This is a genomic window from Acinetobacter sp. AB03 (assembly GCF_058107045.1).
The window spans coordinates 1-105,343 of record NZ_JBUEBA010000039.1; the positions used below are offsets into that span (position 1 = coordinate 1).

The window sequence follows — 105,343 nt, forward strand, 5'->3', positions numbered from 1 at the left end:
ATTTTTTTTACATTTTTAGCTACAGGGCATGAATCTTGCTCTTTATTACCTACGTACCATTTTCCTGCAACTTTTGTAATTTCCTTACCGTTCCAGTCCTTGAATTCAATGACCAAAATGTTTGCATGAGTAATAATTAGGAGATCATATTCAAATTTCTCAGAACTACCTTTCGCTACTGCTTTTTTTCCATTTTTATGCATAAATTCAAAACCAGCATATGCTCGCCAGTTTTTAGTTTTTTCGCCACGATCAAAGACCTTTTTAATCTTATCAATTGCTTTGAGTTCGTGCTCGTATATACCTGTCTCTGGATATGTAACTTTCATATTAAAAGATTCTTTATTTAAAATGTCTTGCTTTTGCACATACAACAAATAAGCGTCAAAAATGATGCTAAATTTTTATTAACATAAAGTAATGCTATATGTACGGTGTCTTTTAGAAAAAATACTTAGCGTAAGAATTTAGTTTTTTCAGGTTGATGGTTAGTTTGGCCAAATAAGCCCTCCGAAGGTTTTTTATATTCAGTTTAGGATTGTATTTAAAATAAAGTCTGCCAAATATTTTGGTGTAAAACCTGAGTCTTCTAGCACGATCATCATTTAGATGATCTAACTCAATCATTCGTTTAAGCAAAACGTATTTCACTTAACGGTTCATAATGTGACTTATATTACATTTAATTTTTGAGTATTCAAAATTATTTTATTGAATTATAAGAAAAAAACTTAAGGAGTTCCTTAAAATTTGATGACAATGGTCATATCTCTAATCACTAAAAAGACCAAAAATAGATATCTACCCATATCTCTCGGACAAATTAACTCTATTTTATAAAAGTATCAATAAATTCATTAGGTTCATGAACCAAAAATTTATAATTATTTTTTTATTTATATAAGTTATTGAAAATAATAAATAAAATTATTAAAAGTTTTATTAACTAGACTTCAGGTGAACATAAGTTAAAGTTCGAATTAAAATGAATAGGGTAGTCGCAATTTCCAAAAAATGACAGCTCATGTGTCGTTTAGATACTAACAATTTGTTTATTATAACAAATCTTAAGCATGTTAGCTGTCGTCATTCTTTGATACGGTCTACGTACTACCGTACAATCATCAGCTATATTCATGGTGTTACTTTGCATAATTTACATTTTCTGCATTCAAACCAATCAATCCAAAATTACGTGCACGTTCGAGACACATAAGCTGTCATTGACGACACATGTAATGTCACTGGTTGCGTTCGTGCGTCTATTTCCGTTGAACTATGCTATACCTTGAATAGCCAGCTACTCGGTTCACTGAAATACTGACCGACACGTTAGATTTCAGTTTTAAATCAAAATAGCGATCAATCGTCACAATTAGATGTTTTACATAATCAAAAACTACATATGTTAAATCCTTTAAATCATTGTTCTGGTGTGCAACTTCAATAAATTCTGAAAACAACGCTACACCTGTTTCGTTGGCCAGATTCGCTAACTGATTATCCAATCCGGCAATTGCCGTTAATTCTGATGCAATCACCACTTTATGCATTGCTGTTTCCGCTTCAATGCCTTTGTACTCAATCCCCTTGTATATATAGACATCGTTTTCTCGTTTGCCTTGGTTCCAAGGGTTATCCGTACCATCCAGTCTAGGCATGCTGTACGGTCGTTTTAGTTTTGCTGGAGGTGTTTGTTTAGCGGTGACTTCATAAAGGTTAAATACGCAATCTGTGTAGCGTTTAAGGCTATGGTATGTCAAAGCTTGCTGTTTGGCGGTCAACTCCCGTGGTGATACATGATTCACCAAGGTTTTGAACATTTCTAATGATTCTGGTGTGAACGATCCATCTTTTTTTGCATTGTCCATCAGGTCTTTTTTAGCCCATTTATGCTTTAGTTTTTCCGCTTCAGCATCAGATATTTTCTCTCCCCGATACACGTATCCACGCGCTGCGTTTGAATACTCAAAATCTGCTCGTTTTACTGCCTTGTAGACCATTGTTTTTGTCATTTGTTTTGCACCAGTTTTTCCCATAGTTGTGGCGACCGCTTGAGGGCTTAACACGTACCCATTCTTTTTCGCTTCGGTCGTAACACCAAAACTCGTACCCTAAACAACAACGTTTATTCACGACATAGCGGTAGGTGTTGCAGATCGTAAGCATATTCTCAGTGGCGTTAACTTCCCAAGGTTTAAACGCAATAAGCTCTGTTATTGCTTCCCTGTAAAGTCGTGTTGCTTTGGGATTATTGAATAAGATCCGTTCTTTTTTTGAGGTCTTAGTGATTGCATTCATTTCGTCCACGACCTCACTAATGCTTTTAGCCAATCATCCATCAAATCAACTAAAATTGCCCGTTCTCTGCCTGTTGGATATGCGCTTAACTTCATATTCCAACTATTTGCCGACTCTTCTGTGCCGTGCACCAAAAACCCATTTTGTTGATCATTTTCAGCCAGCTTATCCGTCACCCAACATTCAAACAGTCTGGCAAAGATTTCTGTTGGCTGTGACCAATACATTGACCGTGATTGATCTAGGTGCATGGCGTTATTCATAAAGCCCGTACCGCCTTGTCTTTCTTCGTAATCAAGGTATTTGGTTGACTTAAAAGTAAGATAATTAACCAGCTTGATAAACTTATCTGCAGTCTGGCCATCTTTAAGATGTTTGTATGCTGACTCTTGATGATTCTGTACTGAGTAACGCCCTTTACTGGTGTAAAGAAAGTATTCGCTAAAAAAGTTATTATTGAGTCCGTTTCGTTTTGCCAAAACACAATCAAATCCGTGCGCGAACTCATGGGCTAGTGCTCCAACACCTTGCGTCTTGGTCAAATGAATAAGCATATTACCTGGTTCAAAGTGAGCTGCTGCGCTATCAACGCCTGTGCCACGCGAACCGAATGCTATTCCTAGCTTACCGCCTAAAGATGCGAACGTAACGGGTAGACCTAGAAGTTCGACAAGATCCATTAGTGAGTCATACGTGCAATTCAGAAACCATGCACGTTCCTTTTGATTTACCCAATTGCCGAACTCGACTCCAGAAAATTTGAAATAGTCCATAAGCAACTGGCTATCGATGTTTTCACCCTTTCGATGGTCCTTACCCTCGCGCACTTCAACTCTGTCGTAGCGCGGTCTTTTGGGTGGTTTTGCGCGTCCTTTTTTGGGTTCTATGACTCGTTCATCTAAAATTGGCTGAAAAAATGTTTTTACTTTTTCTAGTGCTGCATTGAATGTGTCGTATTCCGTCCAATCATCTAGTGTTTGAAACCGCTTTGCTGAAATGGATTTAACGGCATACCACTTATGTTGACCAGTCTCAGTGTTTAATAATTTTTTGGCACCATAATTATCCGTATCAAGTACACGATCGTCTGGCCATCCTAAAGGGATTAAGTTTTTTAAGCGTAAACGTGTGTCTGAACTAAATGATAGTGGGTGTTTAACTCTGCGATTGGTATGTCGTCCAGCTGAGTAGCGTTCTAAAATATCTTTTTCACTTCGTCCAGCACCAAACTTAACGGTCATGTACGCATTAAAGTCGTCTGTCAGTTGTTCTAAACGTTCGTAGTGTGAGCTTTCATATTTGTTTTTTAAGAAGTGTAGCGTAGCAATGTAGGCATCATCCCATTGCTTTTGACCTATGCTAAACCAACCGCCCCCTAAAGGCTTGTTGGTTAAGTTTGCATAGACCAAAGAAAATAATAGTGCATGTTTTACAGGTTTATGGCCAGATTGGGCATCAGCTCTAAAATCAGGCTTTTGCCAATATTCCTTTTTAGTCACTAGGCTGTCAGACTTAATTCCATTCATGTTGCCTGAGAAGTCTGGTGATGGGTTGTCTTTACGTGCACCAGCAAACTTTTTACCTACATCCGTAATAGGACCATCTTTTTTTTCATTACTATTTATTTCTTCAGTCATAGCTAAACCACATAATTGTTAGTTGCGTATATCGTCCAAGATTTCTGACAGATCAAACAGATTAATATCTTTGAGTTTTGCTTCAGCATTGATGCACTCAAGTAAATTCATAAAACCAACAAAAATAATGTGTGGTATTGGTCTATTGTTGATATGCACGGGTGTTGACCAAGTGCGTACACGCGTTTCGCATATTTCAAGCCCTTGTTCTTCAAAAAGCTTGATCAATGTCGGGATGTCTTTGTCTAGTTGAGTAAGGGCTAATAACGACCGAAATACATCATTTAAGCTAATAGAGTGGTGACGATGGTTCGGATTGTGCTGTTTTCTATTGTCGCCCTGTTGTTGATTAAAGTAATGATGTTTTTCGCGATCTTGAGATGTTCTGTTTAAATATTTCATTTGGTATTAAGCTCCAAAGAGATAGCTGTAAATCAGGTACAAAATAAAAGTTATTGTTAATCCCGACACCAATAGAGAATTGATCGGGTAATTTTCTAAGTTAAAAGGTTTTCTGTGATAGCTCACTCCCCAATCTGAAACAGATCCTCGCTCTACGGCACTATAAAAGTTAGTTTGTGAGGCGTTTAAACGGTTGTTGTCTACTGATATGAATTCCAGTTTGCACAGCAATTCGTCACTCAGGTAGTTAAAGAAAGTCGTTGGTGTACCATTTGATAGGATGTGTATATAACCGACCTGTTTTTGGGTATAACCCATTCGCTCATACGCTTTTTGAAATTCGTGCGTTAAAGTCGCACTAAACTTATCCCCCTTATTTTTGGCAATCAGTTCAATTGGTGGCTCAGCTCCAGCCTGAATAAGCTTGGTGAATTTAGGACTACCACAACCCCAATTTTGAGAGATCCAAACACCGCGTTTTGTGTCGTGAATCAAACAATCAACAATGACCACGGCTGCATCACCGATGTCGCCGTTTTCTTTTTCTGTAAATTCGGTGTTATCAACGTCTTTTCTGAATTCTTCAGGCATTGGCCTTAAAACTTCTAAAAGATTGGTACTGTCACTTTGTACATGACCAGTAGCCAAAATCATCGACTCAATTTTTTTTAGGGCATGTTCAGGTACTATCAATACTGAATGTACACGCTGGTCATACGCATCAGATTGAATGTCTTGAGCTTCGGTATTCTTTTCAATAGTGCTTAATTCCATATTATTTCTCTGCCTGGGCTTTCTGGTATTCAACTGCAGTCTTCATTGAATATTCGGTATCATCTTCGTGCTCTGTACCAACCATGCTTTGCTGACCTTGGTATATACCTTTAACAGCATTGACGAATGCGTTATGCGCCGTAGCGTTGTAATACGTTAAGTTTCCAGCACTGGTCGAATCATTGAATGTCAAAGTATTAGGAACATGCCAAACTGCTGAATAAGCCTTGCCATCGATAACAACAATAGGTTCAAACTCGACCGCTTCACGGTGCTTGGTTTCATTCCATGGTGTATAGAAAACAGTATTGTTTTTGAGGTTGTAGACCTTGAATACGATCTGGCCAAGATTCCGTATTTTGGCCTCTTTGTTGTATGCCTCTAAAACCTTGTCTTTTTGGAAGTCTGTAATTTCAAGCTCAGGGTTCTTCGTAATCACCAGTGTTTCATCAGTCGTTTTAATCTCAGATGGAACGTAGATTTTTGAACCTTTAGGGAAACGTCCTGATTTCTCCAATGCGGATCTAAACTTGTTATTTGCATCCAAGAAGTTGCCAAACTCACTACTGAAGTAGCTGTAAAAATTTGATGCACTGGTGAACATGCCAAACTGATTCACCCGAACAATTTGCTCAGATACAGTGGATGCTAAACTTGCATATGGTTTGCCCGACACATCAATTTCGCGCCATTTGTAGTTACGTACACCTACTTCTTTGTCGCATGCATCATTAAACATAGATGTAGAAACAATATCGCCGTCCAAGCGCTTCACATAAGCAACCGGGTAACTGCGGATAGGTGCCATACGAACAGCTTTGTTTGAATTGGTGTAAAAGCCAGATGACGAAATGATATTTTGTTCAGATGATTTAATTTGATAACTTCGTAATGTATTTAACTGTCGATCAAAGCTATCAATTTCAGATTCATATAAAACATCACCCTCAACAGATGTCGCGATTGAATAAGGGGCATACATCACATCGCCCTGAACTTTATCCATGATCTGCTCAGCTTCAATACGATATAACGGCTGTGAGAACATGCCATTTGATGCCAAAGCTGGTAGATCTCCCCCTACACCAAAATTACACGCTACTTTGTGGCTGGTGGTAGAAAGGCTTGATTGAGGTAATTTGTAGTTAGATGGATTGTAAGTGGTAACACGTTCATCATATTTGCGAACTTGTTCCTCAACTTTCTTTTCAATGGGATCTATTTGTTCTTCTTGAGATGCAGTATCAGTATTTGAAGGCTTTAACTTATCACAACCAAATAGCAAAACTGACAATATCGCTATGGTAAGGGTTTTCTTATTCACTAATTAATGACCTAACTTAAAACTACTAATACCCCACATTATAATTAAAAATAGGTATTAATGAAGTGGTATTTAATAGTTTAAGGACTTTTAAGCGAAAAACCCAATATCATTAATTAGTTTTAACGAACATTCTTTTAATGCAACTTCATAACCGCCGTTATTATTAAATGTAAAAGCAAATGGTAGCATTTTATCAATCGCAAATATCTTCTCTAATAAGTCGTTGTTTTCTGCAGATGGCTTATCCTTTAAGGCATATTGCATGGAAAACTTAGCATTTATACCCGTGCTTTTATATAAAGCATTTATTTGTTCTTTAAGGCTTTTTTCCACTTCTTGCACAGTATTGAAAATAAAATTCTGATTAACAGTGAATTTATCAGTTTTCAAAGATCCAAAGGTCCACGCCAGACTCTCCGAAACCACATACCCTAGAACAGTCTGCAATTCTTCATCTTCAAATTTGTGATAATGAACGTATGATTTAGTTTTACCGTTAAAATATAAAATAGAAATGGAGAACAACACCTCTTTGTGAGCATATTTAAAAGGTACTTTAACAAGACTATAAAAGTTTAAGAGCTCAACGTTGGAGGCTTTAGACATATTTTTTAAAAAAATTTTAAAGACATTAAAGTGATTATACTAAAAATATCAAAGAAATGTTAAAGGGTTTTAAAATGGATACAGTTGTTCTAAAAAATAGTTTAATTGCTAGTTTAGTTTTTGTATGTGTGTTCCTGGTGTTCCAAAACATCGACCATAGAGTTTCTGAACGTATACAGCTTGAGTCAACCAGTGCAGCATTCGAGTCGCTTGATAAAGACTTTTCTGCGATCAAAAGAAATGTGGATACTGAATTCAATAAGCTCCCGAAGTACGTGAAGCCAAGCAAAGAGCAATCGATCAATGATGCATTGGAATTCATTAAATTCTCGAAACAGACCTTTACTGACACAATGGCCCAAAATGAAGAACTTTTAGCAGAAGTTAAGGGTTTTGAGAAAAAGGCAAATGATGTTTTAGAAAAATAATAGTTATTTTAAAAAGAAAAATGGGAAGCTATAAGCCTCCCATTCTTTTAATGTCGTAAGAAACATTTAAATTTTGTTCTTAAAAGTATTATAGTAAAACTAATAATTTATGCAAATACTTTTAACAGAAATATCTAAAAGGTCTTTAACACTCAACGAATCCGAATAACTTAGACAGTGTGAATAAATTGTTAAAGTAGTCGAGTGTATATGTAAAACATTGGTATACCCATTAGAGATATGCGAATTATTATATATGTAAAACCTAACATACTTTTTAGTCGTATCTTGCGTAAAACTTACCAGATAATCTTTTGTGTTTTCATTTATGTTATCTTCGTATTGCTCTGTTATGCTCAGGATCTCTTTGCTGTTCAGCCAATAACTGCCTGTTTTATCTTGTTTAATCTGTTCCAAAATCAAATTATTTAATGACTGGTACTCTTTCGTTATTGCTTTGGCATATCGTTTTGATGACTGATGTTCTTTCCAGTCAATTTTTGCTTTCTTAAACAGTTTGAAAGCTGTAACCGCGCACAATATAGCTGAGATGGTACATAATATTATTCTACTACTATCACCTATAATGCCAATCATTCCTAAATGCACATCTTTTGAGAATAAACCGTTCAAAGATAGGTATACGCCAAAGATACAAAAACTTAACGCAAAAACCACAACTAAAATTAAAGTTGCTCTAATTAAAAGCTCATTAAAAGTAATTTTTCTTAAACTTTTGGTATAAAGCTTAATCTTATCTTTTTCAGATTTTAACATTTTAGCCAAGAACTTATGTTCTCTTTTTCCTCTGCTAAAAGGTGGTGTTACAGCATCTTTAAAAGTCATGTATAATCAAAAGTATTTTAACGTTCCATTAAATATACACTACACCTGGGCCTATTTAAAATGAAACATTATAGAATTATCGCTATTTTAATACCTTTAATATTTTCAGGTTGTGCAGCAAGCCACTCAGACAAAGAGCTTGTTGACTCTTATTACAATGACCAACAAAAAACAATAGAAAGCGATGTAGATCAACTCGTTAATTCCTACTCCGCTAAAGTCGTTACTCAGTACTACCCTGAACCATACTTCAATCCAACCAAGCCAATACCGCATTATTACGCTTTAAAGCTTGATGAAATGGGTATCCCTTACCCAAAAGAGCTTGTATACGACAATGCCGACTATAATTTTTATAAAGAGCAGGCTAAGTTTAATGCAAACAATAATGACGTAATTGATACAGATCACCACGATCACTAAAACTTTTTTATCGTAGGTGTTTTGTTGAGGGGCGTTTCTTGCCGAAACCTTTCTTAACCCCTTAGTGTATGAGGGTAAAAGATTCATACTATATTTTAGAAAATACACTTGATGGAGATAAAGACCAAAAAATCAAAGTGTTGAGAGTAAGCCAGTATGATACTTTTTATTACCCTCATACATTATCTTCTGAACTATCTTCACTCCTTTTTTGATTGGCTTCTTTGATAACATTTTCAATAAAACAGATAACTAAATTTAAAGCGATTAAAAATAATACGATATAGCCAATAGTTTTTAGAGTTAGTACAAAGTTATTGAATACATAAGTTGATGCTTTTCCTATTCCTATATAAACCACATAACATGCAAATATAACCAATGCTATTGCACTAATTGAAATTATTGCAAGTCCAGTATTTTTTAAAAATGAGCGCAATAAGTATTTATCGAATTTAGAATTATTCATAGCCATATACTATCCTTCATAAAAATTTCATTTTCTAACATTGAACGAAGCGCAACTATTGCTGCACCACCGCCAACAATAATTATGATAAAGCCGAATAAAAAATTGAGATTCATGTTTGCAGCTATGTTTAATTATTTAGATTTAAGCAACTTAATTAGTAGCATTACAATAGTTATTGTACGAGAGTACTTTACTCTCGTACACTTAGAAGATAAGCATCTGGATTCGTTTTTAATTCTTTATCTAACATTATTAGCTTATTCAACATATCTTGGTTTGTCGTCTTGGGAATGATCCAACCGCCAAAACTAATATTGTTTAATTTGATGTTAGGTAGTGGATCTTGTCTATTTTGTTCCAGTAACCAAAGATAGTTTTCACTACAAACAAATAAGACTTTTAATTCCTGATCAATGCGCCGTAAATCACAATATCTGAATAGGTTTACGTTACCTGGTGCTTCAGCATTGATAATTGGTTTTTTTCTTGTTTTTTCACCATGTAACTTAAAGTATTTAACACAACTTTCAATGTCACTTTTTAAATTGATTGGTGCAGTTTCTATTGGTGCCTCTGATAATTGTTCTTCAGCATATTCAAAATAGATCCAACATACATCTTGGTCTTTTAGCTTTTCAAAAAGCCAATCTGGAACGTCATGCAATTTTTGTTTTAGTACAAATGGTTTTCCTACATTCGTAATCTTGACGCTTCTTTTCTTGTACGTGTCCAGCTCCCCTATCTTCTTCACGCCACTTTTATATAAATAACGGTTTTTGAGAACTACTTTACTCTTTTTTACCTCTTTTTCAGGTTTAGGATCAGTACTGGATTTTTCAGGCTCAACATTCAAACAAAAGTAATCTATTCCTTTGGTAAACAATTGAAACTTCCCCTCCTTTTCAATTAAGGCAAAATTCCCTCTGATTTCAGCACCTACTATATCTTTAGATATTAGAAATCGATCATCAACGGTTTGTTCATTTAAGAGCAGTAAAGCCGATTTAAAATCTACTTTGTGTTCTGGTATTACAACATAACCGTGGTCAAACAACTTTTTGCTCACTCGGATAACTGTGTAAATATCCATAACCAGCTCCTTATATTATTTCCTGTAATTTTGGTTGATGTATTCTTGGATCGCTACAATTCTTTTTTCTGAAGTAGGATGCGTTGATAAGAAATCAATTTTAGTGCCCTGTTTTTCTTGGGCTACTACTTTATTCCAAAAGCTGACTGCGCCCTGTGGGTTGTAACCAGCACGAACCATAATATCAACACCTAGAAGATCCGCTTCACTTTCAAGTTTGCGCGAACCAGGTAAGTTAACCCCATAATCGCCTAGTAAACTTGTGCCAGATACAACCATGTCACCAAGACCAGCCGAACTAGCTGCAAGCACACCTAAACCAGTTAAAAGCTTTTTACTTACCTTTTCACGCCCATGATCACGTAAAGCATGTGCAATTTCGTGGCCGATCAGTGCAGCCAATTCATCATCAGTTGCATTAATTTTTGTGATAGAACCAGTCAACACACCGATCTTGCCTCCAGATAGACAAAACGCGTTGATTTCATTATCTCGGATTGTATTAACTTCCCAATTCCAATTTGCTGCGTCAGCTCGATAATGTGGAACTTGTGCGATAAGACGTTTTGCTACTCTATTTACTTGAGCGTTATTCACAATCAATCCACGCTGTTTAGCAGTCGTGATGATGTTGTTGTAAGACTGAGTACTTTGCTGAAGATATTCTTTTTCAGAATACAACATGATTTGTTTGCGTTTAGAACCCATTCCATCAATAGTACTAGATACGCAACCAGTTAAAAGAGATCCGGCAACAGCCAAAACACACAAAGATTTCATCTTAAAATCAAACATTTTGTTTTCCTTTATGTTTAAAAACATTTAACAAGTTAAAACTGCGCTTATTAAGCTTGTTTTTATCTTCCAAATCAGTAATACATTTAAACTCTTTTAAGATGTTTTTGTAATGCTCTTTTTGTTCATTTTCTGACTTATTAAAACCTTTCAAAGCTAACTGTTCAATAGTTTTAGGGCTGAATAATTTCAGAAGAACTATATTTAATATTAAAGTACCAGCCAGTAAGCCCAACGCATAAAGCTGAACAACTGAAGTACTGTATTTAGGTTCCATCGGACCAAGTGAACCAAAGCATATAAAGCTAAATACAGATAAAGTAACTGCAGCTATAAAACTAGATACCGTAACTCTAATCTTGAACTTATATCGTGCAATTAAAGCGACAATTAAAAAACCAAAAAGTATGGTACCAATTGCCGTAGCCATTATGACTAAAAAGAGCCCAGGGTTTGTGTTTGATGGATCTAACATTTCCATAGAATATCCTTAAATAAAACCCTTACTTTCTAATAGGGTGAAACGATCTTTAAACAGTACAAAGAATGTTTTTTTAACGCTTTCGTACTGGTGTTTGATAATGTCTAAAGCACTATCATATGCACCTAGTTTCACGTAATTAACAAAATTGGCATGATCAAAACCTTTAAGTTTGTGACGTTTAATAAAGCCCTTAAAGTCTTGCTCTTTTTCTTTAAATTGATTCTCAAATTCAAAGAAAAGTTTGCCTAATTTCATGCTGTATAGTTTTAAATTGACAATAAATTCGACTAAAGGTGTTTCATTTCCTCTAATCGTAACCAGCATGTCTTTATCTTTTGTGATTTCGAGCGATGGTAAAAAATTAGAAAAATTAACCAGTAGATCACTTAATAAAACTTGTTTATTAAAGTATGTGACCAAAACAGGTGCGCTATCTGGCACATACGCTTTGATACGTTCAAATTTACTTAAAGCTTCTGGAGAAGCATGACCACTAAGGGCTAATTTCACTAACATATAATTCACTCGACATCTAATTCATTTTTTAAAACCAATTTGTATTTTGGATGAACCCCAAGTCTAAGTTGAAGTAATGTCCACGCTTGCTTTGTTATTAACTTTTCGCCACTTTCAAAGTTTGACCACTGTATATTGTTGTACAATCCTGTGTGACTAGACATTTTGGTTTTACTTAAACCACTCCAGACTCTTAGTTGTTTTCCTAAGACTGGTATTGGAACCAGCATTAAACCATTGTCCTCTTGTTCCTTTAAAATCTTTAAAGCTGCCTTTTTACCTACTAATTGACCGCCATCTTCACAAATATAAGTAATACGAGCTGTATATTGTTCAGAGTTTAAGCACTCTTCTAACAATGCTAGAACTTCATCCTGAGGATTCGTTAAACCCCCTCCAACCGTATCGCCTGTATCAGTTTTAATCACGAGTTATACCTTTTAAGATAGATATTCTTATAGTATATACGAAAAACATTTAAAAGATTTTTTTAAAAAAACAAAATGTTCATTTTTTGTATTTTAGCTAAAACCACTTATAATATGATTATTGGTATTAACCAAAGTTTAAAACATATTGAAAGGTGTTTAAAATGACTAACTCTAAAACTAACGCTAAAACCAAAGAGAACCGCTTAAACCAAAATGGCAGTTTAAGCAAAACCGACCAACGCAAGCTTAAACCTATTTCTTTTTGCTTATTAGATACAGAACAAGTGACAATGCTGGAGAAAATTGAAAAGTTTCAATATGGCAATTTCTTTAAAAACATTATAGCTTCTATGACTGATGAAGAAGTTGAACAGATCGCGAATAGCAACAAGAAAAGCGATCCAATCATTCCTCAAAAATTACTAGATCTAAACATCACAAAAGGTTTCTTATCTTGTCGTTCAATTGCAAAGGTGCTTTTTAAACACAATAAAGTTGAATCTATGCTGCATGAGCTACGTAACTTTATCTCTGACGAATTCATTTTAAAGTTAGCTGAAGACCGCAACTTAACACTATCTATAAGCGACTCAGAAGTCGATTCTAATACCTCTTCAGGTATGTTTGATGATCGCTATGCGATGGCTGATACTGGCTATAAGAGCCGTACAACACCTGTTTTCAATCAGCAAAATATTGAATCTATAAAATCCATTGTTCGTGAACATGAGAAGCTTCCAAAACATGTCGAATTAGACAATGATTTCATTGAACAGTTTATGAATGACAATCCTGAAGTATTCGCAAAATTATAAAAACACAAACAAAAAAAACCATCTAATTTTTAGATGGTTTTTTTATGTCTTAATTATTTCTAGAATCAGCTATAAAGCTTCGCTGGCTCGTCTGCAACTGGTATCACTGGCTGTACTTCTTGCATAAGAATTTTAGTCACTTCATCCAGTGGTGCAATGTTGGAAGGTAAAAACTCTATTGCTTCAGGAAATTGTGATTTAAGGTAAGCATCTATGGCTTTGTGAATAGCTCGGTACCATTCTCGCGATTCGCTCTCTAAATTAAACATGCTTGAAATTGAAGCTTCTAGATCCGCAATATATTTACTTGGTAGTAAAGCTTTACGCTCCATATAAGCTTGATGTGCCATAGCAAGCCAGATAAAGCGATTTAATTCCTTACTACTTCCCTCTACGCTATTATCTTTAAAGTTCAACGTTCTAAATTTGCAAATGTGAAAATGTTGCTCACTAAAATATTTAAAGAAATCTTCATACTCAATTACAGAAATGGATTTTTGTAGCACCAATGGTATATCTAATGCGAGATCCACTTCGACTTTACGTGTACCAATGCCATTTTTAATAACAAATTTCATATTCACCTCAAAATAAATTAAATTGTTTAAAGGTGTCTTTATCATTAAAAGTAACCAGGTGATGCGATTCAATTAACGATTTAAGGTCCTTAGCCTGAGCAACTGGCTGTATTTCAATGCTGGCGATTTGTGCAGCTTCATGAATTAACCCTATGATTTGAGCACGGCTTTCTAAATATGCAGATAGATCGCGAGTTTCTTTGAATGAAGAAATGACAAAGTTAATATTCTTTTCTAAATTCTCACTCAAACTGCTTAGTGTTTGGTTAATTGGTGCATACTTTTCTATATGCTCTAAGACTGTTGCATGATCTAGAAAAAAACTAACTTCCAGCAATAATGAATTGTAAAAATCAATAAAGTTCGTTTCTTTTTCAAAGATGAAAATTTCTTGGCCATCTTCGTCATTAGGTATCTCAATTGAACCTTTTGAGATCTCAAAACTTTCATCCCCCAACAATGTATGCAGAATTCGGCCTAAGTGTTCTGCATGTGGTTTGCTGTTAGTAAAGTTGATTTTCAAGTTTTCATTTGAATCAGCAATACGGACTAAAATATAGTTTGTTGTGTGAAATAATTCATCTGCATTGTCAGTAAAATTTAACATTGAAATCTGATTATCTGTTCCAGCATCAGAATCAAGTTGCTTATCCAAAAATTCATGGTTATCAATAAAAAGCTTAGCTACACCGTTTGTAATAATGCTTTCGTATTCACCAAAGTTTTGTGCAAGGTATTCGCTCATTAAATTTGGCAGAACTTCTAATAAACTTTTTTTAAGATCCGATAATTCAATAGCAGAATTGAATAACGAATCTGGCACAAGGTTCTCTACCTCTTCATCAAGTGCTTCATCGTTTGGTGACAACCCTTTTTGCTGTGCAATTGCATTACGGAAGGAAGCCATAATTGAGATTGTCAAAATTGAAAGTGTTACCGTTTTAACCCATTCACTTTTCACATCGTTAGGCACGTAAAAAGCGCAATTACTAACCCACTGGTGGTTATGATTAAGAATCCGCTTTAAAGGGGTTTTAGTGGCTGGAAAAATTTCAAAGACAGTATTTAAGATTGGGTTTTTACCCAATTTGATGCTTTTATTATTACCGTAAAAATAGATGCTGCGAATATCAGACATAATATACTTTCTTAAACTTAACGTTGGTTACATATTATCACTGATTTAGTTTTAAAAAATATTTTTTAAAACTATTAATTTTATTTTTTTGTGTTTTAATTCTGCCCTTGTTTACTGCTTTTAAAACCCAAAAAAACAGGTAACTTTTGCTTAGGCTACGGTGGGAACTTGGTATTACAGTGTTATTTGGTAGCTAAAAAATTAAACATTGATAAACTATTGATAGTAAAAGAGATAAGGAATAGATAGATTTCTTTGCGTGTAGGGATATACTTTTCATCAAACATTTTGTTTATCGCATACAGAAGTGAAGAAAAACATAAAATGAATATGATGATTTGCAATATATATGATGGAGTATTGAGGGTTTCTGGTAGATATTTAATCTTGTATATCGTTGTATTTAAAAACATTTCAAACACAAAGAATACAACTACAAAGATGTAGCAAATATTGAAAATGGCAACTAAGTTGTATGCCGATTTGAGTACCAGGCCTGTCATCGATTGTTCACTTGAATCAATCTCACCCGTTTTTGGAATTTTAAAAAGCACAACGCATTCCAGTTTTAAGAGTGTATCTATTATACTTTTAGAATACCTTTTATCAACTATAAAACTTTGTTATTAAAATAAAAAAATGGCCTTTTAAGACCATTTTAAAACACCCTACCCTCCTTTTAAGACTAGCCGTTGTGCTTATCTTTAGAATCACGGTAAGTAGAGATATGGTAGAAGAAAAAGCACGATAAAAGTGAGAAAAGCACCACCCCGAACGTGTTCCAAAATCTGCTATTTGATAGTTCAGAAATACGTTTATTGATTTCTGAGATAACACATGGATTCGCTTTTGCAACTTCAACATTTACATTGCAGACTTCAGCATATTGGAATAGGAATGTTTTATGGCCAATATCATACATTTCTTGGATCTGGTTAATATTGGTCGTATTCAGAAGAACCATAACAAGAGAGATCAGTGCTACAAATATAGAGATAACAAGAAAGCACTTCACAATGATTTCACGAGCCACATCATCAACACCACTTAAATATCTTTCGAGCAATATATTTAGCTTAGTTCGACCATCAAGGATAATGTTATAGTCATGTTTTACTTCATTATTTCCTGTATGGTTTTGATTTGTTGGTTCAACAGGAATGTCAGATAATTCGGCTGGTAAAGTGACTGCAATTACATCTTTTTGTTCTTCAGGTGCTAAACTTTTATTGCTGCTGTTTGATACAAAATCTTTTAATAAGGGTACTGGCTCACTTTTAAGGTGTTCTGTTTTTACAACCTCGTGAGCCGACTCATTTGCATCGAATAAGATCTTGTCTGTTCTTTCTGGATGCTTGAGATGTATATATTGATAAATAAAATAATTGATCTTTTGCTGTAAGACCGGGCTTTTATCAACTTCACTTTCCACATCTGCACCAAAAGTCTCAGTTATAGATGATTTTAATTCTTGTACTTCGGATTGATTCAGCAATTGATATAGTTCATATATTGTTTTAGAACTGATCATGATAAAACCCACATTAATATTCATTAAACTGTTAGTAGTATATAGAATGTGGTTTTAAAATAAATAGGTATGTTTTAAGAATAAAAAAACCGCCTTTTAAGGACGGTTTTAAAAGGGGGTTTAATTAGTATAAACAGTTGCCGTTTGCACCAATAGAGCGTCCATTCTGGCTTAAATACCGTTGTACGGTGTTAGCAACATCTCTTGGGAGTTGATTATTCACTTTTTGTATAACATCGACTTTGTATTTATTCTGACAACTCACAATACCAGCCAACATGTTATTGATCAGTGATGTATTGTCTTTACCATCCAATTTACGTGTTTCTTCGTTTATCACTATGAATTGAACAATATTTAGATAGTTATTCGTGAGGTTGTCACCACTTTTTGATGACTTGTTTAGATTCTCAATGGTCGAATTCAAGTTATTCATTCGTGCTTCAAGGCCAGAATCACCAGTGACATTTGCATTATTGTTTTGGTAACGCGTAGCTGTGGTGTTCCGATTAGAATTATATTGTCTTTGCTGTATCGGCTGTTGCTGAACCTGAACTGGTGCTTGCTGTTGAATTTGACCAGGTGCTTGCTGTTGTTGAGCTGGCACTTGCTGAGTTGAATCTTCATTTGAAGTTGCTTTTTTATACCAATCACTAAAATCGGCATTTGCACTACTACTCAATATAGTAGCCGTAAAAATTGCACATAAATAAAGTTTATTATTCATTGTCTGAACTCTCTTTACCGTTGTAGTTCGCTGGACTAATAGCTTTTAAACTGAACTCATTTGCAAGTTTCCACAACCGCATAAATGTCTTTTGCTTTTCTTGTACCCAATAGTCCTTATCTTTTTTTAGAAGATTCTTTAATACATCTGAGTTCAAGTGGAAATTATCATCAAAAAAATGTTCAAACAGGAGTTCTGTTAAATAGTTTTGAGTTAACGTTTTTTTATTTTCATTACCCGTACCAAAGAATATTTGGCAAAGCTTTGTGCTTTCACACACGAGATCTATGTATTTTTTCTCGTCTGCATTTCGCTGGTGGCGCAAATGAGGATGTGTAATAAAAATAGAATTACGTATGAAAGCATAATCAATAATTACAGTAGCTTCCGTTTTCTTTGAAATGTACTCAGCGTTTGTAAGAATTTCACAAGTGGTAACATCAACTTTGTCGCGAATATTAATGAATTCGCTTGAGAAAGTAGATGCACTTTTGTTTTCGATCTCAACTTTCTTATCACGATTTCTCAGATAAAGTAAATTATCTGCTTGCTTCATATCGTTTAGGAATCTTTCAAAGAAGTGATTACTTTTATATAGATCTTCTAGAGCTCGCGTAACATAAGACGCAACCAAATTAAGATTTTTAGCTAAATATGATGGTCCATTCTTAGTTGTATAAGCAGCTAAACGATCCTTAACAAGTTCTATTACTTTTTCAGGTTCACCATTATTCAATCGAATTGCTGAAGTGAAGAGCGCATTACTGATTTTAAGCTCATTGCCCTGTTCATCCTGAACCTTTGCACACATTTCATTTAATGTATTAAGCGCTTTACGATAGTTGGACTTCAACTGAATCTGAAAACGATAATTGCAAAAATTGTCACGATCTGGTGTACGCTTATTGCATGGTTCATACTTAACAGAAATAAATAATTCAATAGATGGATTGTTATTCAGTCTTTCTAATGAAACAAGAAGTCGTTTACGGTAAAAATCACTTGCTTTGTATTTAAATTCTACTGAAAACTCGGTTAATGCTTTGAAGTCAATGTAAGGAATAACCACTTCGCCACGAAACTCATTGATCTTCATCAAGTTATACATATAAAGATCAAAACGGTCCTTAAATCCAAGAACCGTTAAAGTGTCGAGAACTGTGTAGCGCCCCTTTTTATCAAAATCTAATTCAGATAGATTGGCAATCAACGTTTCTTCAAGCTGATAGCAAATAAACGCATTGTTATCTAATTCAAAATAGCCCGTACTGGCAAACATTCTTTTATGAGTTACGCTGTCTACGTCATTTCTTGAAAATGGTTCGCTGTCCATTTGGCGTAAAGAGCTCATTGGTAGCATCACTTTACCAACACTATTTAGCGTATTCCATGCCAAAGATTTGATACGGCCATTGCTAAGGTAATTAGCTTTATTTTTGAATAAAAGAATTTGACGGATGTATTCAAAATTCAGAACAAAGTTGTTCGCTAGTTGTAATGCTTCAATTTGGGATAATTCAGGTTTTTCAGCGATAACGCGCTGCAGCTGATGTGCATACTTATTTTTGGCATTCACCAACATTAAGTAAAAAATGAATTGATCAACAACTGGAATATCTAGATAACATTCGACTATGAAATTACTGATTTTGTTGCCGTAACCCAAGAGATCCATGGTTTTTGTTTCGGCATTAATAATTGAGTCTTTGATTGACTGCGATAGTCCAAAAATTTCATCTTCTGAAATTCCTTTACTTATGCAGACTTGTGAAGAATCTTGCATAACTGCTCCACTTTAGACAACGTACAACGTACATTGCCTGAGATTGAATTAAAAAATAAAAATAAAAATATATTTGCAACCCAACTAACGTTGTAGTCTTTTCGCTTTAAAGCTGTGTATATACTAACTAAATTTTAGACAATAAAAAAGCCTCGTCAGAGGCTTAATTACGCAATTAACATTATTTGTTGACCGATCTGCGGTAACTCTAGTTTAGAAGTAGTGAACCTGTATGGTAGCTTCTCATATATGCTTTTAAAACTAAGAGAATTTCTAAAAAAATCAAAGCTTTTAGTGAGTTTAAAAGTAATATCGCCACTTGATAAGATTTGAATTTCGTCAATCATAGGTGCTGCAGCTTGCTTCGCATCTGTATCAATCATAAATGATAAATCACAAGCTTCACGCATGATCTGGTTGATAGTTTTCTTATTAAAATCTAGACCTGTAACGTGGTTAACTTTTTCAGCTGATACAACGTATCTACCGTCTTCTGCAGAATAAAATGCATTTAAATTATCAACTAGAATAAGCAATTCGGCAGATAAAACACCTTTTAGCAAAATATCAGACGAGCCAGAGCTAAACACATTGAAGTCAATGAGTATTTTTTGATGTCTAAGACTAAATGATTGATATTGCATATCTCGAATTCCCATAGGCATTCTGAGTAGACATTATAGCATCAATTCGTTAATTAGACTACGATTAAAAGCATTTTTAACAGTAATTTCTTAATAAATAAGACTATGAAAAACAGTGCCTTATATGAGTAATATTCACAATTACAATGTAAGTTAACCAATGTAATACTTGATCAAATAAATATGTGCTCAAGATAGGCACCCAGCGAAACTTTTTTATAAATGGTTTGTAAACTTTCTTCCGTCCTAATGACGTAAGTTATTGTTTTATAGTGGTGCCAAAATACGAGCGAAACTTTTTTATAAATGGGTTGTAAACTTTCTTCCGTCCTAATGATGTAAGTTGTTGATTTATAGTGCTGGCAAATTTCGAGCGAAACTTTTTTATAAATGGGTTGTAAACTTTCTTCCGTCCTAATGATGTAAGTTGTTGATTTATAGTGCTGGCAAATTTCGAGCGAAAGTTTTTTATAAATGGGTTTTAAACTTTCTTCCGTCCTAATGATGTAAGTTGTTGATTTATATTGCTGGCAAATTTCGAGCGAAAGTTTTTTATAAGTGGGTGTAAACTTTCTTCCGTCCTAATGATGTAAGTTGTTGATTTATAGTGGTGCCAAAATACGAGCGAAAGTTTTTTATAAATGGGTTGTAAACTTTCTTCCGTCCTAATAGCGTAAGTTATTGATTTTACTTTTTTGTCCAGATCCAATAGCTCAACTATCATAGATAGTATGTTTAGTATGTTTTAAGGTTAGGTTATAACTTTTTGGCTGTACCTAACTTCCAGCGAAAGTTTTTTATAAATGGGTTGTAAACTTTCTTCCGTCCTAATGACGTAAGTTATTGATTTATAGTTGTGTCAAAATACGAGCGAAAGTTTTTTATAAGTGGATGTAAACTTTCTTCCGTCCTAATGGCGTAACTCATTGATTTTCTGTTATAGTCTGAACTCAGCGAAAGTTTTTTATAAATGGGTTGTAAACTTTCTTCCGTCCTAATGGCGTAAGTTATTGATTTGTCGTAAAACAAGCTAAATAGCGATCGTTGGGTCATATATAAGGGCTATTCCTCATAAAATCTGAAAGTCTTTATTATCAAGGCTCTCAGGAAATTGGAGAAGTTATCCGCAACGTTTTGAATTTAATTTGCGCTCAAATGAATTTAATTTGCGCTGGAAGTATTTTTTATTCTATTTAATTTTATTATAAACAGCGACTTACAACACTTGCTAGTTTGCAAATTTCCAATATTGCAAAAAGCTAAAAAATGAACAATATTTTACTCATATTTTTAAATTCATTCTAATATACAAGAACTTAATTTGTGGATAGAATTTAATAGGAAAGTGGATAAAAACATCAAAAACCAGCTAAAAACGCCTTATTTTCTAAAAATTCAAATTCAATTTGCGCTCAAATGAATTTGATTTTCGCTCGTACCATTTGTGTTTTTCCGTACTAATCCTGTAATATCATGAAAAATAAGCATAAAAAATGTCCCTAATTAACTTCCCTTAATTAGAAAGATAATAAACAAAAAATTTCTTTTTAAAAATTTACTCTTAAACTTTTTAATATATTTTTTAATTTTTTATTTGCCTCCTTAGTATATACCAATGAGGTTTTGTAGTATTTTATAAATAGCTTGAGTCAATGACCAGCAATCAAAAATATAAAGCGTGGAATTTAAGAAATGAGTAAAAGTGATAATACGATTAAACGTATCGTCATGACTGTAGATCAATTTTACAAACATGATGAACAAGACGAGCTGTATGCATACGGCTTTGATATGTCTACCAATGAACCAGTTCGCATACGAATGAGTTCATCTGAAGAATTCACGAAGATCATTAATAAACTCAACAAGCATCATACTGAGAATGTTTCAGTAGATGAAGTCCACGCAAAATTTGATTCTGGACGTAACCAACGTACTTCATTAGACACACATAATCGCGGTGCTAACCGTGGTCGAATTATCTGTTTTGACAAATGTGTTGACTCACCCTACGAATCTCTTGACGGTTATAAAACTTATGTTGCTCAGTGGTGCAACGTAATGAGTAACAACCCGAATTCACAATTAATCAAAGCAGTCACTTCTATCAATGTGCATCAACAAAAAAACGGCGATTTCTTTGTTAAAGCTCAAATCATTGAAGATGCAGCACATATGCAAGTGCCCAATGTAAAAATTAATTCTCCAGCACTTCATAACGCTATTATTAAAAATAATTTACAGCTTCTTGTTAAATCTTTATCGAATAGTACTGACAACCAACCTGAGCGCATTCCATTTTCAAAAATTGTTGTGCGCTATGAGTCTGGTTCTGTATTAACTACAATCCCATTGATTCCAACCTATGACAGTGCTGATCGTGAAAGTGTTAAGCAATTCGCTAAGCCAGATCCGTTGATGCAACGTGGCGGTATTGATAAAACTAAAAAGTCTTATCGGGTTGCTAAAGATCCGATTGAAAGTATCAAAGATATTTTGAACGGCAATGACTTTCACACCGCAACTTTTGATCCAAATTTTGTACCATCCAACCAGCATGAAAAAGACCAGTTCGATAAACAGGCTCAGAACGTTTATGTTATGGACCAGGCCCGTATTGCCCTGTTTGCATTACTTGGCGATCGACAAATTAAAGTGTTCTACAATGAAGATGTAGACAAAGAAAAAAATCAAAATTTAAAACGTCTTTACGCTGGCTTGGTGAGTCAAAAATTACTGCCTGAGGTTTATCATGGCCAACAACTACAACTAGGTGCGCTTTACAAAGACACGTTCTTAAAGAAATTTTTCAACAATAAAACGCCTCACGCTGGTTTTCGCAAGGTAGATCCAGAAATAGATTTACGTACTGGTGAGGGTGTTCGTGGTGTTGGTGCACCTCCCCTAGTGAATCAATTTACCGATGACTACGGCAATCCAAAACCGCACGACTTAAATCCTCAATTTTTAAGTCAAGTTGATCGTCAGACCATGAATAAATTGACGCATGCAAAACAGCAATTTGCTGAAGCGTTTATTGTTATTCAACCACACCAACGGAACTCGAATAATTGTTTTGTCTCGTTTATCGAGCCTGTTGAACTTACTCAAACCCGTATGAATGCGTTGAACTTTTCAGAAATTACGGTAGAGCATGTACAGCAACATAAAGCTTCAATCGATAGTCCGTTATCTAAGAACTTCAACCACGATCTTTTACCTGATCCACAAGAGTTAATGATGAAAGTCAGACAGCCAGAAATGGATGTTAAGAAAAGCCAAGAAAAGGCTGCGACTTCTGATGTCTATAACGACATGACTTTTTAATCAAATTTAATAATTCTTCTTCAGGTTCGCTATGACTACTCATGATTTAAACGAAAAAATTAAATGGATCGACTTATCACAAGCTGGTGTATATCTCGATGTACGGCGTGTTGGCCAGACGGATAGCCAATTACTCTTATTGGACGTTCAAAAAAAACTATCTAAAGAAAATTTGAATAACATTGGTTTTACACCGATGAAGTTTGAGGCTTATCCTCACTTTGACGGTCACTTGTATCAATACAATTTGAATGAAACGATCAAACCAAGACTGTTTCATGAAGTTTTGGGTATTCCAAAAGAATTTATCCGTAGTGTGCTTGCGACTCGCCAAGAATTGCATGATTTGTTCAATGCCCAAGCAAAAACATTGGTGCCACAACGATTGAACGTTGCGTTGAATAGTGCAACTCCACTCGGTTATAACTCTGATGGCAACAAAATCTATGCTTCAGCTCATAACCGTTTTTACGTGAATGCCCAAGGTACGCAAATACCTGAAGGTCCTAATGATCAGCCGTCTAGTCTGTACTTACGTGCGACCAAGCAAAAAGATTTAAAAGAATGCTTAAGAGGCTATATCTATCAATTAGAACATGAAACAAAGAGCCATAATCACCAGGACTTTTTAAAGTTTTTAGCTCTAATCACGCAAGCCAAAAATGCTGACGTTGATGTATCCAAGGTAACAGATAAACAGATCCATACTGCAGAAGAAGCGCTTGAAACAGTGATGGTCGAAAAGTTAGGTGAGCTTGATTTTACTGAGAGCTCATTTAAAACGAGTTTAGCGTTATACAATCGCATGCCGACTAAGACCATGCGAAACAATACGATTCGTATGTTACAGCAATATTCGACTCCAATCCCGATGTCACTTGTGGCTCAGCGCTTATTGATTGAGGGTGATAACCGAACAAAACAAAACTTTTCCGTGCTCGAGCCAACTGTGGGTAATGGATCTTTAATCGGTTTATTAACCCAAGAGCGTAATGCTTCTGTCTATGCGGTTGAGTTAGATCCCAAACGTGCTGAACGTACAAAAGCACTGACTCAAAATTATGAATGCACGGTTGTTACTGCAGATGCTACACAAATTGATTTTGAGCAAACGTTTAAGCAAAAAGTTGACTATGTGATTGCCAACCCTCCTTTTGGTGCTATGGATAAATTAGAACGTGTTGCACCAATTTTGGTTCAACAGCGTAACGGCGTAGATCCAAACCCATTATTGGTAGATCCATCAGAAAACGTCTGGTTCAGTACGGATAAATTGGACCATGCCATTCTGGTTAAATCACTAAACGCACGAAACGATCAAGGGCGTTCAGTTTTCATTATTGGCTCAGATAAACAGATTTCAGATGGTACGGTTGAGCGTAAATCAAAGAATTTACTCAATTATCTCTATAAGCATTATGAAGTTGAGGCGGTTGTAGAAATCCACGGCAATGCATATGCACGAAACGGCGCTAATCAAAATGTTCGTATGTTGGTGGTAGGCAATCGTAAAAATGAACAAGCGTTACTACAAACTTACCAATCTTCTGTGGTACCAGATAAGTTGAAAGTCATAACGGACTATGACGAACTTTGGGGATGGGCTAATAACGTAATCTATAAACGTTTGAATCCGAATAAGGATCTATACTTCAAGCCAACTACTCCGACTCCAGTTGAGCAACAAGCACCAGTGGTTGAACCTGTTGTTGAGGTTAAGCCTGTTGAAAAAGAAAATGACGATTTGTTTGCCAGTCTAGGTGATGAACAGCCTGTTTCGCCACTTGAAGATATTGCATCAAGTGTAACGCCTACGTCTGCAGTCACTATGTTTGATGAAGTCGTGGTCGCTAAAGAAGAAGAGATTAAGCAAGAGGAAGCTGTCAAACCAAAACCGATGTTTGGTCGTAAACCTAAATCAAAACCGAATAAAGTTTCTTTTGACTTCGGAACCGTTGAAGTTAGTACGCAAACAACCAGTTCAGATGATGATGTACCTACACCAACTGAAGCTACACCAACGTTTGAAAATGAAAATGACAATGATTTCGTGCCTGAGGTAAAGAATCCGCACGAGAACCAAAATCAGGATGAAGACCTTGACGATGACGTTAATCTTCAAGTAGGTGATACCACGGCGACCAATGAGGGTGAAACACCTGAACAAACACCAGCTGAAGAACCAGCGGTAGAGCAAGTAAAACAGGAACCGGGTTTAACTGCTGAAGAGATTGCTAAGTTAAATTCTGAATTAGCGATCGGTACTGAGCAAAAAGAAGAAGAACCGACTGTTGAATCTGACCAATCAAATTTACAGCCGATTGTTCCTGTTCCTAATGCTGAAAACACAACAGAACCAACTCCGGAAAATATATACCAAGTTAAGTATATACCGATGTCCATGGCATCTGAGCCAATTGCTTTAGTGGCTAAAAACCAGATTAAAGCGATTAATCAGGCAAATGCTCAATTGACTAAACACATCCAAAATGTATTAGGTTTTGGGGGTATCAATTTCCAAGCTGAAGTCGATAATGGTAACTACCCTACTCTTGTTGATGCCTATGTCGCTAAGAAATTGCAATATGACAATTTTGATGCACTAAAGTCCGCTTTTGCATGTGAACAGGTCGATGCGGTTGCCCATATCATTTTACGTTTTGACCAAAACTTACCTGTGCTTATTGGCGACCAGACGGGTTTAGGTAAAGGTCGTATTGCAGCTGCGTGTTTACGATATAGTGCGTTAAGAGGAAAGCCCCCTGTTTTCCTTACAGATACAACGCAACTCTTGAACGACATTTGGCGTGATATTGTTGCTACAGACAGTGACAAGTTCTTTAAAGATCCGTTTATCTTTAACTCGGATGCTGTGATTAACCGCTTTGGTACTGAAGAGGTTTTATTCACTGGCCAAGATCTGCCTAAGGAAATTGAAGATATTCCAGCGCAACATGACTTGGTATTGGCAACGTATAGCCAATTTAACCGACCAAACCGTAAACGTGCGTTATTGACTCGTTTTATTAATCAAGACACTGTTTTGGTGATGGATGAAACGCACCGTGCAGCATCCTTGAAATCAGCTACAAGTCAATTTTTCTTAGATGTTATTGATCAGACCAACCTAATTAATTTCCTGTCTGCATCGGCAATTAAGAAACCTGAAAATCTTGAATTCTTCCATAAATTGTTCCCTCGATCCGTATCTCGTAATGACTTACAAAAGGTTATCGATAATGCAGATGGTCCAATTTTGGAGTTTATTTCTGAAGGTTTGGTAGATAGCTCTGCAATGATTCGTAGAGAGCAAGATCTCTCGCACATTACCATTCAAACCTTTGTGCCAACTGAAGAGGAAATTAAGAAATTTCACAATTACTCAGATGTTCTTTCTGACATCTTGACGGACATGGTGAAATTTTCTAAAGACATTCGCCTCGATGCGCTAGAAAACATTGCCAATGATGATGATGCTGTTGCCAATTTAGACTTTCATCAGGATTCAGACGATCCGAAAAACCGTTTAAGTTTGAGTGTGATGAACTTTGGATCTCGAATGTACCAGATCCAAAAGCAATTCCTATTGGCATTGAAAACTGACTCTACAAGTGATGCTGTGATTCAGGCGTTACATGAGGGTAGAAAGCCCGTGATTGGTTTGGAAAATACGGGTGAGAGTCTATTCAACATTTTGATGCAAAGTCACATGGAAGCGATTTTAAAAGCAGATACGGCGCAAGACGTTACCGCTGATTCGCCTGAAAAAGAAAAAGCGTTTAATAACTTCAAGTCGGTATCGTCAGAAATTGAATTTCTTGAAAGTGAGCTTCAAAAACTCATGATCAAAGAAAACCGTGACGCTGGCGATGAAAAAGCAGCGAAAAATATTCAAAAGGAATTGACTAAGCTTGAAGATAAGCGCGGTAGCTATCTGCAAAGTCAAATTTCTGTTTTAGATGAACTCCCACAATTCCGTGACTTGCTTGAAGTGATGTTAGATCGCATCGATGTGGTGAAAGCTGAAGATAACTACGGTAACTCGTTCGTTAAGAAGCTCAGTACGGAAGTGACATTTAATGAAAACGGCGATCCAGTGGTAAGTCCGTATAAAATCATTTTGGATCGTATCAAAGAAAAGATTCAAAAGTTCCCTGACCTACCTTTGATGCCTTTGGACGTACTACGTAACAAGGTGACAAAAGCTGGCTTCAAGATTGATGAAATCTCTGGCCGTCAGATCCACTTAACGGAAACAAGAGACGGCAAATGGAAGGTTAATAAACAAGAGAACAATACGACACAAGGTAAGATTTTGGTTCAATCAAAATTCCAATCTGGTGAAATCGATGTTGTTATTGTGACTCGCTCTGGTTGTACGGGTATTTCTCTACATGCAGCCAAAAACCCTGATCCTACAATTCCATCGGATCACTTGCGCCAACGTGAGTTGTTTTTCTTGCAAAAACCTGAGAACTCTACCGATACGATTCAGATGATCGGTCGTGTGGGTCGCCGTGGTGAAGAATCACATCCGATTATGACGACAGTAGATTCGGGTATTCCAGCAGAAACACGTATGCACTTAATGATGATTCGTAAACTGTCTACCCTATCAGCGAACGTCTCTGCCAACTCAGAAACCAAGTTTAACGAAAACGATTATCCTGACATGCTCAACTACATTGGCAACCGGGTAGCGTTGGACTATTTAAAAAATAACGTAAACTTGGCGAACACACTTGATATTGATATTTCGGATGATGAAAAAGGACCATCATATCGCACGGCGCAAAACTATCATGTGAACCAGTTGCTATCTAAACTGATTTTGATGCCGATTAGTCAGCAAGAACAGGTTTATCAAGACTTGGTTGTTGACTATAACGATAAGATCCGTGAATTAGACTTGTTGGGTCGTAACCCTCTCAAGACCAACTTTTTAGACTGGAAAGCTAAAAAAGTCCGTGAGTTTGAAGTGAAGGACAACTTCTTTACCGTGACTTCAGAAACAGAAGCAGCCAAGATCAATACCTTTGATCTACCTGTGCGTTTTGAAGGTCTGCAATACATTGAACATGTTGAGCCATTACGTGCTGACAATCTAAAACTCATGTTCAAAGAAAGTGATGATTATCTGGTGCGTCAATTTAAACGTATCAATGAAAACATCAATGAAACGGTACACGGACTACTACACTATGCCTATAACTTTGAGGCATTGATGTACCAAAAATATGAAGGCTTTGCTAAGCAAAAGTTATTTTTCAAAAATGGGCAAATGCGTGGTGAAGTGATTCGTGATTATCGACACGAAGTATTTGATCATTTCGGTGTTGTTGAAGCCAATGTAAAACACATTGATGATATTCAATTTCGTAAACCTGATGATCACTCTGCAGATGCTTTTGAAAAAGTAGCTGAAGCGGTTTATCTTGCCAATGATCCTATTTTGACCTCTAACTTTGATCGCATGTATCGAATTGTTCAGGATCTAAAATTCTTGGCTCGTTCTATGGAAAGGAACGAAAAAGAAGGTCATTCAGCGCATGGGTTATTGTTCCTTATCTCAAAACCTAGTCTTTTTGATGATGAAGTGACGCCAGATCACAAAACAGGTGCTTTGCTACGTCTAGACCTACCGCCGTTACGTGGAGGTGCAATCACACCGAATGCGGTTAAGCTTGATTTGGTTTACCCTGGTGATAAGAAGTCGTTTAAAGTTCCACTGATCAATTACACCATGCAAAATGCCAAGCAAGACTTGGATTGGGTAGCTCCAGTGAGTGAAAAAGGACGTATTATCCTAAAACGCTTCAATCCTGAATTTTATTCTTATGCTGATGTGAATAGACGTCATGTTGAGGATCGTCAACCCTTGGTGAACTTATTTACTGAACAAAACAATTATTCCCGTTATACGCGTACCTATTTTGAAAAAGCGCCGTCTGGTGATGTCACACGACAAGCGATTACCTTAACGGGCAATATGTTCAAGGCACATAAGATTGTCAGCTCACTAGATCTACGACATTCAACCGTTATATTTACCGATGCTGATGGTATGCGTAACCGTGCGTTATTATTGCCATCAAATACACCAACTGACTTGTTTGAAAGCTCTCTTGAAAACCAAGTGACGTTTAAGCAAGTTAAAGAGATTGCGAACTTCTTTAATCAATTGCCTGTAAACATTGATTTCAACCGCAATAACTATGTGGGTACTAAGGTTAATTTCCCGTACAAGAAAGCAAGTATTGAGTTCTACTACAACGGTTCAGACTGCTTTAATGTGACGGTGAAATCTGTTGCAAAACAGTTCAATCGTTTTATGTCGAATACCAACGTATTCCATGATCCTAAAGGCGGTAAAACAGATGAATCGTTGAACATCCACTTTACTGAGCCAGGCCGTAATGAGTTTAGATTTGCGCTTGATCTCAAGGATGTTGAACGCTTTGTTGACGAGCTGGACAGTACAACCAAAATTGAAGCTGCCTTTTTGGATTTAAAATCTAAACTTCCTGATGGTAATGGTTACTTTTTAAATGAAATTAACCGTATGCTTAATCCTCCAGAAGAACCAGCTTATAAGGCTGAGTTACATGAGGGTAAAACCCTAGATAACGATCAAGAAATCCAGCAATTATCTTTCTAAAACCCTCCCTTAAAAGGTATATACCAGACCATACGTGAATAACAATTACGTGTGGTCTAGTTCGTATATACCATGTATCATATCTGTGACGATCACATTGACGTTTTAAAAAACAAATACAGGTATTTTATGTGCAACTCTAATCCCTTAGAGGAATCTTCTAATAACTCAGATTTAGTGGATTTTGACAGTGAATTAGACATCACAACTGGTTTTAATTCTGACTTTAAAGAAGACTTTATTTGGAATGTTGATACAGATTCTAAAAAGGACTCTTAAAATCAGAAAGGCCACCTGTCATAAGGATCAAATATGGACCAAAGCCCTAAACAAGATAATTTTGACGAGCAAACACTTGATCAACTGCAAGACGGCCAATCATTAACTTTCAATGAGGGCCTGGAACAGTGGGATGATTTAAGTTTGGACGCCGTGGAATTTCAATCCATCCAGCCTACGCCACAACAAAACAATGTTGCACAAGATCAATCGCAACAATACCAGTCTGAACCATATCCCAAAGATCCCCTATCTGAACCTCCATTAATGGAAGAACCGCCAGTCATGCAAGATGATGGGTATCAATATGATCAGCCTATGGGCGGTAACTCTGTACCTCCTGGGCACCCAGATTATGATTACGCTCCCCCTCTTGAAGATACTCGGTTGAACGATGATGAACCGATGTTTTTTGACGAAGGTGATTATGAGCGTAGTAGCTACCCGATCTACGAGAATGAACAGTCCATCATTCCTGAAAACACGTTTGATCTTTCCGCTGTCACTGTCAATGATTTAGCTGAACTTGATCCTGTTCTGATTGGTAAAGTATTTGATGCACTTGAGCAAAGAGATCCAGCCAGTCAATTAGAATTCTTTGCAGACATCGGGCTTGATCTGCAGAATGATGATGATCTTAAGTTTATTGCGGATCTGAATAAAATCCAGACTAAAAACGCACTGGACCAAGGATTAGGCAATATTGCTGAAAATAACAGTTCATTGCCAGTTGAAGACCGTGTATATACAACTGCAGACTCTAAATTATTCCTATCAGACAATGATCCTGATTTCCTCCTTTCCAAAGAAGAGAATCCATTTGAAGCCGTTCAAGTGGCTGAAAAAACCCTCTTTAACTTTGAGACAAAATCTTTTGTCACTCAGCCCTACTATGGTTTAAGCCTGAAGGGTGCAACTAAAGAAAATGCCCTCAACTTCCTGAGTAATCGTCAATTCGCGATTGAAGGCTTGATTAACCAAAACCAAGTCGTGCGTGAAGCAAAACAGCAGATCTACAACGAAGTTACGGGTGCACCGAATACCTATTTTTCAGGTGAATTAACCGATAAAAACCAAATTAACGCATTGATGCGCCAAGTGCGTGACTTTTGCTTAATTCGTGGGATTGAAGCTGAAGAACTTGGCTTAGTGCCAAAAACTATCGTCATGGATCAATGGCGTGTGAATAGCGACCATACAGCTGCTCGACTTGAACAACTTGAGATTCACTATCTTGAATTCAATACGGACACGTTAACCAAGGAAGTAATTCAGTTATTAGAAACCCGTGAACATAGCGACCAGTTACAAGCTGCTCTACTTTTGAAAGAACATAAAGAAAATCAGAAGACTAAAGAGACAGTAAAGGAAGATGTTGAATCAGCTGATCCGAATGCACCAAAAGGTACACCAAAGAGCACATTAAACATTGCTGGTGGTCCACAAGACAAAGCAAGTTTGGCTGCAAGTAGCGTTGCCTCTAAAAGCTTTAAGGATATGCGAAATGAGGAAGGTAACGAACGTCCTCCTTTAGCGCGTGAAAATAGCCACGGCCATCCACGCACGGTCGCTGATGAACTCGCTGCGCTCAGTGCAAAAATGATTGCAGTCATGATTGAACTGGTTAAGAAAACAATCAAGTTGATCATTGCAGCGATTATGGCCATGTTCAACAAGAACAAAAGCCTTGATAACCTGAAAAATATTTGGGATAAACCAATCAATCCTGATGTTACCGTTAAAAGTAACCATCCAGACGCACAACAACCCGAACAGCTTGCCAATACAGCCGATAAATCAAAATTGACTGAACCTGGTAAGAATGCCGATATTTTAAAACCGATCTCAAAAGAGCAAATGTTGCCTCTTTTAAACGATCCATATACCACTCAACTGAATAAAGACCGTGACGGCGTTACCTTAGAAGAATTCGATCTAAATGTCGCTAAAGTCTATGCCATTGACGGTGAACAATACATCGTGATTGATGTAGTCGGTAAGGATTCTGTCGAAGGTGTTGAATCCTCTACCCCATTTATCAAACTGGTTAAGGAAGCAGATTTACCGCCTCAAGTGGAAGGTAGCGATGCACCTACCCCGATTACGCCGTTCTATTTAGAAACGATTGAAGACAAAGTAACGTTTCTCTCAATTGAAGAACTGCACGAAGGCATTAAGTCTGAAAAGATCCATGAGTTTGAAGGTCGCTTTTTTGAACCCATTTGTTCTCAGTATTTAGAACAAGCACGTATGTTCCTTGGTGCCGAATATCCATTAGGGCAAGATCCAGAACAAATGACTGAAGAAGCCAAAGCTTCATACAAAGATCAGTTTATTCAACGTGCCTATCAATCAGGTCAAATGATTTCGGATCAAGTAAAGAAAGCCAAATCTAAACTTTCAAACCTTTTGGGTAAGTTTAAAGGCAATACTGCAGAACAGTCGGCAACTCAATCAGCACCGCAAAGCCAAGACCAAAACAATGACGGTAAACCAATGAACCCTTATGACAGTATTTATGTTGATCATGATTCTGACTTAGAAGCATTCTTTAAAGACCGTCACAACAATGTTTCTAATGCTGAAATTGAACAGTTTGTCGGTATGGTTTATGAAGATGAAACAACCCAAACCAATATGGTTGTTTTGGATATAGCTTCCGATAATCTGGATAAACGTGCGATCGTTGTGCCTCTTTCGGTGATTGAAGATCTCGAAAATATCACTGAAAAAGATGTGCTTTATCTTAAAGACATCGTGAATGAATCCTCTACCGTTCCACTGTATGAGCTGGAGTCTGTCGAGCCGATAGACGAGTTAAATGCGCTTGGTAAATTTTCAAGCGAATACTTAGACAAGCTCAAAGCCGATACCATCAACAATACTGCAGAACAGACTAATACTTACGCCAGATCTGCCGAACGTGAACTTGAACTTTCAAAAATGATTTTGGAAGGCAAGCTCAGTGTTGTAGGTGCTATGGTGAAAACGGATTACGGTCAATTCGTGGTACTGACTTCAGATTCGGAAGGTCATAAATCAATTGCACCCGAATACAACGCCGTGGCCATTACCAACCTTGATCGTCAAATTACCACGGAAGATATTATTAATGCCGGTATTACAACGATACCGCGTAAAGATATTTTAGAGTGGAATACTGTCACGGCGCTCAATGAAGAATCTGCCAATCAGGTGACTTATTTAGATCCTGAAGTTTACCAAGCAGTAAGTAATGCAATTCATCAAAATCGCGAAAAAGAATTGATTCAAACCTTGAGTACGTTACAACCCTCTGCAGCACTCAATAGCATCGGTTCAAAAATCATTACGCAAGATGGCAATACATATATTGGTCTATGCGCCAAAGATGATGGCAAATCAGGCGAGTACTACGCCGTAAAAGCTCCAGATAATCAACTCTCCCCGATTGGTGCAAGCTATATCAATGATGTTGGTGTTGAAGTCATTAGCCGTAGCCAAATTGCTGAATTTCAGAATGCGGAAAATAATCAGCAACAACTAATCAGCCATGATGTGTTTGTTACATTGCTAAATGCAGTCAATAACAGCAATGAACAAGAAGTACTTCACCTCTTCTCTAACTTGGACCAGGTGAAACAACAAATTAAAGATTCGTTATTCAGCGAAAAGGAAAGTGAAAAAGTGATTGAACAAAATCAATTTATTGAACAACTGAAAAACAATAACCTTGTGAAAGCCGATCACATTAACGCGCTTAATCAAATTGCTGATCAGATTCAAAATACGCAACTGAAAAATGTTGTTAAAGGTATGGCCTCAACCGTTGTTGCGCCTGAAAACTCTCAAAACGAGATGTATGTTCAAAGCTTTCTACATCTCAACCAACGCCTAGACACGTTACAACAAGATTTAAAGCTTCAAGCAGCATCAAATCTTATGAATGCTGAATATAAGCAACTTTTTGAATGTATGGATGATCATCTAGTACTACCTACTGCGTATGGTGATGCCAAGTTTGTAAACCTTAATAGTGTTGAGCCTCGTATTGTTGAATTTAGAAACTCGGCTGAAACAGGTCAAATCTTTGACAGCTTCAACGCCGTGATTGCTGAAACAGGAAACGTGGAAATTGCGCTTCAGCACTTAAAGCAAGAGATCTTAACCGATCACTATATCGCTGCGATTCATGAAGATGTGAAGTTACACCGTCTAGAACAGCAAGACATGGACAAAATCAAAGAAGTGAATCAGATCCTTGAGGCTGATTTTGATAAAACTGGCCTACGCTTAGAAGCGCTCCAAGATGGTTTGAATCTCAATACTAAAAACTACTTAGACCAAGTAAAGCTTGAGAAAAATACGACATCTCAATTTTTGAGTGACCTTGATAAGCATATAGATTTAGAAGTCGCACGTAGAAACGATCATGACAATGATCAAACATTGGGGCGTTAATCATGGATCTCTATAAAAACGTAACTGGCGACATCGATGCGATGATTACTTTTGATAAAATCTTAGGTGGTTTTGGTCAAAATACAGTGAATACCACGCGTGAGCGTGTTCAAACCAACTCTAAGCATGAAAAGGTAGAGCGTGAGATTGAAGGTGCCAGTCCGTACCTTAAAAGCGATTATGAGCTATTTGTCGAGCATCACAATATGTTGATGCAAGAGTATCGGGCAACTCAGCTACATTTACGCAACATCTTAGAAAAGAAAAATGAGGTTAAAAGCATTCAAAAGCTTGCGGATCTCTGCGAACGGCACCAGTGCTCCAACATCGCTCAATTATTCGTTGAGAAAAATGAAGATGAATATGTATTGCAATGCTTTCAAGACTTTCAGCAAGACTTAGAAAACAATAATGCTCTCCGAAAAGACTTTAATCACTTTTCAGACTCGTTTGAAGCCTACCGATACAATATGGAGATCTGTAATAAGCTTTCTGGTATCGATCAGCCGTTTACCCTTGAACGTCCGAATGACAGACAGTTGAATTTCGTTATCCATAGTCATGAAAATATCAATAAAACATTGTTGGACTATCAGGCGAAGATCATTGAGCAACAAACAACTGTAGACCAGCTCAAGCAAGATGCTTCCTATACTGCCCTATTTCCGATCGCAACCAATGATAAGAACATGTTCTCAATTGCAGCGACCGAAGTTTATGTAGAACAGTCACCAAAATATCAAGACTATCTTAAGGTCATTAAAAATGAGCTTAAGAACATAAACGAAACGGGTAAAAATACGTTTAGTCAGCATTACAAAGATACTATTACGCAAAGCAATCTTGAAAACGTTAAAACTAAAGAAAGCGCTTCAACTTATAGCAATGGGTTTTAATTAATTTTAAATAAAAACATTTAGGGTGTTTTAAGATAGAATCTAAATACCCTTTAATGGAGTTAAACATGATTCAAACTAAAATCACTGAACCGACAAGAACGCCGTTTAATCCTCATGGTTTTGCAGATGCAACGCCTTTACATGCGTTTTACTTGGAATTATTAGAAAAGGGATTAATCCATAAAGCTCTTGAAGAAGGTAATTTGGAATTTGAAAACCAAAACTTGTTCATGACGATCGATTGGGAATCAATAGACGTTCAAATGGATGCTTATACGTTTGATGTGAAATTAGATATTGTATGTGGCGTCATACTTGATGAACAAAAAGTCACGAATAGCATTCAAGTGTTTATTAATGAGCAAACTTTGTTTATAGCTTCAGCTAAAACCTTTAACCCTAAATCTGGTCTAACGCAAAGTCTTAACTTTGATATTCCTTTACGTGTTTTAAGTCAAATGGGCTATTACGCCCTACCTCTCAAAGAGGACTAAATCGTGGGAATGAGCATAGAAAGCCAAAACATAGCATTGTCTCAAGAGCCTACAACCTTTGTACCAGAAGCTTTTGTACACTCTATTAACTACTTTTGTCAGACCTTAGAGAACACTTTTCATTTTGATAAGCGTTCACTCAATTTCTTTGAACCAGGTACACCAAAAGAATACGGCTTGTATCTTACTGAACAGCATTGCCTTGTTTTTTTGAATGCTTGCAGTAGTGGCTATCTTGGCGAAACACGCAAAGTTACCAGCTTCACCGCTTTTGTGCTTTTAAATCAAAAAAATAATGAATCTGAAATGCTCGACATCACGTTAAACGATCCAAAACGTGTAGAGGAACATTTCAAAACTGCGTCTAAAGATCAGATCAATATTTACTTAAAGAACGTGCATGAATTAAGTAATTTTCTGAAAAATAAGTACTCGGATTCAGGTTTTTTAAAAGATATTGTGACTGAGGAAGGTTTTTCTAAAACCCTAAAGCCATCGGTTTTACAGGAATGCTTAAAAGAGGAAGTAGAGCTAATTAATACTTTAATGTGTTTGGTTAGTACTCAGTTTATATATATTACGACAGCTATTATTTTTAAGCGTCCTATTTTAAAAGAATTCATAAAACTATGTTTAACCAATGAGAAGTATATACTACAATATGGTGAAGAATGGTATTATGATTCTATATATAAGTTCGCTAAAAGGATATATGAGTTAAAACACCTTATAGCTACCTTATATTTAAGTAGTGAAGCTGTAGTAAAAGATGTTGTAGTGCTTTGCGAACTTGCTTCTAAAAAACATTAATCATAACTCTTTTAAAGGGCTAGATATGCGTAACAATCACAAGAAAGCTAAAAGGCTACAACAAGTTCGGGGCAAGACTTTAAGGACTAACCCTAATCTACAAAATGTTAAGCCAGTTTTTAAAACTAAAAGTGCTTTAAGCATTTTTGTTGCTACCGTTATTGGGTGTTCAAGTGCTATTGCAGTTCAACAAAGTTCCGTTGCTTCTGTTACCAGTAATACTCAAAACATGGGTAACTTAAACATCGCAACATCATCGACCATTGCAAGTAGCTCTGGTGGTGATACGCCTTTGTCGAATTCAAATAGCGGATATTATTCGTCTACCAGTTCTAATTCGTCATTCAACTCTACTGCTGCTGAAAACAACTTCATGGCGGTTAAAAAAGGTGAACAAGCAGCTGCTCAAAACATTCAAACCAATATTGAATCATGTGCAACTGATGGGATCGGTAAAGTCGTTAAAGACAACTTAGATCTACAAATGACGGTTTGGGGTCGTCCAATCGATATTAACAAAATGTTCAGTCCAGCTAGTCAAGGTGGCTGTTTTGCTGACATCGGTAAAATCATTGACCTTTCTGTGACTATTCCATCACTTGATACAATCATCAATGCAGCGCAACAAATGGTTGTCGATTACGCGACTAAAAAAGCGTGTGACGCAATGAAAACTGCAAGTACTGAACTTGTTGGCCCATTGAATGATGTTATAGGTGAAATCAACAAAGCTGGTCAATATACTGATGTATCGGGTGCGCTTGGTACTGCTGTGAATGGTCAACTTGGTAAACTTGATCCTGGTCTAGTTATGCCTAGCGGTGCTTTTGAGGGTGGAGATACTTATACAATCAATGGTAGTAGCTCGACTAGTCCAGTTTCTTATTCAACTGATCAAAAAGCCAGTACTAGCACACCGTCTAACGCAAAAACTTCAAGTTCAGAATCTACTTCTGTCACCCAATCAATTAAAGACTTTTTCTCTTAAGTTGGGGGTGGTATGAAAAATAGAAATAATCTGCGTAAAAGAAGAATTACTGTTAATCAGTTTTCACCTGTTAAAGCAATTGCGGTGGGTACTTTAACGGTTGGTCTATTATCCGTACCACTTTTTACCAATGCTTTTAGTCTTGGCACTATCCTTTCTGAGCTTGCAATACAAGCTCAGCAATTGATGGTACGTTCTGCTGTGCGTGTATCTACTCAACAAACAGCGGTCAGTGCAAATCAAATTGTTGATAACCAAACGCGTGATTCAGAAATGATCGTTGCTGGTATTCAAAGTGTCGATAAAAATATTGAGATCAAAAAAGCGATTTTAAATTCTGGTACGAATGCTGCCCTCCCTGATTCAGCTTTTTGTACGGCTCTTGAAGAACGTGAACAAACCGATCTCAATAGAAACTTAAAAGACTTTAACGTTTCTAAATACATGCAAGATGTTTCAGGGAAACTTTTCTCAAATTCAACAGATGAAGCAACCTCACCATATGCGTTTCACTTGGCGACCTCGTGTGGCGTAGAAGAAGCAAAAATAGGTGTCTGTAATTTGATTCCAAATGGTCTGCAGTATGGCGACATTGATACTGCTTTTGTTTTTTCTCGTTCTCGACTTTCTGAACAGCAAGCGACTGTTGCATTGAACTACTCGTCAATTGCATCTAACAACGTTGTTCCAGTCGGATTGATGGAATGCTCTTCATCAACTTGCGTTGATTTTCAAAATAAATACATGGCTGGAAGTACTCTTTCATCACTGGCTAACTATTCGGTGGCTAATAATGTGATGCAACGCACTACACCAAACTCCAATGCTTCAGCCAAATTCTTTGAGTAATGACTATGAGAAAGCGTAAAAATACTTTAAGACAGCCTAAAGGAAAATCAAAGTTTGTACCTGTCATTTTAGGTGCAACTTTGGTGATTAGTAGTCCTGTTTTTGCTGAATGGGCTACGGTTGGTTTGGGTACGATTATGAGCGAGATGTCTTCTCAGATTCCTAAGCATGCAAGCAACCAAGCAAATGATATTCAACAAGTATCTCAAAGTACCCGTAGAAAGTTAGATGATTCGACTGAAAACATCGTTGCAGCGCTTAAAGTTGCGGTGAAGCAAAAGGCGCAAGCTGCTAACCAAATTACCGATGCGACAACTAAAAACACCCAAACTATTGCCTCTGGTATTCAAGCGCTTTTACAGTCAGATACCATGAAAAAAGCACAATTTGCTTATGGCGCCAATACTGGTCAAGGCTTTAAGTCTTGTGAGGTTTTGGCTGAAAATACAAATATGTCGAGTGCATCTGGTCAAGTGATTGATCAAGCAGCTGATATGGCGACTCAAACTTCTCAAGTCGGCGGTAAATTAGTTGGCTCTCAACAGGAAGTGATTAATCAACGCCTAAACGTGCATAAAGCTGAATTCTGTACGGTTGCTGAAGCACAAGCTGGTCAATGTACGTTGTCTAAATTACCGGGTGGCGATACCAATGCTTCCCTACTGTTTAAGTCTGTTGCACCTGGTTCAAAAGAAGCTCTTGCAAGACATTACGTGCGTGAAAACATTTTAGGTACACCAGATAAATCATTGTCTAATGCAACGGCACGTACTCCAGCTGGTCGAGATTATTTGCAAGCAACAAACCAAAAAACAGCTTTACTTGCTATGCCAGCGTATAGCTTGGCGGTTATTGACGCGCAAAATACAAAATCATTCAAAGATATTGACGGCAAAATGGTGTCTGCCAACGATTTGATCGACCAAACAATCGCACGTTACTACGGTGGTCCTGAAGCTAAAAAATGGCAAATGGCGATGGCGATGCAAGATCCACGCGGTCTACTTAAAGAAGCCAATATCATTAACGGTGTTTCTGTTTATTTAGATCTTCAAACTTACAAGCAAAGTTTGCGTGAAGAAGGTTTATTGTCTGCATTACTTTTAGCGAAATCTCAGCCGATAAAAGATGATGTGAAAACGAAATACGGCCAGTCAGTGAAAGTTAAGCTTTCACAAACTATGCCTCAATTTTAAGGAGACTAAATAATGCGTACTCCGAAAAGAACATCACGTAAAGTTATGAAAGCGCCACAAGCGCACGGCTCTCGTTCAAAAATTAGTGCACTCGGTTTAACCCTCGCCATTATTAGCGGTTCTGCATCTGCTTATTACTGTGCTTCCGTGGGCAACCCGATGGCAGTAAATACCTTGAATATGCTTATTCAACAGGCTGATGCGGTGGAAAGCGCTGCGTTACGTGCGTTGGACACAAACTTATCTTTGGGCATTAAAAAGCAACAAGATGATGTGACGGCAGCGATTAAGATCCTGACGAAACAAGAGGCTGTATCTGCTCAAGGTATTTCAGATAACGCACATAAAAACGCACAAAGTCTTGTAACGGCGTACCAAGCTGTTAAACAAAGTGAGCAAATGAAAAAAGCTCAATTTGAGTTTGGTGCACATGGCCAAGCATTTAAAGCGTGTGAAGTTTTAGGCGATCGTGAACAAGCTCAACAAGACAATAAATCTGCTGATAGTTCAATTTTAAATAAAGTTGGCTCTGAAGTGGTTGCTGCGCCTGGTGTCTACATGAACCCTCACAAAGCACAAGAAGCTATGTTACAAGCTCATAATGAGTTTTGTACCACTTCTCAGGCTGCGTCTGGACTATGTGGTGCTGCTGGTGAAAATGCTGGTCTAAGTTTACAAGCTTCAACTTTATTCACGACTGCAGCGCCAGACACGGCGATGGCTCGTGCTCAAAATGCATTGATCAACAACATGGTTGGTCTACCTGATGCTCCAATTGACGGTAGAATTGCGAAAACATCTGCTGGTCAAGATTATGTGATGGCTAAACTGGCGAAAGATGCTTTAACTTCTCCAGCAATTACCTCTTTGAAAGCAATTCAAGCGCAATACTCCCCTGTTGCTGGTGGTGGTACCAATAGTCATGATTCAAGTACCAAACTTGCACCGATGCAACACTTGGAAAAAAGTGTCTCTCGTTATTTAGGTTCAGGGCAAGATTACAAAGACTTTGCTAAATCACAAGCGATTAAAGATGAACGTGGTTTGATGGTCGATGGTTTAATTCAAAGTACTGAACGCTTGAACTTGCAATATCAACAATACAAGTCAAATGAACGTAAAGAAGCGGTATTGGCTGCGCTAGTTTCTGCTGAAAGCAAATTAACTGACGGCTCAATTGAAGTGATTGATCGTTCTAAGTCTACGGGTAACATTCGTAGGATTGCACTTTCACAAGCAATGGCAAGTAAATAGCCTGATTTTTTCATTATCAGGCTGATAATGAAAAAAACTTAAAAAAAAGGGATGGTTTTAAGCCATCCCTTTCTTTGTTTAAAACCCTTTTAGATAGTTTCTTTATATAAATTCTCTTATAATCTTTAGTATATACCGTTCAAAAGTAACCGATGGTGCTTTGATATTTTAATTAAAAGATGCTTATACATATTGCCATGGAGTTTATATGTCAACTAAAAAGAAATGGTTGGATCTGAGTAGCTTTGGCGCTCAACTTGTAGTAACCCCTAAAACTGATTTAAGAAACCAAGCAGCCATTATTAAGATTAAAGATGTTGAGCTTTTAGAGAAAAAGTTGAACACATCCTTAAACAGCTTCTTAACAGGTTTAAAACAGACTGGAAAGTTTGTTTATATCACCAATGAGCAAAATAACGACCTTAGTTTTATGTATAAGAGTTCGCAAGATAGTCTCTCTCTTGCTGACATAAAATCTGTTTTTCCTTACGACTCTAAAAATGACCTCATTGAAATGGATATGTCAGATATATATCTGCAAAACCCAATGAGTAGTGCTGAAAAAAACCAGTGGCAATCCCTATTTGAACTCAATAATCAAAAGTCCGTTGTGCTTTACCAAGCAAAACAGCAAAAACCGTTTGCCCCAAATACAACCATTATGGGTGCGGTTAAACAATTCAATAAAGCAGATTTAGGCTGGAATAAGCTACCGACATTACTGCAGTCCGTAGATCCATTGCCGTTGGCTGATTTAGACAATTACGGGTACCAAGCAGATAAAACACTGACTCGTTATTATGTTGATAAAGAAGCAGCGCTAAATGCTGGACTCATAGAAGATACGATAGAGCCTATTGAACTAAGCAAACAGCTAGTGATTTCGGTTAATTCAGGCGGTGAAGTACTTGCCCTAAAAGATATTACGCAAATCCCTGAGCTGACCAATTATAAAATATCTTCACATCCAGCATGGCCAGCGTATAACAGCTTACCGAAGCAATTTATTGATATTCGAGAGCTGAATAAGGGGCTGAATACGAGCATTGATCCAATTGTGAATGCGCTCAGATCGGATGATCATGCCGTTAATCACCAAGGATTGATCAAGCTTCAAACCTTAGTCACGAAAATCAATGACTGTTTGTATTCATACGAAGAAAACAGCATTCCGTCAGCATTGGCACCATTTGGTATAGAAACAACTGCGTTACAGCTGGTGGACAATGATTGGAAAGTTTGGGAATACAACAACCAAACTTTAGATGTAGAAGAATTCGACCTTGCCGATAAGATTAAGGACCTGATTCAAAGCGTTCAAAATAATATTAATAATTTAAGAACATTTGATCCCTACTCTATTGGTGATAGCAGTTTTGATCGTGAATTAATTTCTGAAAGTTTGGATGACATCGGTACAAGTTTAGAAAGCTTGGATCTCAATCAAATTAAGCAAACCATACCGCCTGAACCTAAGGTTCCAGTAAAACGTTTGTTCAATCGAATTGATCACTTTTTTAGACACACCAAGTTTAAGCCGAACATTCCAGAACCAGTCATTAAGGACTCTTTGACTAAACTCGCTTTAATGCGAAAAATTAAGCAAGAATACCTACAAAAAATTGCAAAGCTCAAAGAAGAACGTCAAGCCATTGTTGAAGCGAAAGCAACACATACCATCAGTGAGCGTATTGAAAAAGCGGTTGCGATTCAAGTCGCTGTTGCTACTGAAAATGCGTATGTTTTGGATCAGCAAGCCTATGACGATCAAGCTTATGAAATGGAATTGGCATTAAGTCAGTTAAACATTGCTTCTACGCGTCTGAACAATCTTTATGATAGTTTTTTTGATTCAGTGATAGACCGTGAAGAATACGGCACGGATCTTGATAACTTCCTACAAAGCGTTGTCACCGATGATGAATTGCAAGATGAAATGCAACGTCTATTGGATGAAGCGAACGAGTTTGAAGCTACTCACACCTCAAATGACATTGACATTTATCATTTCAACGTTGATCTAGGTGAAGAACCGAACGGGCTTTGGAATGAAGCTGTTAACCAGTTTGATGTGGTTCATTATTATGATGAACAAGATCAAGAGTTATCTGCAGTCGAAAAGTTTGAATATTCTATTTTGGGATATTCACCATCTCAAGAATCTGCAATGCCAGATTTTAACGATATGGTGTTCTCGAATGCTGTATCAGTGCTGGATAACAGTATTGAGGACATGATTGCGACCAGTGCTGAAAATGTAGGTAAAAACTACTTTTCATTTCATCAGCAAATGCCTCGTATTCTTCAACAACTGCATAGTATTAATAGCCAATTTACGGCGCTTGGTGATGGTGATGCCCATAGCATTGCATCACAATATTTATCAGATGAAAGCTTAGAGCCATTCTATAACCTGTTAGAACAGGACGGTAACTACAAGGGTTTTAATAAGCGCATCGATGTGGCTCATGTGCTTTCTGAGCTGAGTAGCAATATTGGCAACAATCCTGACTCCCCTATCCTTAACCGATTACCTGATATTAGGTCGCAACTCAATCATGCGATAAATGAAGAATTACGTGTACGCACGAATCCTGGTAATGCACTGGCCAACGCGATTGTTTTTGCTGCGACCAATGAAGTTTTGTCTTTAAAAGAAACACTCGAAAAAGATGAAATCTATGTGGTAGACAGCTTTCAAAACTATCTGCCTAAGGTGATACATAAAGACCACTTCAACTCAAATACACAAGAACAGCTTTTTGCCTTAAATAAAAAGGTCGCGGTAAGTATGGCGTATAAGCGCTATCTACAAGACTTTTATCAAAATGCCGTGGGTGAAGAGTCTAAATCTGAGGCGGTTATTGCCATTATTAATAATGAGCACAAGCATATTTTGACGGCACTAGGTTATCTAACACCGACCTACAATGAAGTCACGGCACCAAAAGACTCGAAAATTGAAAATGTCGTCACGTTGACTGAAGAAGCGGTAAAAACCTACCTAGCTGAAGGTAACGCTTTGATGGTTGAGCCTGAAGTTAGCGCACGTTCTTTGGCGGTGTATAGCAGTACGATAGCATCTGATCAGAACTTCATTCGCTTACTACCGATGGATCTAGGTCAAAAGGTTAGTTCATTACAAAAGCAAAAAACCATTATGATTAATGGTGCTTCTTCGTTTGAACATATCCTGAGCTCTAATCCGATCAGCGAAAACAAGCTGACCTATGATGACCTTAAGAATGTAATTCTTAATCGTATTTTGACCAAGGAAGCGGTACCGAAATATGAAAAAGGCTTAAAGCTTGATATTGAAGTTAAGAATGTCTATGAGCATGCATCAAGTTTCTTGCCACTTGAAAAGACCGATGTTAACAGTGAAAATGACTTTGGCAATCTCTTTAAACATGGGCTTGTGCTTGAAGCATTACAATCGACTCCAGACTCACTCAAGAATGGATTTAACCTCAACCGTGATTTAATCAATTCTGCCCTACTGCAGTCATTTGAAAATCGTTCTATTGAAGAATGGACGGCACTAAAAAATAAATCCCTCGAGACAAAAACGGGATCTCTTTTAAGCATTATCACCAATCCTGAACGCATTAAAGAGTTTGAGTTTCCTGAGATAAATATTTATCTCACGGTTTCACCAGCTGATGAACAAAAGCACGGTGCGATTAACTTATATTTCAGCGGTGAACAGATTCCGTCTACCGATCGCTTAATCGTTAAATCAAGTCTGAATGACTTAGCTGCAGACGATAAGGCGCTGTTTAAAGCTTTGACGCTTAGCAATGATTCAGTTTTAAGTACGCAAGAGCAAATGCAGTACTTGATCGACTCATTAGAAAAACGCTATCAGATCTTCCAGTCGATCGAAAACCTACACCTTAAAGAAAAGGTATTGTTTAACCCTGAGTTGGACGATTACAAGGCATTAACTTTACGTGATGCCGATAATCAATACATCGATCCAACGGCGAAACAAGATCTAATCGATTTTGTGAAAAGCAATGATGTGATGACCAATGTTGATTTGATGAACGTCTTTACCGACTACATCAATCAAAAAGAAATGGATCAAGCGTTTGAAAACGGCTCCAAAATTATTGTGGCCAATGACGGTGCTGATTTAGTGATTTCTGTCATTGATAAAGACACACCAGTTTTACAGCATGATCAATTACGGGTTTTTGATAATGTTGAGCAGTTTGCTAAATTCAACGAGCGTGGTGGATTGTTTAAAGACTTCCAGTTAAACGGGATAAAAGCGCATCTTGTGGACCAAGTATTAAATGATCTTGGGTTACGTGAAAACATACTGCAGACAATCAAGGTGCCATTATCACCAAGTTTTGAAAATATTGATGTTAAAGGCCTTAATGAGATTGTGGCTGTTAATATTTCAACATTGGTCAATAAAATTGATTTTGCCTTTGGTGAAAAGCTACTTGAATCTAAAGACCGGTTCGATCTCGCGATTAAAGTTGCCGATGATCAAGCTCCGTTAAAACTGGCCATTGTGAATAATGCCGAACATCAGCAATTTGTTGATCAAGGCTATAAAATTCTTCCTACGCCAAAGCACCTGAACTCTAAGAACTTCTTAATTACTGATTTTGCAAAATCATTCAAAAAAGCAGAATTATTTAAGTCTCGCGATCAAGTATATAAACCTGAACATATGGTTCAAAGCGCACCTGTTGTAGAAGTTGCCCAAGAACCATTGGTTGAAGAACCGACCGTAACTGAGCCTGAAGTTCAAAAGCCTACTGAACCAGAAGTACAGGAAACAACGGTAGAAGTTGTAGAGCCGACTGAGCCAGTTGCTCCAGAACAAACATCACTGTTTGAGTCTGAGGGTAAGCCTGAAGCTGAAGCACCAAAAGAGCCAAAAACAACCAAACCGAAAGCCACTGAGCCACGTTCTGAAGTTGGACTTATTGAAGATACGGGTATGAAAATGCCTGGTGCGAAAAAGGATCTGTATGGTCCACGTTTATCGCTCAGTCAGATTCAAGATATGTCGCTTTTGCAAGTCAAAAACCTAATTACGCGTGACAAAATTTGGAAAAAGGAATCGGTTTTACAAGCAAAAGAAGCTGGTCGAGATATTTACATTCACTTGCTGACTGACGCTGTACGTAAGATGACGAATGATCAGCCACGTTATCCGCTTGAAAATGCCACTGAAGAACAGTTTAAAAAAGTAGGTGCTGGATACTATGACGCTGTTTTAAGTATGCGTGATGCATTAATGGAAGCAAAAACAGTTCGTGAATTTATTCCTAATGCATGTGATTTATACGTTCGTTTGAATGAAGACAAAGATCTGTTCACGGCGTTTAAATCATTAGATCGGTCATTATTTTCATTGGTAGAAAGCTATGCTGAATATGCTGCCACTGACATGATTATTAGTTCTGAATTGGCGAAAACCGATAGTAGTGAAGCACGTAAAACGCTCACTGAAGCACTTCATCATTTAAGGAAAGAGTTACCGCCAGTTAAAGGCACCTACTCTATCTATAAAAAAATACGTAGTGCGATTGATGCCAAACCGTTCCAAGACAAAGTAAAAGCGACTGTTACTTTTAGAAGTGGCAACATTATAGATTCGAGTACGCTATTTAGCAGATCTGATGCTGGTCTATCTGAACAGGTCATGGATCTGTTAACTGCTAAAAAAACCAAAGACGCAACTGCAGAGAATGATGATACTCAAGAAGTCTCGTTATCTGAAAAGAATGTATCGCACATTGTAGATGACACGGCGAGTACCTTAGATGCCCTATTCAAAGAGTATGCTAAGCCTCGTACTATGCGTAAGGCATTCAAGCTCAGTGATGTGGTTGTGACGGAAAACATTGCTTCACGTAATGGCCAAGATGTTACAGCACATACCTTGCAAGCGACCTTTGGATTTAAAGCCGTAGAGTTTGGCGAGTACTTGAACCAGAGCGATCGTCAAATCGCATTAAATAACGCATATGACGGTTGTTTCGCTCTTGCTAAGGCACTTGATATAGATCCGAAATTTGTTGGCTTTAACGGTATGTTGGGTGTTGCTTTTGGTTCGCGTGGACGTTCCGCTGCGATGGCACATTACGAGCCATCTAACCGTGTGATTAACTTAACCAAGAATTCAGGTTTTGGCTCGTTTGGTCATGAATTTTTCCATGCCTATGACCATCTCATTTTTAGTGCGATGACACGCAATCAACCAAAAATGATGATGGAAAACGTACAGCCTTATCTAACTCGTTTTGCAGAATTGAATAACATTAAGTCTGAGAAGTATGCCAACATTAACCAAGATTTGTTGCAAGCTGCAGCCAAAGTAAATCAAGCGATGTATTACTTGCCAATGAAAAAGGATGACTCGATAGAAGTACTTCGCACGAATCTTGAGAATCAAGTCAAGTTTTATGAAACCAGCATCAAAACGATTTTGGATAAAACATTGGTAGATCAACCTGACATTGTTGATTTGTTTACGCCAGATAGAGACAGCATAAAAGAGAAAATTAATACGTTTATTGCGGAACGTGGCAAGTTGCATACTGAACTATCTTCATTGATTAACTTCGCTAATCGTCATGAAGATCCTGAACTTTTCCAAAAGGACGCCATACAACATAGACGTTATATGCACGTTGCCCAAGGCTTGCATAAGTTCTTGTCTGAAAATGAGTATCCAATCCCACGGACTGAGCTCAACAAATATATCTCGCAATCTCGATCTGAAATTGATCATGATCGTGTCTTTGCAGCGCAAGTACTTGGTGCAGCGAACAGTACAGTCTTTAGATCAGTTGTATTCCGTGATTATCGACAAATGTTGCGTAGTCAGTTTGCGATATGTGCACTCGACTTCATCAAAGAAAACAGCCCTAAACCATTGTCAGATGAACACTTAAAGTTAATTTCTTTAAGCTTACAGACGAACGATCGCTTAACATCAACTAATCAATCTCAGCTAAAAACTGATTTCTACAAAAATGCGATGGTATTAGAGGGCTTAACAAGTGCTAAGAAGCCGTATTGGACGACCGCACATGAAATGTTTGCCCGTAGTGGTGAGCAGTACTTACAAGTGACCTTAGCAGAAATGAACTTGCGTAATGATTGGCTTGTTTACCCATGTCCTGAAGGTGGTTCATCTTCTGTAACTCAACCGCATGGTATAGAAAAAGATGCAATCATGAAGGAGATTCGCGAATTTACGGTGAAAGGCCTGGACTATATTCAGGAAAATATTGCTGAACTGCGTTTTGCTGATCATCAGCAGTATGTCAGAAATGCAATGCACTTCTTCCAACCGGGTACAGATCAACATGAGAACCTAGTTAAATGGAATGAAGTCATTAATGAGATGTCACAAGCTGAATACGATGAATATTGGACTAAGCTCATGACCAACATTGAAGTACAAGCAGATCCAGAATTAAGCAAACAAAAGAATAGCGATCCTGAATTGGCACTATAAGCAATTTTGAGATCTTGGATGCTATCCCCTGTGGGTGGCATCTTTTTTTTATTTAAATCTTATAAATGGAATCAGGGGGCACTATGGCAATAGCAATTCCAAAGCAATTTGCTGGTTTTGGTCTAGCAGTTGCAATTATATCTGTGGCTAATCATTTCGGATTGGTCGATCTCTTTGCTCAAAGTGCTACACGGGCAATATCGAAACAAGCTCAATCAGTAGAGTCAGCCAATCCAGGCCAACCGAATGAACCTGAAAACGGTCTACAAATGGCAAAAGACTATGCTGAACATCAAAAAATGGTAGCCAATAGTGCAGCCATGCCATTTAAAAAAGAAGTGATTAATGTTTCCAGTATGGAAAACACACAACATTTTGGTCCTGTTTCAATGGAATCTCAAAATGTTGATACTGTGTTTATCATTCGAGATAAGGCCACTAAAAGGTTACGAGCCGTTGTTCAGGTACCCAAAAAGCAAACTGTCAATATATCTCTTCCAATTGGTCAATACACCATTCAATATGCCCAAAACAATTATATTAAGGATGCTCCATGGCAAGGATTAAATAAGTTTTGGGGATACGGCACTACCTTTTTAGAAAGTAACCTTGAGCATAATGTTACCTTGGTCCAATATCCGAATAATAGTGGCTACTTTATTCGTGGTACTGGAATTATTGTAGGTGTAGAAGATGGCACCCAACCAGACGAACTCGCTAAAAACGAATTTGTTAAAATGTAACCATCAGCTTTAAGCAAGATGTCACCTATACGGTGGCATTTTTATTTATAAAAAAAGAAAGAATAGTGCACGGTTTTAGATGGTTTTATTAAAAATGATAGGTATTTAAACAGTGCTATTTACTCGGTATATACTATTTTAAAGAATAACGCCTAAACCCTCCCTCAAAGTTAATTTTTTAGTTTAATATAAGCACATATAAGTACTCGTAAGAGTCGTTTTAAAGTCTTGGATCATGCTATGTGACCAAGTAGGAGACTATAAAGTGAATGAAGTTAAATGGCCTAATTTAACTGGTCTTGGTGCGCGTCTTGTAGTATCGCCAGCCAACAATTTTCGCCCAAAAACGGCGATGCTTGTTGTTAATGAATTTGAGCAATTCAAAAAATCTATTGAACAAAACAGTTCTAAGCAATTTGAACAAGTGTTAATGGATGCCCATTTTTATGAAGTGCAAAATGATGATGGTATTCATGCGTACTACTATAAGAACCCGGCAAAGTCTGGTATCGATCTAAACGATCTTCAGAAGGTCTTTCCAGCGTTTACCAACGATATGAAAGTACCGACTAAGCAAGAAGATATTTATCTCACCAATCTACCGTTTAAGAAGAACATTCCGAACTGGAAAAGTTACTTCGCATCAGCGACCGAACGCCTTTCTGCTTTCCCTGAAGTGTATGTCAGTAAGCTAAACAATGGATCTAATATCCTTGATACGCTGAAAACCAGTCTTCAGGAATCGAACAAATCCTACTTGGCTCAATTTCAGTCTTCAAAAATTCCTTTTAATCGTCTTCAAGATTATGGCTATGAAAATATCTTCTCTAAAGTCTATCTAGATGAAGAATCGGCGATGGCCAGTGGCGAAAGTCTAGATAATCTAGCCAAAATTAAGTTGTCTCCATTTGCAGTACCCGTCAATTACGAAAAAGATGGTTCGTTACTGATTATTGATGACTTGCGCCATATTCCTGAAATCTTTGCTCATGATCCGTATGAAGCATTGGGGTTAAATGACAATATTAACCTGGTGCATTTTGCTCATGAATACGAGTCCACTTTTAATCAGCTGATTGAGCATGGCCGTGGCAACAGAATGTTTAACATGAGCTTTAAAGATGTTGATGCTTATGTACAAAAATTAGCTTCTGATCTTGTTGTGATAGACCGTGTGTTTAATCAACAGCAATTGCCGTATCCAAAGCTATTAGAATCAGCTAAACAAGGTATTCCAGCTTTTTATAAAGATGAACACGGCACATGGATGGCGTCTAAACAAGGTATTGAAACACGCCTTGTAGATAAGATGGTGTATGACGCTGCCATGCTTCGCCATGATGTCTTACAACAAATGGTACGCCAGATGCCAACAGGTAAAGTTTTCTTTGCCGATCTGAGCCAAGAGTTCTCTGAATTCTCTGTAAACATCGTTCCTAAGTTTAATGCGCTCTATGATCACCAATCTGCTGAAATCAAACAGCGTAAACTAGAAGAACAACTCAATGAATCAAATGTTAACGAGATCTTGAATGACCTTGATGTTAATTTTGAGGCAACTGAGAAGGCATCTATTACTGAGTCTGATCTACTCAACATTGCAAATGACCTCCCTACTCCAGAAATTGATGATGTTGCCGTACTTAAAGAGCTCTTAAAGTTTCCTGAAGAATTATTGGATGCAAGAGGCAATGACAAGGTGCGTGATTTCGCGCCGTCTATGCTTGAAATTAGACAGATCTTGGATGTCTATGTCATTCCTAAGGCTACTGAACAAGCTCAACAAATTGAGAAGCAATATAGTGATTATCTAAATCAGAAATATGCTGAAATTCAAGATGTCGTGCGCTCAGCTACACAAACAAAAAACTTCAGCGTAGATGATATTCAAGCGATCTCTGACGAAATCGACACACACAATGTTGAGATCTCAAAACAGTACAATGAAGTTAAAAAAGTCTTATGGCAAAGTGAAACTTTGGTATCTGGCATTACGTCTGCAACAAATACCTTTTTGTTTAATAAAAACAGCTTCTACTACGCTAAAGATGAAAACGGCAAATTTGTAGGTTTTGAATCTGAAGTAGAAAGCAATCAACATAAAGCGGATCTGTTCAAATTACTATCTAAGCAATTCGACAATCAATTGGTTTCAATTAACACGCCTGAGCTTCAGGAATTTGTGAATAATGAAACTGCAGTTGATATGTTGATGTCACGCACGAACAATTATGTTGAGCAAAATATCAATGATTTTGTTGCTGGTGATTTTTCTGCGCCTTTAGAGCTAGAGCAAGATGTACAGCGTTTAGAGTTAAGCGATCTGTGCACGGCTGATCTTGCTAATAACGATAAATTAGCTTCAGCGTATTTTGAAGAGTTTACTCGGCTTCTTGATGAATCAAACTTTGATGAAGCATTTTTAAAACAATCTCTATCACAAACTAAAAGTGCGTCATTCTTAAAGAACGGTGTAAATGAGATTTTATTCCGTAATTTATTGGTGCCAAATGCAAGTGAAAACTTCAATCGTAAGACTAAATCTGATTCTGTTCCTGAGGATATTCTTGCTAAAACTTCATCACATACAGATGGGTTTAGTCTGGACCGTCAGTTCAATCGCTTTGTTGAAGTTCAAAGCTTCCAAAAGGCATTAACAGCCAAATATCCGCAACAAGACTGGTCATTTATCACAAAGGATGACCGTGGCGAAAACATCAAGTCGATTGCTGAAGATATGCAGTCTGACATGGAAGAAGACCGTAAAGATGCAAAGGATCTGTTGTCGAGTATCGAACGTCAGTTTTATTCTAAAAATTCGACCTTATTTGTCTCGAACATGGATCTCGCTGCAGATGAAATCTATGTTCAGATTAAACCAACGGGTGACATTGACGATTTAAAAGTTAAAACCGTTAAATCAAATGAATTTGATGAAAACAAACATTTTTCATTGTCTACCGATGGCTACAAAGCAACAAATCAAGCGTATGCGAACATTGCCAAGTATTTTGTTGAAAAAACCCTATATCTAGAAGATGGCGATTATGACAAGGCACAAAAACTAGCTGCCTTAGTGATTGCTGGTGAAGATAAAGAGCTCAAACAAGAAACTAAGAAAGTCTTTGGTGTAGAGCTGACTGCAGATGACTTGAAGCAAGTCCAAAGCATGCAGTTAGAAGATGGTAAGCTCCAGTTAAACAAAACTGCCCTACCGAACCACAACTACAACAACATTCAGCTATTCAACTATCTGAACCTGATTGATATTAATCAGCGTACAGTTTTTGGCAAATTTGATGTTGAAGTACAAAAAGAATTTGAGGTGATTAAGGATCTTCTCAAACCTAATGTAGCTTTTCAGAATAACGTTAAATATTTTTCTCTAACAGCTGAAGAAGAGAACGTACAGTTCAATAGTGAATCTGAATACTTTAACACTCAGCTAGAAAATGCTGTAAAGCACTATGAAGATCACCACGGCGCAATCAAGATCCCTGATCATGATTTGTTTATAACTGTGTTTCAAAAGAATGATCTTCAGTATATACGCCTCTACAATCATAAAGACAAAAATGCGCCGTTTATTGGGCATTCAGTTTCCCTAGATGCCAATATACATAAGGCTACTGGCTTTAATGATAGAGATGCGGTTAAAACGTCTGCGAATGCTTTGTTTAAGTTATCGACTTCACGCAACAGCATGACGTTTATGCCTCCAGCTAAGTTCACTTTTGAAAAATATTACGAGTCAGATCTCAACTTCTTCAAAGCTAAAGATAGTCAGCAAACTTTAATCAATAAAGTGTTTACGTCTTTACCAAACAAGATGTTCCAGTACATTTCTGATCATCCATCTAATTTCAACTCTAAATTAGATTTCATCAGCAATCTTAATTCTGCAACATACGAAAAGTTTGAGGATCTTAGCTACGATAAAAAACCGAATGAAGTCACTGAGCTTCTGAGCAACATCTCTCCAGCGTACACCTATGTTATCGCTCATGTAGATGGCCAGACAGCAATCATGCCTAAAAACTTAACCAAAGTTTTTGATGTTCAGGCATTTGAAGAAGTTCATCCGTTTGATTTGGTGAACTCTAAACTTCAGAAAAGTGATCTTAAAGAACTTTTTAGCAATGGTATCAATGGTGAACCTGATCCGTTCATTAATAAGCTCAAATTTAGTGTTGTATTAAACCGTGTAGGTAATCCAGAACTTGAGGATATTCAGCCTAGATTTATGTTAGAGCAGATCGCCGTGAATGAGGCGTTTGCAGAAAAATATAAAACCTTAACCGCTTTAAATGAAGTCAATGCCGTCATGCTTGAGCATGTCAAAGCATTACAAGATACGATTAAACAGGCTTATGCTGAGCATTTTGTAGGTTCCAACCCTAAAGTTCACCAATACAAGTTGCTAAACAAATCATCTCAACAAGATGAAACACCGCAATTGTTTATGGTTGATACGGACTATGAGCCTCAATTAACTGCCGTGCTTCTTCGTATACCGTCTCATGACTATCAGTATCAATTGATTACTGGTTTTGATGATGTAGACCAGTTTAGTCACGAAATCTTAAATGCTATCGAATCTAAGGTTAATTTCGGTACCACTTTAGAGCAATTAGCACTATCTAACTTGCCTGAAATTCAGATTAAACACAAAACTGACTTTGAGAATAAACAGTTAGCAAGTTTGCATTTCCAAACTTTGATTACGAATACGCTTGGTGCTCTATACGATCAAACCGCACACATAAAGCCGTATATCAAAACTGAAAATCACAAATTGTTTTTGGCCATCAAGCCATCGACCGACAATGAATATGCATCGGTTAAACTTTTTGGTGATAAGTCCGATATTCACGGTGATTACAAGTCTCTGTGCGTTTTTCCTGTTAAAAGTATGCGCTCAGTTGAAGATGTCTTACAACTTCAAAACCGTGTGTTTACTGACTTCACGTTTATCGATCAATTGGTACCAAAAGACAAATATGTGCCTGTTGATGTAAAGGTAGAGCCAAGTGACTCCCCTGCTATGTACTTAGGTGATGTAGGTGCCAAGTTTGGCGGTGCACATAAAGATCGCTACGGTGAATACATTTCATTGGAATATATTTCAGCGACATCAGCCGATCAAACAGCTACGGACTATCGAAAAGCAAAAATCGTTGCAAATAAAGAATTCCAAGCTTGGTACACCAATACGCCACTCGGTATTGATGACAAAATATTCGTAAAGGCAATGTATGACTACTGCCCAACTAAACCGTTATTCTCTAAAAATGCGTTGATGCTTGATAGCCAACGAGCGACAGAATTACGTGCGTATGTGGCTGTTGTTTCTAACATCAGAAATTTGATGGTAGATACTCAAGAAGAGTTGATTCATGCGGTAAGAAACAATAAAAGCTTATCTGCTGAAAGTCTTGGTATGACTGATCGCCAACGTAAAGACTATATCGGGCTTTATAGTAAAGGTACCAAGAACAACTACAAAAACTACTTCGAATTGCTTAGCAATTTGAATGAGTACTACATTATGCCAGAACATACAGGCGGTATCAGTGTTCAGCTTGAGAAAATCATCGAAAAAACGATTGATAAAGAACTCAGTGAGATTCTATCAACAGGTAAGATCTTTGATTTTTACGGTAAGTCGAAAGTCACTAAAGATGTGAGCGATGCGATCAGCAACATGCAACGTACTGGCTTATATTCAACTGTGCTTGAACCATACGTTCTGAAAAGTGCGATTGAAAGTGGTTTAGTTAAAGCTGAATCTGCACCTATTTATGTTAAAGATCCTGTTGCACCAGTTATAGAAGCAACGACTGAAGCTGTGAATACACCTAAAGCACCACGTTTGCCGTCATTTACCAGTGAAGTGAAAAAACTTGAAAATGGCTTTGTGACTGAAAAAGTCCAATCAAGTATTTACGGATTGTTAAATTACTCTCGTACTGGTCCTGATCATCGCCAAGGTGCCGATGTGGATTCATTCAAGCTTAAAGATGACTTTTCTATCCGTGGTGTTGAAGTAGGCAATAAAGTTAGTCCTGTGGCTCAACAGTTGGTTAATGCCGTGTATGACTCATTGGCTGACTTAAAACAACTCATGGGCTTTAAATCAAACAATGGTTTATTGAACTTGGGTGTTGCTTTGGCTTCACGCGGAATTAAAGGATCTGCAGCGCATTTTGAACTGTCTAAGAACGTGGTTAACTTAACTCGTGATAGCGGATCTGGAAGTTTGGCTCATGAGTATGGCCATGCGCTAGATGCACACTTGGGAATGTTGGAAAAAGCGGAAGTATATAAAAATCACGCTCAAATGAATCGTTCTGTACTTCAGGACTATTATGAAGACATCCCTAATTTTGAGATACCAGGTGCACGACACTTCTTATCAAATATGTTGGATGCTGGATACTCCCCTGTTACTGAGTCCGGTCGTGCTTTTGAAAAGGTACATCGTGCGATGATGAATGAGCCAGTTCAGCCAATGAAAAATTACGGTCAAGTACTTCATGAGAATGCTGAGACTGCAATCAAGGCGTACCACACTGTTGCTGATTCAATGCATGATGAAGTGATTAAGAATAAAGAGAATTATCCTAATTCTACGCGCAAAACCTTAAACAGCTTCTTTGACTGGCACCAAAAGCACTATGAAGATCTCATTCGCCGTCAGTTTGAGAAAATTGAAGAGTACTTGAAGAAGTATGAGCGTGAATATAAAGCTGATACAAACCTATCTTTCTTCAGTACAGTTCAAGACAAGGTGGATGTCATTGTCTCTAAAATTAACACTGACATTAATGCTATAAGCTTTAAGTCGTTTGAGCGCTATCAGCAAAAACTTAATGATATGCGCCAGCCAGAACATCATTTACCTACAACCGGTTTGGAAGAAAAAATTACAGGTGTTGCGAACGCAGCGAATGTGGATTTAAAAACACTATCGCAAAACCTATCTGAATACTTGATAGAGTCATCTAAATACAAGTTCTATAACCTGGTAGAGAAGTACATGCCTGAGGGAGTTAAAAATCCTCATACTCAAATGCAAAACTTCTTTGATAAGTCGCAAGACGTTGAAGTTAACGTAGGTGATATTCGTTTTAGTGACAATCTATCGCGTTATAAAAAGGATTGTTTAAATATCGACAGTGCTGAAAATCGTGCAACGCCGTATTACGCGACCAGTACCGAAATGTTTGCTCGTTATTTTGAGACTTATTTGTACTCTAAAGTTTCAAATGAAAATGAAATGAAAAACTCATTTTTAATTGACGGCTACCCTACCGTACAACCTAAAGGTTTAGAGTTTGAGATCTGCAGAAACTTGACTGAACAATTAGTCGAAACTTGTGTGAATGAAATATTTGATCAAGATCTGCAAAACGAAAATACCCAAAAAATTATTGCTGAAGTTTCGATTGAAAAAGAAAATGAAGCTGACCAATTAAGACTTGAGATGTGAGATAACTAAATGCAATACGAAAATATTCATGAAGCAAAAACGCCACTTAAAAGCATGATTACTCGTAGTCATGCCTATATTCGCCTGTTGGTAGAAAAAAGTATGGCTGATGGTATTAAGTTTAAATATCACAACGGTAGACGTTTAACTCAAATTGATGATCCTGAGCGTGTTGTTTCTCAAATCTTCCCTTATTTTTTCCGTTTAGTTTTCTTGGAAATATCAACTTATTACGGTCAAACATTTGATGGTCTTAAGTTTCATTCTAAGAAACGTGCAACAGGAACATTGCAATTAGAGGTCAGTATTCTTGAAGACAAAATACCGAACCAATTAGAGTTTTTCACCTTTATTAGTTACGTTTTTAACTATGGGTTTTTAAAAAATCAATTCCATGAAGACTTAACCCTTTTAACCAAAGCAACAAAGTTTGCCAGTTAAAAGTTAGATCCATTTTAAATCTTAGATTTAGGTATATACTAAAAATAATTTTTAAATATTTAAACTTTCAATGTGGCTTTATAATCAAATAAAGCCATATTGATTTAGAAACAAGTTAGATATTTCTGAATTAAAAGTGTGGCGAAAGTATCAGTTTTATAAGTCAAACAGTCTGCAGTCTTTTAAGTAACTGTTGTAACGAAATAGTCATAACTGAGTCGCTGTACATTTGATGTGTATGCCCTTTTATTAATCCCATTGGAGATGATCGAATGCAAAAACCATTGCATGAAAATCTTGAAAACTTTCTGCCTTACTTGAAAAGTGAACTCGCTGCCAAAGGTATTTTAAGTGCGTCACTCAAAACCATCTTTTTGAACTACATTGATCAGATCACAAAAGAGAATAGATTCGTCAGCCATACCAATACGACCGATCGACAAATTGTATATATAGAACGTGGCGATGATGCATTGATGTTGCGCTTTAAATATTTTGTTGAAAATAATGAGTACTTAGAAGTTGAGTTAATCATCACGGATACTCATGTAAAGTTGGTTTATGCTGAATCACCAGAATTACACTTGCTTTATGATGATGAAACACCAATTTGCTTAGATGCTGGCCAGTTAATCAAGTGTACCAATGACTATGGAACATCACTTGCTACTTTAATTAGCGCCCTATTCCAATGTTTACTCAGTGATGATCCACAAAAAAATATCCAAGACGTACTTAATCAAACTAATCTTTTTGACAAAGTTTCAGATGAAAATGCCGAATTAAACAAGGGTTCACATGATTTCGATAACCGACAAAATCAAGCAAATATCTGGGTTTTCTGATTCAGATTCAGAAGTTGTTAAGGATAGTGTTTTATCCTTATCTACTGCTTTGTGGATCATGAATATACTCATGTCTACAAATTTTGTTATTGGTTTAACCAAGAGAGATCAGAAGCTTTTTGATAATGCCAAAGAAACACTGATTACTGAAATGAAGCGGTTAAATTACAATCTTAGCGATTATAAAGTACTCCCTGTTTCAAAAAAGAATGAACCGCTTTTGCTTCAAATTAAACTTGAACAAAAATCAGATCGGATCATAGATTTAGTCAATGCCAATTTAAAGGATTTATCCAAAGACGAGTCCATGGTTATTGAAGTTCTTTATGCAAATTTAATGAATAGTAATAGTGGTGTTTGCATCACTATAAGCGATATTCATGATAAAACAGCGCTTCAAGTCAGTGAGATTCTTACTGACATTTCAAAAGAATTAAAGGTATCTACTTTATCCGATGTTCTTGATATTTATGCACGACCAATTGAACATAATAATGCCAAGGTGAGCTTTACCCTGGTGAACCCATGGGCATTATCAACCGATAGAAAAAAGACTCTTTGCATTGCTGCACCCATATTCAATGAATACAACAGTCCATTTAAATTAATTGCACTTCTTCAAAATATCATTTATCTAATTAATCAGAAGTGTACTAAAGAGACGGACCTTCTATTCGATTCCATTAACCTACCAAAATTTCAAAATAGACTTTTTGGCCAAAGCTTTTTTTATATTAATTAGGACTAACCATGAAAAACCAAACACGCCCATTTACTGTAGTGTTGTTGGCTCCTATTGCAGAACAACCTATTCATGCTTTAGTTGCGCCATCAGGTGATTCAATTCTGTTATCACAAGATACGAAAGTCTCTACTCTCGCAAATTGTCCAGATATGATCGAATCTGAGTTCGGTACATATGATGAATTTCTTATCGAACATCGCGATCAATTTATGCTGTTTAACCAAGTCGCATCTGATTTAGATCCTGATCTAATTTTTCCTAAAGTGCATTCAGACCTACTTGAAGATAGCTTATGTATTATTCGTTCTATTTTCGCTTTTGAACGTTTCAAATTAGAAGAAGAACAAAAGAATGCTACTCGTAAAGAGCCTAAAGAAATTAATCAAGAATATTTAATGAAACGTGCGATAGACCAGGCAATGACTTTAGAGCAAGATGTTTCTGACCTTTCATCAAATGTAGAGCGCTTACAAAGCCCCATGTCTTAAACTCCATTAAATATATTTAAAATTAACTTTAAACCCTCTCTTAAAACTTATATGCTTATTAGTAATAGTTTAAGGGTGTGGTTTAAAGTATTTTTAGATGGATACAAATTTAGTTTTTTTCGATGACTTTAACGCTATTTCTAACACCTCTTCTGGTGAAAATCACCGTTCTTTAAATAACGTACTATTCTTCTTTCTCAACTATCATAAAGGTACGTTTTTAGCTGATACGATATTTTTTGATACCCACTATCAAACAATTGACAACCGTAATATTGTCGGGGTTTTGCCTGTTCTTTTTAGTATCTGCCAGATTGACCGTTCAGAAGGTCACACCGGGCAAATAGTCGATATTCAACAGGATCTAAATAACGTAGATGAAGATGATTATGAACCTGTAATTGATATAGATGATACGCAAACATTTAACTTGTTCTACCACTTCCTTAAACCATCCAATGATGCACCTGTAAAACCACACCTTAATAAACTAAAAGTATTACCAGACAACTTAATCGATTCGATTAAACACCATGAGCTTTTAAATTACATTCTTGCTCTCATTGAGAATAAGATCTGGACCGATTCTGATGTATTTAAGTATGAGTACAAAAATAGGTTTTTGTTTTGCGTTTTTATCTATTTGTCCAAGACCGTAGATCTAAGTTTTAATAGCTCTCACGATTCTTTCACGAGCTGGCTTGAACTGCGTAACCTATCTTGGTTTGGTGCTAATGAAGTTGATATCAGTAACTTTGCAACATTAGAGCTTTATATACATGCCCTATCCTACACGCTTAAACTGGCAAACCATATTGTAAAAGCAATCATCAATAATAATGTGATGCCGTTTAAAGTTGCACCGCAAGAAGAATTGTTTTACTTTTTTGCTGAACGTACAGACGCACGTTCTCCTAATGAAGAGACTACACCGCCGTATACGCCAGCGGAAGATGATGAAACTTTTTCCACTGAACTTTCTAGTGCTCCAGTACCAGCACCGTCAAATAAGGAAACACCAAAAGTAACCGATGCTTATTTATTAGTTGGTGCGGATCTTGAGGATTCTGAGTCCACAACATCAGAAAAGAATGTGATTACTCAAGACTTCAACTACCAAGCACGTTTAAATGAATTATATGAGCTGTCAAAATTCATCAAAGATGAAATTATAGATGCTCCAATCATTTCTATTAATCAAGCGTGGAATATAGTGCAAGATAAATGGAAGTTTTATCTCGATACTTTTTCAAGTAGCTACTTCAATATGAATGATTTTGAGAAGACGGCTATTCTTAAACAATTGAAATCACTCAAAGCCAGTATTTTTATGAACTGGTTTGATATTAAGTCGGGTGCTGGCCAGCAAGTATTTATTGATCTAGTGTCATACGACACGTTTAAGATTGAGTTTCTTTCTTCTGAAGCTAAGATGATCCAAACTTACATGAAGAACCGTATTAAAAATCAGATGTATTTTGAAACTACGGCGCCACAACCAAAGTTTTTGAGAAATCTAAACAACTTATTTAATGAACGTGTCGATACGCAAAAAATTAAAGACATAGAAAACACTGAACTTTTGTTGAAGGTGAATGGCATTCTTGACGGTGTTACCAAAGATCTCATTGACAATATCAATCTGCATTTATCAAATGACATTTATCTTGTGAACTACTTTTCTAATGTAGATAAGGAACTGGAACCGCCCAAATATCACTTATTAGATATTTTGCTTCGTACTTCAGTGCTTAACCTTATCTATGTTTGTCCTACAGCATCACTCAATGCAACCAAGGATCTTCTAAATGCAATCACTGATCCTGAAATTGAGGTTTCAGCTTTTGACACATTCGACCGCAAACAATATCAAAATCAAATTGTAAAAGAACTCGCATGTTCATTCCGTCAGCGCATAGATCCATCTGAACTTTTGAAGCTAGATATTACGTAGATATAAAAAATGCCCATCATTCGGGCATTTTCTTTTTAATGGTTAGGCTTACCAAGGTCTAGGCTCTGGTGGGCGTGATGTGTATTCATTATCCATATTGTTTTCAGATTCATTGTCTTGGTCCAATTCTGGATCTGTTTGTTTGTAGCGGTTTTGGTAATCTTGCTGCTCAATTAAATCTTCTAGAGCCATTTCTTTAAAGTGACCAACAAGTAATGAACGTGTTTCTTCTTGGTATTCTGGTTCTTGCGCTAATTGACGTCCAATTTCATTCGGTAGTTTATTGTCGTAGATATATTTTAGGTTGGTTCGTTGTGTTTGTAGTGTAGGTTGTGGGTTAAACTCGTCAGTAAGGGAAACTACTTTAGCTTCACTAAAACTAGTGCCACAATTAAAAACGGCTCTGGTCGCGTCTTGAAGTATATCTTCTTCGTTCTGTATGTTTTCCATTTGGCTTAAACCCTTTATTAAAGTCAGAATCTTAAAATTAAGAGATGTATTAAGATACCCAATTATACTTCAATAAATTTTCAATTTGTACCTTTAACGCTTCTTGCTCTAATCTGTCTAAACCTATTGTTGCGATGTTCTCTAAAAACTTGTCTTTATACTCGTTGTAACTTTCTATATCGTCTTTTTTAATGGTTTTGTCTAGATTTAACGTAAGCATGAGGTTTAATACTTTTAATATTTTTAGGTTCTTCCGTTTTTTGAGAACTTCAATAGGATCTAATTCAAAAGTATTTATTTTATCTAGTTTTTCTTTATAAGTTATTGCCATTAAAGGATTTATGCTTTGGTTGAGTATGTAGGATAACTCTAAAACAGTTATATCTTTCCCCATATCTTTAGATACAGATTTCTTAATTTCCGACAGTAAAATTAAGTGAGATGTAAACTTTGCTTTATCCATAATAGTCTCTTGTATTTAAACTAAATCATTAAAACAATTAGCAAGTCATGTTTAAACTTTCTGTATATACCAATAACAGTTTTGTGGTACATTATTGCTAATTTAAAAACCATTGTTATTTGTAATAAAATGGTTTTAATGATTCTTTGGTTAAAAGGTATTAAGCCTTTTAGTTAAACGTCTAACTTGTAATTTATAACACTTTGCTTTTAGTCGTCTTAAGTAAGCGATGTATAAGAAGCATTAAGAAAAACGGTGAGTTAGCTATGAGTTTATTTTGTCAATCGACAAATCCGAATTGTGATGGCGACCAAGCCGTTACTCTTCTCTCATCTATCTTTGGACACGACTTCATCAATGCGTTTATCAATGCGTCTGGACCAGCCTCGACAGTACCATCATCAGGTTTACTCACTAATATATTATTAGGCGGTGTAGCTAGTGTGGCAATGTCGTTGGTTTTGGTTTTTGCGATCGGTATTGGTTTAACAGCACTTTTGAAAAGCGCCCAGGACGGTGAAGCTTTCGGGAAAGATTCAAAAGTCACTACGATGTTTTCCCGAATATTATATTCGATTATTTTACTTTTACCTACGGCGTCCGGCTACTGTTTCATTCAAGTAGTCGTGCTAGGTATGGTGCTATGGTCAAATAATGTATCCAATACAATTAATAATAGAACGTTAGGCGAATCCTTAATGGCTTCGGCTAGTTTGTCAGATACGCACGATCATCAGCGTGACATCTTTGGATTTAGGAAAAATGCGCCTGTTATGCTTCGCCAGTTGCATTGTATTAACGTTCTAAACCAAGAGTTTTATACTCTACCGCCAGCATTCGGGCGCTATTTTAGTGATGGTGCTTATGGGGCGAATGCTAATCCTGGTGTTAGCATGACTGCAGTAGAGAAAAAGCAAAACTACATTGATAAAACCGCTAAAACTGCAAGTAACTGGACATCTGTTACTTATAACTTCGCTTACGCTGACAGCCGTTTAGAAGTTGGGGGCAAAAAAGAGCCGATCTGTGGCGGTGCTTCAATGAACGTTGTTAATCCAGCTGCGGTTAATGCTGAGTTAATGGACATTCCTGTTTATAAACTTCGCCAATCAGATCAAAACAAGATCAACGTTGCTTTGGCAAATGTTCAAGCTAAGTTACAACAAGAAAAGAACAATCTATATCGTCAATTCTTTATCGATTTAGAAAAGTGGTATATCGCATATCAAGTAAGCCCTAATGCCACTGAACAGGAAGGAACATTCCCGATTAGTAAAGCTGCTATGGATGCTTTCAATGCGCTAGTTGATAATTATGTGAATAAGAGTCATACCGTAACGAATAATGTTCTGACTTCTGAAAATGGCTATACTGCGGTTCAAACTGTTGTTAATACGCTAAATCAGCGCGGTTGGATGATGACGCCTGAAGCTCGTATTAAAGTAGGTCAATATCGCGCTATTGTTGAGAAGTATATTACTGAACCTTTGTGGACGTTCAGCCCTCCTACACTGAATTCAGCAATCATGAGCAACTCAAAAGGTGAAGCAATTTATAACACCGTTTATGTTGCAATGGATAATGCTGTTGGTAGCATTACATCCAACAATAATTGGGTGGCAAACGGCGATATTGCCGACTCTACCAACTTAATATCAATGTCTACCGATGGTGGTGACTCAAACAAAGTATCCAACATCGATCAAAAGTTTTCGGCATATGGTTCTGCTTGGGCAACAAACATTACTAAATCATTGGTAATGGGTGTATTGGTCGGTGAAAAAGGCGATGCGGAATTATTAAATAATAATTCGTCAAGCTCAAATATCAGCCCTACTACATTGCACCGCAATACGAATGTTATCCGTAATATTCAAGATACTGGTGAAGCAATCTTAGTCTATAAAGCTGTGGCTCAAGGTACTGTTGTCGGCATGAAATTAGTCGTGCTTACTGCTCGTTCTGGTTCTGCTCTTGTTCAATGGGTACCAGGGCTTAAGGGCGTAACTGAAGAAGGCACCAACGCTTTAGAATATGCCGTTGAAAATATCTTTGCTCCTATCCTTGGTCAGCTAGTAACGTATTTGACGATTCTTGGTGTGTGGATGGCGGTTGTTATTCCATATATGCCAATGATCTTCTTTGGTCTAGCTTGTGTAGGTTGGATCATCCATATCCTATACGCTGTGTGTGGTTTGCCTTTATGGGCGCTAATGCACATGATCCCTGAGCGTACTTTTGTCGGTAGCCAAACACAAGGTTATGTCACGGTATTAACGTTGTTCATGCGACCAATATTTATCATTGTTGGTTTCTGGATGGCTGAAATTATTATCGGGCCAGCTCTTGTTACGCTTACTGATATGTTCTTTAGCTACCAAGGTGCAATGAGCATCGCTTATTCATCTAATACGTTTACAGTTATCTTTACTGAGCTGATTACGTTTATCTGGAAGTTCTTCTTATATCTATTCTTGATGACTTCAGCGATCTACCTGATTTACGGGTTGGTATTTAGTGTTGCTGACCAAGTACAACAATGGATTGGTTCTGGATTGAATGGCGGTCAGTGGGGTGAAACAAACTCAAAAGAAGCTATTCAAAAGTTTGGTGGCGCTGCAAGTACGTTGTCTGGTCCATCTCCAGCATCTCGCCGTCCTTTACCGCCTGGTAGACGTCCTGATGGTGGTAAGGGTGGTCCAAATAATCCGAAAGGTGGTGGTGGTGGCAATGGTGGTACAGGTGGTAATACATTAGGCGGTACTGGTAGTACGACTGCATATAGCCCTGTAAACATGCCAGCTAGATCCGCTTCTTTTGGCGCTGCAACTGGTGGTACAGGTGGTATTACTCCAAGTGGTGTCACTGGTGGTACGGGTGGTAGAACTGGTCTTGGTGCTAAACCAACATCACCTACCCCAAGCCAAGGTCAATCTACATTCGGTATGGGTGCTACAAGTGTAAGTGGTACAAATAATACGCCTACTACTGGTGGTGGTCTATATGGTGCAAATGCTTACGGAAAAACAGCTTCTACGTTTAATCGTGGTGTAGCTAAAGCATCAGCATCTAAGACTGGTTCTACTTTCGGTAGTGTGAATGTTGCAAGTGGTACTGGCTATACGTATGGTACTGGTTCGACTCCTAATGCACGTTTTGGTGCTAGTTCTAGTGCAACCAAGAAATCTAATATTTCTGGCCGTAGCACTATGACTAATCGTGTGCGTTCAGGTTTAAGTTCAACTCTGTCTAAGTTTAAAGGTAAACCTTAAAATCTAGACAATAAAAAATGGTGCTTTATAAGCACCATTTTTTTTATCAAAATATTCATAATTAAAAGTTGATTTTCTGAATGTTGTTTTTGTTTGTAGAGTTAAAAATAAATCTACGAACGCCGATATTAACAAGTTGCTGTTGATCTTTCTCTAGCTGACCAACTGCATGACTGTAAGCACGGTTCAAATTGTTATATGAACGGTTTTGCACAAGTAAGTCAAAGTTGTTGATACGCTCTTCTTCTAACTCAATTTGCTTGTTATTAAGCTCGATGTCTTTTGCTTTCATTTGGGCGCAAACATTGTTGTACTTGTTCGCCAGCTCATTGTGCTTGCTTGTAACGTCATCAATGTGTGCGTTCGCTTCAGCAACCAATTCGTTGTACTGATTTGTAATACCTTTGATTCTGTTTTCTAGCATTTCAATGTGAGCTAACAAGGCATTTTCATTCTTCATGTGTACTTTGTTTTGGATTAAAAAGTCTAATCCCATTGAAGCACGGTCAATCGCTTGGTCGAAAGTAGCGCTTAAAACGTGTGCGTGATTTAACATATTTAGATACCTCACTACTTTTATTAAATTAAAATATTAAAACCATGTAACCTTATTCTTAAACCTATCAATAAGATTAACGCTATATGTATATACTATCTTAAAACAAAACCTAAAAACTTTTTTTAAAGTATAAAATAAGTATTTAATCGTATATACTTAATCCGTCCACTTAGCTATTAGGGACATTTAATAAGAAGTTAATTTATTTTAAGAACTTCCTTTAAGCCTGGCGATTCACTTATGAAATTTAAACCCTCATTTCAATTAAAGCCCTTGAGCTGTGGCATTAAAGTCGCAATTTTAGTGACTTGTTCGGCTTTTATTTATACCGCTAACGCCGATCCTATTTCTGAAAACGTAACCGCTACAAATGCTAATACGGCAAAAGTTCCTAACAACGCTCAAAAAATGATTTTCCATAAATATTCGATCATGCCGAATGATGGGCGCCGTAGTGCTGGTCGTTTTGGTGAATTTCGTTTGCGAGGGGGCGCTGCTGGTAGTCATAACGGTATTGATATTAGTCGTGCGAATCCTAATGACCTTACACTTAAAGCAATTGGTTCAGGTTCTATTATCTCTTATGACACACGTTCATCTGGTGCAAGCAACCAATCAACCACTAACCCACTAATTATGCAGATGGATACTGGCGATCGAATCATGTATCGCCATACTGATCCATCGTATCAAAAAAAATATAACGCTTACCCTGGTCAACGTATTCAAGCTGGTCAAAACATCGCACACATGTCAAATAAAGGCTGTGGTTCATGTGCCGTGCATTTGCACATTGAATATGGTGTAAAGGCAAAACGTGGGCTAGATGTTTGGCTGAATAAAAACTTAGATCAAGTTTTTAAAAATCCATCCATTGCACTTCAGCAACGCGTTAAAGGATCTGCGCCATATGTGGGTAGTTCTGAATATAAGTTAACAGATCCTACGCCATATTTACCTCAAGACGTTGTGATTAGTGTCTCGCCACAAGGACAAGCATTAGAAAACAAATACACACCGTACTTGGGTAACACCATTAGGACTCAATGGAATGCCTTATATTCATCATCAACAGGAATCACCCTCCCCGTTTCTTCATCGGTAGATGGCATTGCAGTAAAACAAGGCAAAAAGCTTCCAGCACTTGCATTTAGTGGCGATGTTTCGATGGATGCTTATGGATCTGCACAAGTGCAAGTCGCTCAAATGATTGCTGACGGTACTATCTCACCTGAAGCAGCTGCAAGCGGTACCATTTATGCAAATGATGTTGCTCAATATGCACCGCCTAGAACTATTTTTGGTGGTACGGCTGATGATGTGGGTTTTGATATTGGTGCACTTAATTCTACGCCAGCAGAATTAATTGAAAACATTGGTACTGGACGTTATGGCAACTCTAAATGGTTTAATGAATTAGCAACTATGTCGATGATGGGGCTTTTGATTGAAAAGCTAAACATTATCAATGCACAAAACTATTTGACTAAAGAGATCCATAAACAAAATGAACGCTTAGAGGCTCTTTTGGCAGCTTATACAGCGTCAGAAACTCAACGCTATTCTGGCCGTGTAGATGAACTTTATACGAAAGCTGAACAACCAACTGTTATTCCTGAAGTAGCAGTAGTTGAAATGAAACAGCTTTTTGAGGAAGGTGGAAACGGGCAAGTTTATTCAGATGCACAAATCTTAAAAGGTGGACAAGGTACTCCAGATCGTAAATGTGGTTGGGGTATACCAGGTGCTTTTGGTGCGGTTAAAGATGGTATTAAACGTGTTTCTTTAAAACATGGTTATAACCCTAATGACGTTGCAGCTATTCTTGGTTTTGAATCTGCCGGTTTTAATCTTAAAATTGACAACAACGCTGGTGCATATGGTTTAAGTCAATGGACTAAAATTGGTATAACAGATATTAATGCTTCAGATTTAACAGCGAGAGGAATACCAGCTTCAATTAAATCAAACCCTAAGCAAATCACTACACTGAGTGCTCAACAACAAGTCGAATTATTAGATTTATATCTTGCAGTAAAAGCACGACAACGTAAAAGCGACTATAATAATAAAACAATAGCTGGGTTTTATGCTCTAGTTTTAGGTGGACCATATAAAAGCCCTAGTCGTGAATATAATGCGAACAGAAACCTCGATAGAAACCCTCGAGATGGTGTTGTGACTTTAGCTGAAGCCGTTACATTTGAAGGTATTGTTATGCGTTTATGCCCTTACTATTCTGAATACCCTTAATAGAGCAATTAAAGGAAATATTATGAAAAACAGATTTTTGTCTTTATTGGGTTTTAGCCTTTTAGCATGTGCATCTTTTAATGCTAGTGCTAATACTAGCTCAGACTCTATTCGTGCTGAACTTGAAAAACTGCGCTTAGTAAACGTTAAATGTGCTGCGGTTTCTAACGATCCATTTGATGCAAAACACCTAAATTGCTATACAAATGTTTATAACCGCGCAAGTCAGCTTGGTAGCCTTGCTTCTAAATATATTAATAATGAAGAAGCTCCGCGTGTTCTAGCTGATCACAATCGAAACTTTACTCAGTTACTTGCTAACTGCGATCAGTTATACGCTGGCCAGACTGCAAAGTACAAAACACTAAGCATGCAATGTAAAGCGACCAATAAATTAGGTTGGGCAATGTTTATTCCGGCATTAATGAAGTAATAAAGGATCAGGTTATGAAAAAGTTTTTAAGTTTAGCTTTGTTATGTGCTGCTACCATTATTACGTCATCTGCCAACGCTGGTTATAAGACCAAAGCTGAAGCTATTCAAGCTTATAACAAGGTACAAGCTGAGTATCAAAAATGCGTGTTTAATTATAATGAAGCGCGTGATTCTGAGTACGGTTCACCAGAACTTAAGTGCAATACACCATACAACCAATCATTAACACGTTTCATCAAAGACGTTCGTGCGGAAAGTCAAAAGAATGCTGCAGCTTGGCAAGCAATCAATACACAACATATTAAATTTAGCCAAAACTGTGATAGTCAAACTATGGTGAGCTCATACAATCCATCGTTTTTTATTCGTCAATCTTTTATGTGTGAATCCTCTGCTTTTACATCTTTAGCACAAGTGGCAATCGACCTTTCTTATTAATTTCAAAACATAAAAAGGGCATCTATAAGATGCCCTTTTTTGTCGTTTGGTTTTAGACTTTTTCTATAATTGTTTCGGTATCTGGTGTTTCAACTTCAAACCCAAAGTGAAGATTACCGTATTCAATTGCTTCTTCTACCCAATGCAAGCCCATGTTTTGCTCATTTCCTACTTTGCTTGAATCATAAGCCTCAAGGGGCATCACCCTCTTAATATCATTTTCGATGAAAAAATATGTATAACAGTGAGGGTGCACATATATTCCATCAAAATAAAATGGAATTAAATATCTCCCCTTTAATTCCTTAAACTGCTCAATTGTATGTTTACTTGAAGCAATTCCACCGCCTGAATCTATGACAATGCTTCTAAAAGATCCTGAAGGAATATCAACGATAGCCAGGCCATCGAACGTTTCTACACCATTTAATATCTCTTTAGTTTTGAGATAAACACCTGGTTCAAAATGGCGTTGCTTGAAATTAAAATCTTCCGTGAAACTAAAGATTGACTTTGTTTCCTTTTCAATTAGATGAAACATTTCAAGAAGTGGTGTGATTATATCTGCGACCTGTGAGCCCTTTTTCTTAACAAGCTCCATGATATACGGTTCGTGATGAAACTCTCCGCGAATATAACTAGCATTGTGACATGCCTGAAACACTCTATTTTGCAGAACTTCAACTTGATTAGGCATTTGAAATCTCCGTATTTTTTGAATTTAAGTGTTCCAATAAATCATTAATGCCATCTGTAAATAATATGTTTTTGGCTCGTGTTACGGTCACATACAACAGCCGTTTTTCATCTGCAGAAATCATTAGCTTTTTATCGAGAATTTTATAGTTAAAGCCTTTTGCGATTAGGACATTATCCCACTCTAAACCTTTACTCTTGTGTGATGTGCTAATGACCAAAGTGTTTTTTGGGTCAGTTTCATCATCAGCCATACTATTTTCTAACGCCCACTCAATCACTTGCCATGAGTATTGGTTTGTTAGATCCAGAAAGGTTTTTAATTCTGTAGTTGCCCCCTCCACTTCTCCAAACACTTGTATATGGTCCACAAGCTCTTGGTAGGAAGAAAAGTTTTGAAGCTCTTTACACGTTGGCCGTTTATTTGCTCTCAGTTGAAAAATCCCACTGAAAATATCTTTACTGCGCTTTCCATCAACCTCAAGACGTATTTTCTTTTCGCCATTAAGGTAGCCATGAAACTTAAAAAAGTATTCAAAAGCCGTAGCATTTGTTCTACAAATAATCGCGTTCAATGAAGATGGTGCATAACTTGATGTACTGAAAGTGGTAACTTTTGACGTTTTACTTGGTAAACCTTTTAACTGTCTGGTTTCACCAAAAAGTTTATTGAGAAGTAGATTAGCTATATCTGCAACTGCATTACCAAACCGAAACGACTGTTCTAAGTACAATGCTTCAAGATCTAGGTTCTGTAAAATATCTTTCGCACCCCTAAAGCCATATATGCTTTGGTATGGATCTCCAACAAAAATAACTTTTGCTTTTTGACGTTTGAGTACGTCTAGTATTAATTGGTCACTATCTTGGCTTTCATCTACCATCACGTAATCAAAATCAAGTTGTGGTTTTTGCAGTACCCACCACTTGAGATAGTAATCGTGTGTAATACCATAATCACCGTTTGGATCAACTACATCATTCCAGATCATTTTCGCAATTGAAGTGATTTTATCTTCAAGAACGTCATTGCGCTTAATTGATGTTTGTTCTTTTAAAGCTATGTAAGCATGATCATTGGTAACAGTCTGATCCACTGTCATACAAAAATAACGTAATGTATTAAGGATAATCAGCGCTAATGTTAGATCGGTGAGTTGTCGGTTTTTCCCGTTGTACTGAAATCGAATGTTTTCAAGCTTAAACTTTTGAACAATATCTTTAGGAAGTAACGTAGGTTTGTTAATCTTATTTTTCAGCCAACCAGGTATATTTCTGTAAGCTAGAGAATGGAATGTAGAACATGTGACTGAATTCAGCCCATATTCAGCGAATTTTTGATTAGCTTCATCTGCCATCTTTTTATTAAATGATAGATATAGTCCAAGCTTACCTAGTTGTTGCAAAGCACTACTACAATGGATCAATGTCGTAGTCTTACCAGTACCAGCAAAAGCAATCAATTTAAAACTGGTTTTTAGTCGTGTTGCTTTATCAATTGCTCGTTGCTGTTCACTGGTAGGTTTTTGAGTAATTTTCTTCACAACCATTGCTTAATTTCGTGCTAAAAAAGAACTTGGTTTTTTGTTTTTCATTACAAGCACATCGCTTTCAACAATTTGCATCTGGCTTGCTAAAAAGTTAACTTGTTGCTTCAGTTCGTTTATATCGCTTTTTAGTTCAACTACTTGCACTTGCATCTCAAGGTTTGAATATTTGAGCTTGTTATTCTCAGTTTCTTTCTCTTTTAGTGCTGCCTGTAATCTTTTGATTTCCTGTTGGCTCTCTATGTTAGCCACATTAATATTGCTCTTGCTTTGAATATTTTGTGCTTGAGAAGATGTACTCTCAATTGCAACAGGTGTTGGCTTTGGTTGTACTGTGCCATTATATTTGGTTGTCTCTGAGATCTTATCCCATAGTGAATATGTGCGTAATGGCGCTGGTATATTTTGATTTGGTGTTGAAAAACTGGTGCGTAAAGCATTTGCACTGTCTTTAGATACAATGTCTCCAGAACTATTAATTTCAGTAAAGCCAGCATAAGCAAGTGAAACAACTGTTGAAACTGCTATTGCACCAATTACCTTAAAATAGTTTGATTTCTTCATTAGAATGCCCCTTTCAAGCGCTTATTTTTTGCCGTTTGATTTGATGATTTTCGAGTGATTGTGTTGTTTTCTAAATTGATAGAAACACCTACATTCATGACCTGATTTTTCTGTGGGTTGTATTGAATAAAGACCAGTTCTTTTGCATATTTCTTTGCGTGTGTTAAACGTTCAGCATGAATTTCATCAAGATTAAATCTGATTTGCATTCGCGATATATACAGCTTGAATAACTGATCATTTACTTCAGCTAAATTTAAAACTAAGCCTTTTTCATCTATAGAAGCAGACTCGAAAGTTAAATCATTTAAAAACCAATTTTCGGGTTGTATTAGTAAATAAAACTTTTCAACTTCGCTTGTGATTGCATATGAAAAACAAAACTCATTCACCTGATAGGTGCTTAAGCAAATGGTTTCATTGTTATAGCCACGTTTCATGTTTCGGTCATATGAGCTCAACCACCAAACTAAATAGTGTCGTGCTTCCAACTCTTTAACGGTTATTTGTGCTATTTCTGAGGCCTTTAGCTGTAATGCTTCAAGGTTTTCTATTCGTCTAGCTCTCATAGATAATTCACCTTATTTTTCTTGAAAGCATGAGTTATCAAAAGCCATTGAGTTAGGATCTAACCCCATGTTTTTAAGAGCCAAGGCTTTACCGTCAAGTTCAGGGTTATCAGATGTGCTTAGTTGTTGCGAACTTGTTTCTGAAGATGCATTTTTCTCATTAGTACCTGAACCTAAAAAGTAACCGCCTCCAGCAAAAACAACTACTGCAGCTACAATGCCCATAGCTGGCCAAGACGTTTTAAAACTAGAGAATCTATCTGCTAAAGATAAGCTGTATTTTTCTTCATTAGAACGTATAGGGCTGTCTGTAACATCAGCCTTATATTCATTTAGAGCTTGATGCCAAACTTCCTTTATGTAGCTCTGAAGTTCATATGTACTGAAACGAACCTTGCTTTTGTTTAAGTAATAGCATGGCTCACTTATAAGAATTTCTGTGTTTTCGTCAGACTTTAAGAAAACTTGTCCTCTAAACAAATTATTCTCGACCTGATCAAATCCTTTGATCGTTAATAGTAGATCCGTGGCCTTTGCATCTATATTGAAGATGCTCACCTGGCGATTTCTATCCGTATCTCCAGAAAGGTCAGAATCTAAAAACATAGACTCATTGTTTATCTTAGAGAAATAAGGTGAAAAGTTTCCGACAATCGATTGGAAAGCTTTCAATTGAGTTTTGTTCATCTCAATTCCCTCTTATTTGAAAATATAGTCAAGAGTGGCTGTTTCTGAAGTTCCTCTACGAGCTTCAACTTTTCCAGTCTTTTTATTTACAAAGATAGCAACTGGTACACCAGCAGTTAGTGGCTGTGGCTTTTGTCCAGCGCTACGAATTGCTTCTCGCTGTTCACGATCTTCTTTTGGCATTGCAACAATATCTTCGTGATAGAAGAAGATAGATTGAAGAGCGCCTAAGTGTTTATCCAACTCAGCAAGTTCCTGTGGTGTAGGAATCACTTTAATTGAGTTAATTTCTTCATCTGTTCCATTAAAGGTTTTATTAATAGTATCTTCAGATGGTTTACGAAGAATTCCAGCTGCTAATTGTTTTCCGTTTTCACTTTGGTTTAGAACTAAAGCTGGAATCCATTTAATAGTTGCACCGCTTTTAACGTATGAGCGAGAAAGGTTGAATGTTTCGTGACAATATTTACAGCGTGGATCGTAAATGATGTAAACAGTGTTGTTATCATTCGCTTTCCCCTCTTTAAACCCTGAAAGCGTTTTTACAGCTTTAAAGACTGGATGATTGTATGCACTGGCCAAATTCCCAACGGAAGCTGTTGGTTGTCGTGCTGGTGTATTCATTTTTTTTGCAGTTAATTTAAGAGGCTCAGATATATTTTTTTTAGTAGCAGAATCCCAAGCTGTACCATGTAAGATGACTTTTTCATCGGATGTTGTAAAAAACACCGCATTTTTCCCATTAGGTGCCTCAAGAATCCAAGAAGTTAAACCTCCACTAAAGGGTTTAACTTCTTTTACTTTGCCCATTTTTTGCATCTTAGAAGTAAGGTCCTGAGATGGTGCAGCGTAAGTAGAGATTGTAATAATACTAATAGCGCAACTTGCTACTATTTTAGTGAAATTATTTAAAAGCATTTTAGAGTATTACCTTTTAAGCCATGTTTTAGCAGTATAGTTAAAATATGGTTTTAAAAAAATAGTTAAATAAAAAAGACCGGTGTTTTAATACCGGTCAATTATAACTTATAAGTTTAAGACTAAAACCCTTTTTGCTTGTTTTTTTGTATTTCATCCTGTGGTATTTCTACGCTCACCATATCAAAAACATGATCGTCACTATACTTAAAATCATCTTTATCATTGTTTTTAGAGTTATAAGATCCGTTGTTTAATTCCTTGTCCGTAAACTCTACTACTCGAATAATACTGTTCACATCTTCAGCAGCTTTTTGTCTAGCTTCAGTCATGGCAAAACTCAATAATTCGTATTCAAAACCAACAAGGCCAATGTTAAAGTCTGGCTCTTCTAATGGCTTCCCTAATTTCACCTCAATTAGATAATGCGAGATTGGACCTAAACCCTCACTAAACAAAGACGGTCTACCAATATTCTGTATGAATGCGTATGCAGTTCGATTGTATAGTTTTAACCAGCGTATATCTGTTGGTGGCATTACACCTAGTTGTCTTGCTGTTAATACAACCTCACACAAAATAGTTCTTACATATGCATGGTTTTTAAAAATCTTAGTAGCAACGGGATGTTTAATGTATTTGTGAATTCTTTTTCTAAGGAAATCAAAATTAAACCCTACAAGCTTACGATCGCCCTCAACATACTGATTTTCAATTGCAAACAATGAGTTGTTAGGTATATTTTTTGTGCAAATATCCCAATAGTAATTAATTAATGTTGTTGAATCTTTTTTGATTTTACGGAACTCTTCATCATCCATAGATTCATCGGTTGCACATGCTACTGGTAAATACAAAGCTAGCAAAATTGTATCAACATCGGATAAATACGATAATTCATCGGGTGATGTTTCTTTTGAATTATCAAGGGTTATCCAAAGATCCCCTAGTTGTTCACGTAAGACATTTAAAAACTTCTCTTCATCTATGATAGGTACTGTTTCACTTTTATCATTATATTCTTTCGTTACTCCGTTGATTGTAATGTTCACAAGGCGCTCTTTAGTTCCTGTAATTAACTCATGCCTATTTGCAAACTCATAAGTTGAATCTAGCGCTTTAAAATGACCATTGTTCGTATCATATTTTGACAAGTCTAATGGACCAAAAACCTGTAAGTGTCTTTGGTTTGGAATTTGTTCCTCTATGAACTCTTCTAGGTTCATGCTTTTGATAAAGCCCCGTGCTGGATGCTCGCTGTTGAAGCGGTCATAAGCTTTCTTTATCCAAGGTGTTGCCAGCAAAAATATTAATAAATTCCATGCTTGACTGGCTTTTGAAATTTGAAAAATAGTGACTTCGCTAAACTTATTTTGACAAAATAATGGAAGCCAATTGTTTGTTGGTTTACATAGGTGTTCTGTTGAATACACCAACTCACTTAGTAAAGGCACGTAGTTAAGCCCGATAGCTTTGAATATGCTATGTATCCACCATAGAGGAATAATTAAAATGCCTTTTGTGTATACTAAAAACCCTACAATTTGAGGTTTATAAGCAAACCATACAGCCAAAAAAGCCACTAAAACCATAACAACAGTAAATATATAAATATGATTCTCATGTACAAGCTTATCTTTTGGATCTGCCATTTTATAGCCTATTAATATGTGTATTGTTGGGTATTATATAGTTAATATTGGTTTTAATCTAATTCCCCTTAAACCTTTTAAGGATTTTAAGTCTGGTTTTAAGCTCTTGACTAAAGTGGCATTTAATACCTTTTAAAGCTTAAATCAGGTCAATCTCAACACTAAGCCAGTATTCTTGGTCAAATACTAAAAAGAATGAATAAGAAGCCCTCCCCTACTAGACATTTAAGTGGATTAACCGCCTATATAATAAATTTCTCTATAAATATTGTTGGTAGTCTTTTTATTGAATAGGGTACTCCCCTACTCAGCTAATATAGATCATTTTCAGTTGTACATTTCACAACGTCTACTCATTTATTTAACTGTAAGTAGTAGTAAGCCCTCCCCTCTTCTTGGCAACTCCATTTTTATCAGTCTGATAATGAATAAATCAACGATTTAGAATCGAAAAACCGTTATCAGCCTGATAATGAAAAAACCACGCCAAGGGATCTAAAGCTGTTATCAGTCTGATAATGAAAAAAACCATGCCAAGGAATCTAAAGCTGTTATCAGTCTGATAATGAAAAAAACCACGCCAAGGGATCTAAAGCTGTTATCAGTCTGATAATGAAAAAAACCACGCCAAGGAATCTAAAGCTGTTATCAGTCTGATAATGAAAAAAAACACGCCAAGGGATCTAAAGCTGTTATCAGTCTGATAATGAAAAAATCCACGATTAAAAATCGAAAGCTGTTGTCAGTCTGATAATGAAAAAATCCACGATTAAAAATCTAAAGCTGTTATCAGTCTGATAATGAAAAAATCCACGATTAAAAATCTAAAGCTGTTATCAGTCTGATAATGTAAAAAACCACGCCAAGGGATCTAAAGCTGTTATCAGTCTGATAATGAAAAAAACCACGCCAAGGAATCTAAAGCTGTTATCAGTCTGATAATGAAAAACACATAAGATATGGACACATGTTAGGCATATAGATTGAAAAAGTTGAAATATATTAAAAATAAAGTGAAAAAGTATTTTAAATATTTTTCAAATATTGTATTGTTTGACTTTACTTGAAAGGTGATTGAAAAATGGAAAAGAACTCAGGAAAAACTTATATTTGTACAAGCATCCACTTTAAAGGTGGTGTGGGCAAAACAACATCTACGGTGAATTGTGCTGCTAAGCTTGGAAAATTAGGTTATACGGTTTTAGTAATCGACTTAGATAGCCAACGTAATGCAACAAAACATATTTCAAATGTTCCAGATATTAACGATATAGATGGCACTCTAAAAGATATTTTTGAAAACTATAAAACAATTAACATTCACGATGTTATACAAGGTCCAGATAAAACCAACTTTGAAAATGTGTCTTTGATTGCTTGTGCTAATAACATTCGTGATGTTGAAATCAATATTCAGCGTTCTAGTCCAGTTCCTAATGAAATTATTAGAAGTGTATTAAGAAAGATAAAAGGGGATTTCGACTTTATTTTGTTAGATTGTCCACCGCGAATGGAAACTCTAACTTTTAATGCTTTGTTAGCATCAAACAGTTTATTAATTCCATTACAGGGTGAATACAGTATTCAGGGTTTGGAAGATATACTTAACTCTATGGATGACTTAGAGACAAGCAATCCAGATTTAAAAATTCTATCGCCAGTACTAAACTTTTATAACAAGCGTAATACAGTGGATCTTACCTTGGCTGAAGATATTCGCAATGAATATGCTCAACCAAAATTGCAAGAAAAACTGGTAAATAAGGAATTAATCTGTATTCCAAATGCTACGGTTTTTAGTCAAGCATCATATGTTAAGTGTTCCGTATTTGATCTGGATGCTGGAAAAGAAACACCAGCAAAACAAGCAATTAATCAACTTGTAGATCTAATGGTTTCTGAATACAAAAAATTATAAGGTGCTGATATGAACTTTAAAGATAAAGTAAAAAGCATGAAAAAAACATCTGTTGCTAATGCAACAGGGAGTGATGCTCAAGTTACTGATGTAAAAGAAAATACAGCGACTCCAACCATAGAAGAGGGGAGTCTTAACCCACTAGCTAAGCGAGAAACAAAAAATATTGTTAGCGGATCTCATTTAGAATCAATCGACATTGATTTAATTGATCCATCACCTTATCAACCACGTATCATGAATAAACGTGTATATGAGAAGTTGCCAATTTTGGCTGCTGATATAGAAACTAATGGACAAATTAACCCGATTACAGTTCGACAGAAGGGTAATCGTTACGAGTTAATTGCTGGTGAGAGACGTTTTAGAGCAATTAAAGAGATTTTAAAGCTCAAGAGAATTACTGCTTTAGTTAAAACATCTATGAATGATGATAAAGCTGCTATAACAGCTTTATTGGATAATACTGCTAGACAAAATCTTTCAGATTTTGAAAGCATATTAAAAATCAAGCAATTATGTGAAGAGTTTGGTTATCCTTTTGAAAGTTATGAATTTGTTACTGAAAAATTTGCGATTGATAAGTCGAAGTATTTCCGTCTCAAATATATTCTAGACTTACCTGAGTTCATTTTGGACTCTTTGAACGAAGATCCTGAGCTAATTTCTGGATATATTGCTCAAGAAGTGAATACCGCAATAAATAAAGCTTTAGAAACTAAAACTGAAAAAGCAATTTTCGACTTGTTAAGACCAGAATGGGATAAATACGTTGAAGAATTTAAATCCACGGGCAAGCGTCATAAAGGATTTATAGCTATTTTGAGTGAAGAAGAAAAAGCAAATAAGGCGACTAAGCCTGAAAAAACTGAAGAAGCTACTACTGAAGAACAACCGAGTAAGATTAAATTCGATTTTAAGACAGATAAGGGCGTTAAATTTGGTTCTATGAGTTCTGAATGTGGTACCAAAGGTAAGAGTGTACTTAAGTTGCGAGTAGCCTTGGATGCAGATATTACAGAAGAGAAAGCTAGAAAAATTGAAGAGTTTTTTAAGAGCTTGAATGATTGAAGTTTCAAAACTTTGAATTAAAAAAACCGGCATTGCCGGTTTTTTTTATAATAGATCTGGATTAAAAGTCTGGTTAAGCCAATCCGAACTACTTGGATTGGTTACTGGTTTTGATTCAGATACGTTTTGACTTGGTTTAGCATTGTTAATTTCGGACGTTTCGGTATTTTGAGATGTTTCAACGGTAGGGGAGTGGTCCTGAATGTTTTTATGTTCAGTATGTTTAGCTTCCTTTATCTTAACTGCTTTTTGAACAGGAACCTCCTTGCTCTTGATAGAATTAGTTACGGGCTTTTTAGGTGATTGTTCAATTTGCTCCTTACTACTTTCTGGTATTTGTATGGATATATGATCAAGATACTTTTTTTCAAGATATTCAATATCGTACACATAGTAAGCAGTATTAAACTTGGTGTATGTTTCAACACAAGTACTTAAGCCAAACCTTAATAGGAAAGAATTGACAGAATATAGGCTTGCCATATCCTCATTAACTTCATACAACTTATAAAGGTATGAAAGCTCAATTAGAACCGCTATACCAGCATGTAAAACAGCAGTTATGTAATTTCTACGAAGCTTTCCTTGAGGATGTTTTTTAATTGAATTAAATAGTTTTTGATTTGCATTTTTATCTATTTTCATTCGTACAGGCTGTGCAAACGTCTCGTCTATTTCATTTTGCACTGGCGCATTTAGAAAAATCTTCTGCTTGTCAGTACAAAAGATAAATCCTAAATACAGCAGACTTAAACTAAAAGCGTTTAAGTCTAGACCTGGTAGATTTCTATTAACACTACTAATCACATCAAGATCTTCTCTTGTTAAGTGAATTAATTGATAGGATAGTTGTATGTAGTTTGAATCTGTCATTTGATTTCTGCGTACATTTTATACATGTATTTAGCTAACTTATATAAACCTTTAGCATTGGCATACTCTGGTGATTCAGCGATTCTTACGTTCGGTAAGTCGTACTTTTCTTTAATCTCTTTTTCAAGAAAAGCTGCACCGCCTCCACAAAATAATACTAATGCTAAATCATCGCCTCCACCGATCTGTTTAGAGATAAAGTTATTTAATTCGATCATGAATTCGTTTTTAGCTTGCTGAATTAAATCTGTAATATCTTTGGCTTGAGATCCTATACCATAAGTTCCAGATTTTAGTGCGAAATCTAGCCAGTTAGCGTTAACTGTTTTATAGCCAGATTCAAGAATTAAGCTAGTGATTCGTTCATAGATGGTAAGAATACCAAGGTTACGTGATGTAGAACGATGGCCATCAAGCATGTTTCCTCCATCTAATGTGACTACAATATCAGTGGTTTTACCGCCAATATCGATTACAGCACATTCAGAACTTATTAAAAGATCACTATCTTCTGAACCGTTTCCGTGTACATCAATAATCTCATTAAAATAAGCTGTTTGAGCTTCACATTTAACAATATGTCTTTTAATGATATTAAGCGGTTTACCAGCTTTATGATCTTTTAAGTTGAAGCAAACATCACCATTGAGTAGAAAATTAGTTTTCATATCAATAAGTGGCATGTTTTTGGTTTTTTCAGGTGTGTAATAGCGACTAACAGGAAGTGAAGTAGCGATTGCAAACGCTCTACCATCATATGTTCCGATATGGTCAATATAGGCCTTAATTGCCTGGTGTATTAGTGCCTTGTTATATTCAGATGTCGGGTATTCGTCTGTTCTGGTATCCAGAGGAACACTACTATTGATCTTCTTACCAACTGTATAAAAGTTTTCATTAACTTTAACCACATAATAGTCAGTAGAATCCTCTTCGCCAGTGAGGACTTTTCCTGAATAAGCAATACTAGGAATAGTCAGTTTGATTTCATTTCCATCTTGATCTAGACCAGCATAAAGCTTTGTACCGCCATGTCCATCATCAATACCTAGAACAATATAACGTTCTTCAATCGCTGGTTTTTCATTTTGAGTATTTTTCATAAGTTTACCTTTCAATTTTTCAAGATTTACAACGAGTAACGTCTTCTACCGCGTCTAGTGTATTTATTGCCCCCAAAAACTAAGCGTCTAAGAGCAGAGGGGATATAGCTGTATTTGTATTTAAATACTTTTTCAATAACCAATGTTGCTACTATCAAGCCGATGAAAAGCATAAGTTTGAACAAGGAAAACTTAATAACAACAGCTAGAAAAGGTATAAACAAATATCCGTTTAAACCGCCCCATAGGATTAGATTTAATCTAAATTGCGACCAGTGTGCATATTGATCATCCATATTCGCCTCTTAATAAATCAGTTTGTAATAGTAGTCTTCATGCAAACGACCAGCTTTGAGTAGATCGTCAGCTTGTTTCCTGAAACTCTTACTGATGTTTGGATCTGAACCATCAGAATTAATCATTAACTCTCGAATAAACTTCTGTTGAGCATGAATATCATCAATTAAAAGCAATTCTTCTTTCAGTTGAGGTGATAAAATTAAGTGTTCCCTTACAGCAAATACCTTGCCGTTCACATCTTTAACAAGACGTTGAGCAATCAATGTATAAACTGAACCAATAATGTCAGCTGCAGCCTGAAGATGTTCTTCATGCTTAAAGCGCTTCAACATACGTGGAATAATTTTGTCTACGGTGGTTGCGTGAACCGTTGCAAAAACAGGGTGGCCAGTTAAAGAAAGTTCTAGAGCTGCAGAAATTGTTTCTTTATCTCGCAATTCACCGATTTCAACTGCAGCAGGACGTCTACGCATCGCCTCTCTATTTGCATCCGCAAAAGTCTCGAAGTTATTGGGGATTTCGCTTTGACTAACAATACTGTGTGTGCTTTCAATTGCGTCATACTCGTATTCGATAGGCTCGTTGTGAGTCAAAATATTTCCACGAATATGAGTATTATTTTCCAACACATAGCGAATATTTGAAGCTAGTGTTGTACTTTTACCAGAACCAGTGATACCGCCAATGATGTAGCAACCATTGTGAGGTAGCGATCTTTTAATGAAATCTTCATCTAAACCCACTTTTGAAAAGTGAGGGGGAATGCCAGAAATTGTACGTAACGTTATCTGAAAAGAATCTCCAGATCCACGATACGAAGTTCGAGATACGTTCACACGAAAGTTATAACGAGTTTCCTTACCTGAAGCGTCTTTCTGCAGAATACGATATGCCTTATTAATAAACTTATTATTAATAAGGACTAAGTAGGCATTTTCATCAGCAATCGTTCTTAGGATGTGTAGAGCTTCATCACGATTGATAATACGGTGTGTTAACGAATATAACTCCAAGTCTTTCATCATTGTGATGGGGCGATCTGGACTAATGAAAATATCTGAAGCACCATGAGCTAATGCTTCATATAGAAGACTTTCAAATTCATCGCGACTTTTAAACCCTTGTTTCGGATCTTTGTATGTCGTTATGGCTGTTAATGTAGCCAAACCAAAACCACGGCTAGAATCGTAGTCTTTGCGAATGTCTTTGGTAGCTGTCAGAATCTTATTTTCAGATCCTTTAATCTTGTTAACATCAAATAATGCAGATTTTGCTTTTAATGTCGAAACCTTCATTTGCATTTAAAACTTCCAATTGAGTTAGCGAACTTAAGGTTCGCTAACAAGGTTAATTTTTGGAATTTGATAGCTAGGTGCAATTTGTTCAGGTTGGAGAATTGGTTTCCAAGTTTCAATATTTGAATTGAACTGCGGTAATTGTTGGATTTGAAGCAATTTCATATCAAGAGCAATAGTGTCTTGTGTAGAAGAAACAGCCAGTGATTGACTGCTAATTGCTGGCATTGATAACTTGCCCTCTAAAACAAACTTATGGAAAGTAACCATCCCCAAATAATCTCGTTTAAGACGATCTACTGCATCTTCAACAATATTTCGGCCCTCAACTAAACCCATTTCATAAGACTTAGCAGCAGTCTCTTTCCATATTTTTCGTTCTTGTTCGTTAGCTGGTAACATTTCTTTCGGAATGAAAGTCACGTAATCAACATTGCTATCAAGTGTAGGGAAAACAAGGTACTGACGCCAATCAGGTGCACGATTACTGAAACGAGCTTGTTTCAAGATTTTATAAGTCTGCTTAGTCGTCTTGTACGACATGGCATTAGGTGTCTCAGTTACATCTTTTGATTCAATAATAACCGGGGGAACAACAACATCTTTGATCATGTAAGGTTTAAAGTTAAAGATTGTATCAAGGTTACGCTCTTGGCTTTTGATGACCTCACGAGCGTTGCTTAAATAAGTATTGATCCCTAACTTAATACCTTTTTGCTTAACTAATTCAAGCATGGCTTCATAACGAGCTTGCTGTTCAACATTACTAACATGAACTTCTAAAGAAGACTGGTTAGATGGGTTTAGTAGCTCTTGTAATGAAGCATTATTAGAGTAGTCCATAAAAACTCCAGATATGTATAAAAGGATTTAAAGGGTATTAGTTATAAGTCAATAAAATACTTTTATTTTGATGATCTAGAGTTATCGAAGCAGTATTTAAATATGCAGAAACATCGCGTAAAGCTTCTACACCAGTAAGACGCTTTTTATTAAAATTAACAATTGGAAGCTCATGAGTAGGACCAGCTTCTACAAAACGGTATCCGTATTGGCTAGAAATACTTTTAATTAAAGGTATTGGATCGCCTATGTAGTCGATATTTAAAAGGTCATGGTTGATGCTACCTTGTTTCTTCTGAACAGTTTGCATTTGAATTGCAGAAGAGTTCTTTAAGTTCTGTTGTGCAATTAAAGCCTCTTGAGATGCTTCAGATATAATAGATAAAGGGCTTGCTACGTTTAATTGAGTTACATCACGACTAGCACACCCAGACATCATTAAACCAATTGCAAGAACGCTTAAAAGCTTTTTATTGTGCTTCATTTTTACTCCAGATTAAGTGGGTATAAAGACAAAATGATTTTAGTCTAAAAACTATTAAAATGCACTTTTTTAATTATAAAAAATCCCTTAAAAGGTATAAAGCCGACTTTTAGGCACTCGCTTAAACCTAATTTATAAGCTTTAACGTATATCTAAGGGCGTTCTTCAGGCAGTCGTACCTGGCCTAAACAAGACAAATCTGTAAAAAATACTCTTTTTAAGTGCATTGTCTGTCCAAAACAATGCTTTTTTTTAGTAGTACTTATCTGAAATGGAAATACAACGTACTTTTTTCAATCAATTATAGAGAGTAAATGAGCTCTTATAGTTTGCTAGACATCTTTTATATTCCTTTATAGTCTTATTCTTTCTTTTTATTATCTTTTCTATTCTTTTTTGTTCTTTTTTTAGAATATAATTTATACAGAAAATAACAAAGTACATTTATTCTTTTTTTAATTAAAATATTGTTAATACTGTAATTTATATTTTACAGTATAGAAGTATATTAATAAAGATGTTTATATGCTTTTTTTAATTAATATTAAAAATATTATTGGTGATAATACAATTTATTTATAAGCCAGCTTCTTTAATATTAAATAAATTGATAAAAACTGTTTGAAAAAAAATGCATCTTGGTATATACCATTCCTAATTTAAAAGTTTAAAGTCATTAAAACTGCTACTTATAAAAACCTACCTTATGGTTTAGTGCTGTGCATCTTAAATATAAAGATTTGACACCTTAAACACCAATTAAACTGCAATAATGATAGGCTTAGATCGTATTTTTCCCTAAAAATTTAAGGCATCACAACTGGCAAAAGACTATTGAAACTATGCATATCAAGCACTTCACTGTAAAAAAGGTCCACTGTGTTTTTATGATTTCTCAACTTCATTTTTTTGATTTTTCCACTGTACTAACAAGAGAGGAGTCAAAAAAGACATTTGCATTTATTGGGCTTAAAAGTGAAAAACATTTTGCTTAAAGTGAAAAACGTTTTAACGAGTACTTTTAGAAAGGTGTTTAACGTTGTAGTATGTGCTCATGTTTTGCATGTGGATTAAGGGTGGTAGTGGTGAGCAGTTTTGAGAATCCTAATAGCTATCCAAAGACATTAAAAGAATACACAAGTCGTATAGAAGATTTTCCGTATTCTACTAAGACTAAATATGATATTGAGCTTAAGCAAAAGATTGATAAACATTTAGATAGTTCAGAGCTAGATTTAAAAATGTTATATGAAAACATATATTCTGAATTTAAAACTAAATCTGAAAATGGTTATTACGCGGAATCTACATTTAGAACATATCGTGCATATTTAGTGTATGGAATCGGTCTAAAGCTTAATGAGTTAAATAATGGCTCTATTAATGATGAAGATATAGATGCTGGTTTTGATGAATATTTTTTAGAAGAATTATATTTAAGAATCATTAACACAAAATATACAGCTAATAAGGACAAACCTAAGCGTACTTCTGAGCTGAAAACAAAGTACTTTGAACGCACGTTTTACAACTACTTGGTAAGAGAATTCGAGCATAAGAACGAGAGTAACACCAGGGTTAGTGAGTTTGATCGGATGATGGTTGCTTTTGTTGATGCCAATCTTGTTGTTGGATTGCGTCCTGTTGAGTGGTTTTCCGTTTCATTCTGTTGTGCAGTAAAAGGACCAAAACTGATCATGATTGTGGAAAATGGCAAGGCTACACATGGTCGGGCTAATGGACTTAAAAGGTATTTAATACTTGATGACCTTAAACATGAAGATCAAGAAAAGATATACCTTTATTGGAACTTGCTAAATAGGTATGTGAGAAAGGTATCTAGTTTAAATAAAAGTAGTGGCTATACCTTTGGATGGGATGAAAAACAGACTTTTATTAAAATACTGCAAGAGCGTTTACGTTTAAGTTATATCAATTACTTTAAGCTTAGAGGCAAGGTTTTAACTAATGAAGATCAACGACCTACTTTATACAGTACAAGGCATCAATGTATTGCAAATGCTAAGGTAAAGGGTATTGATAAGTTTGTGATAGCCGGTGCTTTTGGACATGCTGGTAAAGATACTGCTTCTAACTTTTATGGGCGAAAGTGGAGAGGCCATAGTGGTTTTAGTATAAAGCCTACTTTAGATTCTATTGAAAACGTTAATGGTAGCCATGAATTTGTTAAAACACTTTTAGCTAATAACCTAGATACCTTTTATTATTTTGATCTTAATATAGCAAATGAGTTTAATACCGACTATTATAAGGACGAATTAAAGTCGGGTTTAGTGATTGACTAAATGGATAACTCTAAAACTAATTTGACTACTTCAACATGGGGTTCTCCTTACGCTGAAGTATCAATAATAGGTAAAAGAAAATACGCAAGGCTTTTAAGAGTGTTGGTTAGTACGTTTGCCTCATTGTGCATTTTAACCGTTTTAACAACGCTTAGTTTTGTAGCTTTTAAACTCACCACAACAGATTTTGAATCTTTGGTTTTTGATGACGGCACACCAGTTAAGTGTGTGCTTAGCTCTAAATCAGATCGTCCAATTCCATCTGTTATATATCAGCCAGCGAAATAGGAGTGCTGTTGTGTCTAAAGACAAATCTAATGAAAACGCTGAAATAGGTTCTTGTGATCCTAGTCTTTGGCTCAGAAAACAGGTGGATGAAAAAGATAAGGAGATTGCAAAGTTAAGACGATGGCTTGTTTTCGTGTTTTTCGCTTTTATCGTGAGTGCTGTTCTTGCGATGATTATTTTTGCTGCCTTTAATGCATACCCAAAAGTCAAAGCTGTTCAAACAGTAGATAACTCGGTTATCTGTCCAATCGAAGCATCAAAAAACCCTCGCGTTACTGACGTTGTTATTTCTGAATTCGGTAAGAGTGCAATTCTTTCTGTCTACAACTTTGATTTCTTGAACTGGCGTGACGTTATTAACAATGCTGGTTCAATGTATTTCACTGAGGGCGGTAAAGATTCATTGATGAAGCAAATCGCTCAATCACAAACAGTTGGCACAATCGTACAAAACAACCTAACGATGCGAACTACTGCTACTGATGTTCCACAAATCGAAAACCGTGATTTACATGCTGCAGAACCTAGTTGGACTGTTCGTGTTCCTATCACTACTCAATTCTTCTTAGGTGACAAACAACCTAAAGAGACTCACCGCTTCATTGCGACAGTTACTATTGTTGAGCATCCACGTTCTTATCTGAACTACAACGGTATTGCTGTTAAGACAATTACGTTAACTCCAGCGCGTTAATTGGATGATACTTATGAAATTGAAAAAATTATCTTTGGCTCTTTTTGCTTCTACTGCATTAACTACAATAGTTAATGCTGCTGATATGCCTCCGAATACTTTTGCGGATGCTCAATCTCCTTTGGTTGCACCTGAGGTAGTTGATACAGCATCGGAAATTGACAGACAGGTTCACAATCTTGTTGGTTTGCAGTTCACACCTGAGCAAACAAAAATAGTTAAAGGACTTTTGTTGCAACAAAAACGAAGCCTTTCTAGTCCTTATGTAAATACGCCACAAGCGAAAACCCGTAGTTTGGGTATTTCATTAAACCCTGGTGAGGAACCGCCAGTAATTCGTTTAAGCGCTGGCATGCTATCTACTATTGTCTTTACCGATTCTTCAGGAAATCCATGGAACATTGAAAAGATTTCTTTGGACCGTGGACGTTTCTCAGATGGCTTAGGTGAGCAAAACGAAAAAGAGCCAGACGAAATCCCTGAAACTAACATCCTTTCAATCGAACCATTAGATCCAGCTGCTTTCGGAAACGTAACGGTCACATTAAAGGGATTGGGTGCTCCAGTAATTTTGATGTTAGCTACTGGCCAACGTGATTTAGATGTTCGTGTAGACGCACGTATACCTGGTCGAAGCCCAACAGCCAAAGCTATGTATTCAACAGGCAATCAAACATCGATTATTCCAGATGGTGTGAGTTTGCAATTTATGGATGGCTTAGCGCCTGAGGGTGCTGTTGAAATGCGAACTGATAGTCCTAATGTCCGTGCTTGGAAGTTTGGTGGCTATATATATGTGCGTAGTAACTTTGGTGTTATTCAACCAGCCTTTTTGAGTTCTTTCCGCGCTAACAACGGTATGAAGATCTTCCGTTATGAAGATTCTGAAGATCTGAAGTACATCACATTTTCAACGACTGGCGGTACACCTAAAACTGTTTACCTCGAAGACGCATTTTAAGTCATTAAGTGAGAATTAAAAATGGATTCAACGAACCAACAAAATAACCCGAATGACATTGAAGAGAATTCTAGTCGTAGCACTGAAGTAGGTACTACCGATGAAACTATTATTTCTGCAAACCAAGTTCATTCAGAAGAAGACCAACCTAAAAAACTGAAAAATACAAGTATTAAAACTGCTAACAAAAAACGTGTTTTTGCAGATACGCGCTTTCGCGTTGTTGCAATTATTGGTTTGGTAGTAGTTGGTGGATTAGGTTTTTTTATGTTTAACCCAATGGGGAAAAGTGACCAACTAGCTTTAGATAATCAGGTTGCTATTGCTACACCAGAAATCCAAGGACAGGGTACAAATGTTATCCCTCCTGAATACGTAGAATATGAACGTCAAAAACAAGCTGAAGAAGCTGCTCGAGCTGGCAAAAATGGTGAAAGCTATTTGCCCGAATTTAAAACAGTTGCAACACAAGATCCAAACGGCGATCTGAACGATCAGAATTTTATTACAGGTCCAAATGGGCAACCTGTAAACGGTTCTGCAACAGGTGGTACACCAAATATTACGCTTGAACTTGACCAGATGGCCAGAGCTAATATGGCAAATCAAGGTGGTGCATTACCTCAACCAACTAGCGGTGGTCTACCACAACAACCACAAACACAAAACGGTGCTAATCAAAACGCACCGATTTATCAAACTAACTACGCGCAACAATATGAACATGCTTCATCTGCTGCTAATGATGTTGCTAATGTATATAGCCAACAAGCAGCTGCTTATGCAGAATGTAATGCTGCAACGCGTGAATTAAGTCAAACTGCTTTTGTTGATCAACTTGCTGCGTTTTCTAATACAAAGAACAAGGTCAACGGATATTCAACATATAAATATTCACACAACACTAAAGCATCGGAAGGGCAACAAAACCTTGGAAGCTTGAACGTTGCGAATACGACTAGCGAATCTACTAAAGGACTAGCAATCATTAAAGCTGGTACAACAATGAAAGCGCGTTTAGATACAGGTGTGAATACTGATAAAGGTAAAAACCTATTTGCTACTGTTATTGGCGGTAAATTTAACGGCGCAAAACTTATTGGTACTGTTGGTCTGAATACTGCGGATATTGAATTTAACTTTACCCGTATGTTGTTTAAGGGCGAAGAGTATGCAATCCAAGTACGAGCTTTAACTCTTGGAACAAAACAATCGGGCATGGCTGATAAAGTCCAAAAACACACTTTGCAAAAGCTTGGCGGTATGGTTACTGCTGGAATCTTTGAGGGTTACGGACAAGCCTATCAAAACATTGGTACAACCCAAATCACAAATACTGGCAATGTTGTAAGCACGAAGGAAGAGCCAAACGATAAAGAAATTGCCGGGAACATCATTGGTAACGTTGGTACGGAAATGGCGAACATGGCACGTACATCAACAGTTCGACCAACTACGTATATCGTTAACAGCGGAAAAGTATTTGAAGTCTTTTTTGATGCTGACGTAACAACACCGAAAAGTAAGGGGTAAGCGAAATGTCTGATAATCAAATGACTGCTGAACAGGCAAAGAAAAATCTAAAAGATGCTGAAGGCAAACCCCAAAAAGGCGAAGGTCGTGCGAAGGGTGGTATTCCTCCAAAACTTCTTATTGTTATTGGTGTTATTGCCTTAATTATGATTGGTACTTTCTTTTGGATACAAATGAGTAAACCAAAAGACGTCAGCACGGCAGTTGCTCCAGAACAAACACCAGAATCCATTGATACTGTTGGTCAAGGCATTCAACAAACACAAGCAACATACAATCAAAATCAACAACCTTTAAAGGACAATAGTATTGCTGATGATACGGCGTTCATTGTTGATGAAAATATTGTGTTTAAAGATCCTACCACTGGTCAATACATGATTATGTACAAATCCATGTCGTATCCGATTGATTCTGATCTAGGAATAGAGGCAATTAACTTCTATCAAAGTCAGGGTACGAATGCACTTATTTTATTACAACGTTTGAAAGAAAAAGAGCAAGCGCATGGGCAAGTACAAAACGGCGAACAAACTGCAGTTGCTCAATCAGAAACCATAATCAAAAATGAACAACTGAAAGCTGAAAATGACGATCTTAAAAACCTTGTTGAATTGCAAGAACAGGCAATTAAGGAATTAAAGACTAGTTTAATCAAAATAGCTAAAGACCAGACTAAGCAAAAGGCTTTAAGTACATCGGGATCTAAAACCTTATCAATTCCAAAAGGTGCAAAACGCTTGGATGCTTTTGCGGTTGTAGGCGATCGCGCTTGGATGACAGATTCTCAAAACCATACATATACAGTCTATGTAGGTCAGAAGATGCCAGACAATCGCACGGTCTATGCTGTTGACGAAAACGAACAAGCCATTTGGGTGAAATAAGGAAAATAGCGTGGATGCATTAGATATAGTTAAAGCGATATTAAACATATACGGTCCACTACTAAGCTTTATACGCATTTGCTTTGTTGTAACGGGGTTGGTGATTACTGGCACGGCGCTTTTTGACTTAGTGCAAGCATCATCACCTCAACAAAAGTTCTTTGGTCATGGAATGAAAGAGCCTACCACTGGTGGGGCATTGTTGAAGATTCTTATCGGTGGTGCTTTTGCATCACTTGGATATGACGGATATATCATTGGTGCACTAGGTTCTTCATTGTTTGGTGGTAATGGCATAGAACTTGTAACGGTACAAAGTTACTTGCCTGATGCTGGTGCTAATGATTTAGGTGCATATATCGTTACGGCGGTTGTAGGTTTTACGCAACTGGTAGGGATTATAGCCGTAGCTCGTGGCTTATATGGTTTTGTAGAGAAAATTGATGCTCAAGGCAATGCGACATACCGCAAAGCATGGGTTTTAATTATAACAGGTGTATTATGCGTATACGTTCAGGACGTACACGATGTCTTTGTTAATACCTTTGGAACACAAATAGGAGGAACCTTTTTTACAATATTTTAAACAATCTTCTTAAAATAGGGTGAGAGTTTCTTAAAAACCTTGTATAAGATATTGAAGATATTTAACGAGAAGTTTAAAATTAAGCAACTTAAAGCAATAGGGTTTTAAGAATGTTTAATTACAGTGCGGAGATTAGCTCCCGTATATTAAATAAAAGGAAAATGACAATGGTATCATTAGTAAAACACTCAGTTCGCACTGTAAAAGCGACTGCATTCCGCGCAAAAGTAATGTTTTTAGCTTTTGTTTCTGCATTAATGGGTCAAGTTGCATATGCAAACACTGGCACATGGAACCCAGGTGGTACAGCTTACGGAAAACACGCTGCTGGTTCTGATGCGAATGAAATCTTAGGCCGTGGTGAAACATTAGGTCAAAACGTTTATAAATTCTTAATCGTAGTGTTCATGGTGCTTGGTTTAGGCTTAGTTGGTACTGGTTTGTATATGATGTATACATCAGAAGAAGATCAACAAAAGAAAAAGAAAACTGCTTGGATCTGTATTGGTGTGGGTGGTGCGTTATCAATCGTAGGCTTCATCATGTTCTCTGCTGCGAACACTATTACTGGTAAAGCGTAATACAATAATAAATAAGTTTAAAAGCGTGGCTTAGGCTGCGCTTTTTTTATTTTAAAAATAGTATATACATGTTTTAATTAGACCTTACTTAATAGTATTAAGGGGTTTAAGTGAAACATATAAACCGTAAGTTTGGTATTTTAAGACCTATTAACGGCGTAAACGACAAGCAAGAGATACGTCAAGATAAAACTATCCATGATGGTTTTAAAACCAATGAGACAATAAAGCAAATAATGTCTTCACAACCAGCTAAATGCTATTTTTGTGATTTCTATGACGAATACTTTTTAGAGCCACATCACTTAGACGGCGATCATAGCAACCATACGGCTGAGAACATTGTAGCGGTCTGTACGCTATGCCATGCACAAAACCACATCTTTGCACTATCACTGGAAAAGAAAGCTGAAATATGCGTATTGAGTACGAACATACCTCAAGAGATCTTTAATCAATATCAACGTGCATTACTGGTGTTATCGCATAAGTCTGACAACCAAGATCCTGAGCTTGCTAAGTTCGCACGGCGACATCGCCAAAGCTTGCTTGTAGAGCCGTTAAAGCGCCATCAACGCCCTAATCCTACAAAGATGTCTGAAGCAGAATACGCACGTAATATGTTTGAGGATATACAGGCGTTTAATGCGATTAAGACACGAACCCAAACAATTGATACCCAACTGTACTTCACGGACATTAAGTTCAACACAATGGCTGAATATGAAGAAGCCAAGCAAGAAGATATGTTGGTAGCGAACGTTGATTACGTAGACCAGCTCCGCAAGTACAAAGAGTGGTATTTGAATGCCATCAAAGAGAATAAAAACTTTTCTTTGTATCAACTCGCAAAAGCTTTGGAAAAGGTATCAGACGAAGCATACGAGAGCTTTAATCTGCCAAACCACTACATAGTATTTTCCCCGAATATCTTTACTGACGAGCAGTATGAGTACTACCAAACACTAGATGTATTTAAGGGTTTGGGTGATAAGTGAGTTCACATAAATGACAGAATGCTTAACAGATACCGAATACATAGATATGAGCTTAGAAGACGTTATATCGGGCATAGTGTTACAGCCATTTAAGCCTGACATAGTGAATGATATAGCGGTATTGGATAGCGTATTTGAGACGGACATATTGAATGATGATGAATACTCATTTATTGGTCCATACATCTACAAATATTGGGAACTTGGGATAGATGCACTACCAAAGGAAACGCACGATCAGCTATCGATATTTCGCTTATGCGTTATAGGTACTGAGGCTTTCAACTTCCTGAACGATTTGTATATACCAACGACACGCGACACTGGTCATACATCTAACACGCTAATGCTACTCTATGTTGTACATATAGCGATAGGGAATCAGACAACAACTGGTGAAGACTCAACGGGGCATTTTCAAGATCCACTGATTAAAGCGCTACTGTTGATGAATATCCCCGTTAACAGCGATTGTTTGCTGTTGGATGACACTTTGGTACACCTAAACAAAATAACGGCGCTGAGTGGCTTAGACGTTGAAATACAGGTTAAGCAAAGTGTGAGTGTGAAGCATAAGAAATTACTGAGCACCAACTTTGGATTTGACAATCCATTATCAATTATAAGCGTTTTGGAACAAAAGAAACTGTCTGAAGAACTGACACGCTACTTTCCGATGATACATCTACCAACGTCCGTAGAAGATGCGACAAACCAGATAGATACGGGCAACTTAAAAATGAGTTCGCTGCAATCTTTTTGTATATACCAAAACTTAAAGCTATCGGTGTCTAAAGTTTTCCACGAACAGGGCTTATACCAGAACAAAGAGATCTACATAGAGCTTGATAAGGTTCACTTCCAACTTAAAAATACAGGTTCCTTAAACTTCAAGGTGGGTACTTTAGGGGAAAACCAAGAGGTTTTAGAAATGGCGTTTTGGCAACTGCTTAATAAGGGTTTAGTGTTTGATCTAAATAGTTTTAAGAAGTATGTCGAATTAAAAGAGGACGAAACCGTTAAAACTGATGTATTTACTAATTCAAAAAATGATAATATCCCTTTTAACAGTACCTTCTATGAGCTTTTATTAAGGTTGGTTTTAGATACAAGCTTAAAACCCTCTGTTAAAAGTCTTGAGGTCGCAATTCAAAATAAGGATTTCGACAGTGCGATTAACGTTTTAAGAGAATTACCATTTTTTAGTGCTTAATGCTTAAAGGCATGTCTAATCAAAGATAGACGTAGAAAGGTGAATTAATAAAGGTGTTTAAATGAGTAAGAAGAAAGCTGAGAAGTCTGGTTATAAAAAGACTGGTTACTCCAAGATTGAAATTATATTGATGTTATTCCTACAAAGCATGAAAGCTGACGTGGAGGATTATTGCGATTTAGAAACAGTATCGGACGAACATACGTTTGTCACAAAAACTGGTGCAATGATTACGATCATCGAATATAAGGGGATTAAGAGTTTAATTAGTGGTGATGCATTCAGCCGTCAAATTGGTTTGATGACGAGCAACATGCGTAACTACTTCAAAGACCGTGGACATACGATTCATCTAGCGTTCAAAGTAGACCATGAGACGCCATACGCGATTCATGACTTGAACGCCATGCAAAAGGCGACCACGGCGCGTTGTGCGATGAATCTAGACATCATCATTGATGAAATGACAGAAACCATTTCAGGCGGTGTATTTAACGAAAGCTGTTATATCGCTTTAATCTCTGAGCCAACCTTACTATCGCCAATCGATAAAGCTCAAGACTCAAAAAACCGTAAAAAGCTACTGTCGCAAATTACAATGCCAAGTACGGTCAATGCTCAAGACATGCTTAAATCATCGGACAGCTTATACGTACACCATGAGTCTTTTGTCTCACAATTCTTAAACTCACTCTCAACTGAAGAATTTCCAGCAATCTATGAAGTATTGAATGTTGTTGAAGCTGGTCTAACGATTAAAAAACAAATTGCCTCACATTCAACTTCAGATGACTTCACCTTGTCTGTGCCGATGTTGAATACACGCTTACCGATGCGTTGGAAAGAAATACCATCAGAAGATGATGCGTCACACGTTTTGTATCAACCGATCTCAGAACAACTCATGACGAATGCGATCTTACCTGGTACAAGTCAAGGTTCATTCTATCCAGTGGGAAGTGTTATCACTGACGGCGTTGTATATGCGCCATTGATGGTAGATATATATCCAGCGAAGACGAATACGTTTGAAACGCTATTCCGCTTATTACACCAGGCCAAAACGCACGACACTAGCGGTAACATCCGTTCTATCCCATATGCGGTGAGTTACTGTATTACTGGTGATGGTATGGCTGGAACCATGATGAAACGCACGTTATCAAGCGTTATTCACTTTATGACGGCACAAAACAAAGCCATTCGTAATGCTGGTAACATTTTGATGGCCACTAAAAATGACCTAGATCAAGTAGACACTGTTGCTGGTCTGCAAATGACCATGATGACATGGGCACCGAATACCGAAGATGGTGTAAACATTCTTGTAGGACGGCGCCAAAAGCTTTGGAAGAGTTTTGAAGCGTGGGGCGGTGCAAAAGTCATGGAACAGGCTGGCGATCCTATTTTGACTTGGGCATCACATATACCGGGCTTGATGGTACGTAATCACGCACCTATTTCACCAGCGCCGTTGTTTGATGTGTTCTACATGTTACCGCTGACACGTATTAACTCACCATTCCATAAAGGGCATCAGCTCAACAAAACCTTGGACGGTAAACTGATTATTCTTGATTCGTTCTCAAATGAAGTGACTGTATGGACGACTATTAACATTGGTAAACCGGGTACGGGTAAATCGGTCACAATGAACAAAGGCATGCTTGAGGACATCATGATGCCTGGTAACGAACGTATCCCGTTGACCTATATTGTCGATGTGGGTGAGTCAAGCCGTGGGTTAGTAGAAACAGTGCAAGATTCATTGCCTGAAGAGCTACGTCACTATGCCATCTATAAGCGTATTAAAAACTCAAAAGAAGAAGCGATTAATCCGCTTGAATTCAGCATGGGCTTACGCTACCCGTTGAACTACGAAATGCGTCAAATGACAGCGTTTTTAAGTTCATTGGTAACACCGCCTGAATTGAAAGGGCAACCAGCCAAAAACACTTCTGACGTTATTGGTGCGGTCCTACGCCGTACATTCTATTTTGCTGATGATACGAATGCTGATCATAAAGCACGTAAGTACATGCGCTTTGCAGATCCAGAACTAGATCGCATCATGGAAAAACACGGACTGATTGAGCCACATTCTGAACAAGGTAAGGATATTTCTTATTACGCTCTACGTGATCTTTTCCATTCATTGAATGAGATCCGTGGACGCACGTTGGCTCACCGTTACGCAATGCCGACTATTGGCGATATGATTGAAACACTTTCTGATTCATCAATTTTAGATGTTTGGAGTGATGTTCATATTGATAATGAACGAGCACTGGACTTTTTGGCGCATCAGATTATGGCTGCACAAAATACCTATCCAGCATTCTTCTATCACACCAACTTTGACATTGGTAACGCTCGTGTAGCTTCTATCGACTTAAACGAAGTTGCGACATCATCAGATCCTAAAACTACATCGCTATTCTTCCAGATTGTACGGATGTTCATTAAACGTAAGTTCGCCGTGAGCCGTGACGATATTCCAAAATTCCCACAAGCTTATCGTGAATATGCAACCCAACTGATTAATGAGCTTCTTGAAGACCGCAAAATTATGTCTTATGACGAATTGCACGTTGCGAAAGGCGATCCAATCCTATTAGAAGAATTGGCTGAAGACGCACGTACATTGCGTAAATGGGGTGCTCGTCTTAACTTGGCATCACACAAAGTAGAAGACTTTAAAGACTTGGTTGGCTTTGCTACGGCGTATGTGATTGTCGATCCTGGTACACGCGAATCTCGTGAAGCTATTCGTGACAGTATCGGTCTAACTCAACTAGAAATGGATGCGCTTGGTTCAGGTAACGTAGGTTTCTCAGATCAAGGCTTAACGTACTTCAGTAAAATTAAACTCGAAAAAATGGAATGTTCGGGCTTATATACCGTTTCACTTGGTCCAATCCTTTTATGGTCACTCAGTACACATCCCGATGAACGTGCGCTCCGTAACTACACGTATGACCTTATCGGTGAACGTGGTAAGGCGTTGAAGGTCCTTGCACAATTTTACCCAAAAGGTGCGAAGAACCAGATTAAGACACGGCGTACCATGATTGAGAAAAATGCCAAAAATAAAGGCACGGACTTTGACGAAAACAAAGCAACTGCTTCAGTGATTTCTACCATGGCACAAGAGATGGTTGTTGAATATCAACGCTATGAACTTGAGCAAAACATGAAGAAAAAATTACTGAACCAACGTAAGTCTGAAGCTGTTTCTTCTTAACTCCAATCAGCTATATAGATTTGCGTTAATTGGTATATACATTGAAGTGCTTGGATATGGGTAAGGTCGTTAAACAACGACTTTGCCTATTATCCTGAAGATAAAAGAGTAGGTCGCAAAGTATGGCTTCTACACAAAAATACGGCACACAAACAAAGTTCAGACCTAGTTCGCTTAAGCGTGATACACGATCAGGCTTAGAGAAAATCCATTTAAAACTTACAGCGCCAGACGGCGCTAATTATTTGGTTGGCGTTCTTGGTGCTATTGCAGTTATTTTGTTTGTTGTTCCGTTTGGCGGTGAGATATTTATAGGGATCGCGTATTACCTATTAAAACGCTACACACATCCGAATGATTACTTTTTTGAGTGGCCATTCCGTGCGCCGTTGCATTCAAACTCACTGGATGCGTCAACTGACATTACATCACGCGTAAAAGATGACGTACTGGACAATCCAAAAGCCTTTTTGGAATACGCACGTACCAATCGCGATAAGCTACAAGGTGAGGGTGTGACTTACCTTGGTCGTTGCCGTGAAACTGGTCTACCTGTTTATGCATCCAACTCCGATGACCGTACACATCAAATTGTGTTAGGTACTACGGGTTCGGGTAAAACAGAATACATGCTAGGTAACTGTGCCAACCAGTACGTACAAAACTCAGGTTATATCTTTGTAGACGCAAAAGGTGATACCAAGGCTCAACAAGACCACTATCGTTTATGTAACCGCTTTGGGCGTAATGAGGATCTATTAACGATCAACTTCATTACCTCAGGTCGTAACATGCTACGTGCACAAACCGACAAGATGACCAACTCAATGAACCAAATGAGCAACACCAGCTCAGGGATGTTGATTGAATTCTTGATCAACTTGCTTGATGACTCAGGCGGTGGCGGTGGTGACATGTGGAAAGGTCGTGCGATGGCCTTTATCGCTGCACTTACACGAGTTTTGGTCTATCTACGTGACAATGGCTTCATTCAGCTTTCACCAAAAGTATTCACGCAATACATGGAACTTGAAGCACTTGAAGAATTGGTATTTTGTCATAACGATAAATACGGGATTGACTTTGAACGTGTGGCTGAACAGCTTCAAGGCTACCTCGTTTCATTACCTGGTTATTCAAGCAACCCTAAAAAGTTAAAGAAACAAGAAACCAAAACCCGTGAGCAACACGGTTATATCACCATGCAGTTAACCAAGGCGATTAACGACTTGACGTTTAACTATGGTCACATCTTTGGTGTAGAGCATGGCGGTGATATTGATATTTTTGACGTTGTACTTAACCGCCGTATCTTAACTGTGCCATTACCAGCTCTTGAGCGTTCACCAGACTCACTCAAAATGCTCGGAAAATTAATCATTGGCTCAATTAAACAAATGATGGCTGGTTCCCTTGGTAACAAAATGGAAGGTTTACGCCGTGCCATTATTGACGCACGACCAACCAACGCCTCTACTTCATTTAAGCTATTTTTGGACGAATGGGGCTACATCGTTATTGTCGGTGCTTCGGTTTTACCAGCTCAGGCACGTTCGCTTAACTTCTCTATTACGTTCGGTGCTCAAACATTTGAAGATATTGAACGTGGATCTAAAGAGGAAGCAGCTGCTACATGGGGTAACACGACCGTTAAAGCCATTGGACGTACTACTTCGGGTGCTGAAAGTACAACATACAAATTGGTTGATGGTTTTGCTGGTGAAGAGTGGCAAGGTAAAGTTAACTCAATCAATATGTATCAAGGTCTAGTATTCAACCGTTCGGTACCACAAACAGAAGTCCAGTTCGCCAAAGAAAAACGTGTGACAATTGAACAAATTGCCGGACAGCACAACGGCGAATTTACTTTGCTCATATCAACTAAAGGGGAAGGTGGTAAAACTTCAGACGTTAAAATCGTATCAATGTTGGCGTTCTATGTGGCTGGTGATCAACCCAAGTACTTACGCTTAAATGACCTTTGCCCAATCTTCAATATCCAAAAATCTGAAATCTACGATCCTACTTTAAAAATTGAAGACTTCATTCATGAGATTGAGGAAAAACACACGCTACTGACAGACAACAATTCATCTGCCAATGTCACGGCGCTTGGTGATTTTGAGATCTGCAGAAAGCTCAATAACACCTTGTACGAAAACAACAACACGGTAAAAGACTTTACTCAAGATTTTGTACATCAGATTCTTGAAGCAAGACGTCTTGAATCCATCACACCTGAAGGGATGGCACCTGGTCAAAGAACAGTAATGTCTTCGTCCACGGCGAAAGGTGAAATCTCCAAAGAACAAAAACACCGTGAAAGTATTGTTTCAGCACAAAAAGAAGCAAGTGATAAAGACCAGACTATTGAGAACCGAAAACAGTTGCAGTACTTCGGTAGGGGTTCTGATATTTCACCTCAAGTAGAAGCTGGTGCTTACAACAATGCGGATCTTGATGCTGAATTTAATATCTATGGTGAACGTATAAGCGAACCTGAACAGGCTCAACAGGAAAGTGATGTTGAAACTGTGACTCGCGCCGTTATCACACCAATGAACCTAGACAGCTACTATGATGAATTGAAAGAGATCCTAACAGGATATGACTTAACCGTTGCGCCAATTACTGAATATCAGCTTGTTCAGATACCACGCCATGTAAAACCTGAAGATCAGACACAATACATTGCGGAAAACAAAGCCAGTCTTGATCAAGCCATCTCACATAGCACTAAAAATGAAATGGAATTCGTAGAACAACAGTATGCAGCTAAGTTTGAAAAAGCTTTGATGAAAAACCCGTTCTCGCACGAATGCGTTACTTTTGAAAAATTGTTGGTGATACTTGGTTCAAAAGGTTCTTCAGCTTCATTACGATCAGGCATTACAATCAAAAAAAAGGATGACTAAACGCATCCATGTAGAAGACATAAGGCTGGTTATCCAGCCTTTAGTTTTTTTGGGTGAGCTGTTTGTACTTAATACGCCTTAATTCATCACTCGGCATGTATTGGGCTATTTCATATTCGCTCTTATACGGCGTTTCATTGAATATGGCCAATAACAACAACTGCGACAGCGGAATGGCTTCAGGCACCATCATTTCGATTAAGCGAAACTTTTCAGACGCATTCACATCAAATGCAACCAATAGCGCCGTATATGGAATGTGGCGATCTGCAAGTGATAAATCGGGGTAAATAGGTTGGTCCTAGTGCTAACGTTTGAAAGTCATACATATTCAAGCAAGAGATAGCTTTAGGTACATTGGATAGGTTCACGGCGTAAGATTCAATGTTTGAACACATATTGGCATCCAGTTTGGTTTTAACCCTAGTTTAGATGCATTTTAATATAATAACTTAGTTTTAACGTGCATATTCTTAAACATAACTAAACCACTTCTTAAAACCTTGTTTTGTTTTAGGCTTAATCGGTATATACCATTTCATAAAAAGTTTAATGAACTGTGTTTTACCCTTTACAATCCTTAATACATCAATTAAATTGCCCTTAAATCACATCCAATATACAGGATATAGGCAATGACTAAAGAACAGCTAGAAAACTTACAAACACTTGGAATGACTGACTATAAAACACGTTTACACGTTAAAGGTGTGCGAATTGTTGAAGTGCAACAGTACTCAAAGTCTGTCGATAACAACGCCGTACAACCACTTGCAACTAATACCACTCAACCGCAATTCTTAAATTAATTTTCCAAAAAAATACTTATAAGCACTTTCTGTATTAATATATCTTTATTAGTTTTAATAAAGCATTAATCAATGGAGTGCTTAAAATGTTAGACACTTTACTTTCGGTATTTTCAGCAAAACATAAGCTTTATAAGAATCTCAAGTTAAAACCCTTTATTGATACCCGTTTAGTCAATTCTGACAGCATCGCCATGACCGATGTTTTCCCTTTTCATCAAATCAAAGATTCTCTTTGTATGACTGGTATATCTCCTACTAATTTTGTACCAGGCAAAAACATTGTTTTGAATCCACATGCCAAAGATAACGATTCCATCAGCTACCTTGGTCAAGATACGCAAAATCATAAGCCGTTCTACATCTCTACCTTTGCTGAAGAATTGGCTGAAGTATTTAATCCGATTTTTGCAGAAATCATTCATCTTGAAACACCATGCTTACTTGACCTATCTGAAATTGGGGGCTTCTCAAATTCCAAGTCGGATTTAAGCCAGTACCGTAGCATTGATGATTTTGTAAAAAACGCATGCCCTGATTACATTAGTGATGTGAGTATGGAAAATTTAGATCGAATGTTGTTATGGCCAGAAATCCGTTTATTGAACTCTCCAGATACAACCACTGATCAATTTTTTATCTATGGCTGGAGTCCTAAGATTTTTGTTCAAAATGCTGGTGGATCACATCACATGGCTGCTGCACATTACTTGGCTAAGAAACTGAGCCAATGTGTGCCGATTCAAGGCAAAGTAAGTTTGAATCTAATCTCAAATAAAGCACTTCAAAACTTTGATTCAAAATACGCTGCGTTCGCCGTACCAGATGATGCATTGATTGATATGGGGAATGATTTATCAGAATCAGGGCTTGAATATCAGCTGGTGTTTTTCCGTGAACGTGAAGTTAATTTTATCTTCTTCAAAAAGAATGATCAGAATGCCCGTGTTATTTCGCTATTCAACAATCTGCATGCTTCATTGAATGGTGCATTAAAGACGGCGGTTCAAGCGCAATTCAAAAATGAAGCACTACTCACCATCATGAGTGCTAACCTCTCTGATACATCAAAAGATCAATTTTTTAGCACACGCCCTCACTTGGCTGAGATCTACAATCACGTTCAAAACGAAGTTTGTTTGAGTGGTCCTAAACCGACTAGCCCGACAATCTAAGGGGTAGGGAATATGGATCACCAATCATCAACTACACCACATGCACTCATTCTCGGTCTGACACTTGAACAGGCCATTTCTGTTTTAGCAAAGAAACCCGTTGATGCTACCCACTACAACTATCTTGAAGATGACGAGTACAACACCTACGTCATGATGAAACCTGAGTGGACTAGTCTCAACAAACATGCCTACCTACATGTAGATGGCTTAACCCATGAGCGTAAATGGATGTTTATGCCGAATGCTTCAGGTGAGTACAACTTGCTAGAGGGCTGTATTGACCTGTTTGAACTTAACCAGGCCATCGAACAGCAATATCTTGTGTTTGAACAATTCCTGAATAGCCACGGCGCACCGTTCCGCAAAGTTGGTGAGAAGTTTTCTTTTGTCACTCAACTTCTCTTTGATGCATGGGTGATAGATCCAGAACGTGCGATTCAAAAACTTCATGAGATGAAGGAAACAAAAATCTCATTACAAGTGCCTTTGCTTCATGGGGATAGTCAGCATGATTGATACGCAAAATACTAATGAAAACATTGCTTCAGAAATTGAAGCTCGTAGCGCTTTTGAAAATAGATACGGCGTGGTCGGTAGTCTGTTGGCCAGTGGCAATTATTCTTCTTGGGTGCATCAGGCGAAATGGGAAGCTTTTCGTGATGGTTGGATGCAAAGTGAAGTAGAAACTAAAAAATCTATCTATCAAATGCAAACACCAGCCATCAGCGATGACCAATTGGAAGTGGAAAAATTACTGCAGTTGCTCGATGACTTTTGGAATAAGAAATGGGGCGATTGGAAATCATCTGCAGATATGGTGGCGCAAGGTGAGGCAAATGCCTATGAACATGCGAGAGGATTGCTTGAAACGGCGATAAAACAAGATGAAGCCACATGCCAGTGGTTACGCAATCAATTGGCAACGATTCAAACTGAATTGGATGCTTTTATCACATTCGTTAATGAACACCTTGTTTACCATGAAAGTGATGGTCCAGATTTAATGTCGAAGATCCAGAAGCTCAAACATTTGATAAAGGTTAAACCATGATTACGGTTCAAATAGAGATGTGTGGCTTTGGGATTAAACGGCGTTGGGAGTTTGGAGATCCGCGCCGTGCGCCAATTACAGTTTTAGAAATGGGCTTCATTAAGGTTTGTAAAATGCGTGGTGATAGCAAACTGGTTGAGTTCATGAGGGGTTATGCAGACGACAAAGAATTCAACTGGCATCCCAAAGTTCGCATTGCACGTAGAAAAGCAGAACGTAAAGCCTATTCGTACTATGACAACCACTACAAACAGCAGATTAGAGAACTTTTCGATCGCCAAAATGTAGACCGCCAAAAACAATATGAATTGGAACGCCAAAACAAAGCGTTATTGGCTGTTATTGAACTTAAAAAAGAACAATCGTAGGTATATACCATGACGGGAATTGAATATTTTCAGAAGTATGGCTGGAGTCACGCCGTCCAGTCCGTTAGTCGAATTCCAAGTGAATACAACGAATATTCACCAGATCTCAAAACTGTTGTTGTAAACGGCAACTTTCGTTATGCGATGGCTGCGGAAATCAGCAAAAAGAAAACTGAAGTCTATGTTACTGAGCTCAAACAAATCATTGAGAGTGAAAAGCTACTAGAAGACTTCTTTAACTTGAATCTGGTTGGTATAGAAAAAGGCTTAAGTAATGCTAAGCGTGAAATGCAAGACATGGAAGAACAGGGGATTGTTGAATTCAACCATCGTTTTGATGACGACCTGACTTGCACCACGGAACGCATGAAACTTGCCATCGCTCAAATAGACCATCTTTATCAAAACAACATTACAAAAAGTGAGTAATGCCCATGTTAGAAATGTTCCAAAATCAAACCATGCGATATATCTCTATTGCCATTGGCGTGATTAGTATCTTTATATTCCTATACCTACTTAAACTCGGTGAGGGGCTTGTCATTAGCCTTATAGTTGCTGTGTTCATATGTGGTTTGAGTTTATTCAAACTGAAAAACTACTATGAAAAAAATAACCCATACATCAATGCAGAACACCTTGCTTGGCTGTATGGTGAATTGCAAGAATATGACCAGGATCTATTCACAACTGTCAGCAATCTGACCAAGAGTACTGGACGTTTAGAATTGAGCCAGCTTAAATCAATCCGTAACCGCTATGCTTCTTCCATGAACGAAACTCAACTACAAGCATTGGCCAGTGAACATACTGAAGAAAGCAAATATCGCTTAGACCAGTACAACTACTCAATTTATGTGATGGATGAAGTCATTAATCAATATTAATGGCTGTAATCTAATGGTGAGAAATATGAGTCAGCAAAAACAAATTAAGCAAAAAGTGAAGCTTTTAGATATATCCCCTCTATCCGCTTTTTTTGGATTTTAATGTCTGAACTCTCAGTCGTTTATGCGTTTTATTCGCCCTTATATGATGAATTATCGGGTGCCAACCTGATCATCATTCTTTATGCAATCTCTATTAACATCGCCGTGTTATATATCTGCTATACGCGGTATCAAATGTATAAAGAGCTACAAAACTATTGAAAGGTTTATAAAATGAACACAACTCTACCTATTCTTATTCATAGCGTTATTGGTGGTATTGGTGAACATCCAGATGCTAAAAAACGAAGCTTAGGATACGGCGCTATCATGCTGTATATACCGATTGAACATATGGTCGGTTCAGGTGTACTTAAGCTGATGATTGATGTGAATACACTGTCGATCTATGCGTCTGAAAATCCTAATTACCTAAAACAACCACATACCATCAATGAAGCTTCTCACTTGTGGAATGCATTGCGCTTTGACAGTGCTTCTAAAGCCAGTCGGAAGGTCATTCATGATAATGGGTATGTTGAGTGTTTGTTTTCCATTCCTATGAAGGTTCTTGAGCCATTTATGGGTGCTGAATTGATTCAAAACGAATTAGGACTTCCATACATGGCCATCGATCAAAGTGACAAGTCGAAATGCATGCCGATTTGGTATGATGTCAGTAAATCGACCAATCAATTTATTGATGGCAACTACAACGATTATCCTGGTGTGCAGCCAACTTAAATTTTTAAGAAAAGTTTTTAGCTTTGATGATTTGTTAATTATTTATATCGACCAGATTGGCGATGATGAAGAGAACAGACTCAATATGGCCCGTTTAATGGGCCACATTTATTTTTATAGATTAGGGATGCTAACTGCGTGAAAACAAAAATCATTTTAAACATCATTTCGTGGACCTTAACCGTCCTAACTTGTTATGCGTGGATTGCCTTTACGTTTATTGAACCAGTTGGCTACACCATGACTTTTCTTGTTATTTTAATATTGATGACAGTAGTGCTCAGCTGGTGCTTGGCAACACCTTATATTAAGACCAAAGACCGAACCAAGCGACTAGACGAAAACTTTAAGCTACTTATGCTCTCTGTTGCTGTTGTTCCACTCCTAATGTTTCTACTGTCATATGGTTTTATATGGTGTTTCAAGACGCTAGAAAAGAAACAGTTCAACCATGACCATATTGCTGCGATGGTACCGGGTAGTAACTTCAATCAACTACAAAAGTTTGCCAAGGAAAACTACA

At 37.1% G+C, this 105,343-nt stretch carries 84 protein-coding genes and 1 pseudogene; 48 read left to right on the forward strand and 37 right to left on the reverse strand.

Going from position 1 to position 105,343, the window contains the following annotated elements:
• The 7 genes from ACY3FQ_RS17455 to ACY3FQ_RS17485 all read right to left on the reverse strand — a co-directional run.
• On the reverse strand, window positions 1-368 hold a 368-nt coding region (locus tag ACY3FQ_RS17455), incomplete at its 3' end, for a nuclease-related domain-containing protein (RefSeq protein ID WP_489774543.1).
• Window positions 369-1,262: 894 nt separating this feature from the next.
• Window positions 1,263-2,069 (reverse strand): hypothetical protein, encoded by an 807-nt coding sequence (locus tag ACY3FQ_RS17460; protein WP_010591556.1) that lies wholly within the window; start codon window positions 2,067-2,069, stop codon window positions 1,263-1,265.
• A gap of 228 nt (window positions 2,070-2,297) precedes the next feature.
• Window positions 2,298-3,938 carry an LPD1 domain-containing protein gene (locus ACY3FQ_RS17465; protein WP_005005743.1) on the reverse strand — a complete coding sequence of 547 codons (1,641 nt, stop codon included), beginning with the start codon at window positions 3,936-3,938 and terminating at the stop codon, window positions 2,298-2,300.
• Window positions 3,939-3,956: 18 nt separating this feature from the next.
• Window positions 3,957-4,340 (reverse strand): hypothetical protein, encoded by a 384-nt coding sequence (locus ACY3FQ_RS17470; protein ID WP_005005744.1) that lies wholly within the window; start codon window positions 4,338-4,340, stop codon window positions 3,957-3,959.
• A 6-nt stretch (window positions 4,341-4,346) separates the two neighbouring features.
• Window positions 4,347-5,114 (reverse strand): hypothetical protein, encoded by a 768-nt coding sequence (locus ACY3FQ_RS17475; RefSeq protein ID WP_489774545.1) that lies wholly within the window; start codon window positions 5,112-5,114, stop codon window positions 4,347-4,349.
• Window position 5,115: 1 nt separating this feature from the next.
• Window positions 5,116-6,438: a hypothetical protein gene (locus tag ACY3FQ_RS17480; protein WP_005005746.1), complete on the reverse strand. Its 1,323-nt coding sequence runs from the start codon at window positions 6,436-6,438 to the stop codon at window positions 5,116-5,118.
• A 90-nt stretch (window positions 6,439-6,528) separates the two neighbouring features.
• A complete protein-coding gene (locus ACY3FQ_RS17485) occupies window positions 6,529-7,047 on the reverse strand; it encodes a hypothetical protein (RefSeq protein ID WP_005005747.1) in 519 nt (172 codons plus the stop codon).
• A 74-nt stretch (window positions 7,048-7,121) separates the two neighbouring features.
• Between ACY3FQ_RS17485 and ACY3FQ_RS17490 the strand changes: the two genes are divergently transcribed.
• Window positions 7,122-7,475, forward strand: coding sequence for a hypothetical protein (locus ACY3FQ_RS17490; protein WP_005005748.1), 354 nt, complete (start codon window positions 7,122-7,124; stop codon window positions 7,473-7,475).
• 99 nt (window positions 7,476-7,574) lie between these two features.
• On the opposite strand, the gene ACY3FQ_RS17495 is transcribed toward ACY3FQ_RS17490, so the two are convergent.
• Window positions 7,575-8,321: a hypothetical protein gene (locus ACY3FQ_RS17495; protein WP_005005749.1), complete on the reverse strand. Its 747-nt coding sequence runs from the start codon at window positions 8,319-8,321 to the stop codon at window positions 7,575-7,577.
• A gap of 60 nt (window positions 8,322-8,381) precedes the next feature.
• Here ACY3FQ_RS17495 and ACY3FQ_RS17500 point away from each other — a divergent pair, with 60 nt between their 5' ends.
• The gene (locus ACY3FQ_RS17500; protein ID WP_005005750.1) at window positions 8,382-8,744 is read left to right on the forward strand and encodes a hypothetical protein; all 363 of its coding nucleotides are present in this window, start codon (window positions 8,382-8,384) and stop codon (window positions 8,742-8,744) included.
• A gap of 175 nt (window positions 8,745-8,919) precedes the next feature.
• On the opposite strand, the gene ACY3FQ_RS17505 is transcribed toward ACY3FQ_RS17500, so the two are convergent.
• From ACY3FQ_RS17505 to ACY3FQ_RS17530, 6 genes are all read right to left on the reverse strand, one after another.
• Window positions 8,920-9,219 (reverse strand): hypothetical protein, encoded by a 300-nt coding sequence (locus ACY3FQ_RS17505; RefSeq protein WP_005005752.1) that lies wholly within the window; start codon window positions 9,217-9,219, stop codon window positions 8,920-8,922.
• 187 nt (window positions 9,220-9,406) lie between these two features.
• Window positions 9,407-10,306 carry a hypothetical protein gene (locus ACY3FQ_RS17510; protein WP_005005753.1) on the reverse strand — a complete coding sequence of 300 codons (900 nt, stop codon included), beginning with the start codon at window positions 10,304-10,306 and terminating at the stop codon, window positions 9,407-9,409.
• A gap of 15 nt (window positions 10,307-10,321) precedes the next feature.
• Window positions 10,322-11,101 carry a M48 family metallopeptidase gene (locus tag ACY3FQ_RS17515; RefSeq protein WP_005005756.1) on the reverse strand — a complete coding sequence of 260 codons (780 nt, stop codon included), beginning with the start codon at window positions 11,099-11,101 and terminating at the stop codon, window positions 10,322-10,324.
• Window positions 11,094-11,582, reverse strand: a complete 489-nt coding sequence (locus ACY3FQ_RS17520; protein WP_005005757.1) for a hypothetical protein — start codon at window positions 11,580-11,582, stop codon at window positions 11,094-11,096. The genes ACY3FQ_RS17515 and ACY3FQ_RS17520 overlap by 8 nt, the downstream gene beginning before the upstream one ends.
• A gap of 9 nt (window positions 11,583-11,591) precedes the next feature.
• Window positions 11,592-12,101 carry a hypothetical protein gene (locus tag ACY3FQ_RS17525; RefSeq protein WP_005005759.1) on the reverse strand — a complete coding sequence of 170 codons (510 nt, stop codon included), beginning with the start codon at window positions 12,099-12,101 and terminating at the stop codon, window positions 11,592-11,594.
• A gap of 5 nt (window positions 12,102-12,106) precedes the next feature.
• Complete coding sequence (locus tag ACY3FQ_RS17530) at window positions 12,107-12,529, reverse strand: hypothetical protein (protein ID WP_065995271.1); 423 nt, start codon at window positions 12,527-12,529, stop codon at window positions 12,107-12,109.
• Window positions 12,530-12,693: 164 nt separating this feature from the next.
• Here ACY3FQ_RS17530 and ACY3FQ_RS17535 point away from each other — a divergent pair, with 164 nt between their 5' ends.
• The gene (locus ACY3FQ_RS17535) at window positions 12,694-13,347 is read left to right on the forward strand and encodes a hypothetical protein (RefSeq protein WP_005005764.1); all 654 of its coding nucleotides are present in this window, start codon (window positions 12,694-12,696) and stop codon (window positions 13,345-13,347) included.
• Between the two features lie 65 nt (window positions 13,348-13,412).
• Here ACY3FQ_RS17535 and ACY3FQ_RS17540 read toward each other — a convergent pair whose 3' ends face one another.
• From ACY3FQ_RS17540 to ACY3FQ_RS17565, 6 genes are all read right to left on the reverse strand, one after another.
• Window positions 13,413-13,925 (reverse strand): hypothetical protein, encoded by a 513-nt coding sequence (locus tag ACY3FQ_RS17540; RefSeq protein WP_005005767.1) that lies wholly within the window; start codon window positions 13,923-13,925, stop codon window positions 13,413-13,415.
• A gap of 7 nt (window positions 13,926-13,932) precedes the next feature.
• Window positions 13,933-15,063 (reverse strand): hypothetical protein, encoded by a 1,131-nt coding sequence (locus ACY3FQ_RS17545; protein WP_005005771.1) that lies wholly within the window; start codon window positions 15,061-15,063, stop codon window positions 13,933-13,935.
• A 685-nt stretch (window positions 15,064-15,748) separates the two neighbouring features.
• Entirely contained in the window at window positions 15,749-16,594 is an 846-nt protein-coding gene (locus ACY3FQ_RS17550) for a hypothetical protein (RefSeq protein WP_024160863.1), read from the reverse strand.
• A 124-nt stretch (window positions 16,595-16,718) separates the two neighbouring features.
• Window positions 16,719-17,321 carry a hypothetical protein gene (locus tag ACY3FQ_RS17555; RefSeq protein WP_005005776.1) on the reverse strand — a complete coding sequence of 201 codons (603 nt, stop codon included), beginning with the start codon at window positions 17,319-17,321 and terminating at the stop codon, window positions 16,719-16,721.
• A complete protein-coding gene (locus ACY3FQ_RS17560; RefSeq protein ID WP_005005779.1) occupies window positions 17,314-19,104 on the reverse strand; it encodes a hypothetical protein in 1,791 nt (596 codons plus the stop codon). Before ACY3FQ_RS17560 ends, ACY3FQ_RS17555 begins: the two co-directional genes overlap by 8 nt.
• A 167-nt stretch (window positions 19,105-19,271) precedes the next feature.
• Window positions 19,272-19,748 carry a hypothetical protein gene (locus ACY3FQ_RS17565; protein ID WP_005005780.1) on the reverse strand — a complete coding sequence of 159 codons (477 nt, stop codon included), beginning with the start codon at window positions 19,746-19,748 and terminating at the stop codon, window positions 19,272-19,274.
• A gap of 1,692 nt (window positions 19,749-21,440) precedes the next feature.
• Here ACY3FQ_RS17565 and ACY3FQ_RS17570 point away from each other — a divergent pair.
• The 18 genes from ACY3FQ_RS17570 (at window position 21,441) to ACY3FQ_RS17655 (ending at window position 61,145) form a co-directional block, all read left to right on the forward strand.
• The gene (locus ACY3FQ_RS17570; RefSeq protein WP_005005782.1) at window positions 21,441-23,075 is read left to right on the forward strand and encodes a hypothetical protein; all 1,635 of its coding nucleotides are present in this window, start codon (window positions 21,441-21,443) and stop codon (window positions 23,073-23,075) included.
• 31 nt (window positions 23,076-23,106) lie between these two features.
• Window positions 23,107-29,733: a strawberry notch C-terminal domain-containing protein gene (locus ACY3FQ_RS17575; protein WP_489774550.1), complete on the forward strand. Its 6,627-nt coding sequence runs from the start codon at window positions 23,107-23,109 to the stop codon at window positions 29,731-29,733.
• A gap of 312 nt (window positions 29,734-30,045) precedes the next feature.
• Window positions 30,046-34,452, forward strand: a complete 4,407-nt coding sequence (locus ACY3FQ_RS17580) for a hypothetical protein (protein ID WP_489774551.1) — start codon at window positions 30,046-30,048, stop codon at window positions 34,450-34,452.
• A 2-nt stretch (window positions 34,453-34,454) separates the two neighbouring features.
• Window positions 34,455-35,348 carry a hypothetical protein gene (locus tag ACY3FQ_RS17585; protein ID WP_125272079.1) on the forward strand — a complete coding sequence of 298 codons (894 nt, stop codon included), beginning with the start codon at window positions 34,455-34,457 and terminating at the stop codon, window positions 35,346-35,348.
• A gap of 68 nt (window positions 35,349-35,416) precedes the next feature.
• On the forward strand, window positions 35,417-35,845 hold the full coding sequence (locus tag ACY3FQ_RS17590; RefSeq protein ID WP_005028693.1) for a hypothetical protein: 429 nt from the start codon (window positions 35,417-35,419) through the stop codon (window positions 35,843-35,845).
• A gap of 9 nt (window positions 35,846-35,854) precedes the next feature.
• Window positions 35,855-36,655 carry a hypothetical protein gene (locus ACY3FQ_RS17595; RefSeq protein ID WP_024160804.1) on the forward strand — a complete coding sequence of 267 codons (801 nt, stop codon included), beginning with the start codon at window positions 35,855-35,857 and terminating at the stop codon, window positions 36,653-36,655.
• Window positions 36,656-36,680: 25 nt separating this feature from the next.
• Entirely contained in the window at window positions 36,681-37,643 is a 963-nt protein-coding gene (locus tag ACY3FQ_RS17600) for a hypothetical protein (protein ID WP_099143556.1), read from the forward strand.
• 12 nt (window positions 37,644-37,655) lie between these two features.
• Window positions 37,656-38,492: a hypothetical protein gene (locus ACY3FQ_RS17605; protein WP_099143557.1), complete on the forward strand. Its 837-nt coding sequence runs from the start codon at window positions 37,656-37,658 to the stop codon at window positions 38,490-38,492.
• A 5-nt stretch (window positions 38,493-38,497) separates the two neighbouring features.
• Entirely contained in the window at window positions 38,498-39,688 is a 1,191-nt protein-coding gene (locus ACY3FQ_RS17610) for a hypothetical protein (protein ID WP_005028684.1), read from the forward strand.
• 12 nt (window positions 39,689-39,700) lie between these two features.
• Complete coding sequence (locus ACY3FQ_RS17615) at window positions 39,701-40,942, forward strand: hypothetical protein (protein ID WP_489774554.1); 1,242 nt, start codon at window positions 39,701-39,703, stop codon at window positions 40,940-40,942.
• Between the two features lie 208 nt (window positions 40,943-41,150).
• Window positions 41,151-48,437, forward strand: coding sequence for an LPD1 domain-containing protein (locus ACY3FQ_RS17620; protein WP_489774556.1), 7,287 nt, complete (start codon window positions 41,151-41,153; stop codon window positions 48,435-48,437).
• Window positions 48,438-48,520: 83 nt separating this feature from the next.
• Window positions 48,521-49,180 (forward strand): hypothetical protein, encoded by a 660-nt coding sequence (locus ACY3FQ_RS17625; RefSeq protein WP_005028677.1) that lies wholly within the window; start codon window positions 48,521-48,523, stop codon window positions 49,178-49,180.
• 265 nt (window positions 49,181-49,445) lie between these two features.
• The gene (locus ACY3FQ_RS17630) at window positions 49,446-56,672 is read left to right on the forward strand and encodes an LPD1 domain-containing protein (protein ID WP_227504984.1); all 7,227 of its coding nucleotides are present in this window, start codon (window positions 49,446-49,448) and stop codon (window positions 56,670-56,672) included.
• 9 nt (window positions 56,673-56,681) lie between these two features.
• Complete coding sequence (locus ACY3FQ_RS17635) at window positions 56,682-57,113, forward strand: hypothetical protein (RefSeq protein ID WP_005005806.1); 432 nt, start codon at window positions 56,682-56,684, stop codon at window positions 57,111-57,113.
• Window positions 57,114-57,385: 272 nt separating this feature from the next.
• Window positions 57,386-57,958, forward strand: a complete 573-nt coding sequence (locus ACY3FQ_RS17640; protein ID WP_005028673.1) for a hypothetical protein — start codon at window positions 57,386-57,388, stop codon at window positions 57,956-57,958.
• Window positions 57,912-58,700, forward strand: coding sequence for a hypothetical protein (locus tag ACY3FQ_RS17645; RefSeq protein ID WP_005028672.1), 789 nt, complete (start codon window positions 57,912-57,914; stop codon window positions 58,698-58,700). The genes ACY3FQ_RS17640 and ACY3FQ_RS17645 overlap by 47 nt, the downstream gene beginning before the upstream one ends.
• An 8-nt stretch (window positions 58,701-58,708) precedes the next feature.
• Window positions 58,709-59,191: a hypothetical protein gene (locus tag ACY3FQ_RS17650; RefSeq protein WP_005028671.1), complete on the forward strand. Its 483-nt coding sequence runs from the start codon at window positions 58,709-58,711 to the stop codon at window positions 59,189-59,191.
• A 97-nt stretch (window positions 59,192-59,288) separates the two neighbouring features.
• Complete coding sequence (locus ACY3FQ_RS17655; RefSeq protein ID WP_125272077.1) at window positions 59,289-61,145, forward strand: phosphohexomutase domain-containing protein; 1,857 nt, start codon at window positions 59,289-59,291, stop codon at window positions 61,143-61,145.
• A 48-nt stretch (window positions 61,146-61,193) separates the two neighbouring features.
• Here ACY3FQ_RS17655 and ACY3FQ_RS17660 read toward each other — a convergent pair whose 3' ends face one another.
• Both ACY3FQ_RS17660 and ACY3FQ_RS17665 read right to left on the reverse strand, forming a co-directional pair.
• Entirely contained in the window at window positions 61,194-61,595 is a 402-nt protein-coding gene (locus ACY3FQ_RS17660) for a hypothetical protein (protein ID WP_005028669.1), read from the reverse strand.
• A 49-nt stretch (window positions 61,596-61,644) separates the two neighbouring features.
• Window positions 61,645-62,058, reverse strand: coding sequence for a hypothetical protein (locus ACY3FQ_RS17665; protein WP_005028668.1), 414 nt, complete (start codon window positions 62,056-62,058; stop codon window positions 61,645-61,647).
• Between the two features lie 266 nt (window positions 62,059-62,324).
• On the opposite strand from ACY3FQ_RS17665, the gene ACY3FQ_RS17670 reads away from it, so the two are divergent.
• Window positions 62,325-65,330: a DotA/TraY family protein gene (locus ACY3FQ_RS17670; RefSeq protein ID WP_005028667.1), complete on the forward strand. Its 3,006-nt coding sequence runs from the start codon at window positions 62,325-62,327 to the stop codon at window positions 65,328-65,330.
• Between the two features lie 61 nt (window positions 65,331-65,391).
• Here the strand turns inward: ACY3FQ_RS17670 and ACY3FQ_RS17675 are convergent, their stop codons facing one another.
• On the reverse strand, window positions 65,392-65,886 hold the full coding sequence (locus ACY3FQ_RS17675) for a spectrin repeat-containing protein (RefSeq protein WP_042893415.1): 495 nt from the start codon (window positions 65,884-65,886) through the stop codon (window positions 65,392-65,394).
• Window positions 65,887-66,129: 243 nt separating this feature from the next.
• On the opposite strand from ACY3FQ_RS17675, the gene ACY3FQ_RS17680 reads away from it, so the two are divergent.
• From ACY3FQ_RS17680 to ACY3FQ_RS17690, 3 genes are read left to right on the forward strand one after another with little or no spacing between them, the layout of a single operon-like run.
• A complete protein-coding gene (locus ACY3FQ_RS17680) occupies window positions 66,130-68,142 on the forward strand; it encodes a peptidoglycan DD-metalloendopeptidase family protein (protein ID WP_099143561.1) in 2,013 nt (670 codons plus the stop codon).
• A gap of 22 nt (window positions 68,143-68,164) precedes the next feature.
• The gene (locus tag ACY3FQ_RS17685; RefSeq protein WP_005005820.1) at window positions 68,165-68,575 is read left to right on the forward strand and encodes a hypothetical protein; all 411 of its coding nucleotides are present in this window, start codon (window positions 68,165-68,167) and stop codon (window positions 68,573-68,575) included.
• 14 nt (window positions 68,576-68,589) lie between these two features.
• On the forward strand, window positions 68,590-69,015 hold the full coding sequence (locus ACY3FQ_RS17690; protein ID WP_005028662.1) for a hypothetical protein: 426 nt from the start codon (window positions 68,590-68,592) through the stop codon (window positions 69,013-69,015).
• A gap of 52 nt (window positions 69,016-69,067) precedes the next feature.
• Here ACY3FQ_RS17690 and ACY3FQ_RS17695 read toward each other — a convergent pair whose 3' ends face one another.
• From ACY3FQ_RS17695 to ACY3FQ_RS17725, 7 genes are all read right to left on the reverse strand, one after another.
• The gene (locus ACY3FQ_RS17695; protein ID WP_005028658.1) at window positions 69,068-69,712 is read right to left on the reverse strand and encodes a hypothetical protein; all 645 of its coding nucleotides are present in this window, start codon (window positions 69,710-69,712) and stop codon (window positions 69,068-69,070) included.
• Entirely contained in the window at window positions 69,705-71,261 is a 1,557-nt protein-coding gene (locus tag ACY3FQ_RS17700; RefSeq protein WP_005028656.1) for a UvrD-helicase domain-containing protein, read from the reverse strand. Before ACY3FQ_RS17700 ends, ACY3FQ_RS17695 begins: the two co-directional genes overlap by 8 nt.
• A gap of 3 nt (window positions 71,262-71,264) precedes the next feature.
• Entirely contained in the window at window positions 71,265-71,822 is a 558-nt protein-coding gene (locus ACY3FQ_RS17705) for a hypothetical protein (protein WP_005028652.1), read from the reverse strand.
• Window positions 71,822-72,262, reverse strand: coding sequence for a hypothetical protein (locus ACY3FQ_RS17710; protein ID WP_228254382.1), 441 nt, complete (start codon window positions 72,260-72,262; stop codon window positions 71,822-71,824). Before ACY3FQ_RS17710 ends, ACY3FQ_RS17705 begins: the two co-directional genes overlap by 1 nt.
• Window positions 72,263-72,403: 141 nt before the next feature.
• Window positions 72,404-73,078 (reverse strand): hypothetical protein, encoded by a 675-nt coding sequence (locus tag ACY3FQ_RS17715; protein WP_005028648.1) that lies wholly within the window; start codon window positions 73,076-73,078, stop codon window positions 72,404-72,406.
• A gap of 12 nt (window positions 73,079-73,090) precedes the next feature.
• Window positions 73,091-73,996: a hypothetical protein gene (locus tag ACY3FQ_RS17720; RefSeq protein WP_005028646.1), complete on the reverse strand. Its 906-nt coding sequence runs from the start codon at window positions 73,994-73,996 to the stop codon at window positions 73,091-73,093.
• A gap of 122 nt (window positions 73,997-74,118) precedes the next feature.
• On the reverse strand, window positions 74,119-75,648 hold the full coding sequence (locus ACY3FQ_RS17725; RefSeq protein ID WP_489774563.1) for a secretion/conjugation apparatus DotM-related subunit: 1,530 nt from the start codon (window positions 75,646-75,648) through the stop codon (window positions 74,119-74,121).
• Between the two features lie 1,081 nt (window positions 75,649-76,729).
• Here ACY3FQ_RS17725 and ACY3FQ_RS17730 point away from each other — a divergent pair.
• Together ACY3FQ_RS17730 and ACY3FQ_RS17735 are read left to right on the forward strand one after the other, a co-directional pair.
• Window positions 76,730-77,566, forward strand: a complete 837-nt coding sequence (locus ACY3FQ_RS17730) for a ParA family protein (RefSeq protein ID WP_005028640.1) — start codon at window positions 76,730-76,732, stop codon at window positions 77,564-77,566.
• 9 nt (window positions 77,567-77,575) lie between these two features.
• Window positions 77,576-78,637 (forward strand): ParB/RepB/Spo0J family partition protein, encoded by a 1,062-nt coding sequence (locus tag ACY3FQ_RS17735; RefSeq protein WP_024160785.1) that lies wholly within the window; start codon window positions 77,576-77,578, stop codon window positions 78,635-78,637.
• A gap of 45 nt (window positions 78,638-78,682) precedes the next feature.
• Here ACY3FQ_RS17735 and ACY3FQ_RS17740 read toward each other — a convergent pair whose 3' ends face one another.
• The 6 genes from ACY3FQ_RS17740 to ACY3FQ_RS17765 are packed head-to-tail and all read right to left on the reverse strand — an operon-like array spanning window position 78,683 to window position 83,535.
• Window positions 78,683-79,510: a hypothetical protein gene (locus ACY3FQ_RS17740; RefSeq protein ID WP_044110986.1), complete on the reverse strand. Its 828-nt coding sequence runs from the start codon at window positions 79,508-79,510 to the stop codon at window positions 78,683-78,685.
• Window positions 79,507-80,613 carry a ParM/StbA family protein gene (locus ACY3FQ_RS17745; RefSeq protein WP_099143562.1) on the reverse strand — a complete coding sequence of 369 codons (1,107 nt, stop codon included), beginning with the start codon at window positions 80,611-80,613 and terminating at the stop codon, window positions 79,507-79,509. The genes ACY3FQ_RS17740 and ACY3FQ_RS17745 overlap by 4 nt, the downstream gene beginning before the upstream one ends.
• 26 nt (window positions 80,614-80,639) lie before the next feature.
• Window positions 80,640-80,909, reverse strand: coding sequence for a hypothetical protein (locus ACY3FQ_RS17750; protein ID WP_005005884.1), 270 nt, complete (start codon window positions 80,907-80,909; stop codon window positions 80,640-80,642).
• Window positions 80,910-80,918: 9 nt separating this feature from the next.
• Window positions 80,919-82,214 carry an ATPase, T2SS/T4P/T4SS family gene (locus tag ACY3FQ_RS17755; protein WP_024160788.1) on the reverse strand — a complete coding sequence of 432 codons (1,296 nt, stop codon included), beginning with the start codon at window positions 82,212-82,214 and terminating at the stop codon, window positions 80,919-80,921.
• A 27-nt stretch (window positions 82,215-82,241) separates the two neighbouring features.
• Window positions 82,242-83,051, reverse strand: a complete 810-nt coding sequence (locus ACY3FQ_RS17760; protein ID WP_234694086.1) for a type IV secretory system conjugative DNA transfer family protein — start codon at window positions 83,049-83,051, stop codon at window positions 82,242-82,244.
• Window positions 83,052-83,088: 37 nt separating this feature from the next.
• The gene (locus ACY3FQ_RS17765; RefSeq protein ID WP_044103272.1) at window positions 83,089-83,535 is read right to left on the reverse strand and encodes a DotD/TraH family lipoprotein; all 447 of its coding nucleotides are present in this window, start codon (window positions 83,533-83,535) and stop codon (window positions 83,089-83,091) included.
• 1,085 nt (window positions 83,536-84,620) lie between these two features.
• Between ACY3FQ_RS17765 and ACY3FQ_RS17770 the strand changes: the two genes are divergently transcribed.
• From ACY3FQ_RS17770 to ACY3FQ_RS17825, 12 genes are all read left to right on the forward strand, one after another.
• The gene (locus ACY3FQ_RS17770) at window positions 84,621-85,841 is read left to right on the forward strand and encodes a hypothetical protein (protein ID WP_227518656.1); all 1,221 of its coding nucleotides are present in this window, start codon (window positions 84,621-84,623) and stop codon (window positions 85,839-85,841) included.
• Entirely contained in the window at window positions 85,842-86,129 is a 288-nt protein-coding gene (locus tag ACY3FQ_RS17775; RefSeq protein ID WP_024160792.1) for a hypothetical protein, read from the forward strand. It begins immediately after the preceding gene.
• A 10-nt stretch (window positions 86,130-86,139) separates the two neighbouring features.
• Window positions 86,140-86,823 carry a DotI/IcmL family type IV secretion protein gene (locus tag ACY3FQ_RS17780; protein WP_005005897.1) on the forward strand — a complete coding sequence of 228 codons (684 nt, stop codon included), beginning with the start codon at window positions 86,140-86,142 and terminating at the stop codon, window positions 86,821-86,823.
• A 13-nt stretch (window positions 86,824-86,836) separates the two neighbouring features.
• The gene (locus ACY3FQ_RS17785) at window positions 86,837-87,784 is read left to right on the forward strand and encodes a DotH/IcmK family type IV secretion protein (protein WP_005005900.1); all 948 of its coding nucleotides are present in this window, start codon (window positions 86,837-86,839) and stop codon (window positions 87,782-87,784) included.
• Window positions 87,785-87,805: 21 nt separating this feature from the next.
• Window positions 87,806-89,317, forward strand: a complete 1,512-nt coding sequence (locus ACY3FQ_RS17790; RefSeq protein ID WP_489774568.1) for a DotG/IcmE/VirB10 family type IV secretion system protein — start codon at window positions 87,806-87,808, stop codon at window positions 89,315-89,317.
• A gap of 5 nt (window positions 89,318-89,322) precedes the next feature.
• Window positions 89,323-90,204: a hypothetical protein gene (locus tag ACY3FQ_RS17795; RefSeq protein ID WP_044110982.1), complete on the forward strand. Its 882-nt coding sequence runs from the start codon at window positions 89,323-89,325 to the stop codon at window positions 90,202-90,204.
• A gap of 10 nt (window positions 90,205-90,214) precedes the next feature.
• Complete coding sequence (locus tag ACY3FQ_RS17800; RefSeq protein WP_005005910.1) at window positions 90,215-90,790, forward strand: hypothetical protein; 576 nt, start codon at window positions 90,215-90,217, stop codon at window positions 90,788-90,790.
• A gap of 167 nt (window positions 90,791-90,957) precedes the next feature.
• Window positions 90,958-91,371, forward strand: coding sequence for a hypothetical protein (locus tag ACY3FQ_RS17805; protein WP_024160796.1), 414 nt, complete (start codon window positions 90,958-90,960; stop codon window positions 91,369-91,371).
• Window positions 91,372-91,481: 110 nt separating this feature from the next.
• Window positions 91,482-92,369 carry an HNH endonuclease signature motif containing protein gene (locus tag ACY3FQ_RS17810; protein WP_024160797.1) on the forward strand — a complete coding sequence of 296 codons (888 nt, stop codon included), beginning with the start codon at window positions 91,482-91,484 and terminating at the stop codon, window positions 92,367-92,369.
• A 10-nt stretch (window positions 92,370-92,379) separates the two neighbouring features.
• On the forward strand, window positions 92,380-93,582 hold the full coding sequence (locus tag ACY3FQ_RS17815) for a hypothetical protein (RefSeq protein ID WP_489774571.1): 1,203 nt from the start codon (window positions 92,380-92,382) through the stop codon (window positions 93,580-93,582).
• Window positions 93,583-93,643: 61 nt separating this feature from the next.
• Complete coding sequence (locus ACY3FQ_RS17820; protein WP_489774573.1) at window positions 93,644-96,826, forward strand: hypothetical protein; 3,183 nt, start codon at window positions 93,644-93,646, stop codon at window positions 96,824-96,826.
• Window positions 96,827-96,948: 122 nt separating this feature from the next.
• Window positions 96,949-99,741 (forward strand): type IV secretion protein DotL, encoded by a 2,793-nt coding sequence (locus ACY3FQ_RS17825; RefSeq protein WP_489774575.1) that lies wholly within the window; start codon window positions 96,949-96,951, stop codon window positions 99,739-99,741.
• A 40-nt stretch (window positions 99,742-99,781) separates the two neighbouring features.
• Here the strand turns inward: ACY3FQ_RS17825 and ACY3FQ_RS17830 are convergent, their stop codons facing one another.
• Complete coding sequence (locus ACY3FQ_RS17830; RefSeq protein ID WP_058952567.1) at window positions 99,782-99,967, reverse strand: hypothetical protein; 186 nt, start codon at window positions 99,965-99,967, stop codon at window positions 99,782-99,784.
• A gap of 409 nt (window positions 99,968-100,376) precedes the next feature.
• Here ACY3FQ_RS17830 and ACY3FQ_RS17835 point away from each other — a divergent pair, with 409 nt between their 5' ends.
• From ACY3FQ_RS17835 to ACY3FQ_RS17875, 9 genes and pseudogenes are all read left to right on the forward strand, one after another.
• Complete coding sequence (locus ACY3FQ_RS17835) at window positions 100,377-100,550, forward strand: hypothetical protein (RefSeq protein ID WP_005005921.1); 174 nt, start codon at window positions 100,377-100,379, stop codon at window positions 100,548-100,550.
• Window positions 100,551-100,636: 86 nt separating this feature from the next.
• Window positions 100,637-101,725, forward strand: coding sequence for a DUF6685 family protein (locus tag ACY3FQ_RS17840; RefSeq protein WP_042892355.1), 1,089 nt, complete (start codon window positions 100,637-100,639; stop codon window positions 101,723-101,725).
• A 12-nt stretch (window positions 101,726-101,737) separates the two neighbouring features.
• Window positions 101,738-102,244: a hypothetical protein gene (locus tag ACY3FQ_RS17845; RefSeq protein WP_005005926.1), complete on the forward strand. Its 507-nt coding sequence runs from the start codon at window positions 101,738-101,740 to the stop codon at window positions 102,242-102,244.
• Window positions 102,237-102,779: a hypothetical protein gene (locus tag ACY3FQ_RS17850; RefSeq protein WP_005005928.1), complete on the forward strand. Its 543-nt coding sequence runs from the start codon at window positions 102,237-102,239 to the stop codon at window positions 102,777-102,779. Before ACY3FQ_RS17845 ends, ACY3FQ_RS17850 begins: the two co-directional genes overlap by 8 nt.
• Window positions 102,776-103,147 (forward strand): hypothetical protein, encoded by a 372-nt coding sequence (locus tag ACY3FQ_RS17855; RefSeq protein WP_005005929.1) that lies wholly within the window; start codon window positions 102,776-102,778, stop codon window positions 103,145-103,147. The genes ACY3FQ_RS17850 and ACY3FQ_RS17855 overlap by 4 nt, the downstream gene beginning before the upstream one ends.
• 9 nt (window positions 103,148-103,156) lie before the next feature.
• Entirely contained in the window at window positions 103,157-103,576 is a 420-nt protein-coding gene (locus tag ACY3FQ_RS17860) for a hypothetical protein (RefSeq protein ID WP_000145713.1), read from the forward strand.
• A 5-nt stretch (window positions 103,577-103,581) separates the two neighbouring features.
• Complete coding sequence (locus ACY3FQ_RS17865; protein ID WP_033917408.1) at window positions 103,582-104,034, forward strand: hypothetical protein; 453 nt, start codon at window positions 103,582-103,584, stop codon at window positions 104,032-104,034.
• A gap of 276 nt (window positions 104,035-104,310) precedes the next feature.
• Window positions 104,311-104,820, forward strand: a complete 510-nt coding sequence (locus ACY3FQ_RS17870) for a hypothetical protein (protein WP_005005975.1) — start codon at window positions 104,311-104,313, stop codon at window positions 104,818-104,820.
• A gap of 138 nt (window positions 104,821-104,958) precedes the next feature.
• Window positions 104,959-105,343 (forward strand): annotated as a pseudogene (locus tag ACY3FQ_RS17875) (hypothetical protein); the annotation flags it as partial.

Coding starts and splice junctions, on each gene's coding strand:
- ACY3FQ_RS17465 (WP_005005743.1), bottom strand. CDS start 3,938: ATGACTGAAGAAATAAATAGTAATGAAAAAAAAGATGGTCCTATTACG.
- ACY3FQ_RS17470 (WP_005005744.1), bottom strand. CDS start 4,340: ATGAAATATTTAAACAGAACATCTCAAGATCGCGAAAAACATCATTAC.
- ACY3FQ_RS17475 (WP_489774545.1), bottom strand. CDS start 5,114: ATGGAATTAAGCACTATTGAAAAGAATACCGAAGCTCAAGACATTCAA.
- ACY3FQ_RS17485 (WP_005005747.1), bottom strand. CDS start 7,047: ATGTCTAAAGCCTCCAACGTTGAGCTCTTAAACTTTTATAGTCTTGTT.
- ACY3FQ_RS17490 (WP_005005748.1), top strand. CDS start 7,122: ATGGATACAGTTGTTCTAAAAAATAGTTTAATTGCTAGTTTAGTTTTT.
- ACY3FQ_RS17495 (WP_005005749.1), bottom strand. CDS start 8,321: ATGACTTTTAAAGATGCTGTAACACCACCTTTTAGCAGAGGAAAAAGA.
- ACY3FQ_RS17500 (WP_005005750.1), top strand. CDS start 8,382: ATGAAACATTATAGAATTATCGCTATTTTAATACCTTTAATATTTTCA.
- ACY3FQ_RS17505 (WP_005005752.1), bottom strand. CDS start 9,219: ATGGCTATGAATAATTCTAAATTCGATAAATACTTATTGCGCTCATTT.
- ACY3FQ_RS17510 (WP_005005753.1), bottom strand. CDS start 10,306: ATGGATATTTACACAGTTATCCGAGTGAGCAAAAAGTTGTTTGACCAC.
- ACY3FQ_RS17515 (WP_005005756.1), bottom strand. CDS start 11,101: ATGTTTGATTTTAAGATGAAATCTTTGTGTGTTTTGGCTGTTGCCGGA.
- ACY3FQ_RS17520 (WP_005005757.1), bottom strand. CDS start 11,582: ATGGAAATGTTAGATCCATCAAACACAAACCCTGGGCTCTTTTTAGTC.
- ACY3FQ_RS17525 (WP_005005759.1), bottom strand. CDS start 12,101: ATGTTAGTGAAATTAGCCCTTAGTGGTCATGCTTCTCCAGAAGCTTTA.
- ACY3FQ_RS17535 (WP_005005764.1), top strand. CDS start 12,694: ATGACTAACTCTAAAACTAACGCTAAAACCAAAGAGAACCGCTTAAAC.
- ACY3FQ_RS17540 (WP_005005767.1), bottom strand. CDS start 13,925: ATGAAATTTGTTATTAAAAATGGCATTGGTACACGTAAAGTCGAAGTG.
- ACY3FQ_RS17545 (WP_005005771.1), bottom strand. CDS start 15,063: ATGTCTGATATTCGCAGCATCTATTTTTACGGTAATAATAAAAGCATC.
- ACY3FQ_RS17550 (WP_024160863.1), bottom strand. CDS start 16,594: ATGATCAGTTCTAAAACAATATATGAACTATATCAATTGCTGAATCAA.
- ACY3FQ_RS17555 (WP_005005776.1), bottom strand. CDS start 17,321: ATGAATAATAAACTTTATTTATGTGCAATTTTTACGGCTACTATATTG.
- ACY3FQ_RS17560 (WP_005005779.1), bottom strand. CDS start 19,104: ATGCAAGATTCTTCACAAGTCTGCATAAGTAAAGGAATTTCAGAAGAT.
- ACY3FQ_RS17565 (WP_005005780.1), bottom strand. CDS start 19,748: ATGCAATATCAATCATTTAGTCTTAGACATCAAAAAATACTCATTGAC.
- ACY3FQ_RS17570 (WP_005005782.1), top strand. CDS start 21,441: ATGAGTAAAAGTGATAATACGATTAAACGTATCGTCATGACTGTAGAT.
- ACY3FQ_RS17575 (WP_489774550.1), top strand. CDS start 23,107: ATGACTACTCATGATTTAAACGAAAAAATTAAATGGATCGACTTATCA.
- ACY3FQ_RS17580 (WP_489774551.1), top strand. CDS start 30,046: ATGGACCAAAGCCCTAAACAAGATAATTTTGACGAGCAAACACTTGAT.
- ACY3FQ_RS17585 (WP_125272079.1), top strand. CDS start 34,455: ATGGATCTCTATAAAAACGTAACTGGCGACATCGATGCGATGATTACT.
- ACY3FQ_RS17590 (WP_005028693.1), top strand. CDS start 35,417: ATGATTCAAACTAAAATCACTGAACCGACAAGAACGCCGTTTAATCCT.
- ACY3FQ_RS17595 (WP_024160804.1), top strand. CDS start 35,855: ATGAGCATAGAAAGCCAAAACATAGCATTGTCTCAAGAGCCTACAACC.
- ACY3FQ_RS17600 (WP_099143556.1), top strand. CDS start 36,681: ATGCGTAACAATCACAAGAAAGCTAAAAGGCTACAACAAGTTCGGGGC.
- ACY3FQ_RS17605 (WP_099143557.1), top strand. CDS start 37,656: ATGAAAAATAGAAATAATCTGCGTAAAAGAAGAATTACTGTTAATCAG.
- ACY3FQ_RS17610 (WP_005028684.1), top strand. CDS start 38,498: ATGAGAAAGCGTAAAAATACTTTAAGACAGCCTAAAGGAAAATCAAAG.
- ACY3FQ_RS17615 (WP_489774554.1), top strand. CDS start 39,701: ATGCGTACTCCGAAAAGAACATCACGTAAAGTTATGAAAGCGCCACAA.
- ACY3FQ_RS17620 (WP_489774556.1), top strand. CDS start 41,151: ATGTCAACTAAAAAGAAATGGTTGGATCTGAGTAGCTTTGGCGCTCAA.
- ACY3FQ_RS17625 (WP_005028677.1), top strand. CDS start 48,521: ATGGCAATAGCAATTCCAAAGCAATTTGCTGGTTTTGGTCTAGCAGTT.
- ACY3FQ_RS17635 (WP_005005806.1), top strand. CDS start 56,682: ATGCAATACGAAAATATTCATGAAGCAAAAACGCCACTTAAAAGCATG.
- ACY3FQ_RS17640 (WP_005028673.1), top strand. CDS start 57,386: ATGCAAAAACCATTGCATGAAAATCTTGAAAACTTTCTGCCTTACTTG.
- ACY3FQ_RS17645 (WP_005028672.1), top strand. CDS start 57,912: ATGATTTCGATAACCGACAAAATCAAGCAAATATCTGGGTTTTCTGAT.
- ACY3FQ_RS17650 (WP_005028671.1), top strand. CDS start 58,709: ATGAAAAACCAAACACGCCCATTTACTGTAGTGTTGTTGGCTCCTATT.
- ACY3FQ_RS17655 (WP_125272077.1), top strand. CDS start 59,289: ATGGATACAAATTTAGTTTTTTTCGATGACTTTAACGCTATTTCTAAC.
- ACY3FQ_RS17660 (WP_005028669.1), bottom strand. CDS start 61,595: ATGGAAAACATACAGAACGAAGAAGATATACTTCAAGACGCGACCAGA.
- ACY3FQ_RS17665 (WP_005028668.1), bottom strand. CDS start 62,058: ATGGATAAAGCAAAGTTTACATCTCACTTAATTTTACTGTCGGAAATT.
- ACY3FQ_RS17670 (WP_005028667.1), top strand. CDS start 62,325: ATGAGTTTATTTTGTCAATCGACAAATCCGAATTGTGATGGCGACCAA.
- ACY3FQ_RS17675 (WP_042893415.1), bottom strand. CDS start 65,886: ATGTTAAATCACGCACACGTTTTAAGCGCTACTTTCGACCAAGCGATT.
- ACY3FQ_RS17680 (WP_099143561.1), top strand. CDS start 66,130: ATGAAATTTAAACCCTCATTTCAATTAAAGCCCTTGAGCTGTGGCATT.
- ACY3FQ_RS17685 (WP_005005820.1), top strand. CDS start 68,165: ATGAAAAACAGATTTTTGTCTTTATTGGGTTTTAGCCTTTTAGCATGT.
- ACY3FQ_RS17690 (WP_005028662.1), top strand. CDS start 68,590: ATGAAAAAGTTTTTAAGTTTAGCTTTGTTATGTGCTGCTACCATTATT.
- ACY3FQ_RS17695 (WP_005028658.1), bottom strand. CDS start 69,712: ATGCCTAATCAAGTTGAAGTTCTGCAAAATAGAGTGTTTCAGGCATGT.
- ACY3FQ_RS17700 (WP_005028656.1), bottom strand. CDS start 71,261: ATGGTTGTGAAGAAAATTACTCAAAAACCTACCAGTGAACAGCAACGA.
- ACY3FQ_RS17705 (WP_005028652.1), bottom strand. CDS start 71,822: ATGAAGAAATCAAACTATTTTAAGGTAATTGGTGCAATAGCAGTTTCA.
- ACY3FQ_RS17710 (WP_228254382.1), bottom strand. CDS start 72,262: ATGAAACGTGGCTATAACAATGAAACCATTTGCTTAAGCACCTATCAG.
- ACY3FQ_RS17715 (WP_005028648.1), bottom strand. CDS start 73,078: ATGAACAAAACTCAATTGAAAGCTTTCCAATCGATTGTCGGAAACTTT.
- ACY3FQ_RS17720 (WP_005028646.1), bottom strand. CDS start 73,996: ATGCTTTTAAATAATTTCACTAAAATAGTAGCAAGTTGCGCTATTAGT.
- ACY3FQ_RS17725 (WP_489774563.1), bottom strand. CDS start 75,648: ATGGCAGATCCAAAAGATAAGCTTGTACATGAGAATCATATTTATATA.
- ACY3FQ_RS17730 (WP_005028640.1), top strand. CDS start 76,730: ATGGAAAAGAACTCAGGAAAAACTTATATTTGTACAAGCATCCACTTT.
- ACY3FQ_RS17735 (WP_024160785.1), top strand. CDS start 77,576: ATGAACTTTAAAGATAAAGTAAAAAGCATGAAAAAAACATCTGTTGCT.
- ACY3FQ_RS17740 (WP_044110986.1), bottom strand. CDS start 79,510: ATGACAGATTCAAACTACATACAACTATCCTATCAATTAATTCACTTA.
- ACY3FQ_RS17745 (WP_099143562.1), bottom strand. CDS start 80,613: ATGAAAAATACTCAAAATGAAAAACCAGCGATTGAAGAACGTTATATT.
- ACY3FQ_RS17750 (WP_005005884.1), bottom strand. CDS start 80,909: ATGGATGATCAATATGCACACTGGTCGCAATTTAGATTAAATCTAATC.
- ACY3FQ_RS17755 (WP_024160788.1), bottom strand. CDS start 82,214: ATGCAAATGAAGGTTTCGACATTAAAAGCAAAATCTGCATTATTTGAT.
- ACY3FQ_RS17760 (WP_234694086.1), bottom strand. CDS start 83,051: ATGGACTACTCTAATAATGCTTCATTACAAGAGCTACTAAACCCATCT.
- ACY3FQ_RS17765 (WP_044103272.1), bottom strand. CDS start 83,535: ATGAAGCACAATAAAAAGCTTTTAAGCGTTCTTGCAATTGGTTTAATG.
- ACY3FQ_RS17775 (WP_024160792.1), top strand. CDS start 85,842: ATGGATAACTCTAAAACTAATTTGACTACTTCAACATGGGGTTCTCCT.
- ACY3FQ_RS17785 (WP_005005900.1), top strand. CDS start 86,837: ATGAAATTGAAAAAATTATCTTTGGCTCTTTTTGCTTCTACTGCATTA.
- ACY3FQ_RS17790 (WP_489774568.1), top strand. CDS start 87,806: ATGGATTCAACGAACCAACAAAATAACCCGAATGACATTGAAGAGAAT.
- ACY3FQ_RS17795 (WP_044110982.1), top strand. CDS start 89,323: ATGTCTGATAATCAAATGACTGCTGAACAGGCAAAGAAAAATCTAAAA.
- ACY3FQ_RS17805 (WP_024160796.1), top strand. CDS start 90,958: ATGGTATCATTAGTAAAACACTCAGTTCGCACTGTAAAAGCGACTGCA.
- ACY3FQ_RS17815 (WP_489774571.1), top strand. CDS start 92,380: ATGACAGAATGCTTAACAGATACCGAATACATAGATATGAGCTTAGAA.
- ACY3FQ_RS17820 (WP_489774573.1), top strand. CDS start 93,644: ATGAGTAAGAAGAAAGCTGAGAAGTCTGGTTATAAAAAGACTGGTTAC.
- ACY3FQ_RS17825 (WP_489774575.1), top strand. CDS start 96,949: ATGGCTTCTACACAAAAATACGGCACACAAACAAAGTTCAGACCTAGT.
- ACY3FQ_RS17835 (WP_005005921.1), top strand. CDS start 100,377: ATGACTAAAGAACAGCTAGAAAACTTACAAACACTTGGAATGACTGAC.
- ACY3FQ_RS17840 (WP_042892355.1), top strand. CDS start 100,637: ATGTTAGACACTTTACTTTCGGTATTTTCAGCAAAACATAAGCTTTAT.
- ACY3FQ_RS17845 (WP_005005926.1), top strand. CDS start 101,738: ATGGATCACCAATCATCAACTACACCACATGCACTCATTCTCGGTCTG.
- ACY3FQ_RS17850 (WP_005005928.1), top strand. CDS start 102,237: ATGATTGATACGCAAAATACTAATGAAAACATTGCTTCAGAAATTGAA.
- ACY3FQ_RS17855 (WP_005005929.1), top strand. CDS start 102,776: ATGATTACGGTTCAAATAGAGATGTGTGGCTTTGGGATTAAACGGCGT.
- ACY3FQ_RS17860 (WP_000145713.1), top strand. CDS start 103,157: ATGACGGGAATTGAATATTTTCAGAAGTATGGCTGGAGTCACGCCGTC.
- ACY3FQ_RS17865 (WP_033917408.1), top strand. CDS start 103,582: ATGTTAGAAATGTTCCAAAATCAAACCATGCGATATATCTCTATTGCC.
- ACY3FQ_RS17870 (WP_005005975.1), top strand. CDS start 104,311: ATGAACACAACTCTACCTATTCTTATTCATAGCGTTATTGGTGGTATT.